Origin of the sequence: Pedobacter heparinus DSM 2366 (assembly GCF_000023825.1) — a bacterium.
Lineage (GTDB): Bacteria > Bacteroidota > Bacteroidia > Sphingobacteriales > Sphingobacteriaceae > Pedobacter > Pedobacter heparinus.
On the sequence record NC_013061.1, the window covers coordinates 1211103 to 1326445 of the forward strand.

Here is a 115343-nt window from a genome sequence, read left to right on the forward strand (position 1 = left end):
CTGCTCTGGTAAGTCTCTAAACTATTGTAACGTTCGGTTTTGTTGTCAAGCAACTGGTACTGGTATTTTAGTGCGGCACTTAAGCCGGGTATTATGGTATATTTCAAAGCACCATTTACACGAACATCATTATTTTTTGATATAAATGGAGATTTTCCCAGTTCGGTTAAAGGTACATAAGACCAATCCAGAAATCCCTTTGTCAACGCCTGTTGTTTATAATCAGCGCTGAAGTTCTTATCAAATACAGTTGGATTGCCATTGGCATCCCTGAACTGATAATAAGGTGTAAAATTGACATCAGAGGTTTCTCGTATGGTACTGTCCACTCTTGATGCAATCCTTGTATAGTTAAAACCAGCTTCAATTTCCAGGTTCTTTATTGGCCTGAAGGTATTTTGACTATTGATGGTTATCCGGTCATTGTCATTGTTAACCAGGCTGGAAAGTGTCTTGTCATAGCCCAGTGAAAAATAGTGACTCGATCTAGCTGTTCCGCCACTTGCATTCAAAAAATATTGCTGGGAAACCGGTTTGCGGTAAAAGTATTTCAACTCTTCATTACGGATGTCATTTCCACGCAGGGCATTTAATTGTTTTTCCGTTTCGGCGGCAGACTGTCCCTGCCTTTGTTTGTTCAGGATTTGCACTACCGGCGAAACAACCGGATAATTAACCTGGTCTGTCAATGCAGCATCGTACTTTCCATTGTTAAACAGAAAAGTTTCAATATCGATGAAATCCGATGAAGACAGGTGGTTCGGATTGTAAAAAACATCCGGTTTGCCTGCAACAGTAATGTTGGTATTTAAAGAAATGTTTAATGCTTGTCCGGTCTTTCCCCGTTTGGTACTGATCACGATTACACCATTTCCAGCCCTTACGCCCCAGATAGAAGCTGCTGCTGCATCCTTCAATACCGTAATATTGGCCAGATCATTCGGGTTGATGGAATTGAAATCACCATTAAAAGGAAAATTATCCAGGATAATCAGGGGCTGATCATTTGCAAAAATTGTACTTCTGCCCCTTATAGATAAATCCAAATTACCAGAATTGCTGTTTACTGTATTTTTATTGAACAGCAAACCACTGGTTATACCTTCCAGCCTGCTAAATATATCAGGACTAACCCTCCGGTTTAGTTGCGCACTGTCTACGAGTGCAAAACTTCCTGTTGCGCGTTCTTTAGGGATGTTTTGATAACCTGTACTTACAATTTCAACCTGTTGCAGGAAAAATTCCCTTTCCTGAACAATAGGGATAGGATTATTCGCGGGTTTAGGATTTGTGGTTTGGTCAATACCTGCTGCAGGTCTTTTATCTTTTACAATAATTGCCTTACCCATAATGGTATAACTAAGCTGGAGTCGGGCCGAAATGTCATCCATTACTTTCTTAACATCGGCATCCTTGTAGCTGATGTCTATGCGCTGGTTCACATTGAATTCCTTTTCATTCCAGGCCACACTAAAACCGGTCTGCTGTTTGATCTCCTTAAAAAGCCTTACCAGGGAAACATTCTTTTGTGTATAATTGAGTTTCTGGGCCTTTACGGCCACACTGAGTACCAATAAAATAAAAATGACAAACCCCTTTTTTAAATGCATTATTGTACAACAGTAACCTTTCTGCCTTCCACTTTAAACTTAACATTTGCAATTACTTCAAGCATATCCAGCACTTCTACAATATTTGCGGTTTTAGAGATGGTACCACCTAAAAGCGCATTATCCGGAGTTTTGTTCTGATAAACAACATCTACATCGTACCAGCAGGCAACTATGCGCATAACATTTTCCAAAGGCATATTCCTGAATGCGAATTCTCCGTTTTTCCAGGCCAGGGCTTCCTCAACATCTATACTTTTTACAGCTAAAGCCGAGCCTGTCAGGACGGCTTGCTGATTGGGCTTAAGCACCACTGCCTGGCTTAATTTAAGGTAGTAACCAGCTGGTTTAACACCATTCGTACGCATGGGATCGAGCAATGACGGGTCGGGGCTTTTAGCAAGTTCATTATTTCGGGATGATGGGGTAACCCTTACGCTTCCTTCAACCAAAGTAGTTTTTACTTCAGCTTCATTGTTGTAGGCCCTCACATCGAAGTGCGTTCCTAAAACCTCTATTTCCTGACCTTTGCTTTCCACAATAAAGGGTATCCTGCGTATTTTACCATTTGTATTGCTGCTTATTTTAGCTACTTCAAAATAAGCTTCCCCATCCAGGCTCACCCTCCGTTCGGTCAGTCCCGCAAAGGTTGAAGGAAATTTCAGGTGGCTGGTTGCATTTAACCAAACTTTTGTGCCATCGGGTAGGGTAACCTGATACTGCTCTCCACGTGGAGTATGCAATGTCAGCCCTGCAGCTTGTTTTTGGGAGGTAACAGGAATGGAAGTTCCATCATTGTAGGTTAAACTACCGGCGTTTATAACCACTCCTTTTTTGGTATCATCCAATAGCAGCTGTTCGCCACTGCCTAAGGTTAATGCAATTTTATCGGAAACGATGGTGGTAGTATTTTCATCAGGCAGGGCTGTATTGGATTTAAAAAACATCCAGCTCAGGCCAATTAACGCCATAGTAATTACAGCTACAGAACTTAAACCTGCAACCAATTTTTTAGAGATGGCCTGTTGTGGTTTTTTATACTTATCGGTTCGCATGTCCCTTAGGGCAACCAATACACTGCCAAGGTCAAAATGCAGTTTATGAGAATAAATGTTGCCCGCATCTTCCTTATGGTCAAGAAAAGCCATCAGCTCATTGTAAGATATTTTACCAATAACATGGCCATTATGGTACACAGGCCAGTTGTATGCCTCATCATTACGCATGAGCACCAATACTTCAGCAACCAATTGCTGGGAATGTAATTTAATCTGATTCAGTTTATAATGCGTTAAATTTAAACTCTTTTCATATCCTCAACTCAAAAGTATGGAATTTTACTGCTTTATCCGCAAAGCAAAGCTCATTTTATTGGCAACTTTCATTAATAGACAATAAAATAAGTTATTGCTTATCACATTCTTAAAATTAGATAATTTTATGGATATCCCCTAATGTTTCTTAAAAATTAAGTCCTGCTAGTCAGTACAGTTGATTTCTTAACCATAATTGTTGCTCCTATTTTCATAAAAAACGTTATCTTTCCGCCTGCATATGGGCTTTTTGAATTTTTTAACCAGCATTATCTGCTTTTTTTTATTGCTGTTCTCCTTCAACCTGTTTTTCGCCAAACGGGGTAATCCTGTATTGAATTATTTACTGGGAGTTATCTTTTTTTCGAGATTCGGTCAAATGTTGGTCCTTTTATTGGTAAACTCAAAACAGCAGACTTATTTTCCTTTTTTTCATCAGCTTTTTACCCCATTGTACTTTGCCGCCCCGGCTTGCTTTTACCTTTATGTCAGCCATTTTATTAACCCGGATAAAAAATTACCCTACAAGGAGTGGCTTCATTTTATCCCTGCTGCCCTGGCCATTATCCATGTTATCCCATGGCCTTTTGCTCCGGTTATCAACTGGCACGATATCTTAAAACAGATCACTGATAATAAACAGCTTTTTATTAACGAAAGGAGCGGGATATTACCGGCCTATTTATATTCTGTAGGCAGGCCTGCATTGGTACTTGGTTATTTAGCCGCCACCTGGTATAGGGTGTTAAATTCGGAGGTATTGAAAGCAAAACCCAAAGCAGATACTGGTAAGAAATGGATCTTACTTTTTGTAAAGGCAGCAACGTTTTTCCAGCTCGTTAGTTTTTTGCCATTGCTCAGTACAAGCCAGGACAGAACTTATGCCAATTCCATATTTGTGATCATCAGCTGTCTCGTTTTGATTGTTATTGTTGTGTTCATCCTACATCAGCCGGATATTTTTTACCGTTATTTAATAACGCCTATTGATGGTATAAAAGTCGCAGATAAAGGCCAGGAAAGGGTAGAAGATACTACATTGAATACCGGTAGTACTAAAAAAATCATCTTATTACCTGAACAATCAGCTGCATACGCAGCTGAGATGGAAGCCTTAATGGCAGCTAAAAAGTTATACCTGATATCGGATTTTCAGATTGTTGACCTGGCTGCTGAAATGAATATTTCTGTTCATCACTGCTCATTTGTAATCAACAACGTAATCGATAAAAACTTTCGTGATTGGATAAATGGTTACCGCATTAGCTATTTTAGCACACAATATCCACTTCACGCGCACAAAATGACCATTGAAGCCATTGCTCATGAATCTGGCTTTAAAAGCCTGGCAACTTTTTACAATGCCTTTAAAAAAGAGACAGGTTTGATGCCCAAAGCCTATTTCTCACAAAAGAAGGTATCATAAATATCATCACTTTTTATACAACTATTGAATGGTTAGAGGAATTTAATCCCCAGTTTTAACTATTAATTATAATAAGCTGGGTAATTTTGACTACAATTATATATCGAATTTCAATTCTGTAAAAACGTTGTCAAAAATCTAAAATCGCTTAATCCATTTATATGCAAAGAAATCTACTTATTTTAATCGTTCTGATACTATGCTCATTTTCTGCAAAAATAAGTCATGCACAGTTAAGTCCTGGCGATATCGCCATTATTGGCGTTAACGGTGACACCAGGCTAAGTCCCACAACTCCTTACACAGGAACTATTGCATTGGTTACACTCGTGGATATTCCTTCCGGGACGGTTGTTAAAATTACAGACTATACTTATAACGGAACTGTTTTTGGAGCAAGCTCCTCAGATGGACTCCTTACTTGGACCATCAGTCAGGCCATTCCGATAGGCACCGTTTTCTCGATTTCCTTTACCAACAACACATTAGCGGCTCCGGTAATTCAACCTTCCACATATGGATCTGTTACGAAAGTCGGTTGGACAAACTCAGGCATTCGTCCGATTAGCAATGTCAGCGGAGACAGCTGGTTGGTTTATACCACAAATCCAGACAATAGCTTTAATTTCCTTTATGGATTTTTAAATACAAACTACACCACGCCTCCCATAGGTGGCACTGATACTTCAACCGGATGGGCAACAACGGGCACCACCCCTGCTAACCAGACCTCTGTTCTGCCCGCACAATTGAGCGGAACAAATGCTTATAACACATTAGTCACTTATTCAGGCGGACCTGATTTAAGCAGACAGTTCAATTCTTATTCATCTTTGTTTAGCGGAACAAAAGAACAACTGTTAAATAACATCAAAACACCTGTCAATTGGGCCAGCACAAATACGGAGGCTGACGCAAAAGACCTTTCTCCGGGAGCAAGTGGTGGTGCTTTTCAAGGTACTCAACCCATTTATACGATTACTGAACTAACCGTAACCTCCAGTACGGCAGATGGCACCTATAAAATAGGTGACGTTATCCCTGTACAGGTTAATTTTTCTGCGGCAGTAACTGTAACGGGCACGCCCCAGCTTCTGCTGGAAACCGGATCCACAGACAGGACAATCAATTATTCATCAGGAAGCGGTACATCAACGCTTACTTTTAATTATACTGTACAGTCAGGAGATGTAAGCGCCGACCTGGATTACCAGAGCACAACTGCTTTAACCCTTAATGGCGGTACCATCAGTGCCAGCGGTACAAATGCCACACTAACCTTACCTGCAACAGGTGCCGCGGGGTCTTTAGGTGCAAATAAAAATATTGTAATTGATGGCCAGGTTCCAACGGTATCTTCGATGGTCAGAGCCAGTACTAACCCTACTAATGTATCAACACCTGTCAATTACACGGTTACCTTTAGTGAACCGGTGACAGGATTAAATGCATCAGACTTTACATTTACTGTCTTACCTATAAGTGGTGGTCCTACACCATCCGTTACTACTGTAACCCCGGTAAGCAGCACAGTTTATACTGTCACAGTAAACACAGGTTCAACAAGTGGACAATTTCACATGGATTTACCCGCTTCCGGATCAGGAATAGCTGATCTGGCAGGAAATGCGATGATAGCCTCTTTTCAGGGCAATGTTTACTCGATAACCGCACCACCAACTACCGTTACCAGCGTAACCTCCAGTACGGCAGATGGCACCTATAAAACAGGTGACGTGATCTCTGTACAGGTTAATTTTTCTGCGGCAGTAACTGTAACGGGCACGCCACAGCTTCTGCTGGAAACCGGAACCACAGACAGGACAATCAATTATTCATCAGGAACCGGTACAACTGCGCTTACTTTTAACTATACTGTACAGGCAGGAGATAACACTGCCGACCTGGATTACCAGAGCACAACTGCTTTAACCCTTAATGGCGGTACCATCAGTACCAGCGGTACAAATGCTACACTAACCTTACCTGCACCAGGTGCCGCAGGATCTTTAAGTGCAAATAACGATATTACAATTGATGCCATAGCCCCGGTTGCGCCATCTACACCAGATCTGGTAGCCGCAAGTGATACCGGTATATCCTCCACCGATAATCTTACGAATGTAACCACCCCCCGTATTACCGGTAACGCAGAAGCAAATACGACCATTACCCTCTACGATACTGATGGTATAACTGTAATCGGGAGTGCTTTTGTGAACGGCGCCGGCAAATGGACGGTAAACATTTCAACACCACTTAGCCAGGGAGACCATACCATTAAAGCTACGGCCACCGATGCAGCCGGTAACATCAGCGTTCTGTCTTCCGGTTTATTATTTACTATTGATACCACTGCCCCTACATTGGCTATCACAAGTAATGTCAGTACTTTAAAAGCAGGAGAAACGGCAACAATAACCTTCACTTTCAGTGAAAATCCTGAAACATCATTTACATGGGACGGCACAACAGGATCTATAGTAGTCTCGGGAGGTACACTGGATGCTATCACAGGTACAGGACTAACCAGAACAGCAACCTTCACACCAACAGCAGCACAAAACAACGGAACGGCTAGTATTACCGTTTCAGCTGGTGCATATACAGATGCAGCAGGCAATAACGGTGGTGCAGGTATTACACCAGCATTGTCTTTTGACACACAGCTTCCGGCTGCGCCTTCAACTCCTGTCCTGGCATCAGCAAGTGATACAGGTATACCAGGCGACAATATCACCAAACTGGCCACACCTGCTTTTACAGGTACAGCCGAAGCAAATGCTACCGTTATCTTATATGATACTGATGGTACCACTTCACTGGGAACCATCGCTGCTGATGGCAGCGGTAACTGGTCAATCACTTCTTCAGCACTGACCCAAGGATCTCATACCATTAAAGCTACAGCCACCGATGCAGTTGGTAACGTCAGCATTCTCTCTTCCGGTTTAGTGGTGACCGTAGATAATACTGCCCCTACACTGGCCATTACAAGTAATGTCAGCACATTAAAAGCAGGAGAAACAGCAACAATCACTTTCACATTCAGTGAAAATCCCGGATCATCATTTTCTCTGGGAGATATAACGGTCTCAGGAGGTTCACTGGGGGCGGTCACAGGTACAGGACTGACCAGAACAGTAACTTTTACACCAACAGCAGCACAAAACAACGGAATAGCCAGCATTACTGTTACAGCCGGTACTTATACAGATGCAGCTGGCAATAACGGCGGTGCAGGTACTACACCAGCATTATCTTTTGATACACAGCTTCCGGCTGCCCCGTCAACTCCTGTACTTGCAGCAGGAAGTGATACCGGTATATCAGGTGATAATATCACCAGCGTAACCACGCCTGCTTTTACAGGTACGGCTGAAGCAGGTAGTACTGTAACACTTTATGATACAAACGGTACTACTGTACTGGGAACTATCGCTGCAGACGGCAGCGGTAACTGGTCAATCACTTCTTCAACTCTGACTGCAACTTCACATACCATCACTGCAAAATCTACTGATGCAGCTGGTAACACCGGCCTCGCATCAGCAGGTCTGACGATCATTATTGATAACACTGCGCCGAATGCACCATCAACCCCTGTTCTTGCAGCAGGAAGTGATACAGGTATATCAGGTGACAACATCACCAGCGTAACCACACCTGCTTTTACAGGTACGGCAGAACCAGGTGCTACGGTTACCTTATACGATACAAATGGTACGACTATACTGGGCACTGTCGCTGCTGATGGCAGCGGTAACTGGTCAATTACTTCTTCAACTCTGACTGCAACTTCGCACACCATCACTGCAAAAGCAAAAGATGCATCAGGAAATACCAGTACAGCATCGGCGGGTCTGACGATCATTATTGATAACACTGCGCCGAATGCCCCGTCAACTCCTGTACTTGCAGCAGGAAGTGATACAGGTGTATCAGGTGACAACATCACCAGCGTAACCACACCTGCTTTTACAGGTACGGCAGAACCAGGTGCTACAGTGACACTTTATGATACAAATGGTACGACTATACTGGGTACTGTCGCTGCTGACGGCAGCGGTAACTGGTCAATTACTTCTTCAACTCTAACTGCAACTTCACATACCCTTACTGCAAAAGCAAAAGATGCGGCTGGTAATGTTAGTACGGTATCAGCAGGTCTGACGATCATCATTGATACCACTGCTCCAAATGCACCATCAACCCCTGTTCTTGCAGCAGGAAGTGATACAGGTATATCAGGTGACAACATCACCAGCGTAACCACACCTGCTTTTACAGGTACGGCAGAACCAGGTAGTACTGTAACACTTTATGATACAAACGGTACTACTGTACTGGGCACTGTCGCTGCAGACGGCAGCGGTAACTGGTCAATCACTTCTTCACTGCTGACCGCAACCGCTCATACCGTCACTGCAAAAGCAAAAGATGCATCAGGAAATACCAGTACGGTATCAGCAGGTCTGACGATCATCATTGATAATACTGCGCCGAATGCACCATCAACCCCTGTTCTTGCAGCAGGAAGTGATACAGGTATATCAGGTGACAACATCACCAGCGTAACCACACCTGCTTTTACAGGTACGGCTGAAGCAGGTAGTACTGTAACACTTTATGATACAAACGGTACTACTGTACTGGGAACTATCGCTGCAGACGGCAGCGGTAACTGGTCAATCACTTCTTCAACTCTGACTGCAACTTCACATACCATCACTGCAAAATCTACTGATGCAGCTGGTAACACCGGCCTCGCATCAGCAGGTCTGACGATCATCATTGATGCCACTGCTCCAAATGCACCATCAACCCCTGTTCTTGCAGCAGGAAGTGATACAGGTATATCAGGTGACAACATCACCAGCGTAACCACACCTGCTTTTACAGGTACGGCAGAACCAGGTGCTACGGTTACCTTATACGATACAAATGGTACGACTATACTGGGCACTGTCGCTGCTGACGGCAGCGGTAACTGGTCAATTACTTCTTCAACTCTGACTGCAACTTCGCACACCATCACTGCAAAAGCAAAAGATGCATCAGGAAATACCAGTACAGCATCGGCGGGTCTGACGATCATTATTGATAACACTGCGCCGAATGCACCATCAACCCCTGTTCTTGCAGCAGGAAGTGATACAGGTATATCAGGTGACAACATCACCAGCGTAACCACACCTGCTTTTACAGGTACGGCAGAACCAGGTGCTACGGTTACCTTATACGATACTGACGGTATTACGATATTGGGAACTGTCGCTGCTGATGGCAGCGGTAACTGGTCAATCACTTCTTCAACTCTGACTGCAACTTCACATACCATCACTGCAAAAGCAAAAGATGCATCAGGAAATACCAGTACAGCATCGGCAGGATTAGCAATCACTATAGATGGTGCTGCTCCTACAATAGCCATTACAAGTAATGTCAATACATTAACAGCAGGACAAACAGCAACGATCACCTTTACTTTTAGTGAAGATCCGGGAACAACATTTGCCTGGAACGGTTCAATAGGAGATGTGGTAGTTTCAGGAGGTACACTGGCTACGATATCAGGAACAGGATTGCTTAGGACAGCACCTTTTACACCTGCTCCTGGACAAAACAACGGGACGGCCAGCATTACTGTTACAGCAGGTGCTTACACTGATGCTGCTGGTAATAATGGTGGGGCAGGAACATCACCAGCTTTAACTTTTGATACTGCATTACCTACCTTAAGTGTTGTAAATATTTCATCTGGCAATGCAGTTCCCACAATTGCGAAGGTGGGGGATGTAGCTACACTGACCTTTACTTCCAGCGAAACAGTAACCCCGGTAGTGACCATTGCAGGGCATACAGTTATCCCAACAGCTTTGGGCAACAACTGGACGGCTGCTTATACTTTTACAGGTGCTGATGCGGAAGGACTGGTTGCTTACAGCATTGCTTTTAGTGATGTGTCGGGAAATACAGGAACTGTGGTTACCACAGGTAACGGGTTGATCACTTTTGATCAGTCTGCTCCGGCCACACCGGCAGGTTTGGCTGCAACACCAGGTGATACGCAGATTGTACTGAACTGGACAGCTAGTCCGGCAACAGATCTGGCCAAATACAGGATCTTATCGGGAACTACTGCCACCCCGTCAACAACTTTGGCAGATGTCCCGGCAGGGACAACAACCTATACAAATGCAGGTTTAACCAACGGTACAGGTTATTATTACCGGATTCAGGCAATTGACCAGGCTGGTAACATCAGCGCAGCAAGTGCAGATGTTACAGCAGTTCCGAAAGCCAATCAGACGATCACTTTTACTACTATCGCTACAAAAACTTACGGTGATGTGTCATTTGCCCTTGGCAATGCGAACTCATCAGGTGGTTTAACGGTGACCTATACCGCTGCAGACCCTTCAGTGGTTTCCATTACGGGAAATACCGCTACGATATTAAAGGCGGGGAGCACGGTGATTACGGCGAGCCAGACAGGAAGTGCCAGCTATAATGCAGCATTGAATGTCCTGCAAACACTAACGGTAAATACGAAAGCTTTGGTTGTAGTAAATACCGACCGCTCAAAAGCCTATGGTGATGTACTGGCCAATGCTGACTTTACAGGCAGCATCACCGGTATCCAGAACGGAGACAACATTACTTTGACTCGCAGCAGTACGGGAGCAGCAGCTATGGCAGTTGCAGGGACTAACTATCCAATCGTAGCCACACTGGCCGATCCAGACAGCAAGCTGGGCAACTATACAGTCACTAACCCCAACGGAACTTTGACAGTAACTTCAAAAACATTGACCATTACCGCTTCGGCAAGGACCAAAACCTATGGCGATGCCGTAACTTTTGCAGGTACCGAGTTTACCACAACAGGACTGATCAATGGCAATACCGTCACCGGTGTGACCCTGACCAGCACAGGAGCAGCTGCTACAGCGAGCATTGCTGGTGGGCCTTACCCGATTGTGGCAACAGCAGCTACTGGCACAGGGTTAAATAACTACACCATCACCTATGTAAACGGTACTTTAACGGTTAACCCGAAAGCTTTGGTTGTGGTGAATACCGACCGCTCGAAAGCCTATGGCGATGTACTGGCCAATGCTGACTTTACAGGCAGCATCACCGGTATCCAGAACGGAGACAACATTACTTTGACCCGCAACAGTACAGGGGCAGCTGCTACGGCAGTTGCAGGGACTAACTATCCAATCGTAGCCACACTGGCCGATCCTGACAGCAAGTTGGGCAACTATACCGTTACCAACCCGAATGGGGTATTGACTATAACGGCAAAAACACTGACCATTACCGCTTCAGCAAGGACCAAAGCCTATGGTGATGCCGTAACTTTTGCCGGCACCGAGTTTACCACCACAGGACTGATCAACGGCAATACCGTCACCGGTGTTACTTTAACCAGTACAGGCGCTTCGGGTACTGCAACTGTAGCAGGTTCAACCTATCCAATTGTGCCCGCTGCAGCTGTTGGTACGGGATTGAGCAACTACAGCATCGTTTATATGAATGGAGCTTTGACGGTAGGCAGGAAAGTGCTGACCATTACTGCCGATAACAAAGAACGTTTTGCAGGAACAGCAAACCCGGCATTAACAGTAAATTATTCTGGTTTTGTCAATGGTGAAAGCAATTCGGTATTGACTACTCTACCAACCATAAGCACAACTGCAATTACCACAAGTCCGGCTGGCACTTATGACATTAATGCCAGTGGTGCAGTAGCAGCCAACTACAGTTTCAGTTATGTAAAAGGAACACTGACGGTTAAAGGAGGTGCGCCAACCAATATCAATCTGGCTGGGGTAGCGCTTTACGAGAACAGCGCAGCAGGTACCAATGCCGGAACCTTAAGCAGTACTTCTGATGATCCTTCGGCAACCTTTACCTATACTTTAGCTGCCGGAACAGGCGATACAGACAATGCATCATTTGCCATCATCGGTAACAAGATCAATACTGCATCAGTACTTAACTTTGAAAGCAAAGCCAGTTACAGTGTGCGCGTAAAAAGTACCACACAATATGGCCTGAGCCTGGAAAAAATACTGACCATTACCCTTATTGATGTAAATGAGATTCCTACACTTGCAACGATAGCTGATCAAACGATCTGCTTTACCACAGCAGCACAAGCCTTAGCTTTAACTGGCATTAGTGCCGGCCCTGAAACTGCACAGAGCACTGTTTTAAGTGTGAGCAGTAACAATGCTGGTTTGTTTGAGGCGCTGACAGTAACCGGCAGTGGTGCTACCGCAACCTTAAGCTACCGCGTAAAAGCCGGTGCAATAGCTGGAACAGCTACTGTAACGGTAACAGTGAAAGACAATGGTGGCACTGCAAACGGGGGAATAGATACTTACAGCAGGACTTTAACCATTACAGTTAATGCCCTGCCCGTGGTGGCTATCAACAGTGATAAAGGAACGGAGATCAGCAAGGGAGAGACCGTATTGCTTACCGCAACAGGTGGTAGCAGTTATACCTGGGCAGCCAACAGCAGTATCATAGGTACAACGAACGCTCCGGTAATAACCGTAAGGCCAAGCCAGACTACAACCTATACTGTAACGGTGACCAATGCCAGCGGATGTACAGAAACAAAAACCATTACTTTAACTGTACTGGAAGATTTTGTGAAGATCAAAGCCACCAACATCATGTCTCCAAACGGCGATGGGATAAATGACAAATGGGTTATCGATAACATTGATTTTTATCCGAATAATGAGGTGAAGATCTTTGACAGGACTGGTCGTCCGATCTATAGCAAAAAAGCTTACGACAATAGCTGGGAAGGTACCTTAAATGGAGCGCCACTGGCTGAAGGCACCTATTACTATATCATAGACTTTGGGACGAGCAGGCCACGTTTCAAGGGTTTCATTACCATTACCAGACCAGAGTAAAACAGCATAAAACAAGAGATGAAAACGATATATAAAACCTTAGTACTGATTGCAGTTAGCGCAATCAGTACCACAGTAAAGGGGCAGTTGAACCCACTGTCCTCTCAATATTACACCAACCAGTATTTAATTAACCCTGCTTTTGCCGGAGCCGGACAAGGTTTAAAACTGAATGGTGCTTACCGTAAACTCTGGAGCAATGTACCCGGATCGCCATTGACCCAAAACCTGACCGCTGATTATGGCTTCAGCAAAGTAGGCCTGGGCCTTACGGTAAACAACGAAAGTGCCGGCCTGCAGCGCCAGACCAGGGTAGTGGGCAGTTATGCCTATCACCTCAAACTAAACGAGGATAACCATCAGTTACATTTTGGGGTATCCCTGGGTTTCATGAGCCAGCGCCTGGAAAATGCCGATATTTATGGCAACCCCAGCGACCCGACGGTAGGACAGTATAACGACCGTAAAACCTACCTGGATGGCGATTTTGGGCTTGCCTATACTTCAGATAAACTGAACATCCAGGCAGCTGTACCCAATCTGAAAAGTGTACTGAAAAAGGATGTGATCAAACTGGCCGATGTCGCTACTTTTTATACAGCAGTAAGCTATAAGATCCAGATCAGCGAAGGCGCTGAAGGCATGGATGTAGAACCTAAAGTAGCCTACAGGGGTGTAAAAGGGTTTGACAACATCTGGGATGCAGGGGCACAGTTTGGCATTGCCAATAAGCAGGTATTTTTGCTGGCCATGTACCACAGTACAGAAAACGGAACATTTGGTTTGGGCATGGACTTCAAAAAGAAATACCTGATCAGCGGAACTTATACCACGCAGACTTCAGCTTTAAGCAGCTATACCAATGGCAGTTTTGAACTGAACCTTAGGTTAAACCTGAGCAAGTAAGACATTGAAATTTTAGCAGTCGCTGTGAATTATTTTCACAGCGACTTTTTCTTAAATTTAATTTCGATGTGTACTGGGCAATGGTTATTTTGCGCCGGAAATAATTTAACATTTAAACAATGAGTAATCCAAATACAGATCTGCCGATATCCCACAATGTATATTTTGAAGGTAAAGTTCAAAGCCTTGGCCTGCAAACAGAAAAAGGTAAGGCAACACTTGGTGTAATGAAAAAAGGTAACTATACCTTTTCAACCTCTTCACCTGAAGAAATGGTTATAGTGGCAGGTGTAATGAACGTTAAATTAGACGATAGCGGATATAAGGCCTATCATGCCCAGGATAAATTTGATGTGGCAGCCGGTGCTTCTTTTGACATTATATGTGATACAGATGTAGCCTATCTGTGTTATTACGGTTAAGTTATTAATTCGGTTTTAACGCAGCAATAAACTCTATTTCAAAAATGAGGGGGGAATAACCCCATCTGCTCCGGCAACAGTGTGCCAGTCTACCTTGTTTGTGAGCGTCCAGTTACGGTAAAATGTACAGAAGCGAAGCATCAGATAAACAGGAGAACGGAGTTCAAAATTTTAAAAAATTGGTAAAACATTTTAATAAAGCAGTTTAATTAGCTTTATTTGAGAAACAGAACCAAATTTTTAAACAGAATCCATGACCTTAAACAGTTTCCTGCCCTTTATTGGGGTAGACATAGGCGGCTCACACATTACTGCAGCGCATATTGATTCATCTACCTATCATGTTGTTGAAGACAGCCTGGTACGCCAGCGTGTAGCACCCAAAGAAAGTGCTGAAATTATTCTAAATTCCTGGGTTGAGGGGATTTTACCGCTCGTAAACGGCTTTCCGGCAGGACAGATAAAAATAGGCATTGCCATGCCTGGCCCTTTTGATTACCAAAGCGGCATTGCTTTGTTTAAAGGTGTGCAGAAATACGATGCTTTATATGGTATAGATATAGGTGAAGCCTTATCCCGACATTTAAACCTGCCCCTGGAAAACATCATTTTTATCAATGATGCAGAGGCTTTTTTACGTGGAGAGCTGGCTGCTGGTGCTGCTTCTGATGTAAAAAAGGCTATTGGCATTACTTTAGGCACAGGTTTGGGATCGGCCAGTAATTGCAAGGGAGCGCCAAAAGACGTAAACCGTGCGGCCCTGCCTTTCCTGGAGCAAAATGCCGAAGAATACATTTCTACCAGGTGGTTCTTAAAACGTTACCATGAGCTTACCGGAGCAGATGTAAAGAATGTGGAAGAATTGCTGAATGTTGCAGCGCCGGCAATAAAGAATCAGATATTTGATGAGTTTGCTACAAACCTGGGCAGTTTTATCAATGATTTTATAGCAGATGAGGATCCTGAAGTATTGGTTATTGGTGGCAACATTGCCCGGACCTGGGCCCATTTTATGCCTAAGCTGGAGCAGCTGGTGGTAAATAAAAAAGTAAAGATCAGGCAAACCGAAATGTGGGAAAATGCTGCATTGGTAGGTGCAGCCTGTATATGGGTAAATAAATAATCGTTCAAAAAATGAGAAGATCACTTTTTCTTGCCGGCGTGATGCTGCTGTTTGGTATACAGCTAACTTTTGCCGCTAAGGTAGATACGGTGCAGACCTACAGTGCATCGATGAAGAAAAACATTAAAGCTGTTGTCATTACACCAGATAGCTACGCTGAAGGTAAAACCTATCCTGTTGTATACTTATTGCACGGTGCGGGTGGCAATTATGCCAACTGGATCAATATTGCACCCGAACTGGGTCAATATGCCGACCAATACCAAACCCTCATTGTTTGCCCGGATGGTAATGTAACCAGCTGGTATTTTGACAGTCCGGTAGATCCGGAATGGAAATATGAAACTTATGTGGCCACCGAACTGGTAAACTGGATAGATAAGAACTATAAAACGGTAAAAGACCGTAAGGGACGCGCTATTGCGGGCCTAAGCATGGGAGGACATGGTGCCTTATACCTTTCTTTCAGGCATCAGGATACTTTTGGGGCGGCCGGTAGTATGAGTGGCGGGGTGGATTTTACCTCTTTTCCCCTGAACTGGAATATCGCCAAAAGGTTGGGCGATTATGATAAGTTCCCGCAACGCTGGAAAGACAATACCATCGTTAATATGATCCATTTGCTGGTGCCCAACCGCCTGGCACTGATCATCGATTGCGGCAAAGAGGATTTCTTTTACGAGGTAAACATGAAACTTCATGAAGCGTTGCAGTACAGCAATATCCCGCATGATTTTATCATCAGGCCAGGTGCGCACAATGGGCAATACTGGAACAATGCGGTTAAGTACCAGCTGTTATTTTTTAATGGTTTTTTTAATAAGAAGGGAAAATAAACCGAAGGTATATTTTCTGTTAGTTTACCCATATACTTACTTAAATGTTTAGAATTCTTACGTGTACAATACACATTTAGATAAAAATACACACCTATAAATACACATTATGGAAACAAAAGACCGCAGAAGTTTTATTAAAGATTTAGGGATGCTGACAGCAGGGGTAGGGCTTGCTTCGTTGCTGCCATTGGAAGCTTTAAGTGCTTTTAAAAAGGAGCCTTATCTCATTTCCCTGGCCCAATGGTCGCTGCACAATACCTTGTTTGCCAAAAAACTGGACAACCTTGATTTTCCGCTGAAAGCGAAAAGGGATTTTGATATTCACATTGTAGAATATGTAAGTATATTTTTTGATAAGAAAGAGAAAGACCCGGCTTACCTGAAAGAACTCAAAAACCGGACTGATTCTGAAGGGATCCAGAACCACCTGATTATGGTAGACCGGGAAGGTAACCTGGGCGATACCGACGATAAAGCAAGACTAACTGCGGTAGAGAACCACTATAAATGGGTAGATGCAGCCAAATTTCTGGGTTGTAAGACCATCCGTGTAAATGCAGGGGGAAAGGGAACAGCTGCGGAAGTAAAAGCTGCGGCCATTGATGGTCTGGGCAGGTTAACCGAATACGGTAAAAAGAACAGGATCAATGTTATTGTAGAGAACCACGGTGGTTATTCTTCCGATGGCAAGTGGCTGACGGATGTAATCAAAGGGGTAAACAGCTCTTATTGTGGAACCTTGCCCGACTTTGGGAACTTTGCCCTGGGGAACGGAAAGGAATATGACCGGTACCTGGGCGTGGAAGAAATGATGCCTTTTGCCAAGGGGGTAAGTGCTAAAACGATGAAATTTAATGCTGATGGTGAAGAAAGCGACATCGATTACAGCCGCATGTTCAGGATCATTAAAGCCGCAAAATGGAATGGAATAGTAGGGATTGAGTATTCAGGGGCAGGAGAAACGGAAGACGAAGGGATCAGGAAAACGAAGGCCCTGTTAGAGAAAGTGTTTAAACAGGGATAATCCTACCCGATCGTTTCAATAGTTTATATCAGCTGAGTTTTGCAGGCAAAGCTTACCAGTTCGGCAACATTTTTCGTGTTTGTTTTTTTTAGCATGTTCTTCCGGTGGTTGGCTACCGTATTTTCGCTGATGTTGAACCTGGAAGCAATCTGCTTGCTGCTCAGCCCGTCGGCCATATAACATAGGATATCTCTTTCATGGTGCGATAGCAGTTTATCTTCTGCATAAGGGAAAAAGTAGTTCTCATCAATGATCTGTTTGGTGATGATTCCATTGCTTTCTTCTATTTTTTCTATACTGTGGTAAATTTGCCTGTCTTTCTTAAAAGGGCTGATGTCTGTAACCATGCCCAAACTGTAGAGCGGTAAACCTGTTTCTCTGGAAGTTATATAGCTTCCCCGCTGAAAAATAGGGATATATTTTTCTTCGCTGTTTCTTACCCTGAAATTATACGAAAAAACAAATTTGTGGTGTTCAGACTGGGGCTGCAATTTTAAAAAATTGGCATTCGCCGTAAACACGTTTTCATTATAAATCCTGAAGTCATCTTTCTGATAGATATCAATCAGAAAGGGCATGCCACCTTCCAGCAATTGCTGAGGATGGTGTCCTGTGATGATCCGACAACTATCTGTCATGACCAGGTACTGGGATTTGGTATAATCAATCACAAAAAGCAAGGGTGTGATGTTGTTCATAGCCATGCTCATCTGCTCAAATCTGGACATAAGCCCCTTAATGTGCTGTTCATCAATGGCATCATTGGTGTAGTAGATGTTTTGCAGATGCCCTTTGAAAGTAAAATTGAGCGGACGCGCAATGTTCATGATACTTTAACAATATGGAGATTAATGTAGTATATCAAATATAACGCTATTTTTTAAAAAATAATAATGACCACATCAATAGCTATTTATGGCTATTGATGTGGATGGCAGGCCGACCTAATTTAGCTGACAATTATTATAACTAAAAAGATGAAATTTATTTCGATCTGTATCGTTTTAACAGGTTTGTCTGTAGCTACAGCATATGCACAGCATAAACTGCCTGAAGTACCGGCAGTTCACATCAAGAGTTGTAACATCAAAGGAACATACGTTCCCAGAGATGATTTTCAAAAAAAGTTTCCCGATTTTAATCAGGACGGACGGTATGTTTTTGATAAAGCAGATGTCATTCCTTCTCCTATGGGACTTGATTACGACGGGTATTTTTTTCTTGACCGGTTTGATCAAAAAGAGTTTCCGGCATTTTTTGCCAACAGCAATAATACCTTAAATGGTTTTAACAGGATCATTGTCCAATTTACCCCCAGAGAATCAGGGGTGCAATTTCATCTGGACAGGGAAAATTACATTTACAATAGGTTTGATATCGAATATCCCGAATTGTATAACCTGAAATCAAACTCAAGGGCTGCATACGATAAGATGAATGCGCTGTATAAATCGGAAGTGCGCAAAGTCCTGGAAAAGAAAGGGGCAGTAAAGGTAGTTTTTTCAGACCTGGCAAATTCAGCCTATGATACAGATTCTCTTTTTTACGATGACCTGGTACTGGATTTTCAATATGTACAGAGCAATACCTGGATGCAGGCCAAAACGGCGGCTAAATTTCCTTCCCATTCCCTGTACCAGCTGGTGGTAAAAGATGTTTCCGGAAAAGTCCTGAAAACCTATGGTCAGGCCATATTCTTTGAAGGCGAACATGGCAAGATGTCGCGACCAAAGCTTACGGAACATTTTGTTTTTGCCACTACCTTTCCAGTAGCGCTTACCTCGTTGGTAAACCAGTTTTTAAACGATGAAACGTTGTGCAATGAAATCAAATCTGCAAATGCCCTCAGCCAGAAAAATATAAGTTCCAATCAGGTATATGCCAATCTGTTGCGGTTAAGAAGCGGATACAATTTAATTAAGGCCAAAAAAGCTGAACTGGTTAATATTAGTTTGAACCTGGGTGTTAAACTGATTGAAATAGAAGGTGGAATTGCAGGTGTAAAGCAAGCAAACGAGCAGCAAAATGCAATTAATTCATTAACAGGTAGCGATGTTTCAGGTGCTATTGGTGGCCTGTTTACGAATATGATCCTTAAGGCTGGGCAAAATAAAAACATGGGCAGGATAAACCGCATCACAACGATGCTGCAAAAAAGGGCGGAGGATCTGAAAAATGAGGAAAATATATTTTTAAGCCAGGTATCCCAGTACCTGATCCACCCTTCGGATCTGGAAATGCTGTTGCAGGATAAAAATGAGATGGATACGCGCCTGGATGCGATCTTAGATCGTACGGTTTCGGACAAAGCAACCGTTTCCAATTCTTTAAATGAAACCTACAGATCGCTTAACCAGACATTTATTTCGAATATCAATACCGGTCTGCAGTTTGCAATTCAAAACAATACAGCTACTGCAGGTAGTCAGGCAAGTGGTGGAAGTAACAATAACAGCGCGCAGATCGGGGGAGCTGATGCTTGCAGTAAAGTATCGGAAAGTGAATGGAAATCATCGCCTGAATATAAAAAATGTTCGAGCCAGACCGTGGTAAATACCAGCCAGGCAAGTTGTGAACGGGCCAAGGCTAAACTGATAGAGATCACTTTAAAAAATTGCCGTTCAAAGCTACCGGCAAATGAAATTAAGCAATTGGAGCAGACCCGTCAGCAGCTGTTGCAGCGTGCTGCGCAAATGGATAGCGGAGCCTTTAGGATGTGATTTTATTAAAACTTGTGACTTTCCAGATAAGCAAAAAATGAGGCCTTGTACTGCTTTCCGATGACAACCTGGACATTGCTGTTTTTCATGACCACCATATTGTTCTCTACCAGTTCAATGTAGGCTTTTGAGATGATAAAGGATCGGTGTACTTTTATGAAGTCATTTCGGCCGGCAAGCTTTTTTTCAACTTCGTTGATGCCCAGATAAATTCTGTAGCAATCGTTTGGGGTATAAATTCTGATGTAATTTTTGTCGCTTTCAAATGCAATGACCTCACTGTATAAAAACTTTAGGTATTTAGATTGCGTACCTGATATTTTTATAAAGAAAAAATCGTTGTCTGTATTTTCCTGCACTGCAGGAGTTGTATGACCTGTTATTTTTTTTATCGACTGCTGAAGTCTTTCTATTTTAAATGGTTTATACAAAAAATCATCGGCTTCCAGATCAAAGGCATTTACGGCATACTGTGCGTGTGCGGTAATGAATACCAGGAATTTGCATTTCTTTTTTAAATGGGGTGCAAGTTCAATACCACTGATGTGTGGCATATGAATGTCCAGGAAAATGATATCTGCTATAAAGTGCTCTGCTGTAAGTTCGGCAATGGCCCTTGTCGGATCGTGGAATGTTTTGATCAGTTCCAGTTCAGGTAGCTCAGCAATATATTCTTCCAGTAATGTTGTAAAGTGGCGTTCGTCGTCAATTATAATACATGTGTAGATCATTATTTAGTAAATCGAGAATAAAAAGTCAAAAATTAACTCTAAATATATACCATTCACTAATGGTACATATTTTCTTTTCGTATCGGCAAGATGGCTTTATGTCCCTGCAAGCCTGCATTTCGTATAAAGAGTTACGTTTTTAAAAAAAAAGTATTTAACTAAGTGCAATAATTGTTCACCTTACTAAATTAAACGCTACATGAATTTACCGCTTTATCAAAGACTAAATGAGTTAATCTGCATTAGAAACACCGGACCTGTTGAGGTTCTTGCCGAAAAACTGAATATTTCACCGCGGCAGGTGAAGTACATCATCAAAAAAATGCGACAGGATTGCGAAGCACCTATATGCTTTGACAATGTCAGGCAAAGTTACGTTTATACGGAAAAAGGGCGATGCGATTTTAAATTCCGCGCCAATAATAAAGAAATTGTTACAGAGGCTATAGATGAGGCATTGAAAAAATACTTCTCACCACTGATTTTAGCCTGGTGTCTTTTACCAGACCTGATCAAAGAAATTGCCATTTTAACATTGGCTGTTTAAACACGGGGATAGGTAAACAAAACCATTTTTCAGGAAGAAAAAATCTGGCCGGGGCAAAAAAATGTCCCGGCTTTTTTGTGGAAATTGCTGAAACTTGCCTTGCTGTGTTGCAATAAACATGGCTTTATTGGGTGTTAAAGTGTGTTTTTGAATCCCGAAAATCTTTTTCAAAATTATTTTCAAAAAAAAAGAGAGTGCAGTGTGGCTGCACTCTCTTTTTTTAGTATTGGGGGTAAATTTTAACGAGTAATGACATTATAAATTATATACCAATGAAAAAGCATTATTGTATTCTATTATTCATTTTTAGTTGCCTGTCTGTTGTTAAGGCACAAACTAACTATAATAAATTGCCGGTTTATATCCCCCCGGCACCTGATGCTGCAGCCCTTTCCAAATATGGCAATCTGGATGTGGGTTTACAGACAGGTTCATTAAATTTTAAAGTGCCCTTGCTTACTTTAGAGGGCAATCAGTGGGCAATGCCTATTGATATCCAGTATTTTACTTCCGGGGTTAAAGTAGACCAGATTGCATCCAGAGTTGGCATGGGCTGGGCTTTAAGTGCAGGTGGGGTGGTAACCAGAAGTGTTAACCATAACCCGGATGAATTAAGTACCCGATCTACCCTGCCTTCAGACTGGAACAGTTTTGGTCAGAATTTCCTGACTTATCTAGAGAATGTAGCTGTGAGCAATAGCATGGATACTGAGCCAGATGAATTCTCGTATAATTTTAATGGCTATTCCGGTAAATTTATATTGGATGCCAACAAAAACCCAATATCAATTCCGCATTCCAATCTGAAAATATCTTTTATTTTCAATAGTACAACCTCATCATCAGTAGTGATAAAAACACCGGATGGGAGTGTATATTATTTTGAGGATACCGAGTATACTTCAGCTACCTCGGTGAGTGGTGGTGTAAACCAACCTATTGGCGCCTCCGTTCCTACCTCCTGGTACCTGACAAAGGTTGTCCTGCCGAATAAAGAGACCGTTAATTTTACCTATCAGGGTATAGCTTATGATTATGTAGCCGGTATTTCACAAACGTTAACCAGGTCTTTTGATATTGAAAACCAGAACCCCTGTCCCAATCTGCAATGTGACATTGTAGACCATGAAAATACCAGTTTAAGTTTATTGTATATAAATGGAAAAATGCTCTCAAAGATCAAATTCAGGTCTATGGAAGTGAAGTTTGATTACATCACGCGTTTGGATTTACCATCAGCAAATAATGGTGATAAATTGCTTGAAAAAATTACCCTTAAAAATAATAATCAGGTATTGAAATCATTTCAATTTGATTATCAATATGGAATATCTTCCAGTACTTATGAGTCCTGGAATGGCAATGAGACCAGTTTAAAATACAGGCCGTATTTGACTTTTTTAAAACAAAAGGGAAAAAATGGAGAGGAAGAGGGAAAACATACATTTACCTATGAGGACATTAATGCAATGCCTCCAAGGTTGTCTTTTTCGCAGGATGTATTGGGCCACTTTAATGGGAAGTTAAATTCAAGTTTAATCCCAAAACCAGTCAGTACAATTGATCAGCAGATGTTTTTGAGAGCTACTGCCGACAGGGATCCAGATTGGGGAAGTTCAGTTAAAGGGGCCTTGATTAAAATTGAGTACCCTACAGGGGGTACTGATCGTATTTTTTATTCATTGAACGATTATTTTACCACTAAAACGGTGCAGCAACGAGAAAGCCTGAATTTAAGTGTCCCAAGAACGAACACCATTTACCCAATAGTAAAAACGTCTCCCAATTTTACAACTACCAATTCTCAGACGGTGACATTGGCCGCCCATATGTGGATTGAAATGGGTCCAGATGGTTCATCATCTTATGATCCGGATCAGGACCTGATGATCGTAGAAGTGTTGCGCAGTTCAGATGGGCAATTGGTTTTTTCAAAAACGCTTAAAGCGGGGCAAGATGTTTCAGAAAACCTGACCGGGATTGCATTAACAACATCTTACTTTTACAGAATTACCTGTCTTGTTCCAAATTTAAGATGTACTTCAGTGATTTCTTATGATGGGGTTCCTCTGGAAGTTACAACAAATGTCCAGGTGCCCGGGCTTAGGGTGAGCAGTCTGATTAGTAAGAGTAGTGCCGCTGAGCCGGAGTTGGTTAAAAGTTTTTATTATGCGAAGTTATCAGATTTAAGTAAGTCATCAGGAAATGTTGGATATGCCCCATTGTTATTTCAGGATGTTACCTCTTATAACTCGGGTTTTTGTGCGGCAGAATCATCTATGTTGGCCTATTTCCCCTGCCGAAATATGGTTGCGTATTCTAATTCTTTGGTTAATCAGTATCCTTATTCACAAAATTATATGTATTACAGTAATGTGATTGAAGCACTGGGATCAAATCTGGAAAATGGTGGAACTTCCCATGAATATATAGTCGAAAGAGATTCCCGGTCTATGCCTGTCATAGGGAATAATGTAACATTAGGTGTAAAATTATCTAATAATGGCTTTTCAAATGGTCTTGAAAAAGAACAGATCATTTTTAAAAAAAAGGACAGCACTTTTGTTAATTTAAAGAGGACTGTAAATCATTATCATGAAAGTGTTCGGAGCATTACTGATGCATACGTAATTAATAAAACCTATGATTACCCTACCCACTCCAATCCCCCTGCTTATCGGGAGTTTGAGGGTTTTAATATACACAAATACCGGTTTTACTCTGCCTGGGTTTATAAGGATACCAGCACTGTTTATGATTACAATGAGAACGGTGGCTATGTAAAAAGCAAAACAGTGTATGAATATGGCAACCCTTTACATACGCAGCAAACCAGGGTAAGCACAACTGGCAGTGATCAAAAAACGATAGAGATCAAATATAAATACCCTCATGAAAAGGTTTCCTTAGGTGAAGACCCAGGTGGTGTATACCAGGCAATGGTTAATGATCATCTGATTCAGCCGGTTGTTGAAGAGCAGCGATTAAAAGATGCAGTACAAACCGATTTTACACGCATTAATTATACCCAGCCTTTTACCCATTTGTTTTATCCGGATAGTGTGCAGGTGCAGTCGGTTGCAGGCAGCCCTGTCGAAAGCAGGATACGTTACCATAAATATGACGATGCCGGGAATGCATTAAGTGTGTCGCAGGAAAAAGGCAGCAAAATATGTTACGTATGGGGATACGGAAGAAGTAAGCCTATAGCTGAAATTAAAAATGCAGATTATGCCACTGTAGAGGCTGTTCTTGGTGGATTGGGGGCAATAAACACATTTTGTGGCAGCTATACGAAAACCGATACAGAGGTAAGAAATTTTCTGGCCGTTTTAAGGACGGATTCTAGGCTGAAGGATGCCCAGGTAGCTAGTTTTACCTATGATCTTTTTATGGGGACAACCAGCGCTACCGATGCCAAAGGCATGACCACCTATTATGAATACGATAGTTTCCAGCGGTTAAAGTATATCAAAGACCAGGATGGGAACATTGTCAAATCTTACGATTATCATTATAAACCTTAATGCTCCGTATCATGAAATTATATCAGAATTTAACGCCCCAAAGGGCATGGAAATATATCGCTGTTTGCTTAGTGGCAGGTTTTACCAGTTCAAATGCCCAGCACCTTACGCTGAACACTTACAGCAACCAGACTGAAATTAAAGCTACCGGGAGTATAACGCTGACGGATGGATTTTACATCCCTGCGGGCAAGAATGTAAGGATCTTTACCGGGGCGAGTTTCCAGCAATGTGTGGACCTGGTAAGTACCCCAAGTGCAGATCAGAATTACATCAGTACCAAGGTATTTAAAAAAGAAGGGGTAAATGAAGGGAACATCAATGCCACACTGAGTACCTGCGAGGTAAACCAGACCGTACAGTATTTTGATGGATTGGGCAGGCCTTTGCAAACGGTGACGGTACAGGGCAGTCCCGGCTTTAAGGATGTGGTGCAGCCTGTTGACTATGATGCCTTTGGCCGGGAGCAGTTCAAATACCTGCCTTACTCTACTGTTACAGGTGCCAATGGCAGCTTTAAGCCTTCTGCAATAACCAGTCAGGCAGGTTTTTACAACAGCCCCCCGGCAGGTGTGGCCACGATTACAAACACGGCCTTTTCAGAGAGCAGGTTTGAACCTTCACCTTTGAACCGGGTACTGGAACAGGGATCCCCCGGTGCCAGCTGGCAGCTTAGTGCCGGTCATACCCAGAAAATGGAGTACGGCTCCAACAACAGTACAGACTATGCAGTACGGTTGTATCAGGCTGTACCCTCTGCAACCCCCGGAGAAGAACACAAACGGATACTCAGCGGAACAGGTTATTACACTGCCAATGAACTGTACCTGAGCATCAGCAAGGACGAGAACTGGGCAAGTACCGATGGCAAAGCCGGTACCACAGAAGAATATAAGGACAAAGAGGACAGGGTAGTGCTGAAGCGTGTATTTAATTATAAAAATGATGTGACTGAAACCCTAAGCACCTATTATGTGTATGATGACCTGGGGAACTTAAGTTTTGTGCTGCCACCAGGTGCAAACCCGGATGCCCTGGCCCTGCCTTCCCAGACACTGCAGGACCAGTTCTGTTACCAGTACCGTTACGATGGGCGTAAAAGGCTGATTGAAAAGAAGCTTCCGGGCAAGGACTGGGAATACATGGTGTACAACAAACTGGACCAGCTGGTGCTGAGCCAGGACTCCTTGCAAAGGGTAGCTAACCAGTGGCTGTTTACCAAATACGATGCTTTGGGCAGGGTAGCAATTACCGGTGTATACGGAGATGGGGCTTCCAGGAGCAGCCTGGCCGGTACATTGAACAGCCAGAGCGTACTTTGGGAAAACAGGCTGGGTAGCGGGACCGATTATGACAACGGTTCATTCCCTCAGAACAACATTGCCTGGTACCATACGATCAATTACTACGACGATTACAATTTTCCGGGCAATAGCTTTCCCCAGCCTGACGGGGTTACCCAGATGTCGGCCTCCAGGGTAAAAGGACTGCAGACGGGCAGTTTTGTTTACCAGGTGAACAGCAGTACCCGTTACCTGAGCGTGAACTATTATGACAAAGATGGCCGGGTGCTCAAAACAGCAGCAGAGAACCATTTGGGCGGTACAGACCTTACGGAGAATACCTGGAACTTTGCCGGTGAGCTGACGGGCAGTACCCGTACCCATAGTAGTGGCTCGGGCCCAGCCACTACTATTGCCACCCGGCATGAATACGACCATATGGGAAGGAAGAAGGCGACCATGGAATCCATTAACGGTCAGCCTGAAGTGGTGCTGAGCAAGCTGGACTACAATGAACTGGGGCAGCTGAGCAAAAAATGGCTGCACAGTACGGATAATGGAACAAGCTTTTTGCAACATACGGATTATGCCTATAACGAACGGGGCTGGCTGAGCAACAGTAGATCAGACCAGTTCAGTATAAGGTTGAAGTACGACGATGGCACCGTACCGCAGTACAATGGCAATATCGCTAACCAGAACTGGGGAGCAGCGACGACCTACCCCAATACTTTTACCTATGGATACGATAAGCTGAACCGCTTACTGAGCGGGGTAAGTACCGGGGCGATATCGATGAGTGAAGTGCTGAGTTATGATGTGATGGGCAACATCAGTACCCTGAACAGGGATGGAGCAGGAGCGGGCAGCTATATTTACGAAGGCAACAGGCTGAAGAGCATCTCAGGTGGCGGGCTGGCTGCCGGGAGTTATGCCTATGACGGGAATGGGAATGCGGTTACCGATGGGCGTACCGGTGTAAACTTAACCTATAACCACCTGAACTTACCCATCACTGTTAATGGATCGGGACTGAACATTGCCTATACCTATGATGCAATGGGCAGGAAACTGAAAAAGGTGAGTAACATGGAGGCCCCTTCAGATTATGTGGATGGGGTACAATACACCGGAGGGGCAATAGAGTTCATCATGACCGAGGAGGGTAAAGCGAGGAGCAATGGTGGTACCTACAGCTATGAGTATAACCTGACAGACCATTTGGGTAATGTGCGGTATACGTTCTATCAACACCCATCCAGTGGTTTGCTGGAACGTTTACAAAGTGACGATTATTATGCTTTTGGTTTAAGAAAATCAGGAGTTCCAATTTCTGGAAATAATAAATATCTTTACAATGGCAAGGAGTTGCAAAGTGAGCTGGGACAGCTCGATTATGGTGCAAGGTTCTATGACCCGGAGATTGGAAGGTGGAACGTGATTGATCCGTTAGCTGAGAAGGGAAGAAGATGGTCACCATATACCTATGCATTTAATAACCCAATGAGATTTACGGATCCCGATGGTATGTGGCCAGACGATGGCTATGGCCCGGGAGATGACGAATTGATTGGTGTTCAAACCGGAATGGCCATAGGGGGTGCGATTAGAGATGGTATACATGGACTCAGAACACTTGTAGCAGCTGCTGGTGACGCTTTAGGTATAAACAAGGCTGCCCCCGGAATGAAATGGCAATCTGTAGACAGTGAAGGTGGCACATTAGGGTACAGTATGGCTCAGGTTCCTAGTGAAGGTGGTTTAAAAGATGCCCTAGGTCATCTGGGTGATGGTGCAAATGCTTTAGCTTTCAATGGTTCTCTGGCTAAAGGTACAACGGGTACATTATTGGCTAAAACAGGTCAGGAAGGTCGAGCGGCAAGTGAAGGTGTGAAAATTATTAAGGATGGAGATGCTGCAAGTAATATGCTTAATCCTTTTGATTTAACGCCTACACATGGTACAACAGGATCAAACTTAAAAAAAGTGGAAGCGTTAATTAAAAAAGATGGCGGGATAACTGACCCAGTAAAATACATAGAACATAAAGGCAACAAATATATAGTTGATGGTCACCATCGTGTGCAGGCAGCTAAAAAGTTAGGGTTTTCACAAGTGCCGGTGCAAGCAGAGCAATTGCCTTACGGAAGCTATAGGACAACGGCAGATTTTCAATTTACAAAACACTAATGGCAATTTGGCAGTATACAATTGAAATAATACCGAGAGGAGCTTTATCTGATTTAGGAACTTCGGGTTTTATTACCTTAGATGATTATAATAACTTTGATTTTTGGGGGAATTTTGATCTTGGAATTGAATTTTTTGACTCTTTAACTGCTGGGTTGGAGCGTAGTAGAAGTTGGAGTGATGAAATTATTTTGTATGGTGACAGCGAATCCACCTGCATTAGATTTTTCCTGGAGGAGAGTAAAATATCTGGAATCGACGTACGTATTGATTTCAGATATAATTATTCTGAAATCTTAAATTCTGTAATTGAATTTTGCCATTTGAACGGATTTGTTATTCTAGATAATCTCGAAATCTTAGGTCTTAATTCAACATTTATTGTTCATCACATTGAAAAGTCTGAGCAATTTATTACCTATAAAAGATTGTTTGGAGATCCGATATAAAAAAGCCGGGCGTTTTTGTTATATTACGAATATGCTTTACCTGTTTTGGCGTCGCGAATAATTGCATTAGCCAGGAACAGGAGTTTACCTTTAATAGATGGATCGAGTTCTTCGATCTCATCAATGAGTTTGAGTGTCTGCTTGTCAAAGCCTGTTTTGTTGCCTTCTCTGGCAAGATAATAAAAAAACCTGGAATACTACCTGAACTTCTCCAGGCCTTACCTGCTCAGCGGTAAAAAGGAACCGGCGTTATTACTAAATGCCAACGGAAAAAGATTAAAGACTGCTTTTGAGCGGATGCAGAAACTACGGTCAGCATCAGGGATAAAGAAGCCAATCGGCCCACATACTTTACGACACAGCATTGCTACACACCTGTTGCAGTCTGGTATGAAGCTTGAACAGATCCAGCGGTTCTTAGGACATAGCAGCCTGGAAAGCACACAGATCTATACACATATTGTCCATGAACAGCTTTGAGGAATACTTAAACGAACAGGGCTTGAAACCTGACACCATCTATCAGCACCGGATGTATGTGAGTTGCTTTTTGGCCTGGCTGGCTATAGAAAATGTGAGCCTTGTACACGGGGGCCTATTTTAATTGAAAATGGATTTATATATGCACCAGCTCATATAAAAAGGTTTTTAGGAACTGCTTTTAGATTATCACGTATAAATGCAGAAACATTAGAGATTGAGTATATGGGTAAATCTAGGGATTTGATTTGGCTGCATAAAATTGAGGGAGATCAGATTTATTTTTTCGAGGATATCAATAAGACATCTTACAATTATGATGAATTGGGCTAAAGGCTGTTTTTACTTTAGGCCAAACTTCAAAGAAAATCGTTCGGCGTGCCTTGAGTTAAAATTAAGTTTACTTCTGCGACGATATACTGTAAATCATCAGGGCAGTTAGCGGGACAAATATAATGGCGGCAATGATTAGTGGTTTCCAAATTGGTTTTGCACGGTACTGGGTATCTGCACCTATATGCCTGGCCCAAAACAGTTCGTACATTGCCAATACACCAATGCCACTGGCAATAAATGTAAAGGGGCTATTGGCATTAAAGTAGTTTAATATGGCTACAGCAATTACCGAATAAAATAAACCAAAAAGTATTACAGGCCAGCCCGGTTTACCGGCATCTTTACAATTTGAAGCCAGCATAAATGACCCAAAAAATGTAGAGAATAAAATGGAGAACACATAGATAGCATTTTTCGAATAATATTGAGGAGCTTCCAGATTCTCTACAACATTACTTTTCCATGCATTTCTATTTTTCTGATGTTCAAGAACAGTTTTTGCGTCTAATTGTCTTTGAATATCATCATCAATTGTTTCGGGAAGTTGAATACCCCTGCTTTTTAATTCGGCCAATGCCAGGTGTACTGCTTCTTCTGTGTGTTTGTCAACATTGTTGATGTAAAACATCAATTCATGATCAGTTTTACCTATTATTTTTTGATTAAGGGCACTCATTTTGGTTTGTAATGGTCAAAACAAAGATACATTTTTAGTGACTACATGATAACTATATCGACGCTTCATTGCTAATTCTGATTGACTTCCTGCTATTAAAATCAATGGATGATGTTGTTAAATTTATTTTCAAAAAAAAGTAGAGTGCAGTGCGGCTGCACTCTCTTTTTTTAATATTGTCTGGTTCAGACGCTAATGGTAGATATTAGTTTGGAACGAATTGAAAATTTAGAGTAATCATTGAATAATAGATATGAGAAAATATTTTTTTACAGTAGTGCTGGCCATGGGAGTATTGGGGGCATCAGGACAAACGACAAATATATTTCCAGCGTCAGGTAATGTAGGGCTTGGAACAACAAGTCCAGCTTATAAATTGGATGTCGATGGGGAAGTCAGGATCAATAATACAATTCTAACAAATTCCAATTCTCCATTTGACAATTCCAGCGTTATGTATACGCAAGCTGGGGCTCATAACATGTTTGGTGTGGATGGGGGCTGGATAGATAAATACTTTGGTATGAAAACCAATGGTGATTTCTTAACCATGGGAGGGAATTTTGGAATCGGTACAAGAAATCCTGAAGCCAAATTACACGTTGTTGGTAACGTAAAACTGTTTGGTAATTATGATGGAACAAACAATGTTCAGTTTGTTCCATATAACGGGCTTGGGAATACCTGGGAATTGTATCCGCAACCGGAAGGATATGGTATTTTTAACCGCAATGCTTATACATTCCCTTTCTTCATTAGTAATGGAGATAATATCGGAATTGGAACTTTAACCCCTACAGAAAAACTCTCTGTAAAAGGAAAAATCAGGGCCCAGGAAATCAAAGTAGAAAATACAAACTGGCCAGATTATGTCTTCACCAAAGATTATACCCTCCCAACCCTTCAGCAAACCGAAAATCACATTAAAGAAAAAGGTCATTTGCCTGGCATCCCGTCCGCTGCAGAAGTAAAAGCCAATGGAATTGATTTGGGGGAAATGAATGCGAAACTGCTGCAGAAGATTGAAGAATTAACCTTGCATTTAATTGAACAAGACAAGTTTAACAATGACCAAGCTAAATTAATTGGAAAACTTCAAGAAATGAGTAAGTACCAACAAATAGAGATAAATAATTTAAAAAATAAAAAATGAAACGAGCAGGGATTTTATTAAGTCTGATATGCAGCTGTTGTTTTGCCAATGCCCAAACACTACAAACAGTAACAGATAATGGCGCCTCTACAACCAATACAATCAATTCTTATAATCCTAATGGTTTCCAGATTACTGGCACTGTAGGAAGCGCCGCTTACTTTGTTATTGATCAGACAGCTAACACTGGTGGTAAAAGATGGAGATTTGGACACACTGGTGGTGCGCCTGGTTTTGGCAGTTTTGATATTAGCAATTTAACGGATGAAATTGTGCCTTTATCTATAGCTTCTGATGGGAAAGTGACTACTGGAAGATTATTGGTAAATACCCCTCCGGTCGATAATACTAATGAAGGATTACAGGTTAAGTCTGGGCTATCAATTTATGGCAGTGCAAATAATTTGGGAAATCACATTATGTTTAAAAGGTCAGAAGGTGCTGAAATGGCTTATTTAGGATGGGAAGATGAATCATCAGGGAATTCCCCTTTTATAATTAAATCTTCTAACGGGAATGATATAAAATTTATGATTAATGACGGAGAACAGATGAGGTTAAAGAATGGTAATCTAAGCATCGGTTCTCCAAATTCTTATGGCTACAGGCTTGCAGTTAATGGCAACATACGAGCTAAAGAAATCAAAGTAGAAAATACCAACTGGCCAGACTATGTCTTTACCACAGACTACCAACTCCCAACCCTCCAACAAACAGAGCAACACATTAAAGAAAGAGGTCATTTGCCCGGCGTCCCATCAGCTGCAGAAGTGAAAGCCAATGGTATTGATTTAGGGGAAATGAATGCAAAGCTGTTGCAGAAGATTGAAGAATTGACTTTGTATTTGATTGAGATAAAGAAGGAAAGTGATGCACGCAATGATAAACAAACTAAAGAAATCGAATATCTAAAATCAAAACTTAAATAATATGAAAAGAGGTTATTTATTAATTGGTCTATTATTGAGTTCTACAACCATTTTTGCGCAAATAACAAACACTTTTCCAGATAATGGCAATGTAGGCATCGGAATTACTACACCAGCTGCCAAATTGCATATCGGCCAAAGTAATCAGGAAATAAGATTTGACTATAATGGCACCAATGATCACTACGGTTCATTAAGATGGGCCGCCTTGCAATTAGGAAATAATGGAACCAATCGGATTGTTGCCGGGCGTACGGTACCTGGAGGCTTGTTAGACTTTTATGTAAACAATACCAATGATGGATCCAATTATGACATAGGCCCCAATGGTATTTTGGCCATGCGAATTAACAACAATGGTAAAGTTGGCATTGGAACAACAGCTCCAGTATCTGAACTTCATGTTAATGGCACCACAACAACCAGCTTACTTACTTTTTCTGAAGGAGTAGTAGAATTAGGCTATTTAGGACGCGGGCTGGCAACTACAGGTGCATGGAGCCTAAATCCAGATGTTTTTGCCTTAACTTATCAATCACGAGACTTTGCTATTGGAGGTTGGAGCAAGTCAACCAATACCTGGATGGGCCCCTCATTTTATATCAACTCAGATAATGGCAATGTTGGTATAGGAACAACTGTACCAACAGATAAGTTATCGGTTAAAGGCAAAATTCGTTCTCAAGAGATCAAAGTAGAAAATACAAACTGGCCGGATTATGTCTTCACCAATGATTACCAACTTCCAACCCTTCAGCAAACTGAAAACCACATTAAAGAAAAAGGTCATTTGCCCGGTATCCCTTCTGCTGCGGAAGTAAAAGCCAATGGTATTGATTTAGGGGAAATGAATGCGAAGCTGTTGCAAAAAATAGAGGAACTGACATTGCATTTGATACATCAGCAAAAGGAAATAGAAAAGTTAAAAATTGGTCAGAGTGGTTGCAAACATTAATAAATATGAAAAATAAGCAAATATCATTTTTATGTATAATATTAGTTTTGTCTAAAATAGCAATGGCTCAAAATGCCCTTCCAAATAGCGGAAACATAGGCGTCGGGCTGTTAAATCCAACCAAAGCTATACAGATTGGTGATTATGGATACGGTAACGATAATTCCCAGATTCTAATACCGGGAGTATATAACTTTGAAAAGGTTAGACTTGGCCAATTGGGAAATGGAAACAGTACTCTGGAATTTGTAAATCATACTGGAATTGGAAGTTCGTATGGCGTAAGGTTATTGGCAAATATAGATTCGGGGGGGCAAGGCCTTCAATTTCAGTATGCTGCAACGAAGGGGGCTTACGAGGAGTTGAATTATCAAACAGGAATGTTTTTAACAACTAATGGCCGAGTAGGGATAGGAACACTAGGTCCTGAATCCATCTTTCACGTTCAATCGGATGCAAATACATCTGGAGCCCCACAGAACTCGCAGTTATTAGTTTCGGGAACCACGAATCCGGGTAAAAGACTTTCAATAGCATACAATACTTCTTCTAATTACGCTGAAATGCAGTCTCAAGCTTATTCTGGCACTTACACTCCAATATTGCTTAATCCAAATGGTGGTGATATAGGTATCGGCACAACGGATCCTAAAGGATATAAACTTGCCGTTAATGGAAATATACGTGCCAAGGAAATCAAAGTAGAAAATACCAACTGGCCAGATTATGTCTTCACCAAAGATTACCAGCTCCCAACCCTCCAACAAACAGAAAACCACATCAAAGAAAAGGGCTATTTACCCGGAATTCCATCAGCTGAAGAAGTAAAAGCCAATGGTATTGATTTAGGGGAAATGAATGCGAAGTTATTGCAGAAGATCGAAGAGTTAACCTTGTATTTGATAGAGCAGAATAAGAAAATGGACGGAGTTCAAAAGGAAAACGAAAGTATGAAGGAAAGGATTTTAAATCTGGAAAAGAAAATCTAAATATTAACAAACTTAAAATTTATGAAAAAAACGGCTATTATCTGTCTCTTGTTCTTCATATCAATAAAGGGGATTTCGCAAACCAGTCTGGATCAGAATGGGCTTAAAACAACAGTAACCAATACATTGCTGAACTCAAGTCTACAAGCTATGCGGTATGAAATAGCGGCGGTTGGCTTTAATCCATATCATTGGCAATATGGGGGCTCAATTATAATTGAATTATTTCACCAATACTATGCAAGTGGTTATGAAAAATATTCATTGGGAATTAGCTATGGAAGTCCAGCTTTAAGATTAATTGAATCGCATGGGGTTATGCATACAGCGATGATTAGTCTGGGTACGACAAGTGATTTAAGCACCTCAACCAGTGGTGTGATAAATAAGGTACTACCTGTTTATTTAGATCTGCAATCTTATGCCGGATATAAGGTAAGGATAACATACATGCAGGAAAAAGTTGACGAAGTAACCGATCGAAACCAAATACAAACCAATACAAACCCATCAGGTGTAATCATTCCCGACTTTGTTGTTTCAACCGTCTTATACAATAACATATACTCTTCCGGAAACTTAATGCTTAGCGGAAATGGACCGCACTATATAGAAAATGGTGATGTAGGCATAGGCACTACCGACCCTAAAGGTTATAAACTAGCAGTTAATGGCAAAATACGAGCTCAGGAGATTAAAGTAGAGGCTTCCCCATGGCCGGATTATGTCTTTACCAAAGATTACCAACTACCTACCCTTCAACAAACAGAAAACCACATCAAAGAAAAAGGCCATTTGCCCGGCATCCCGTCCGCTGAAGAAGTAAAAGCCAATGGAATTGATTTGGGGGAAATGAATGCGAAGCTGTTGCAGAAGATTGAAGAGTTGACGCTGCATGCAATAGAGCAGAATAGGAAAATAATGAATCTGGAAGAAATTATTGGAAGAAACAATCTCAAATAAAATGAAAAGATTATTTTTTATTGCGATTTTTTTTATTGCATCTTATTGTGCTACGGCACAAAACACTTTACCCTCCAGCGGAAATGTTGGTATAGGGACAACCACTCCAATTTCAGAGTTGCAGGTAAAGGGAACAGCTATCATTGGTAATAGTGCAGGAACGAATTATAATGAAAATTTAAGACTCCCTAGTTCTGCTGGGGGATATTCCTGTCTTGCTTTGGGAGCTATTCCTGGTAGTTATGGTAGCGGACTAGGACAATGGTCATTACTTAAACATCCTGAGGATCAATTTTACAGATTTAGTATAAGGCATTTTAATACTGAATGTCTAACAGTTTTGACCAACGGAAATATGGGGGTTGGAATCGAAAATCCTGCTGAAAAACTATCCGTTAATGGGAAAATACGTGCCCATGAAATCAAAGTAGAAAATACAAACTGGCCAGACTACGTCTTTACAAAAGACTATCAACTTCCAACCCTTCAGCAAACAGAAAAGCATATTAAAGAAAAGGGCCATTTGCCCGGTATCCCGTCAGCTGCGGAAGTAAAAGCTAACGGAATCGATTTAGGAGACATGAATGCGAAGCTGTTGCAGAAAATAGAGGAGCTGACTTTATATCTGATTGAAAAAGATAAGGAGATTAAACAATTGAATCATTTAAATGATAGAGTTAAAGAGCTGGAATTAAAAATTAAATAACAATAAATATGAAAATGTTTAAGAAATATATCATTTTGGCCCTATTGGTATTAATAGGATTAAAAGGGAGTACACAAACTAACTCATTTCCTACGCCTTATGGATATGCCCAAATAAGAGATGATGCAAACTCACCAATAGCTTTTATACAAAGTACCATTGATTGTACATATTTTGGAAATATTGGCAATAACCCCATTGCTTTTGGAAATGCTTCTGGCTATAAAAAAATGATAATTCAAGACAATGGCAATGTGGGTCTTGGTAATCCTAACCCAGGATCGAGATTGAGCTTTCCTAACGTTGATGGTACCACAGAAGCAGAGGGAATCACATGGTATAGTCCCACACGTACTGTATATGGTATTCACAGAACAGAAGGGGCATGGACTTCTCCCAATTACCAGCAATTAAGATTAGGTTGGGAAACTGGGATTATACTAGATCCAGGGCAGGGTTATGGTAAAAGTTATGTAGATGTGCAAGGTGCGGGATTAAGAGTAACTTCTGGTGATATTGGAATTGGAACTGTAGATACTAAAGGTTATAAACTAGCTGTTAATGGAAACATTCGGGCCAAAGAAGTGAAGGTTGAAACTGCCAACTGGCCCGACTATGTATTCACGAAAGATTACCAGCTACCTACCCTCCAGCAAACCGAAAACCACATCAAAGAAAAAGGGCATTTACCCGGCATCCCATCAGCTGCGGAAGTAAAAGCCAATGGTATTGATTTGGGTGAAATGAATGCGAAGCTGCTGCAGAAAATAGAGGAGCTGACATTGCATTTGATTGAAATGAAGAAAGAAATAACAGAGCTTAGATCAAATAGAAACAAGCTTTAGCTAGTAGATTTTAACTATTCTATACTGTGAATCTAAATGGATTTCATAACAGTAACCACAGAAAAGCAATAATATTTTCAATAAAAAAGAAGAGTGCAGTGTGGCTGCACTCTTCTTTTTTAATATTGTCTGGTTCAGCCATTAAATATGACCGGAAGTTAAATAGGGCGTAAAACCAATGGTTGATGTTAAGAAAATTAAATACTGACAATATGAGAAGATATCTGTTAATGGGGATGCTGACAACTATAGTTTACAGCTCATTTGCACAAACGAATACTTTTCCTACGAGCGGAAATGTTGGGATAGGGACGTTAACTCCTACTGGTAACCTTGAAGTGATTGGATCCACTAATTATAATTGGGTCACTACAATAGTAAATAACGGAGTCACAAATGCACATGGGTTATACGTAAACATTAATTCATCCAGTAATGGTGTCCCTTTTCGGGTAGATAAGGGCAGTAGTCCTTTATTTGAGGTTACTAATAGTGGTATGGTAAATATTAGCGGAGTGACTAGTTTGAGGAGTAGTGTGCCAACAGATGGCTATTTAACTATAAATCCAGGAGGGCCTACAACACAGGGATACATCAATTGGTGGAAACCGGGAAATACTAGAGTGGCATACATGGGGTATAATGATGGATCAAGTTATAATAATTTGGGTTTAACCTTGGAAGGTGCAAATTTTATTGTAAATGGTGGCAATGTCGGCATTGGTACTACAGATCCAAACGGGTATAAACTAGCCGTTAACGGAAAAATTAGAACCCAGGAAATCAAAGTAGAAAATGCCAACTGGCCAGACTATGTATTCATGAAAGATTATGAACTTCCAACCCTCCAACAAACCGAGCAACACATTAAAGAAAAAGGCCATTTGCCCGGCATTCCTTCAGCCGAAGAAGTAAAAGCCAATGGTATTGATTTGGGAGAAATGAACGCGAAGCTGTTGCAGAAAATAGAGGAGCTGACTTTATACTTACTCGAACAGAATAAACGGCTAAATGACCAACAAAAAATGTTAGTCAACCAGCAATTGGAAATTCAAGGGCTTAAAAAACAAAACAATGAAAATCATAAATAAAATAATCTGGTTCATACTTATATTCCCTGTGGTTGGAAATGCACAGGTTCTGGGACCTGATCAGGGAAATAATGTCGAAATTTCATCAATCGCAGGCGCTAGTCAGAATTCATTCATGAATAAACAGTGGTTGTATCGCAGCCAGAACGGGAATGATTGGACCAGTACAAGGTTACACAACGGGATTAGCATAGACAATTCATTTCTTGTGCCAGGAGTTAGCTCAAAAACCTGGTGGGAAAGAGATCCGTATAATAACGTTCAATCCTGGGGAAATGCTGCAAATACATATTTAACAATTAATCAGGGTAATATTGGTATTGGTACAGCAGATCCAGGAAGCAGAAAGCTAAAACTTGTAACCGCTTCAGCAGAAACCGACGTTGGTATAGAAGTTGAAATTGGTCGCACAACTGGAACCAATTATGGCGTTGTTGGCAAAGCAATAGGTTTTGGGGCCAACACCAATATAGGTCTTTTTACTGCTGCAACCGGGGCTACATCTAACCTTGGGTTAAGAATATATAATGTTGCCAGTGCAACTGGTAGTTATGCAATTTATAGTGACTCACCAGCACAATCTTATTTTCAGGGAAACGTGGGGATTGGGATTGAAACACCTACAGACAAACTTGTAGTAAATGGAAACATTCGTGCACGTGAAATCAAAGTTGAAAATGCCAACTGGCCTGATTATGTATTTACAAGAGACTACCAACTCCCAACCCTCCAACAAACAGAAAATCACATCAAAGAAAAGGGCCATTTGCCAGGCATCCCGTCCGCTGCAGAAGTAAAGGCCAATGGAATTGATTTAGGGGAAATGAATGCAAAGCTGTTGCAGAAGATTGAAGAACTCACTTTGCATTTAACTGAAAAAGAGAAACAGTTAAATCATGAAAAAAACATCAATCTAAATCAAGAGGATAGATTAAAACAGTTAGAGTTGAAAATAGAACAATTAAATAAATAACAATTGAACATAGGTATTATGAAAAATTTAATTTGGGTTTTAATTATGCTAGGCAGTTTAACTGTGAGGGGGCAGAATACACCGGTCTTTAACGGGAAGCAGATGATTGATGTAAGCCGTATTTCTCCATGGGATTTTACGACCCGGCCTGCAGGCTGGTATCGAATAGCAAAAGTTTTGGGGGGTGCCAGGGCAAATGCCACTTTTGAATTGAGAGAAGGGGCCGACCATTCTACATTAAGGTTCGAAATTGGAGTAAACTATAATAGTTCTGCGGGTTCATCTTTCACACTTACTAATCATAGCTATTATATGAGACCTACATTCCCTAAAATAAGGCTATTAAATGGGGGAACTTATAATGATGCATTTCTGGAAGTTTACGTCGATCCTCACAACAACAATGATCAACATTTTGATGCCTATATAGTTAATCCCCTTGCTGAGGGAGATTGGCAACTTGTAGAATGGACAATTGGCGATATTCCTTCAGGTTATGTAGTTACAGAGTACAATACGGATAAGCTATTTAGTGTGGGAAATAATCCTAATGGCAATATTCTATCAGTTGGAAGAGATGGAAATGTTGGTATAGGAACTATTTCTGCAGCAGAGAAATTGGCCGTAAAGGGAAATATCAGAGCAAAAGAAGTTAAAGTAGAAAATGCCAACTGGCCCGACTATGTATTCACGAAATATTACCAACTTCCAACCCTTCAGCAAACCGAAAATCACATTAAAGAAAAAGGTCATTTGCCTGGCATCCCATCAGCCTCGGAAGTGAAAGCCAATGGAATCGATTTAGGAGACATGAACGCGAAGTTATTGCAGAAAATAGAGGAGCTGACATTGCATTTAATAGAAAAAGACTCAGAACTGAAACTTCAAAAGGGTATGCTCAACAAACAACAGTTGGAGTTGAATAAACAACAAGAGCAAATTAATTCGATTATGAACAAGCTAAAGTAATACTATATGAAAATTTCAGTGTTAGGTGTGCTAACCTTATTTTTTATTTCTTCCGTATATGCTCAGGATATGAGTTACAATACAATAACTACAACATCTATAGATGCGAATAACCCAAATTCGATTAGGATAATTGGACAAAATAATCCTGTAGGCCCAGTGAGTGCGAGAAATATATCCTTTGATTTTGAATCTGCAGGTAAAGCGCAGATTCAAGCTTACCGAAATAGTTCTATGGGCACTACCTTACAATTTTTAACAAATGATGATGGAGATCCATTTATGGGAGCGCCAACTGTAAGAATGCAGATCAGCAGGAACGGTAATGTTGGCATTGGTTTAACCAATCCAACTGCGAGATTGTCTGTTGTTCACGGAGAAGGTTATGGCAAAGTCGCAAATTTTAGCAGTGCACTTGGTGATGAACATGTGGGAATTGGAACTGAAAGTAATGGATTTTCGTGGATTGGTACTACTTCTAATCATAATTTTCAGATTTATGCAAATAACGAAGCAAAGTTATCTGTGCTTGCTAATGGATCCGTAGGGATTGGAACGATTGCTCCAGCACATAAATTAACCGTATTAATGGATGCATGGACAAATGGAGAGGGGGTAGCTGTACAGGCCGTTACTAGTACAGGTACTGGCTCACAACCTGGTTATGCGCTTTTAAATTCATCTGGTAATAAAAGGATGTATAGCTATTTAGATGTATTTACAGATACTTATAATATTGGAAATGCTTCTGGTACTAGTTTAATGACACTGAATCAGAATGGCAATGTAGGAATTGGAACGGTAACTCCCGGAGAAAAACTCTCTGTCAATGGCAATATCCGAGCTAAAGAGATCAAAGTTGAAAATGCCAACTGGCCGGATTATGTATTCACGAAAGAATACCAGCTCCCAACCCTTCAGGCAACAGAAAACCACATCAAAGAAAAAGGCCATTTACCAGGCATCCCGTCAGCTGTGGAAGTAAAAGCCAATGGGATTGATTTAGGGGAAATGAATGCGAAGCTATTACAGAAGATTGAAGAACTGACTTTGTATATGATTGAACAGAACAAAAGAATTCAAACTCAGAATGAAAAATTAGCTCTTCAGGAAATGCTGAGCATTGCCAGTAAAAAAGATTCTGAACTGCAACAAAAGCAAATTGATCAGCTTAAACAACAGTTGCGGGAAATTAACCTCAAATGATATGATGAAACAAGAGGAGAACGTCTGAATAGTAACAATGATAAATAAGAACACTAAACAATAAGAATTAGGTAATATGAAAAAGTATTTATTTACCACAATGCTATCTACCCTAGTATATGCTTCATTTGGGCAGGTTACCAATGCTTTCCCAGTGGACGGAAATGTCGGGGTTGGAACAGCCGTTCCTCAGTTTAAATTTCATCTTGTAGCTGGTCATGCGAATACAAGTATGAATTTACATTATCCCGATCCAAATCCGGCAAGGGTAGCAGATCTTACCTTATGGGCAAGTGAACCCGGCTGGACATATACAGGAGCTGGAATAGGAAATAATGTATACAATCACATTTCCGGGCCAGGAGTGATTAGAATTAGTGAAGCTAAAGGGGGGTCATATATGAGATTATTAGATCAGGAGCTTCGGTTGAACATTGTCAAACTAGATGGGACAGATATTTCTGCGTTGGCGGTTAATCCATTAGGAAATATAGGGATAGGAACAACAAACCCTCTAGCCAATCTGCATGTAATAGGTGCTATTAGATGGGGTGGTGAAAACACCAATTATCTCCATACCGGACAGGATGTAAGTGGGGCATATTTCGAACAGGTAGGAACTGATGCAGATAAAAGTAGGATTAGGTTTCAAACATCAAAAAATGGTTCTGGATCAAATTATGCACAACTTTTAATAGATCCGGAAAATGGTTTTAGTTTCCTGAACCTGGGAGCAGCCAGTTCCAATGTAGGCATAGGCACAAAGGATACTAAAGGATACAAACTTGCAGTTGCAGGAAATATGATTGCAGAATCGGTTAAGGTTCAACTTCAGGGCTCATGGCCGGATTATGTTTTTACAAAAGATTACCCACTTCCAACCCTCCAACAAACAGAGCAACACATCAAAGAAAAAGGGCATTTGCCCGGCATTCCTTCTGCCGAAGAAGTGAAAGCTAATGGTATTGATTTAGGCGAAATGAATGCGAAGCTACTGCAGAAGATTGAAGAACTGACTTTGCATTTGATAGCACAAAATAAGATGATTAAGGCTCAGCAGAAGGAAATGGACATTTTAAAAACAAGTTTAGCAACTAAGTTAAAGTAATTATGAAAAGATCATTTTTATCATTCGCACTATTTACAATTTGGATTTTTTCTGCCCAAGCCCAGATACCAACGGCAATAGTTACTGGTCCGGGTACAACCTATGTGTATGTAGGAAGTTTATTAAAAAGCACCGATGACACTGGGAATTCTCAAAAAATAGCTATTAAAATAATTGGGGGTTCCTGGTTTTCAGATTCTAACGGAGAGACCAATTTCTATATATCAAACAGAGAAGGTCTTGACATTAAACAAGTAAGTATAGGAAGCTCTTTCGGTGATAGATTAAGCTTGAAAGCTTATCAAAATAGCACAAGCATTGACTTTTACCTTGAGCCCCGCGCAGATAGTTATACCTCCTTTGCGGTAACTTCTTTTACTTATGGGAGTGCTGTAAGTTCACAGTTTATAACAATTACAAGTCAGACAACGGCGCCAACTGCGACAGATATTACTTCTTCTTTGGTTATATCTCCAATCACAATGACTAACGGAGCAGGCGATATGGGGATTGGAACAAACGATCCCAAAGGCTACAAACTAGCCGTTAACGGCAAAATCAGAACGCAGGAAATCAAAGTAGAAAATACTAACTGGCCGGATTATGTTTTCACCAAAGATTACCAACTCCCAACTCTCCGACAAACAGAGCAACATATCAAAGAAAAAGGCCATTTGCCCGGCATCCCGTCAGCTGCTGAAGTGAAAGCTAATGGTATTGATTTAGGGGAAATGAATGCGAAGCTATTACAGAAGATTGAAGAACTGACTTTGCATTTGATTGAACAGAATAAGGGCCAAAAAGAACTTCAGGAAGAAGTTCAAAGCTTAAAAAATGAAGTATCCAATTTAAAGTCTAAACGATGAAAAGAACATTTACCATACTGACACTATTTCTACTGTCCAGCTTAAATAGCGAAGCTCAGGAAACACTCCAAACAGTAACAGATAGAGGAAATACGACAAGCAATAGAATATCTTTAAACCCTGTTTATCAATTCGGAAGCAGGATAACTGCATACGGAGCTGGAAGTGGTTATTTTGATATCTATAATAATTCCAATAGTTCAATTTCTTTGGCACTTAAAAGATCTGATGGAGCTTCTGTATTTGAAGTTGATGGACATTCAATGAGCTCACATTTTGGGGGAAACGTTGGGATTGGAATAGCCGATCCGACTGCAAGGCTAGATATTTCTGGTGGTATTGCAATTCAGTCTTCACTTACCAATATATCCACTCGTCCACCAGTTAGTTCGAGTAAAATATCAGGGGAAATCAGAGCATATAGTCTTACTCATTTTATGGCAGATGATGGGTTTCTAAGGTTGAGCGCTGGTGCCGGAACTACACACAGTGTTCAATCATATATTGATCTTACTGGATATTCGACTGTGCCTGATATGAATATGAATATAGTTTTAGGAGCAGGCGGGGCTGAGAGAATGAGAATACTCGGTTCTGGAGATGTCGGAATTGGAACAAACGATCCCAAAGGCTACAAACTTGCCGTTAACGGCAAAATCCGCGCACAGGAAATCAAAGTAGAAAACACCAATTGGCCAGACTATGTTTTCACAAAAGATTACCAGCTTCCAACCCTCCAGCAAACCGAAAATCATATCAAAGAAAAGGGGCACTTGCCTGGAATTCCTTCTGCTGCTGAAGTAAAGGCCAATGGAATTGATTTAGGGGAAATGAATGCGAAGCTGTTGCAGAAGATTGAAGAACTGACTTTGCATTTGATTGAACAACAGAAACAAATTAAGGATCTAAATGAAAGGGTGGGAGATAAGGCGACTATTTCTAAAAAGGATCTAGTACGTAAGTAATAGTTATGAATACAATTTTATATGAAAATGAAAAATACGCTTTTATCAATGATTTTTGCTCTTGGGGTCAGTCAGGTAGCTTTATCCCAAACTAATGTATTGCCAGCAATTGGTAATGTTGGAATTGGTACATTAACTCCTCAATATAGCCTCGATGTAAATGGTAAAATCTTTGTAAGGGGAATTGGAACCTATCATTATCCAGATAACGCAGACCTACAAATTGGTTATGGTTTGGCTAGTTCTGGGACAAATGGGACAGTGTCGAGACTATCAATGCAACCATTTGGACATACTGGAGGACCTTGGAAGTTCAATGCGAGAGATGACGCGGCTAGCGCTTATTTAGATCTCAATTATGGAGTTCAAAATGCCATAACAATTCATCATGCAGGTAATGTGGGGATTGGCGTTTTAATCCCAGATTCTAAACTCTCTGTCAATGGAAACATTCGTGCACGTGAAATCAAAGTTGAAAATGCGAACTGGCCGGATTATGTTTTCACCAAAGATTACCAACTCCCAACCCTCCAGCAAACCGAAAATCATATCAAAGAAAAGGGACACTTGCCTGGAATTCCTTCTGCTGCGGAAGTAAAAGCCAATGGAATCGATTTAGGGGAAATGAATGCGAAGCTATTGCAGAAGATTGAAGAACTGACACTACATTTGATTGAAAAGGAAAAAGAGATCACTAATCTAAAACAGAGAGACCAGCAGCAAGAGGATAAAATCAATTTTATATTGAGCAAGTTGAACCATTCCAATTCACAAAAGTAATAGCTACTTTGGCTGCGTGTTCGTCAGAAAAATCGAATTGCCAGATCAGATTATCAGGGCTCTTATCAACATCGTTAAGGCTAAAGATTATTGGGCTGAAAGAGCCTTTAGAGCAGATTTGGTTGAGGTTTGCTGGAGTTTGGGTACCATTTAGCCCAACAAACCCTAACTAAACCCTCAGGCAACCCCCATTGAGCTGAAGCAGATCTGTGCCTCCTTCCGATGGATGATCTTTAATGCTTAGGGGTAAAATTTAAAAACGCTGGAAATTTATTTTCTTTTAAAAACCCGCTTTGAAGCCTGCTAAATCCGGTTTTTTCAGGTAGGTGGCCGAATGTCATTATATATCCTTTGGTTTTTTTGGTTAAAAATGTATAGACTTACATAAAATACTCGGTAAATTTAACAGGGAATAAATACAAAGGGAAATGGGTGCTTACAGCACATACAATGTAACTAATTCAGCACTTAAATATGGATTTCAAGCCTTACTTGCAAGAGATTGGACTAATAGAGGAAAGTATTGAATCTTTTGCCAATTATCCATTTAACATTCCTGCGATAAAAATGATGCCTGTAATTAAATTTCATGCAGATGTTACTTTTATCGTTGGCGAGAATGGATCGGGAAAATCTACATTTATCGAATCCCTGGCACAGTGGCTAGGTCTGTCCAGGGAAGGTGGCTCAAATCAAAGCAGAGTGACAGAAAGGGCAGGTTTGTCGCTATCAAATCATTTGAGAGGGGTAAAGGGGGTTCGTAAACCCTCGGATTATTTTTTTCTACGTGCAGAAAGTTTGTATAATGTGGCGACTTATCTTGATGAAGTGGGACGCGTAGCTCAAAACTACGGAGTCAATTCTCTACATGAATGTTCGCACGGAGAATCTTTCTTAGCAATAATGGCAAATAGACTAGGGGGTAATGGTCTTTATCTCTTTGATGAACCGGAGGCTGCGCTTTCTCCAACACGGCAACTGACTGCTTTGAATCTTATTGATACATTAGTAAAAAAAAATCACAGTTCATAATTGCCACACACTCTCCAATACTGCTGGCATATCCAAATTCGAAGATTTATCAATTTGATGAAAGTGGCGTAAAACAAGTTAGCTATGAAGAAACAGAACAATTTATGGTTACAAAGGCCTTCCTGAATAATTATAAATCGATGGTGAAAAGTTTATTAAGAGATGATTAATACAAACAGCAACCCCATCGTATTTTATAATTTGGAAAATCCCAAAACCCCCGAATGGATGTTCTGGGTTTTATTTTTGAAGGGCCTGGATTTCTTCTTTTGAAAGTTTGGTATATTTTATAATCTGATCAATAGGCAAGTTGTCAGATAACATTTGACGGGCAATTTCAACAGCTTTTTTGTGTTTTGCTTCTTCTACAGCATAATCCAACACATTTTTACTGTCCCATTTCTGCTTTAAACTTGTATTGTACATATCTCTTTCCTCCTTAGTCAGGTTGGCGTATTTAGCTAATGCAAAAAACTGATCAAATTCCGGGCCGGATAAATATGCAGGACGCTGTTTAAATTCTGTTAAATGTTTTAATGCATATAACCATTTATCCAGTTCTGTATGCAATTCATGCGGCTTCTTCACAAAGTTAAGCATCTCTATAAATATAAAGCTGAGTTTATCGTAAAATATTTTTCCTGTATGCCTGTTGGCCAGGCATATATCCTGCAGGTATTCATATCTGGGGGTGTCGGGGAGGTTAAAGTTTTCCAGGAAGGCCAGCAGGTAAACTTCTGAGATGTTATAAGCCCATCCTTTTATTTTTCCTTTTGGTGATTGTTCGCTGATGGCCCTTGAAGTATAGTACAAAGCACGTTCTTTAAAATATTTCTGGTAACCGGTTTGAACCTCGATAATAAACCTGCTTCCGTCGGCATCGGTACAAACTATGTCGAATACCACACCTCCCTCTTCTTTTATTTCGCCATGATATTCGTTTTTTCCGAACTGGATTTCTGTAATGTACTTTTTACCTTTATACAACTCATTTAAAAAACCGATGAGTATTGGCTTACTTTCATCTGTGGCAAATAACCGTTTAAAAGCGACATCTAAAAATGGATCGATATAAGTGGTGGTTTGTATAGTTTGGTTTGGCATTTATTACTGGTTTAGTTACACAGCAAAGCTACTCTGGTAAAAATTGGAAAACCTAGGTTGGCCGAAATTCAGCTAAAATCGCGGTTTTTTATAAGTATTGCCTAATAAAATATGTTTAGAGCTTATGCTGGTAGAGGCTTACAGAATGTTGTTTGGTAGGAAAATAATATATACCCGACTATGCGAATCTTTTGTTGCGGTATGGCTTAAGGGGGAAATTTAAAAATGCTGGAAATTTTATTTTCTTTTAAATTTGGTTTGGCAGTATGCCAAGGCATGTTTTGTACCAAATGGGCTGATAGTCACTTCAGGATATGTGGTTTTTAGCGCTGGTTTGTATAAGTTTACCTGAGGATTGGGTTTTGATTTATTCGAAATTTTAGTTAACTTAATATTGGGATTTAAACATAACAAGGAAATGAGTGCTTATAGTACTTATACAGATCAGGAGCTACTCGCTAAATTGCGTGGTGGAGACAAGTTTGCATTTGATGAAATTTACACAAAGCACTGGAGCAAGGTGTATAACCAGAGTTTCAAAAAATTACATGACCCGGAACTGGCCAAGGATATTACACAGGAAGTATTTATCTATTTATGGCAACACCGGGAAAACAATCTTATTGAAAACCTACCGGCCTATCTTTTTACTTCGGTACGGAACAATGTGTTCAGGGCATTGAAAAAACAAGACCGTTTTATTCCTGTTACGGATTTGATTATAGAGGCCCGGGCATTTTACCCGGATGCAGATGCGGATTTGCTTGCGAAAGAATTTTTTAAAACCTACGATATATTGGTTAATGCAATGCCGCCTGCACAGCAGCGGATTTTCAGGATGCATTATCATGACGATCTTTCGACCCAGGAGATTGCAAAAATACTAAAGCTTTCGAGAGGAACGGTACAAAATCAACTTACCAGGGCAGTAACGTTGTTGAGGGCTTCGTTGTTGAGTATTGCTTTGATGATAAGCCAGCAGTAGTATTATTGAGACTGTTTTCTGCTTCGCAACTGCTACTTGGTCAGCAATTCTTCCATTATGCCGCAAAGAGAGATCGCAGTTATATTTTCTGCCATTGGGAATCTATCCTGGCCTGAATAAACAACAAACCTCTTACTTGGGTTGATGTCCTGACAGGCTATATGAAATCCTTTAGACAGTGTTGGTGCAGAGTTCCGCTTAATTTCTATAGCCCATTTCTCATTACCGGAGAACTCCAAAACTAAGTCTATTTCCGCCCCATTAGAAGTTCTGTAATAATATGGAATAACATTATTGGGCGCAACCGATAAGATATTTTCAATCACAAATCCTTCCCAGCTTCCTCCTGCTACTGGGTGGCCAAGCAGATCATTATAGCTTTCCAAATTAAGCAAGGCATGCGTAATTCCACTATCTCTTACATATACTTTTGGAGTTTTTACCAGACGTTTTCCAACATTTTGAGTCCAGGGTTGTAAGCGGCGTACTAATAATAAATCAACCATCAGATCCAGATATCTGCTCACTGTTGTTGAAGTGACTTCCAGACTTTTAGAAATTTGTGAAGCATTGGTCATTCCTCCCTGAACATGCGCAAGCATCGTCCAGAATCTTTCCAGTGTGACAGCTGGAATGCGGGGTCCTAAAAGTGGAATATCTCGTTCAAGGTAGGTTCTGATAAAATCACGCCTCCATGCCATACTATTCTTATCACTATCAGCGAGCAGGCTTTCAGGAAATCCCCCTCTTAACCAAAGCTGGTTTTGGTTTTCAGCATTGTTAGCCTTAAATTCTAAAGCATCAACACCTTGGAGTTCTATATAAGCAATCCTACCTGCAAGCGACTCACTGGACTGTTGAAGCAAATCCATAGAGGCGGATCCCAGAAATAAAAACTGTCCATATTTATGTCCTCTCCTACGCTCTTTGTCAATGATTCCGCGAAGTGATGCAAATATTTCAGGTACCCGTTGAACCTCATCCATGATAATCAGATGATCACGATTTTCTTCGTGGAACGCACTTACATCCTGGATTTTTTGAAGATCAAGGCTATCCTCCAAATCAAGATAAACAGCAGTTGTTGTGTCACTGATGTTCATTGCAATGGTTGTTTTTCCAACCTGACGCGGTCCCATTAATGCTACAGAAGCGCTTCTTTTGAGTGCTTCTTCGACTTGTTTTTCTACTCTTCTTAAAATCATCCATGCAAATTTAATATTTAATATTGAATTTGCATGGTTAAATTCTGGTTTTAGCACCAAAATATTTTTTCATTTCTTATGTGACTTTTTCATTTTCATGTCTCATGTATATAAATGGCATGTTATAAACAATGGAAAAGAAGCAATTTATACTGATACTTGGAAGGTACTTAAAGCAACAGGCTACACCTGATGAGGAAAGGCTTTTACATACCTACTATCATTTGTTTATGGCAGATAGCGATGTGCTGTTACTGCTGAATGATGCTGAGAAAGAAAAATTGAAACTCCAGATCAAAGCAGGAATTGATGCTGTTATAGAAAATACAGCCAACAAACCAGTTAAGCCAGTTTATAAACTTTGGCCACGTATTGCCATAGCTGCCGCTGCGGTAGCAGCGATTGTTTTTGGGGTATTCTTTTTTAAAGCACCCCGCGATCTTGAGGGAAGCGCAGCGACGAGAGAACTCATGAACGACATTGCCCCGGGTAAAAACACCGCAACCCTTACCCTTGCCAATGGTAAAACCATAATCCTAAGCGATGTTAAAACCGGGGTAATTGTTGATGCGAACAGTTTGAAGTATAATGACAACACCCTCATCTCGACCGAAGGGAGAGATAACGGCCCTGGCGGGGATGACGTGGTAATGAGCACTCCACGCGGCGGCACCTACCAAATTACCTTACCCGATGGCACACGTGCCTGGCTAAATGCCGACACAAAAATTTCTTTCCCATCACAATTTATTGGTAAGGAACGCAAAATTTTGATAATAAATGGAGAGGTGTATTTTGAGGTGGCTAAAAACAAGGAGAAACCTTTTATAGTAGAGAGTGATGGACAGGAGGTAACCGTACTGGGTACGCATTTTAACATTAGTGCTTACAAGGATGAAGGAGCGATTAAGACGACTTTGCTGGAAGGCAGTGTGAAAGTGTCGTCATCTGGACAGCGTGTAGTAATCCTAAAACCCAACCAGCAATCTACTGTTGGGGCCAATGCCGGTATAACGGTTAAACAGGTAGACCCTGAAGATGCAATTGCATGGAAAGAGGGCTATTTTATTTTTAACAGTGAGAATCTGGATGAGGTGATGCGACGGGTATCAAGGTGGTATAACGTACAGGTGGTATTTGAAGATGAGAGTTTAAAACACGAAACTTTTATTGGAACAATTAGCAAATATGAACAGGTTTCGAAGGTGTTAAATATGCTTGCCAGAACCAAAGTAGCGGAATTTAAAATAGAAGGTAATACTATAATTATAAATAAAAAGAAATAAGACGGTTTAACCAGCCGCAGGGCATCATCTCCCTATTGATTTAATGATTAATTTATTCAACTAAAACTAACCGAAAACATGAACAACCAGAAAGACATTCCATAGCATAGGACGAAAAAATAAAGGGCCCCGATTTGTATCGAAACCCTTTAATATCTGCTTCCTGAAAACATTGATAAACAATATTTTGTAACCTGGTGATTGCTCGTCCTTCGAAAAATTTGCAATCATCATAACAGATACGTAAATGTATAAAATTTCTACCAGATATGGTATGCCGAGGGGCTACCTTATAAAACTACCTGTAATTAAAAGAAAATGGCTTATGCGAGTTAACTTGATCATACTCTTATTAATTACTACGCTGATGCAGGTAGGCGCAGCTACTTTTGCCCAAAAAGTGACACTGAAAGAGAATGGGCTTACCATGGAACGGATGTTTAAGGAAATAAGAAAACAAACCGGCTATGATGTTTTGATGAGGAATACAAGTTTAAAAGGGCTAAAAGTTAATGCAAATTTTCAGGATACCCCTTTAGAAAAAGTAATGGATTTCCTGGTTCAGGGAACCAATTTGACCTATAGCATTGAGGAAAAAACAATTGTTATAACTGAAAAATCTCCCTCTTTTATAGACCGGGCCAGGAACGTCATCTCGAATATTGTGAGAGATCTAACTGTAAAAGGAAAGGTAACAGACCAGGATGGGAAGCCGCTCCCAAACGCAAGTATCCGGGTAAAAGGGAGAAGTGCTGTTACGAATACTAACCAGAATGGTGAGTTTGAGCTTAAAGGCGTGGATGATGATGCGGTGTTATTAGTGAGTTATGTGGGGTTTAAGCCCTTGGAGATTAGTTTGAAGGATGCGTTGATGCCCTTGGAAATTAAGTTGAATATTCAGACTGGGGAGTTGGAGGAAGTAAAAGTGGAATATAATACTGGTTACCAAAAAATCCCTAAAGAAAGGGCTACTGGCAGTTTTGTGTTTATTGATAGTGCAACGATTAACAGAAGGGTGGGTGGAAATATTTTGGCGAGGTTAAAAAATCTTGTGCCAGGATTGCTGTTTGATAAAAGCTCGACAGAGGCTGGGAAGGAAAGGCTTCAGCTTAGAGGAATGTATTCCTTCTCTGAATCAATGGCAATACCATTAATCGTTGTCGATAATTTTCCTTACGAAGGAGACATAAATAACATCAATCCTAATGATGTAGAAAACATCACTATTTTGCGTGATGCGGCGGCCGCGTCCATTTGGGGTGCAAAAGCGGGTAACGGGGTAATTGTGATTACTACCAAACAAGGTAAATTTAACCAAAAAGCAGAGGTTTCTATAACTTCAACTATTTCTTTGGCTGGAAAACCCGATCTCTTTAAACTCCCTATTGTATCCTCTGATGTAATTGTTGATCTGGAACAATTTCTTTATGAAAGAGGTACTTACAATTACGGCTTAAGTGATCCATATATCCCAGTGTCTAAAGTGGCTTTGATTTTAGACGAGTTAAAAGCAGGGAAGATATCAGACGAAGAATCAGAACGTCAATTGAACATATTGAGAAATACAGATATAAGGAATGATTTATTAAAATACAGTTATAGAAATAGTGTGAATCAGGGTCATGCTTTAAATATTTCGGGAGGCTCCAATGCCATCAAATATTTCATATCTGCGGGATACAATAAAGACTTAACCTCCCTTAAGCGTGATGACAATACTCGATTTACATTAAGTTCAAATAATACAATTCAGTTGGCCAAGAATCTTGAAATGCAAACTAGTGTTAATTTTATTAGTGGTCAAATTTCAAACAACAACACGGTTGAATATGGTAAAGGCACATTAAATGTTCCAAATTATTATAACCTTTCGGATGCTGAGGGCAATTCACTATCGATACCATATTATTTTAAGCAATCTTTTTTAGATACTGCTGGACGAGGAAAGTTGTTGGATTGGAGTTATAGACCACTTGACGAATTGAGAAATAATGATAACACTCTTAGAAGCCACACTTTTATAGGTCGTGTCAATCTGAAGTTCAACATTTTAAAAACACTGAAGCTTAGTGCAGATTATCAATACTCAAAGGGTACAGTATCGAATCGTACATACAATTCCATTGATTCATACTTTACTAGGGACTTGATAAATATGTTCTCCAATCTTCAAGCAAATGTGTCGAGTGATAAAAAGTACCCCGTACCAATGTCTGGAATTCTTGACCTAACGAATAGTGAGCTTTCAACTCAAAACTTGCGCTCTAACCTTAATTTTAATCAAAGCTGGTGCAATAGACATGAACTGAATTTTACTGGGGGAGCAGAGCTTAGTGAAAAGAAAACGAGCTTCTATGCAAATCGTAGTTATGGTTATAACAAGGAATTGTCGGTAACTTCCAATGTAGACTTCATCAATCCATACCCTACCTATTATGGCTTTTTATTTCAAATTCCAGACATTGGCGGTAACAAAATTAATTCTCAAAATAATCGGTTTGTTGCATTATATGCAAATAGTTCCTATACGTACAATAATAAATATACTATTTCAGGAAGCATTAGAAAGGATGCGGCTAATTTGCTTGGTGTGAATACCAATCAAAGAGGAAGGCCATTCTGGAGTACAGGTTTATTATGGAAGATTAGCCAAGAACAATGGTATTCATCGGCTATCCTACCTTCGCTTAGTACAAGGATGAGCTTTGGTAATGGTGGAAATACACGCTTTAATGGTTCTGCGTTGACAACAATTAACTATTTGCCATCATCTCTTAATCCGAGTATTAATTTGCCCTCAGCTAGAATTAGTGGGAATGGCAATCCTGATCTAAGATGGGAAAAAGTAGCCCAATTAAATATCGGGATAGACTTTGGCTTTAAAAATGATATCGTTTCAGGAAGTATTGAATACTATAAAAAAAAATCAACAGATGTTTTAGCTTTTCGACCTCTCGATCCGACAACAGGTATACTATCAATCACCTCAAATTCTGCAAGTATAAAAGGGAGTGGCATAGATCTAAAGGTTAACGCTAACCTAATTAGATCTACAGCTTTTAACTGGTATCTAGCCGGAAACTTTAGCACAGCTAAATTTCTCGTAAATGAGTATTTGTATGAGCAGGATTTAACAAGTAAGATACTAAACGGGACGCTTGATCCCATAAAGGGGTATACTCCATATTTACTGACTAGTTATAAGTGGATGGGCCTGGATCCAAAAAACGGCGATCCGCAAGGTGTATTAGATGGTCAAGTCAGTAAAGATTGGGATAAAATAACAAATTCTACTCCATTTGATGGGATAGTTAAACATGGTTCAGGAGTTCCTACATCATTTGGAAATTTAGTGAATAGTATTTCTTATAAAAGCTTTACATTTTCGGCCAATTTGATTTATAAATTTAATTACTATTTCAAAAGCCCTCAATATTCGGCTAATCAACAACAACAAATTGGTATAACCAGTTTAAGCGATGAATATAATAAAAGGTGGCAAGCGCAAGGAGACGAAAAGCATACAAATGTCCCTTCATTCTCATATCCTACTCCAATAAGTAGAGATATATTTTTTAACAGTTCAGAAGCACGTGTTGAAAAAGGTGATCATATCAGAATTGACGACTTTTCTTTATCCTATATCATTAATAAGTCTGCATTTAAGATGCTCCCATTTAAAAGTCTTGGCTTAACCGCAAATGTTTCTAACCTGAATTTAATTTTATGGAAAGCTACGAAAACAGATCTCGACCCGGAAAATCCGGGAGGAAATATTGCTGGTAAAATCGTTTCTCTTGCTGCTAATATAATTTTTTAATAAATAAGCGATGAAAAAAATGAAAAAAATGAGATTTATGCTTATTGTTTTATGCATACTCTGTTTTTCCTGTAAAAAATACCTGGATGTAAAACCTGATTCCTCACTAACGGTACCTAGTACTGTTGTAGACCTCCAAATGCTGATGGAAAATTATTCAACGCTTAATTCTCAATATCCTATTGCTGGAGAATTAATGGCTGATGATTATTATACCGAATCCTGGAATAATTTACCTGATAATTATAGAGATGCTTATATCTGGGGAGGAAGTGAATTTGATCAGGACGCTTCTTGGTTGTTCTCTTATCGACATATACTAACATTTAACAACGTGCTAGACAACATCGATAAGGTTTCTTTTAAAAAGAATGAAGCTGAATTGGTGAATTATGTAAAAGGCAGCGCTTTATTTTTTAGAGCCTTTTATTTTTATGGATTGACACAATTGTTTACGCGACAATATGATCCCAATACAGCGAAAAATGATCTTGGGATTGTAATTCGAAATACTTCTAACTTCAATATACGTTCTGTGAGGTCTACAAATGAAGAAACTTATGAAAAAATCATTTCAAATCTTAAAGAAAGTATGGATTTACTTCCAGAAAGCCAGAGCAGTCCAAATCGACCAACCAAAGCAGCTGCCAGTGGGTTACTATCTAGGGTCTATTTAAGTATGAAGGAGTATGCAAATGCAGGAAATTACGCAGACAAGGCTTTGGCTGCTAAAGCAGAACTAATGAACTTTAATGAATTGAATGTAATCAGTAATGCGCCGATTGGTAGGTTTAATAAGGAGGTGATTTTTCCAATGACCTCAGGGTCTTTGATGCCTGCAGTTGCGTTAGTCGATAGTACGTTGGTGAAATCATATCATGAAAATGACTTGAGAAAAAGCTGTTTCTATCGACCTTTTGCAAATGGTTATGCATTTAAAGGTGATTATGATGGAACAGGCTTTGGTGTTCGCCCGTTTATATTTGCAGGTATTGCTACTGATGAAATGTATCTAATTAAAGCGGAATGTCAGGCAAGGGCTGGAAATGTAAACAGCGCTATGCAAACTTTAAATAATCTTTTGATCACAAGATGGAAAACAGGGACGTTTATACCCCTTACAGCCCAGAATGCGAACGAGGCTTTAATTCATATTCTAACTGAAAGAAGGAAGGAATTGGTCTTCAGGACAGTAAGATGGGGGGATTTGCGGCGATTGCAAAATGATCCTTTGTTTTCTGTAACACCTAAACGTATAGTGAATGGCCAAGAATATACCTTGCGACCTAATAGCCCACGCTATGTATTGAAAATTCCACTCAAAGTAATTCAGGAATCGGGAATTCCACAAAACCCATAATGTAAAATAACAAACTATGAAAATACAATTAAAATTTCTTGCTGCCATAATGGTTGTAAGCATGCCGTGCTTTGCACAAAATTTAGCCTTGAGGGTAGGGCAACAACTGCCAGATCTGGAAATCAATAAAATCTTATATCATATATCTGGGACGGCTAAATTGTCTGATTTTAAAGGCAAGCTTGTTATCCTAGATTTTTGGTCAACGGCATGTGGCCCCTGCATAGAAGGAATGCCAAAAATGGATTCATTGCAGAAAGAGTTTAGCGATAAAGTAGTTATTCTACCCGTCTATGCATTTGGGAAGACCTTTACTGTTGATATTATTGAAAGAATAGATTCATTTTGGAAAACAAATAAGTATACGTCAAGTACAAATTTACCTTCTGTTTTGGACTCGGCTTTTGGTAGTTTTTTTCCTGTAAGAGTAGGATATCAGGTATGGATTGATAGCAATCGAATTGTTCGTGCTGTAACAGGACCCGAATATGTAAACAAAAAAGAAATCCATAAAGTAATAAATGGTTTATATCCACAATGGGAAAGTGAAATAAAGGAAAACTCATTGAATAAAACGGTAAGTGAGTATTTATCCAGAGCAGAATTTTCAGGATTGAAGGATCAGAACTATTCTTTTTTTACAAACTACTTAAAGCGAGTAGACACTAATAGCGATATCGTTAAATCAGATTCGCAAGTTCTTGTGAGTTATAAAAACTGTCCAATAATAAGTTTTTATTGGAAATACATACGTGCTAATAACTTGTTCCCTACGAATGTTGTAATAGAAACTAAAGACTCTGTCCGTTATTTCAAAAAAGGTTATACAAACGAATGGTTGAGAGATCATAGTTATTGCTATGAATTGAAGTTAAACCACAAAGTGGCTGATAAGGATGTAGCTGATTACATTAGGCAGGATGCCAATAAGTATTTTGGCTTGAATGGTAGATTGGAAACTAAGCGAGTAAGTTGTTTGATACTTAAAAAAGTAAAAAAAAGTGCTGGAATGCCTAATCCAGGCAGATTGTCGAAAACTCCCATCTCACAATTTTACGAGGAACTTAAGAGTAAGCAAAATTCATTATGGCAGACGGGGAAAAATGCTTTGCCTATACTGAATGAAATAGATCAAAAATCCATTTCAGAAATAAGTTACCCACAGGCACTTGATTTAACAAATATCCTGGAATTACGTAAAGTATTACGGAGCCAGGGTTATGATATAGTTGAAGAAAAGCGCACATTAAAAACCTTTGTGATATCAGAAATTAACTAATTATTCACCAATAAATAAAAACTAAAGATTATGAAAATTCTAAAATTCAGTTTAACAGCCATTCCCATTCTCTTAATTTTGGTAGGTGTGTTTGCTTTTAAGCCTTTACAAACCAAAACTACTGTTGAGTCTAAAAAGCAGGAAGTAACGTCAATAGGTAGATGGTACATTTACAATGGAATTGCGTATGGCCTTACTGATGCTCTAAATCCAATCAATTATCGTCCCTTAGCAGGCGGTGAAAATGTGAACATATTGTGTAATGGGTATCAAACTCTATGTGCTATTTATGCCGAACCAGATCCGATGATTCCTGGAAGACCATTGATAACTATGACTCAAGCTGTTTATTTAGCTTTGCTTGATTACTATGCTTATGGAATACAAAGCTTTAGTTATATGAAACTTAAAAATTATCAATAACGCTTCTATGATCAATCGTAACGTAGTCTTCGCATTTTTTTTCCTTGGCAGCCTTTTGTGTTCTTTTTTCTCTTACGGACAACAAAACGGACTGAATATAAATCTTAAGCTAAAGGGCTTAAGTTCGTTAAATTATGCTGTATTGTACAAATATAATGGAAACATAGCGGATTCCATCGCAAAACAAAAAATGATAAATGGTACTACAGTAATCCATGCATCTGTACAGATTGAACCGGGATTTTATTTTCTTAAAGTAGGTAATTTAAAGGAGACTTTGCCTTTGTTTATAGGAGCAGGAAAAGTCGATGTAACGGGTGAGGCGTCCTTGTGGCCAAAAGTACAGGTAACTGGCGCAGTGGACCACAAGGATTACCAGGATTATCATTTATTGACAGATTCTTTGGAAAGTGCTGGGCAGGCATTGTTTAAGGTCTGTACAGCTCTTCAGGATTCAAAAGATACAACCGCCCAGTCTGCTTTGCAGAATAAGATAATGAGTAACATCACGTCGTATGAGAAAAAACAGTTGGACTTTGTAAGCAGCCACCTCGATTCTTACTACAGCCCAGTAGTGATTAATAATGCTAAATGGGATTGGACAAGGAAGAGAGCTGCTTACGATAGGTTGACCCCATCAATTAAAGCCAGCAAATACGGGGTTTTCCTTGCTGAAAACATTGCCAAATGGAAAAAGGCTTCTGGCTTACTGGAGATAGGTGATACTGTTCCTGAGTTCATTGCCAAAACTGCCAACAATGCTGATCTCTCTTTACAAAAAGAAATAGCTGATAACAAGCTTACTTTAATTGACTTCTGGGCCAGCTGGTGTGTGCCTTGCCGGCAGGAAAACCCTAACCTCGTCAAGACCTTTCAGGAAAACAAATCTAAAGGTTTTGACATCATAGGGATATCACTGGATGAAAAGTCAGCAGAATGGAAAGCGGCCATTTCGAAAGATGGGCTGGTATGGCGGCAGGTTTCAGATTTAAAGGGCTGGGCATCGCCTATTGCCAAGCTTTATTTTGCGGGAATGCCTTTTAATTATATCCCCCAGAATTTTCTGGTAGATGGGAAAGGAAAGATTCTTGCCAGGAACCTACGTGGCGATCAGTTGAGCAAAAAGGTTGATGAACTATTAAAAGGGAACAGCTTATGAAAAAGGCACTGATTTTACTATGCTGCTTTTTTATGGTAATGGCAGCAGATGCACAGGGCAGGAAAGCCCGCTGGAACTTTTCAGCCAAGAAAATAAAGCCGGGCTTCTATGAGCTGCATTTTACTGCTGAGGTTGAAGATGGCTGGAATATTTACAGCCAGTTTACACCGAAAGGTGGGCCATTGCCAACTTCCATCACCTTTAGCCCTAATGACAATGTATTGCTAGGTGGCAAGGCTAAAGAAGTAGGTTTCAAGCGGGTAAAGCATGAAGAAGTGTTTGGGGTAGATGTGCACTACTTTGCTGAAAAGGTAGATTTTGTACAGGTGATGAAGTTGAAGGTGGTAAAGCCGGATCTAGTAAAAGGTAAGATCAACTTCATGACCTGCGATAAGCATCAATGTATAACCGATGAAGTGGAATTTAATATTCCACTTAAATAAAAGATCCCGTTGGTTAATGCTCGAATATTGGTTAAACGGTGAAGAATGTCCGGAGCGGTAAAGAGCGCTCCGTTCCGGCTTCTTAAAAAAAATAAATTATGAAAGAAACTAAAATGATACCCTTTAACCAGGAACCGGTATTGGATACCGAGAGCCTGATGGCAGGATTAGGCATAACCAGACAAGAGGCCAATGCGCTGCTCTGGAAAATGTTTGATGATGATATCATAGACCTGATACCGAGACTGAATGAAGGAAGAGCTGTTGTTTAATGAACCATTTCCTGCCGGTATTGAGCAGCACATCCCTGCTTTGGAAAAGGTGCTTTCAGCGTTGCCGGAAAAGGGTTACCTGACCACCTTGCATGAATATGCCCTTGACGACCGGGTTTTGCTGCACAAAATGATATTTCGTTTTTTATCCTTTAGTTTCGGGGAAACGGTTAAGATGCTGCAAGGGCTGATCCTTTACCAAAAGCGTGGCAGCAAACTGAATGAAATTGAAAAAGAAAGAATAGAGCAGGTAACCCTTGTACTGATGCGGCGTGCAAGGGATTACCGGCAGGCCGGCGATTTGGTAAAGGCTGTTGAACTGGCCTTTGTGGTGCTGACAACAATTGAACCGGAACTGGAATATACAGAGATTACGGACTGGGTTTACGATACCATCCTGGAAGATGCGTCGGATTTTATGACAGAGCTGGTAAAGTGTGAAATAGCACTGGATTTGAAACAGGAGCTATACGAAATGATACAGGCTTACCTTAAAGCATGGAAGCCCAGGTGCGGCTATATGAAAGGGGATTGTGAAGAGTGGCTGAAGGCTTTGGATAAAAGGCGTTTTTTTAAATGGTAGTTGAGCAAAATTTTGATAAAACAACCAGGGAATTTATAGCATTACCCTATTCCGGATTGGGGGCGACAGGCAATCCGGTAGTATTAACCTTAAACAAACAATTATGGAAAACTCTACTTAAAGCAAATTCAGTTTCAGGATTATTTATATGAGAACGCACGAAATCAATAAACCAAGTATAAATAATATAAAAAACTAACCATGAAAAAACTATCTAAATTAACCGATCAAATGATCATACTGTGGAAACAATGTGTAATTGATTACCTGGAAAGGCTGTACGGAAAACCACTAAAGGAACTGGCCGAAGCTTTGCTGATGCCGGGGGCTTTAACACCCCGTTACAGGCGTAAGGGCTATATTTTGCAGTACCAGGATATGCCGGTGTTTGAAGCGCATTACCTGAAAAGTGGCCTGGTCAAACTGTACAGCATTGATGCGCAAAGTGGTGCCGAGAAGATCTTTTACATTTGGGAGCCCGACAGCGTTATTGTGATGTATGAAGAGTTTAGGGAAAACCTGCCCAGTGGTGATTATTTCATAGAACTGATAACCGATTGCGAGCTGGTTAGCATTACCAATATGTGTATGGAGGGGATTTATGAGCAGCACCCTGCTGCGCACGACCTGACACATAAAATAACCAGTCAGCAGAAAAGGCGCAACTGGCAGCAAATGAATATTTTACTTACTCCAGCTAAAAGCAACCGGTTTGCGATGTTTGAACAACGGTTTCCGGGTTTAAGGGGAAAGCTGTCGAATGATGAGATTTGCAGCTTTATAGGGATAGGTGTGGCTACACTTACCAATTCGAAAAACGAGTAGGTTGGTAGAAATAGCTTCTGTCTGTGTAAGGGCGGGAGCTATTTTTTAAGAAATATGACCGAATCCAATGCAATATATAAGTGCAGAATGACCTGTGTTAGAAGATGTGGTGATAATTGCAAAAAATCTCATCGACGAATTAATATTTACTCCGGATATGTAAATAAGAATTTCGATACACTCGGAAAAGAGTTTGTATTTTATGGTGGTTTAAATGATGCTGATAATAAGATTGTTACCCAAGAGTATGTGCCCGGTGAAAAATATGATGCTGTTCTTGTTCTAAGAAAATAATAAGTAAATTTGAATTATGAAACCAAAGAAAAAAAACAAAGAAAAAACGGTTGAAGTGCCGGAAAAGGTTTTATTGTCTTTAGTTGCTGCTAAACTAAGAGGCAGGGACTTATTCCCTGAGCTTACGAAAAGAGCCAAAGAGTTTATGGAAAAGGCTGATTTTAGTGGAGTGTTATAAAGCGATAGAAGCATACACCTACATAAAGCCAAACCCAATCATTAATGCAATGATAGACTAAGGATTTTCGCTGTTGGCTTTTATATGTGATAAAACTCTTTCATGAATTTTATGAACGATATAATTGCTCCATAAACGCCAATAGAACGCGGGTTTGATGTTGTGATAATACCAGGTAGTACCCTCAAGTCTGGTATGCCCATTAGCTAGCCTGGTTAGCTTGAACTGACCTTTTTTAGAAACAAAATAATCATGCAGGTGAGGTGCATCTACATCCCAAAAGCTAATTTCTTTCATTGGTGCTGGTTGGGCCAATACCTTAAACTGCAATAACCGGGGCTGGTTCCATACAGTGATTGGTTCTATAAAACTTCCAGTAGTAAAGTTGCAGTGCCTGATTGCGCCAACCCCTTTACCTTTGATTACCGCGTTTATTGGGTATGCTATTCCTGTTTGAAATATGAATTCTGTTGGTTTAGCAAGCTCTGGAAATTCAATGACGTTATGCCAAACTACTTCCGGACTTGCTTTGATCTCTATCGCTGTGCTAACAGCGTTTAACTCTGGTAAAACTTCCTTCTCTACAAAAGCTGTTGTAGGTATGGAGCAGATTAAAATAAGCAGCAGCACCTGGGAACCATTTTCCCGCTTATAGAAAAGATTAGCAAGTCCGCTTCCCATCCAGGTAAGTAACAGTGCAATTGGAAGCGCCATGGCAATACAGATTAAGCCCTCTATTGCGAATAACAGAAGCAGTAAGCATAGCACAAAGAATGATAAAAAGGCAGCGCTATGGCTTCGGGGAACATTTCTTTTGTGGTGGTATAGTGTTGTTGCGCAAAAGCCAATAAGTATTGGCAATAGAATAAATAGTGCTATACCATAAGTTTTGAAGTAATAAATTGTAATGATACTGAATAAGCCAGCCATGACAACGGTAATTGCCACTGAGACCAGCAGCCGCGCCCGGCTGTCTTCTGGTAAAATAGATCTGAGGTTAATCATATCCAAAGTTATTTGTTTTATGGATAAGTAGGATGGCCAGAACAACAGCTGGAGCATAAAAAATTAAATTGAACCTCGTATTTTGGGTAACTTAATTATGGTTCCATGAGATATATACTATTTTTCGCTTTCTACTTTATAGTCATTTGTACTGTTGATGCTCAAGATACAATGGTGGTAAGAAAATCAGCCATCATAATGTCTAATGCAATGATAAAAAATGATCTGGAGACATTGGCAGACTACACTCATCCAAAGATTTTAGCCGCTATGGGTGGGAAGGATAAAATGATTGCACGGACAAAAGCTTCAATTGCGGAAATGAAAACTGGTGGAGTGACTTTTCGGGGTGCTTCAATCGGGAAAATAGGTCGGTTTTATACCAGTGGAAAGGATTTGTATTGTCTTATTCCTCATGAAATATTAATGAACACGGAAGGTGGTTATTTGAGTAGTACTTCTTCGGTGTTGGGCATTAGCCATGATAAAGGTAAAACCTGGAAATTTGTGTCTGCTGGTAACATTGGCAAAAAAAGGCTGAAAACCATATTTACAACATTGCCGGATGGACTGCAAATTTCGCCGCAAACTACGCCGGTTTTCCATAAGGAGTAATATGGCTGGAACAATATTTCTTCTACGGACATTGTATTGTGGTTTCTTCAATGTACCGGTTTAGTTGCTGATTGCAGTAAGATGACGCTCCAATATTAAGATTTCGATTCTCTAAAAATAGCTTCTGCTCACATCGGGCGGGAGCTATTTTTGTTTTAAGCTTAAGGCAATTTATTAAACAAAGAATGATAAAAAGATTGAATAAAAGATTTTGGTTTCTGCTGGCGATTGATGCGATCAGATACTTGTTTATCCTGCTGTTTTTATATGCAGCGTTTAGCAAAGTTTGGGACTTTCAGAAGTTTAAGGTGCAGCTGGGGCAGTCGCCAATATTATCAGATTTTACTTTGCTGGTTGCACTGCTTGTGCCTGCGGTTGAAATTTTGATTGCTGTTGGTTTGGCTTTTAGAAAGACTTTGCTACCGGCCCTTTGGGCCAGCTATGGCTTGATGATCATGTTTAGCTTGTACATCATAGTGATTTTGAAGTTCAGTGACAGGCCGGTTTGCCATTGTGGTGGTGTTTTGGAGCAGATGCAATGGTCGGAGCATTTGTGGTTTAATGCAGGATTTGTGGGGTTGGGGGTATTAGGGTTGTGGTTGGGGTTTTACCACCGGTTTCGTGATGCTGGTACGCTAACCCGTCATCTCGAACCGCAGGGAGAGATCTCTTGTTTAGGCATAGTTCAAGAGATCCCTCGTCGCTGCGCTTCCCTAGGGATGACGGGGTGCGTTAAAGACGACCGCTTTAGGCATGATGACGAAGCGGTTTAAAAATATTCAATGCGCGTTGAACAGGTGGAAGCCGAAAAACCTGATTAAAACAGAGTAGGCATTAATCTTATAATTTATAACAAAATGAAAAAACAATTTTTCACATTCGTTATTGCGGCCGTATGTGTCGCAAGCACTGTATTTGCGACTGCAAAACCAACAACAAGTGTTTTACTGGGATCGCCTTACAATGACCAGGGTGAATGTACTACCCCGGGCAATGTAATTGGCACCTGTGATGTAAACTACACGGGCAATGCCTGCCAGTTGCTGGCCGGTGGTGATGCTTACCTGCAGGATACAGAGACTGGCCTTTGTACCATTCCACTGTACAGACAAAACTAGATATCCCAATTTAGTTGACATCCTTAAACGGCCCGCTGCATTAGCGGGCTGTTTATTCCAAACCTTGCTTTATATCCCATAATCCATTTGCCTATATGAGAAAATTCTACTACTTACTGATCATTGTTGCTGTACTTTCATCTTTACCTATTCTGTATTTAACCATCCGCTATGCGGTTAAACAGCGTGCTGCTACCTATAACTTTAAAAGGAACCTGCTTGGGGTGGTTAAAGGCCATAGGAACCTGCTTGGGGTGGTTAAAGGCCATAAGGCCATCGATATAAAATACAATTCGTATTACCTGGCCGGTGAGGCTGGAAGTTCGGTTTACCTGGCCAGCGGAACGGCCATAGGTCATTTGCTGAAGGTTGGGCCTTTGTTAAGGGATACAGTAAGTATTAACCTTGAGCTGAACAGGCAGGAGGTAAAGTTAAAGGGCAGTTATAAGGCTTATGTAGATTCCAGTTCTTTTTACCTGTACAATGGATTGGAACGCAGCATCCTGAAAGGCATGACGGGTGTTTGGAAGGCAGCGGTGTATGGGATAAAGGCGCCATACTTTGCACAGCTGCAACCTTTGGGTACACAAACGATGTTTTTCCGTTTTATAGACACCGATACCCGGGCCAATAGTTTGCGTAAGGTAACAGGGAACGGAGAAAGCATGAGCAATACCGGGATATTTGAAAAGCAGGTAGATGGTTTGTTTTGCACGGATGGCATGCTGAGGTATAACCGGCAGCTGCACATGCTGACCTATGTGTACCATTACCGCAACGAGATCTTGCTGATAGATACCAACCTGAACCTGGTAAAGAAAATAAAGACGATAGATCCGATTGATTCGGCCCGCTTTAAGGTAGACCAGCTGCGTGCTGAAAAGTCTTTCACTTTTGCTTCGCCTACTTTAATGGTAAATGCAAACTGTTCAAACCAGGGTAAATATTTGTTTGTGCAATCGAAACTGATGGGTAAGGATGAGGATTTGATGCTGTTCAGGAAAAGTGCGGCAATAGATGTGTATGATCTGGAGAAACAGGTATACTGTTATTCGTTTTACCTGCCCAAATATAAGGATGTACCCATAAGCAGTTTTAAGGTATTGGGAAACAGTTTGTATGCAGTGGCAGGGCAATACCTGACCAGGTATGCGCTGGAATTGCCGGAGTAACTATTATGGTCGATTTCCCGGAAGGGGCTGTGGGATAGTTCTTTGATTTATGATTTGGTGCAAAATTTTGAATATTGCATCAGTATTTTGTGATAATAAATTAATTAAATTTCTTTTTGATTAATCAATCTCTTTTGTTTAGCTTTGCTTTAGCAGGGTGCAGATAATAGGATTTTTAAACTTAAATAACGAAATTTGATGAAATACCAATTGATTATGCCATCGTCTATAGATCATTTAAGGAATGCTATAATTGATAAGCTCATGGCTATTTCTGATAAAGACTATTTAACTGCATTAAATAAGCTTATAGAAACTGCAGTGGCAAACAATGCGGCTGATAATTCAGACAAAGAAGAACTGCCAAAACATGTAGTTGAGGGGATTAAAAGAGGGCAGGCAGATATGCAGGCAGGTCGCAGCATTTCACTCGAAGAGTTTAAACAAAAGCTAGCTGCGAAATAGTGAGTCACCCAATTTCAGTCTCAAAAACTGCTTTAGAAACTTTTGAGACAATTCGGAATCAAATACGGGAGCGTTTGGGAAAAAAAGCAGTTGAAGATTTTGAACGAAACACAATTAAGATTTTGACGCTTATACAACAATCGCCCTATATGTATAAGGAAACGGAACTAAATCCTAATATTAGAAAAGGGTTAATCAAGAAAGTATCATCTGTATTTTATGAAATTAAATCGGACAGAATAGAAGTTCTTTTTTTCTGGGATAACAGACAGGAACCGATGTTGTGAGTTGCTTTTGTAATCTGCAAAAGCGAAGGTGCCGGAATGATCGGGCCTTCAATTGAAATTAACGTTTAAACATAATGGGCAATAATGAATTGTTGCTTAACATTTACAAGATGAAAGACCGGCAGGCTTGCCTGGTTTTTAAAAGCACGGGTAAGCCCTGTAAGCTCTTTAACTTAATAGAAGTACTGCACTTTGCAGGCGAAATGAAACTATTAAGTGCAGCAATGGATACCGGAGCCGCACAAAACTATGCTTATACTTTACGGAGTGCCGATGGGCTGGAACGCAGGTTAATCTGTTGTTTTGTACAGGAGGTGGTAAAACTGGAGCTTTGGTTTAAAGCGCAGCTGAAGTTTAGCTGGCAGGGCACGGCAAAGGAGTTCCGCGCTGCAGTAGATAGGATGCTAGCGAAACTGCCGCACTTCTTTTAAAAAAACTGGCATGATGCCAGGCTGATGCTATCGTTGCTAACCACAGCTAAAAAAGGTTGCAAACGTCAATGAACCCATAAAATTTAAAGACATGGGCAAGTACAAAAAGGGCATCCTCGGCCCCTTCAGAGGAAAGGTTGGCACGACCGTAGGATCTAGCTGGAACGGAATTTTTTACCTGAAAAGTTTACCAGATTTTGGGGACTATGTGCCCAGCACAGCACAGTTAAATGTGCAGGCCAAAATGGCCTTTGTAACCGGCTTTTTGAAGCCACTTAAACCACTGCTGAACATAGGTTATAAGCTGTTTAACAAGGGCATTACGCCTATGAACAAGGCAACTTCTTATCACCTGAAGAATGCGGTTACGGGTAGCAGTACCCTGAACTATGCCATTGATTATACCAAGGTAATGATCAGTGAAGGCAATTTGCCTGTAGCCGATGATCCTGAGGTGAACGTTACAGTTGCCAACCAGCTGAACTTTAGCTGGGTTGACGATTCGGACCCGGAGAGTACCAACGATACGGATATGCTTACTGTACTGGCGATTAACCCCACAAAAGGGAATTATACCAAAAAGGTTAATGCTGTACCAAGATCGGCCCAAGCTTATGTGCTTCCGGTACCAGGGTATAGTGGTGATGAGGTGCAGGTGTATCTGTTTTTTGTAAGTGCTGATGGTAAGCAAGTGAGTGATAGTGTGTATGTAGGGGAGTTTATAGTGCTTTAATTTAAAGGGGTGGTGCGCGGCACCACCCTTGATTGCTAACATTAAAAGTTGATGATGCTGTTATGAACCATTTACAAACAACAATTAACCATACCGCCTGGCACCTGATGAACTTTATGATGATGCAGATTATCGGGTATTGTTTCAGGCTTGCATTTGAAAAGGAACTGTCCGATTTGAAAGGCCTTGTTCATCCCGATTCGTTTTGCGAAATGGAAAACGACAAACGTGGTGGCATAGATATAGAACTGGAACTGCTGGATGCTTTGGAAGACGAGTCTAACAGGGTATTGTTGGATTCTATACACCGGATTGTGAATTGCCGGAATGTACTGGCGATGATCAATAACATAGACCCGGAAAAAGCTTTGGTAGATAAGCTGGCCATTCAGTACGCCAATAACATACATGAGTTTGGTGAGATAATGCCCGAAGATTGTAGCGATTACAATACCCTGGTGCTTTGGGGGTACGAGCTGTATATGGATATGTTTTACCAGTTGTACCTCTGTTCGGAGATGTTTAACCAGGGCACCACAAATGTAGTGACCAAAAAAGCGTATGATGAATTTAATGCTGCGCTTGATCAGTTGATGATGGGAAACCTGGTTCCGGAAAATAAGAATGCGCAGCTGCTATTGGGCCTTATTGAAGACTTGCAGGAAGATTGTGACAGGATTTTTGAAAACGACTAAATTTTAAGAAATGGCTAGGTATAAAAATGGAATAAACGGGCCATTTAGTGGCAAAATAGGTAATGCGGTAGGAGTAAATTACCGCGGTATTGATTACATGCGCAGTTTACCAGAGTTTACGCAAAAACAGCCAACAGTAAAACAACTGAATCAGCGTGTTCTGCTGGCTATGGTAAGTAGCTGGCTGGCACCTTTAAAAGCGCTGATATGGATTGGCTATCAGGTTTTTACCGGCAGTAAAACACCAATGAACGGCTGTGTGTCCTTTCATTTAAAAGAGGCGGTTACAGGTAATTCGGCCGCCGATTATGCCATCAACTTTGCAAAGGCCGTGTTTAGCCGCGGAGAGTTATTGATCTCTTTAATTAATCAGGTATTGGTGTTAATTGATGGGATACTGCGCATTGAATGGGACAATGCCTTGCCCTCGGCTTTTAACAGGGATGACGATAAGGTTAATGTGGTTATTTACAATCCGGCAAAGCAGAAGTTTGTAACCTTTAAGGATGTGGCACAAAGAGGGGATAAGCAGGTGGATTTACAGCTGCCGGCAAACTTTACCGGGGATAGCCTGCATGTATGCACTATGTAAATGTGGAAGGAAATGCGGTGAGCACGACGGTTTATATTGGCGAGCATTTGCTGGCTTGAGGTTCTTTTTTGTGTTTTTAGGAGGGGAACGGTATAGCATATTGCCCAGGTAATTTTGGAAAAGCCAATCGGACTTAGTGGAGATGTTTTCGAAATGTGTGTTTCTATGGGCTTGGTGCGTGTTTTTTAGCAGAAATGTTTAGCAGAAAATTTTTTTTCAAAAAAAAGTAGAGTGCAGGGGCGCTGCACTCTGGTTTTTTAGGTTTGGGGAGTTCTGTTAAGTATCAGCAGGATGATTATTAACATGAAAGTATTTATGTATATGAAGCACTTCGAAAAAAAATGGATTAAAACTATCGCTGTAATGTTTTGTTTTTTTATGCCTTTTATAGGATATACACAAACATCGCAAACAAATATAATAGCTCCCTCACCAACAGCCGCGGCACTTGGTAAGTACGGGGATATGCCAGTATCTACCTATACCGGCATACCCAATATTAGTATTCCATTATATAATGTAACAAGTGGGAGTTTGAACCTTCCATTGAGTTTAAGTTATCATGCTTCCGGGATACGGGTAGAGGAAGAAGCTTCCTGGTGTGGTTTGGGCTGGAGCCTAATTTCTGGCGGGGTTATCACAAGGTCTGTTAGAGGACTGGATGATCTTGCAATAAGTTCCGGTTATACCTCATATCCTGATTACATTTTACCGGTTACAGCAAATGAGTCGAATGATTATTTGCCAGGCAGTAATATTTGGAGCGATCTTTATTATTTCCGAGATGTGCATGGTGGTGCTAAAGATGCAGAACCTGATGTATTTTACTTTAATTTTTCAGGTCATTCTGGTAAATTCTTTATAAACCAGAAGGCGAATATAAATGCTCCATACACTTTTAATGTAGAATCACAGGAGAAAATAAAGATCAGTGTAGCACTAACGGGAGATAAATATGTATGGACTTTTATAACCGCTGATGGTACAAAATATATATTTGGCACAGAAGAAAAGACACAGACATTTAATGGGTCGTTTAACTATTACGAACCGTCCCCAGATGCAATACCAGGAGATTACAATCCTAAAATCATTACTTCATCGTGGTATCTGGATAAGATTATTTCACCGAATGGCGATGCCATTGATTTTGTGTATACGGCTCCATCTTTAAAGGGAAGCAGAAAAGCGATCAGTAAAAGTGAAGAACGAATCTATGTACTAGGGGTCACATCAAATGGTACTCCCGGCTGCCCGCCTGACCCAATCCCTCCCAGACATTCCTATATGAGCTCTTTAAGTATAGTTTTTGATGTCTATCTGAGCGAGATCAATTTTAAGAATGGAAATATTAAATTTAATACTTCTGATAGAAATGACCTTCAACCTATGCCCGGCAGTTCAATGCCTAAGAAACTGGATAATATAGTTATATCGGCAGTAGGGCTTGATGGAGGACTACAAGTAATTAAGGAATTTGAATTTGGATATGATTATTTTTTGAATTCGGATGCACATTTAAGCTATACTTTAGCGCCGGGGGTGCCTACATATAGCTATTCTACCACTTATAGTGGTAAGCGGTTAAAGTTATTAAGTTTAAGAGAAAAAAACGGTTCAGTTCTCTCTTCTCCTTATGAGTTTTCTTACCAAACTACTTCATATGTTTATGGAGATATACCCGACAAGTATTCTAAATCCAGAGATCACTGGGGCTTTTTTAATAATGCAAATAACGTTAAAATCCAGGATCCCATTAGTACTTACGGATATGTAAGCACGTTATTGCCTCCTTATCTTGATGTTGCTGCAAATAAATATTATACCGGTGCTGACAGAAAAATTAATGAGGAGCAAATTACCTTGGGCATGTTGAAGGATATTAAATATCCTACAGGTGGTACAACGAGTTTTGTTTACGAAAGTAATGATTATTCAAACTTCCCACCTGAAAACAGGAGGGATACAATTAGTCATGTACTATTAGCTGTTGGGGAACTCGTTCCGCCGGAAGAACTGGAGGATCCAGTTATTGTAGGAACTGCCAATATTAATATGAGTGAAACAGCACTTGTTAATTTACTAGGTTATGCCTTTTATTCTGAGGAATACTGTAATAATCCTTTATCTCCATATGGTGGTACTTGCTCCGTAACTATTAAAAATACAGGGACTACGCCATATTTTCTTAAGACGATTGTACCCGTTTTTGATTGTAATAGTGGGGGAGCTGCTATTACCCAATCTGTTAGTTTACCAGCAGGAACTTATGAAATAAAAGTATTTGCAGATGCATATGCCGTAATTGGATTTTCAGCAACATATGAACAAATACTTGCCGAGCCATTACTATCCAAGAAAGGTGGAGGTGTACGTATTTTAAGAACCATTGATTACGACGGTATAGACCATGCCAACGATGTTATTAAAAAATACAAGTATACCCGTACAGAAAACAACATTGAAAAGTCCAGTGGACGTTTAATGACACCCCTAAATTATGAATATCTATATAGTATGCAAGGAACCAGAGGATGTGGAGATTCTGGCTCCGGAGTTGTTTTTGAGGCCACTTATCTTAGCAGGTCTTCCCAATCTAATATAGCGATGGGAAATTCTGCACAGGGGAATCCTATTGGATATAATGTTGTAACAGTATTGAATGGAGAAAATGGGGAAAATGGAAAAACCGTTTATACCTATAGAAATGGTGCTGAAGAATTAAGCAGTTCTTTTTTTCCTAACATCCCCAATCAGCCAAATCCTGGAAATGGGTATTTGCTAAATCAAACAGATTATAAAGCAGTTCAAGGTGGCCTCTTTCGGAAAGTTAAGGAAATCCGAAAAGAATATATAGATGAGCCAGATTTAAAGCGAACTGTAAAAGGATTCAGGATGATGGGTGGGGAAACAATTGATGGGGCTATTTTAAATGGGACACCTTATGTGCCGCCAATTAAATTCTATGATAGCGTTTCTGAATGGTGGCATCCATTAATAGATACGGTAATAACTTATGATCCAAATGATGAATCGAAATTTTCGTTGGCCACTACAGAATATTTCTATGAGAACCTTACACATCAGCAACTCACTAAAACTATACAGAGCCAGAGTGACGGTAGTAAGATTATAACCAAATATACTTATCCAGCTGATTATGTTTCTATAAATACCGGAACTATTGGTTATATGAAGGGAGATCTTCATATGCATAATGCAGTTATAGAGAAAGTTGTAGAGAAAGAAAAGGACGGTGTAACTAAAACAATTGGTGGAACTTTTACGAATTACAAAGACGTAGATGGTAATGAAGCTGCTGGAAGTGCACTGCCAGCTAAAATTAATGTTTTAAACTTAAATGCGCCTAAATCATCTTTCGTTTCTTCTTTAGCTACTGGTACTGCTGCTGATCCGGAGTATATACAAGTGCAGTCAATTAAGTACGATACCCATGGACATACAATAGAAACAACTAATAAGGAGCATTTTACGACTTCATATATTTGGGGATATAATGGTGCCTACCCTGTAGCAGAGGTAAAAAATGCTAAAAAGACAGACGTATATTATAACGGTTTTGAAGACCTTACAGGTAATAGTACCGATAGTAAAGCAGGGTTATATAGTCGTACTGGAGGTTATCTGTATACGATAAGCGGTTTAAGCAATGGTACTTATAATTTAAGCTATTGGCAGAAGTCTGGAACCAGCTGGAATAATATTAATGTTAATAATATAGTTGTTACAGGCAATTCATACACCATTAACCTGGCAGGGCATATTGATGAAATTTGGTTCTATCCAGAAAATGCTCAAATGAGCGCTTATACCTTTTCACCTCTTATGGGTATGACCAGCGCTACCGATGCCAAAGGCATGACCACCTATTATGAATACGATAGTTTCCAGCGGTTAAAGTATATCAAAGACCAGGATGGGAACATTGTCAAATCTTACGATTATCATTATAAACCTTAATGCTCCGTATCATGAAATTATATCAGAATTTAACGCCCCAAAGGGCATGGAAATATATCGCTGTTTGCTTAGTGGCAGGTTTTACCAGTTCAAATGCCCAGCACCTTACGCTGAACACTTACAGCAACCAGACTGAAATTAAAGCTACCGGGAGTATAACGCTGACGGATGGATTTTACATCCCTGCGGGCAAGAATGTAAGGATCTTTACCGGGGCGAGTTTCCAGCAATGTGTGGACCTGGTAAGTACCCCAAGTGCAGATCAGAATTACATCAGTACCAAGGTATTTAAAAAAGAAGGGGTAAATGAAGGGAACATCAATGCCACACTGAGTACCTGCGAGGTAAACCAGACCGTACAGTATTTTGATGGATTGGGCAGGCCTTTGCAAACGGTGACGGTACAGGGCAGTCCCGGCTTTAAGGATGTGGTGCAGCCTGTTGACTATGATGCCTTTGGCCGGGAGCAGTTCAAATACCTGCCTTACTCTACTGTTACAGGTGCCAATGGCAGCTTTAAGCCTTCTGCAATAACCAGTCAGGCAGGTTTTTACAACAGCCCCCCGGCAGGTGTGGCCACGATTACAAACACGGCCTTTTCAGAGAGCAGGTTTGAAGCCTCACCATTGAACCGGGTACTGGAACGGGGATCCCCCGGTGCCAGCTGGCAGCTTAGTGCCGGTCATACCCAGAAAATGGAGTACGGCTCCAACAACAGTACAGACTATGCAGTACGGTTGTATCAGGCTGTACCCTCTGCAACCCCCGGAGAAGAACACAAACGGATACTCAGCGGAACAGGTTATTACACTGCCAATGAACTGTACCTGAGCATCAGCAAGGACGAGAACTGGGCAAGTACCGATGGCAAAGCCGGTACCACAGAAGAATATAAGGACAAAGAGGACAGGGTAGTGCTGAAGCGTGTATTTAATTATAAAAATGATGTGACTGAAACCCTAAGCACCTATTATGTGTATGATGACCTGGGGAACTTAAGTTTTGTGCTGCCACCAGGTGCAAACCCGGATGCCCTGGCCCTGCCTTCCCAGACACTGCAGGACCAGTTCTGTTACCAGTACCGTTACGATGGGCGTAAAAGGCTGATTGAAAAGAAGCTTCCGGGCAAGGACTGGGAATACATGGTGTACAACAAACTGGACCAGCTGGTGCTGAGCCAGGACTCCTTGCAAAGGGTAGCTAACCAGTGGCTGTTTACCAAATACGATGCTTTGGGCAGGGTAGCAATTACCGGTGTATACGGAGATGGGGCTTCCAGGAGCAGCCTGGCCGGTACATTGAACAGCCAGAGCGTACTTTGGGAAAACAGGCTGGGTAGCGGGACCGATTATGACAACGGTTCATTCCCTCAGAACAACATTGCCTGGTACCATACGATCAATTACTACGACGATTACAATTTTCCGGGCAATAGCTTTCCCCAGCCTGACGGGGTTACCCAGATGTCGGCCTCCAGGGTAAAAGGACTGCAGACGGGCAGTTTTGTTTACCAGGTGAACAGCAGTACCCGTTACCTGAGCGTGAACTATTATGACAAAGATGGCCGGGTGCTCAAAACAGCAGCAGAGAACCATTTGGGCGGTACAGACCTTACGGAGAATACCTGGAACTTTGCCGGTGAGCTGACGGGCAGTACCCGTACCCATAGTAGTGGCTCGGGCCCAGCCACTACTATTGCCACCCGGCATGAATACGACCATATGGGAAGGAAGAAGGCGACCATGGAATCCATTAACGGTCAGCCTGAAGTGGTGCTGAGCAAGCTGGACTACAATGAACTGGGGCAGCTGAGCAAAAAATGGCTGCACAGTACAGATGGGAATACCTTTTTGCAACATACGGATTATGCCTATAACGAACGGGGCTGGCTGAAGCGGAGCATTTCAGGCGAGTTTAGCATCAGGCTTGGTTATGACACCCTGGGTACTCCACAGTACAATGGCAATATTACGAGCCAGGAATGGGGCACTGGCTATACCTTTCCGAGCATTTACAATTATGGATACGATAAGCTGAACCGTTTGCTGAGCGGGGTAAGTACCGGGGCGATATCGATGAGTGAAGTGCTGAGTTATGATGTGATGGGCAACATCAGTACCCTGAACAGGGATGGAGCAGGAGCGGGCAGCTATATTTACGAAGGCAACAGGCTGAAGAGCATCTCAGGTGGCGGGCTGGCTGCCGGGAGTTATGCCTATGACGGGAATGGGAATGCGGTTACCGATGGGCGTACCGGTGTAAACTTAACCTATAACCACCTGAACTTACCCATCACTGTTAATGGATCGGGACTGAACATTGCCTATACCTATGATGCAATGGGCAGGAAACTGAAAAAGGTGAGTAACATGGAGGCCCCTTCAGATTATGTGGATGGGGTACAATACACCGGAGGGGCAATAGAGTTCATCATGACCGAGGAGGGTAAAGCGAGGAGCAATGGTGGTACCTACAGCTATGAGTATAACCTGACAGACCATTTGGGTAATGTGCGGTATACGTTCTACCAACACCCATCATTGGGTACCTTACAGCCGCTTCAGGCAGATGATTATTACGCTTTTGGTAAACAAAGAGTTGCAAGTGCAGGAGTGAATAAATATCTTTACAATGGCAAGGAGTTGCAAAGTGAGCTGGGACAGCTCGATTATGGCGCAAGGTTCTATGATCCGGTGATTGGAAGGTGGAATGTGGTGGATCCGTTGGCGGAGAAATATCATAGCTATTCTATATACTCTTATGTAGTCAATAACCCGATTGCTTTGATTGATCCAAACGGTATGGAAATACAAGAGATAGCGGGCGGGGTTAGATTCACGAAAGAAGACGCACAAAGTGCTTATCGTGTATTGACTAGTAAGGCTAAAAATGTTTATATGGCAATTGTTGGGGAATCAAGTGTTAGAAGCCGTATTAATGAGTATCAAAAGAAGAATGGGAACGGACAATGGGCTGGGTTTGCAGCCAAAAATTTTTCTCAGGCTAATTTAGCTATGAGTGTTTTTGGTGATAAGAGCATAAATAATTTCGTTTTAGAAACGCATGGTGGAAATGATGGTGCCGAATCTTTCATGAGGATTAACGAGGATGGAAGCAGCAATCCAGAAAGTTATATCTACAATAATGAAGTAAGTGATTTTAATAAAGGCATTCAGAATCCAGAGGTTTCTCAACTAAGTGCAATGGCCAGTAAGGTAAAAGACGGAGGAAATTTTATATTAGCAGCTTGTTATGTAGGTATTGGTGAACCTGGGAATAAATTTGGACAAAATTTAAGTAAGCTAACTGGGGATAGGTTAAATATTTTTCTACCTCAAAGTTTTGTACATACAGGAAGGATAAGTAATCCCAGCGGGACAACAATCCAATTTGATGGAAGTTTAAAGGTTGATAATGGTAAAGGGTGGTTAGGGGTGACTCCTAATGGGAGTATGCAAAATATTAACAAAATATTGCTTTCACGAACTACGTACCCACCGGTAAGGATAATAAAATAGAGATGAAAAGTTTAATTGCATTAGTCATTATTGTATTCGGTTTTACCATAGGTGTAAAATCTCAGAATCTGGGGACTTCTCCTCAAAAACCAATCAAGCCGACTCTTTCTATGCCAATGTGTAAAGACAGTTTGAAGTTAAGAAAAGATATTAAAAAACTTAAAACATTGAGAGAGATTTATAGTAAGTTAGAAATGGAAAATATTAGCATAGTTTATCAATATGAATTTTGTATTGATAAAACTGGAAGTGTGATATTGGGAAAGCAAGATGATCGTATTTATTTCAGTGAGTTAAATAAATATATTGAAACTGTCTTTAAAAATTATAAATGGGTACCTTCTCATAAGCTAAGTTGTAAGACATGTGTTGTTAAGAGACTAGCTGGCGTTGATATTGTTTTTGATACAACTGAAAAGTACATCAGTTTTGCTGTTACAGTAAGTGGAACAGGCCAGAATGCTTTTTATGAGAAAGTAAATATGAAATAATATTCAAACTTTTACAGCTTGTACCTCCAAATTAAGAATACCCGGGGCAGTTTTTTAGCCCCGCATTTTTTGGGTTAAGCTCCATTTTTTTGTCTGTCTAATGAAAAAAACCTGCTTAATGATATCTTAAAGCCTGTTTTTTCTTCAAAAAATCGTTTTAAAAATTATTTTCAAATAAATGTTGCGGGGCAAACTGGTTGCCCTTTGCTGTTTTATATTGGTCGGTACCAGGATGCATGTAGCACCTGTTATTTGAAACCATATAAATGAGAAGTACCAAATTAAAAGCCTATACCCTTACGGAGATCCTGGTGGTACTGGTGATCATCGGAATCCTGATCCTGTTGGTTCTGCCCAACCTGATGCCCTTAATTACCAAGGCGAAAAACACAGAGGCCAAAATGCAGCTGCAGCATGCCCATCAGCTGGAAAAGACCTTCTTTTATGAGAAGTCCAAATATTCAACCGATCTGGCCGAGATTGGTTACATCCAGGAAAAGCTGAGTACAGACGGCAAGGATGGCAAGGCCAATTACCGCCTGGAAGTGGTTTCGGCCACGGGCAACACCTTCGTGATCCGTGCCACAGCCGTGGTCGATTTTGACGGCGACGGGTTATTTAATGTATGGGAGATTGACCAGGACAAGAATTTAAGGGAAACCGTGCAGGACTGATGTTTAGTATAATTTTGATAAGGCTCTTACTGCTGCTGATCTTATTGGTGATGGGCATCCAGGATATGAAATTCCGGGCCATTTCCTGGTACCTGTTTCCCGTACTGGCTATCGTTCTGTTGTTGCTTAACCCCTCGTTAAGCCTGCAAAACTGCTTGCTGAACATTGGCTTTGTTGCCTTTGTACTGGTACTGCTGACCGCTTGGTTTTCTTTAAAGCAGGGGAGCATGGTAAACCTTACCCGGCGGCATCTGGGTATGGGCGACATCCTGTTCCTGTTGTGCCTGGCCCTTTTCTTTTCGCCGGTCGATTTCTTTCTGTTCTACCTGTTCAGCCTGTTGCTGATCTGTATGGGTACCGGGGCATACCTGCTTTTGCGCAGGCCTGCAAATTTTACAATCCCACTAGCGGGGTTGCAGGGCTTTGTTTTGATCCTGCTGCTGCTGGCTTCCTGGATCTGGAAAACAGCGCCGGGCAATGGCGATTTTTTAACTGATCTTTTATCAAATGCTTATGAAAGAGGTTAAACAGGAACTGAGCGTAAACCCTGCATTGATCCATGAGCTGACCATGGAACAGGCCTGGTATTACAGGATTTTTCCGGAAGAACTGCTGGCGGATACCTTATGCCTGTATTGTGAGGAGGGTGCAGATGTGGCCGCCTTAACAGATGAGCTGGAGGTTTTACTGGGCAGAACCATTGTTTTGCAAACGCTTGACCCGCTGGTAATGGCCAGGCTGCTGAACCAGTATTACATCAGGGAAGAGCAGCAGACCAGCATCGGCAACCTGACGCATGACCATGCTTCTGATGATTTCCTGGAAAACCTGATTGCTGAGGCCAAGCGTTTAAAAAGCAGTGACATCCATATTGAAACTTACGAAGAAAAATGCAGGGTGCGGATCCGGATTGACGGGATGTTGATTGAGCGTTACCTGTTGAGCCGCCTGGAATACCCGGCCATCATTAACCGGATCAAGATTCTGGCTAACCTGGACATTGCAGAGAAAAGACTGCCGCAGGATGGCAGGATCAACTTTAAGACTGCCCAGCACCAGTTTGACATCAGGGTATCGGTGCTGCCCACGCTTTATGGCGAAAAGGTGGTGCTCCGCTTATTGAACAATGATGCCACCAATATAGACCTGTATACCCTTGGCTTTGCTGAAGGGGATCTGAACAATTACCTGGAAGGGGTAAAAAGGCCCAATGGCATTGTACTGATCAGCGGGCCAACAGGCTCTGGTAAAACCACCACCCTGTATGCTACATTGAAACTGCTGAACAAGAACACCAGGAACATCCTGACCATTGAAGATCCCATTGAATATACGCTGGACGGCATTAACCAGGTACAGCTGAAAGAGAACATAGGCCTGACCTTTGCTGCGGCACTCCGCACTTTTTTAAGGCAGGACCCGGATGTGATCATGGTTGGGGAGATCCGCGATCCGGAAACGGCCAATATGGCCATACGCGCTGCATTAACGGGTCACCTGGTGCTTTCTACCATCCATACCAACTCGGCCTGGGGCACCATATCGCGTTTGATGGATATGGGCATTCCGCCTTTTTTGGTGGCCAATACCTTGAATACCTCGGTAGCGCAGCGCCTGGTGCGCCTGCTTTGTCCGCATTGTAAAACCCAAAGCAGCATGGAACACAGCCTGTACCCTAAAAGTTTTAACCCGCCCGAAAAGGTGGATGTGCATTGGATGGCAAAGGGCTGCGACCAGTGCTATTTTACCGGTTATAAAGGCCGTAAGGCAGTATATGAAGTGATCCCGCTGGACCAGGAGCTGGCCTTCCAGATCAAGGCAGGCAACCAGCAGCCTGAGGCCTTATTAAAGGAACGGGGAATTTATACCATTGGTGAAAATGCTTTTGCGCTGTTTGCCCATGGCCATACCTCATTAGAAGAAGTTTACCCGCTATTGTATAATTAACATGAAGAAATCGATTTTTAAACCCTTATTCGTGCTGTTGTTTTTGTGTGTATCGTTATTGGCACAGAAACCGGTTTTTGGACAGCAAAGTCAGCAGGAACGGATGGAAACCCTGGAGAAAAAACTGGTGGGACTTTCGGCCTTTGTACCCGGCTTAAAGCAAAAGGTGCAGCTGGGGCTGTCGGGTGCCTCCATTCAGGAGTTTTTAAGGGCGGTGGCCCAGGCCAATCAGCTCAACATCAATGTAGACCCGATGCTGAACATCAAGGTGTCGAACAATTTTACCAATGAGAATGCCTTGAATGTGCTGCTTTTCCTGGCCAAAAATTATAACCTGGAAGTGAACGTGATCGGTTCTATCATTACGGTTGGGCCCTATAACCCACCGGTGATCAAAGCCCCTTATGTGCCAAAAGTAATTGCCCTGAAATACAATGCGGCTGCAAATACCCTATCGATGGAACTCAGCAGCGACAGCCTGGTGCTGGTGGCCCGCAAGATCAGCCAGCTTTCAGGAAAAAATATTGTGGTGCCGGTAAGTTTAAACAGCAAACTGGTAAGCAGCTTTTTTAACGAGGCCCCATTGGAGACGGCCCTGGAAAAACTGGCATTTGCCAATGAGCTGAAGCTGACGAGGACCAGCGACAATGTATATGTTTTTCAGGCCCTGGAGGAAGGGGAAGAAGTTTTTATCAATGCAGATAAGGACACTGACATCAGGAAGAACCTGAAACCAGCCGCCGGGGCCGGGGCTGCTAAGGGCACGTTTAATGTTTCAGGAAAAAGCGATAAAAACATTAAAAGTGGTAAGCTGCTGAACATTGATGCCATCAATACCCCGATCATAGACCTGGTGAAATCGGTCGCTAACGAGACGAATATCAACTTTTTCCTGTATTCGGAACTGAAAGGGAACATCAGCACCAAGGTGAACAACATTACCTTCGATAATTTTTTGACGGCGATGTTTAACGGAACGGATTATACCTATAAAGTGGATAATGGAGTATACCTGATTGGCGACAGGAAACTGGAGGGGCTGCGCAAGAACAAAGTACTGCAATTGCAGTACCGGTCTGTAGATACGATCATGAACATGATCCCTATGGAATGGAAAAAGGGGGTGGACATTAAGGAGTTTAAGGAGCAGAACACCTTGCTGCTTTCCGGTTCGGCCCCGCAACTTGCGGAAATTGAGACCTACATCAGGGAGCTGGATAAACTGGTGCCGATGGTGCTGATTGAAGTGACCCTGCTGGATATCAGGAAAGGGCATACCACCAAGACCGGCATAGAAGCCGGACTGGCAGATTCGGTGGTGCGGACCAGGGGTACTGTGCTGTCGGGTGTGGACATGACCCTGGGTGCAGGTTCTATCAATAACCTGCTCGGAAAAATTGGCTCCAACAGTGTATTTAATATCGGAAAGGTAACCCCCAACTTTTACGTGAAACTAAATGCACTGGAAGCCAACAACAATATCGAGATCAGGCAGGTGCCCAAACTGGCCACCCTGAATGGTCATACGGCCAATTTAAGTATAGGCACCACCCGGTATTACGTGACCAAAACGCAGAACGTGTTTTCATCGGTTAATACCCAAACGGTATTTACCGAACAGTTTAACAAGGTGGATGCCAACCTGGCCATTGGCATTAGTCCCGTGGTTTCGGGTGATGACCAGGTGACCCTAAAAATTAAGGTAGAGATATCTGACTTTATTGGTACGCCGCCCGCAAATGCACCGCCACCGACATCGACCAGTAAGTTTGAGTCGATTATCCGGGCACATAACGAGGATATGATTGTACTGGGTGGTATGGAAAGGTCGGAAAAATCGGATAGTGGAAGTGGCGTACCCCTGTTGTCGCGTATACCGGTCCTGAAATGGATATTTAGCAGCAGGGAGCAAACGAAATCGAAGGTAGTAACGCTGGTCTTTATTAAACCGACCATAATTTATCAATAGTATGCTGAAGGCCATGATACAGGATTTAATGAGGCTGAGCACCCTTACCGGTGTGCAGGTACATACGGAGAAGGATGGGCAAAAGCTGATACATGCCTGTACCCTTAAGCTAAGCAAAGCGCAGCTGGGTTTTGAGCACCAGCACAAAGGCCTGAAAAGTGTAGTGCACTTTGCCAAAAATTTTAAGCCTGGTCCGCTTGCAATTGTGCTGACGGGAAAGGGCATCATCACTAAAAAAATTGATAAGGTACAGGGCCTGGACCCGCAGGTGCTGAACCAGGTATTGCCGAATGCGAATCCGGATCATTTTTATCTGCAGCATTATAGCAATGAGGAGTATTCATTTATCTCGGCCATCAGGCGTAATGAGGCCGATGAGCTGATGGCCGCTTTCAGGGAAGAGGGATTTATGGTGTTGTCGCTCAGTTTGGATGCTTTTGTACTGGATGATGCGATGGAACTGAAAGAGGGGCAGCTGGAAGAGGAATTGTTGCCCGCCTACGCCGCGGCTTTTCAGGTGCTGCTGGGCGGAACGGAAGGAACCTATGTAGCGGTGGAGCAGCTGAGGGTTAACCGGGCGCAGGCTTTTGCCAGGGCAAAACTAAAAGGGATAGGCTTGCTGGCCGGACTGGTGTTAATGGTTTTGCTGCTGCTGAATTTTGTAGGGTACAGCTATTACAGCGAGCAGGTTAAGCAGCTTTCGGCTGCCAGTAACAGCAGTACTGCAGAAATAGGAAAATTGAGAGGCCAGGAAAAGGAGATCGGTAAAAAAACGGAATTGATTAAGGCTGCCGGCTGGACGGGTGGCTTAAATTATGCTTACCTGTGCGATGCACTGATGGCCTGTATGCCAGCTAAAATGAGTTTGCAGGAATTTAGCATTAACCCAGCCGATGAGGAGTTGAGCAGGGCCAGGCATGAAATGGTGTACCAGAACAGGCAGGTAAAGGTGAGGGGGGCCTGCAGGGATGCCAGCATGCTGAACAACTGGATTTTTGCCATCAGGGCGAAAGACTGGGTGGAAGGCTGTAAAATATTGAATTATGCGATTAACCCCGATGATGGCAGCGGATCTTTTGCCATCGCCGTTCAACTGAAAGCCCATGAAGAATAAGACCCTGGATTATACCCTGGTACTAAAGCTGGTGATACCTCTGATGCTTTTGCTGCTGCTGGCCAGTTACCAGCTGGCTTTTAAAAGGACCTGGGAAAGCTACCGGACGTATACTTTACTGAAGGAGCAGGGCCTGGGTACAGATCGGCTGAGCGTGAGCCCGGTTTATACCCTGGCACGCATTAAAAAAGTGGATGAGCTATACCGGCGCTTTAGAGTGGATACCCTGGCCTGGAAAAATACCTTATGGAACAGCGCAGCAGGTTTGGCGCAGAAATATGCCTGTACGATAAATGCCTATCCACCAGTGAAAACGGTGTTGTACAACGAACAGCAGTTTTACAGGCAGGCTATGGGGTTTAACGGCGAATTTGGAAACCTGCAGCAGTTGCTGCATGAGTTGAGTTATTTAAAAAATATAGGCGTGCTGAGCGGGATCACTTATGTGAAAAAGCCCAGGGAAAAGCAGCTGATGCTGAATGTAGAACTACTGGCACTGCCGGACAAAGATTAAATGTATATGAAGAGAAGAACAAAATTTTGCGCTATTGCGCCCGTGCTGCTGATCATGCTTTTGATGGGGATGGTCATGTCCTGTAAAGATTTCATAGAACCTTCGCTGGAAAAACGTAAGGTAGTATTGCTGGCCCCTGCAGATGGGGCTGAATCTGGAAAGTACCAGGTAGGTTTTTGGTGGGAACCGGTTGAGGATGCACTGTATTACCGGCTGCAGCTGGTAACGCCAGATTTTGCCGGTGCGAGTTCGCTGGTTGCAGATACGCTGATGAATGGTTTAAACAAGATCAGCTTAACGCTTGACCCCGGCCGGTACCAGTGGCGGGTAAGGGCTGAAAACGGGAGCAGCCATACCGCTTATACCAGTGCTGGCTTTATCATCCATGAATCTTCTGTTGAAGAGCAGAAGGTGATACTCAGTTTGCCGGGAAGCGGTTACCTGAGTAACCAGGAAACGGTGCAGCTGAAATGGAATGCCCTGTTTGGTGCGGAACAGTATCGGTTGCAGATTGATACGGAGAATTTTGGGGATGAGGCAAAAATGGTTTACAATGGTACCTCGGCCGGTCTTTCTTACAGCTTTACTTTTCCGAAAGAGGGCTTGTTTAAATGGCGGGTAAGGGCAGAAAACGCCGCGGTGCAATCGAAATGGTCGGACATATTCAACCTCAGTTATGACATTAGCCCCCCGGGCAAAGTAACGATTGTTGGCCCCGCAAACGGGCTTGTGGTAACTAAGCCGGTTACACTGCAATGGACGGGTGTAGCCACGGCTAAAAAGTATAAGTTATACGTGTTTAAAAATGATAAGACGTTATACAGTTCCGGTTTCCCGGCGTTGGTGAGTGGTACCAGCTATGTGTTTAACCTGGGCGAACCGGGTGAAAAGGTTTACTGGCGTGTTTCGGCGGTTGATGAGGCAGGTAATGAGGGGGCCTTGAGTGATGAAATGAACTTTAGCATTCAGTAAGGTATGAAGCACAAAAAGGCATTGCTGTATTTACTGGGGTTTTTGGTGATCTGCATCTGGGGCATCATCATTATGCGGGTTTATGCTGCAGTTGGAACAGATAAGGCGCTTTTGCCGGCGTTAAATATTGCCGGGGATACGATAAAAACCCATGTGCCTGTGTTGCAGCCGGATACTTTTCAGTTGCAGCTGGGCTATGCTGATCCCTTTAAAGAACTGGAAACCGAAGGTCAGCAGTCTGCCGTTTCTGTTGCTCAGGTTGCAGCAGGTACGGTGCAGCCCATCAGGCCGGTGCCTGCAGCGCCAATGCTTAAGCCGGTAAACACCAGATACCTGGGCTATGTATGGAATGCAGGGAACAGGAAAAAGGTGGCCATTATGAACCAGAATGGCAGGGAACTGATGCTGGAAGAGGGCGGGCTGATCGATGAGCTGCAACTGATCAGCATCAGCAGCGATTCTGTTAAAGTGAAGTATAAAGGTAAAACGAGTTTTATAAGGATAAATAAATGATGAAGGTAAACAGAATTTTAACAATTGGCTTGCTGGTATTTTCGGCCTGTAAACCACAGGAGCTGAGCCTGATTGGTAACCTTGGCCGTAAGGTAAGGGTAAGTAACGCCGATGGTTTTGTTTATGCAGAACTGGCAAATACGGAGGATAAGATATTTACGGCCAGTAATAAAGTATATGCCTGGTATGGTAAAGGATTGATACACAGCAGTCAGGGTGATTATTCGGGTAAACTGCTGCATGGGCAATACATAGCTTATTATGCAGTAAACAAACAATTGAAGGAAAAAGGGGAGTACGCCTATGGACTGAAAAAGGGGAAATGGCTGATGTGGCAGCCTGACGGGACTTTGCTGGAAACGCAGCACTGGTATCGGGGCTTAAAAAATGGTCCTACCCTGCGGTATGACAGCTTAGGTAAGCTAAAAGAAAAAGTAAGGTACAACAATGGGAAGCTGCTGGAAAAGAAAAAAGGGACAAGCCTGTTGGTGCGGTTAAAGAAAATGCTGAAAGGGAAAAAGAAATGATCCGGTCCTCTGCGTTATACATTTCTTTGATCTTATCGATGCTGATTGTGCTGATCTGCGGATCGGTATTGCTGATCGGCTATACCTACAGGATGGAAAATAAGAAGCTGGAACGCAGGGATAAGCTGGAGCAAAACCTGGAATCGGGATTGACCGTAGTGCTGCAGGCCGATTTTAATACAGATACTTTGGCAAAAATGAGTTTATATGGCCTGGATGATGACAGTGTATTGCTGGATAAACAAGCCTGGGGGATTTATGAAATGGGGCTGGTGAAGGCCTGGATAGGCAGGGATACCTTACAAAAGGCTTTTTTAATTGGCGCCGGGGTAAAGGACACATTAAAGGTGCTGTACCTGTGCGACGAGGACAGACCGCTGTCCATCAGTGGTAAATCTTTGATCAGGGGAACAGCATACCTGCCCAAATCGGGCATAAAGGCCGCTTATGTTGAAAATGCAACTTATGCCGATAAAACCCTGGTTTATGGCAGCATAAAAGACAGTGGGCGGTTACTGCCGGAACCTGAGGGAGTTTTTTTGCAGCAGGCTGTTGATTTACTGGCTGTGCTGGACCATAAGGAGCTGCCGGCCGAAGAAATGAATGGGCCGGATAAGGACAGTACGCTAAACTCTTTTTATGCACAGGTAAAAAGGGTTTATATGGGGGAGGCGCATGCCACGCTTTCGGGTTATAAGGCCAGGGGCAAGGTGATGATCTTTGCAGACAGTGCTATTGTGATTGATGAAAGTACCAGTTTAGACCAGGTGATCCTGGTGGCGCCTTATGTACAGATCAAAGATGGCTTTAAAGGAAAGCTGCAGGTATTTGCCAGCGATTCTATCCGGGTGGGTAATAGGGTGCAGCTTGACTATCCTTCGGCATTGCTGGTATTAAAAAATGATACGGCAAAATTTCAGGTAAGGATAGACATTGGCAAAGACTGTAAGGTTGAAGGGGTTTTGTTTGCCTACGAAAAGGAGCGGAGTCAGCTGATGCCCGTGATTGCCCTTGGCGAAGGTTCAGTGGTTAAAGGCGAGATCTATGTAAAAGGATATTTGAACCTGGCTAAAGGCGCTGCTGTTCAAGGTTCTGTTGAACTGATCCGTTTTATGGCCAGGACCAGCAGTTCCCTGTATGAAAACTACCTGATCGATGTGCAGCTGAACAGGCCTGCACGTTCAGGGTATTACCTGAGCTCGAAATTGTTTAACGGCCAGGCCGATCAGAATAAAGTATTGTGCTGGCTATGGTAAGGGGAGGGAAATTGAGTGGCTCATCCATCATAGAAACCATTGTTGCTGTGCTGATCCTGCTGTTGAGTTTTGCAGCTGGCATAAGTCTGTATAGCCAGGTGATGCTGAGCACGTATTCGGACGTAAAACTGCGTGCCAGCCTGGAACAGGGTTTTGTAGCCGACAGCCTGATCAGTGCCGGTGTGTTTGAAGACCAGGTATTGCAAAGAGGGGAACTGCATTTTGAGCTGGGTTATAAACCTGTTGAACGATACCCGGGGCTGCTGCTGATGCAACTGCAGTGTTACGATCTGTCGGGCACTAAATTATCGGAGTTGAGACGTATGATCAGGAGGGACGATGGGCAGTAAGGTTAAGGCTTTTACCCTGTTTGAGTTGGTGTTGAGCATGCTGCTGGCTACTATAGTTATTGGCATGGCCTACTATGCCAGTTCCATTTTTATGCGCCTGCAAGAGGGCTACAGCAAAACCAACCTGGCGCAGGCAGAACTGGTGCAGTTTAAAAAGGTGATGGCTAAAGATGTGGAAAGGGCTGCCAGGCTGGAGCTTTCAGAAGGAGAATTGCTACTGGAGGATCTGAAAGGGGGGCTGCTGATAAGCTATGAACTGGGAAAGGACCGGGTACTGCGTAAGGCTTTACTGTTGGATACTTTTAAGCTAAAAGATTTAAAGGTACAGGGAAGTTTTGAGGGGCAGGTACAGGAATCGGGTTTAGCTGACCTGTTGGTTTTCAGTTTTAGCCATGCGGGTGAGCCGGCCTTGTTTCGGGTGAAGAAGCAGTATTCGGCAGAGGAGCTATTTCAACTAAAAAAATAAATTATGGTCAGGGTAGACATTTCAAAATATCAGCAGCGCAGTAAGACCTTGAAAAAGGAAGTACCCAAAACTGGTTTTTCCTGGGGCGAAATGCTTTCCAAAGACATCAGTATTGGTTCGGGCAGGTTATCGGACAAGAAGAAGGACGGTTTCTTTTTTGAATTGAGCACGTTGCTGCAATCGGGCATTGATTTGAAGAACAGCCTGGACCTGATGACGCTGGAACGTATTAAGGGGACAAAAGATAAACATACGGAGCTCATCAGGCAGATTAAGGAGAAGGTTATTGCGGGGCAATCTATGGCTTTGGCGGTGCAAAGTTCGGGCAAGTTTTCGGACTATGATTTTTTTAGTATACAGATAGGGGAAGAGACGGGCAACCTGGCCGAAGTGATGAAAGACCTGGCGGTATACTACCGCCGTAAGATTGCCCAGCACAGAAAGATTGTGGGGGCGCTTACTTATCCGCTGATCGTACTGAGCACTTCGGCCGGAGCGGTATTTTTTATGCTGCGTTTTGTAGTACCTATGTTTAGTGATGTGTTTAAGCGCTTTGGGGGCAAACTGCCCTGGATTACCCAGGTAGTGATCTCTTTTTCTGCTTTTGTGGAACGCTTTTTTATTCCTGGTTTCTTGCTGCTGGCGTTGCTGGCTTACCTGGTTTACCGCAACAGGAACGGGTTGTTGTTTAGACGGGTTACCTCTGATCTGGTGTTGAAGATACCGGTGCTGGGCGAACTGGTGAAAAAGATTTACCTGGCCAGGTTTTGCAATACCATGCGTTTGCTGGTGAGCACCAGGGTCCCCTTGCTCAGGGCCATTGACATGGCCGGACAGACTATTGTGTTTTACCCCCTTGAGGTTTCTTTAAAGAAAGTAGAGCAGGGCATAATGGAAGGCAGGGCATTGCATGAATGCTTAAGCGATTTCAGCATTTATCCGCCCAAGCTGGTGCAGCTGATCAAAGTTGGTGAGGAGATCAATAAACTGGATTATTTTTTTGAAAGTATAGCCGGGCAATATGTAGACGAGATAGAGCACCAGACCAATACCCTGAGTAAATTGATAGAGCCATTGATCATTATTTTTTTAGGGCTGGTGGTAGGGTTTATCCTGGTGGCCATGTACCTGCCAATGTTTGAAATGAGTAACAGTTTTTAACGCTTAATATGAATGCTATGAAAGTAGATTTAAATCGGGTAATTACCATTGACGCCTTAATCAGGCAGAAAGCAACGGGCAGTCCTGACTGTTTAGCCGAACATTTGAACATTTCGAGACGTGCTTTGTTTGACACGCTGAATTTTATGAGGGTGCAGCTGGATGCCCCTATAGTTTACAGTAAGATTAGAAGGACATACACTTATCAGGAGCATGGGAGTTTTAGCTTTAAGTACAGGAAGGTTTAGTTTGGGGTATTGACATATTTCGCTAAAAACTGTAATGACTTTTTCAGCGCGAGCTGCCCATCTTTTCCCTCAAGGTTAAACTGGTACTCATGTGGTAATGCCGGTTGATGGTCGTTAGCAAAAAACAAGCTATCTACTTTTACACCAAGATTGTTGAGCCTTGAGGCCAAGGCATAGGAATGAGCGGCTAAAGGATCATTATTGCCTACAGAAATAAACGTAGGCGGGAATGCCGGAGTTACTTTTCCAGTGATGGAAATGGCGTTAAAAGCCGGATTGTTCATGAAGTGCTTATCTCCAGTAAACGACCATAACACTGATTTTAAAAACCAGCCTGAGCTTCCCTTTAAATTTACTTGACTGATGTCGTAAGCGCCACAATACAACAATACAGCAGCAAGTTGATTTCTATTTAACGAGGGTTTAATTTTTATTGCTTTGGCATAATCCTGATCACTGATTGTTCCGGCCATTTGTGCGGCCATCTGGGCACCACCGGAATCTCCTGCCAATATGAATTTTGAAGTGTCAATGTTAAATTTTCCGGCATTTTTTTTCAGAAATGCGAGTGCCTGGTTTACCTGGAACAATTGAGTTGGATAGGTACTTCCAGGTGCCAGGGAGTAATCCACCGCCGCTACAATGTATTTTTGTCCTGCCAGTATTTTACAATAGTTACCTACATCATTTTTACTGCCGGCCAGCCATGCGCCTCCGTGTATCCATATAATAAGGGGGGCGGGATTGCCCTGGTGTTCATCTTTAGGGGGGAAATAAAGATCTAACCTGGTCTCCTTATTATTTATATCTGCATAAGGGATATTGAGTTCCTGGGAAATGTTTTTGGGCGTAAAGCGATCAAGTGCAAGATTTGTTGCCTTACCCCCTTTGTTAAAAGCGTAACGGATTAGCATAGCGGAAGGCCAGGGACTTATCTGGAAAGCAATATAAGTTAGTAATAACAAAAGACACAAAACGCTGAAGAACCAACTCAGTATTTTAAGTCCACGCCTTTTTGCAGGTTTTGAGGTATTTATAGTTGGTTGGTTCATGTTTATGCAAAACTCATATTTCAAATATAAATTTATTACAGTTATAAAAATGTTGAAGGTTAAAGAATGATTTGTAAAAAATGCCATATAATATACTTAAAATTTTAAGTACCTTTGCACAGCCTGGGTAAGAACCTGGGTAATTAGAGCAATAATCAAATACTGCGCATTATGGATTTTATGAAACTAACCCTGGGCGAAAAGTTCAGAATGTTAAGGGAGCAGGCAGGCACTTCCGTAGAAGAAACGGCTGCGCTGCTGAAGACTGCGGCAGGGACGTACAATAAAATTGAAACTGATTTTATTTATCCTACGGAAAGTATGTTAAATAAGGTTGCAAGGTTGTATGGGATAAGCTATGATGAACTGCTGAATGTAGGGGAAGGATAGTTAAGCGTTATCCAATTCCTTGATGATTATTCTATTATTAATCATTTGTCAGAAAAATGATGAAAAAAGAGGCAGAAAAATGAACCAAATAGTATAAAATTATAAGATCACAATAGCTTCATCACAATTGAAATAACAATAAAAAAACAGATGAAAAAGGATGTTATATTAGTGCCAAACAAAAAAAATGAGTAACCAAAACAGCCCTGTTGTCGAAAATCACCTTGTACGTATTGGCGTGTTGTTGATTGACATGCAAAGGGATTTAATATTTGAGATTGATAATGAGCAGCTCGTATTTTTGGAGTGTGAATTTATCAGAATACAGGAAGCCGTTACCCAAATATGGGCCGAAAAGCCAATTGGCCTTTCTTATTTTCTGTCATTTCATCTGGCAGAAGCCAGAAGACTGAAAAATCAGATCAAAATTAAAGAACTGCTTAAAAACAAACCGGAAATGACAGATACTGCTATTTTTAGGTTAAATGTTTATACCTTGTTAAGGTATAGCCTGAATGATCTGATTCGTTTGCTGAACAAATTGATAAAAGGAGAGGGGATTCATTTGAAAATGGACTGATGCTTTAAAAAAACTAAAGACATAAGGATCAAAAAGGGCTTGCTAAATTTAATTGGCAAGCCCTTTTTAATAGTAATGGTATGGTATTATACCAGTTTTTTATACCTGATGCGATGTGGGGTTACATCGCCCAGACGTTTCTTGCGGTTCTCCTCATAATCGCTGTAGTTTCCTTCAAAAAAGTAAACCTGTGATTCACCCTCAAAAGCGAGAATGTGTGTACAGATACGGTCTAAGAACCAGCGGTCGTGACTAATTACTACTGCACAGCCACCAAAGTTTTCCAGTGCTTCTTCCAGCGAACGTAATGTATTTACATCGATATCATTGGTAGGCTCATCCAACAGTAATACATTTGCCCCCCTTTTTAAGGTAATGGCCAGGTGTACGCGGTTACGCTCTCCACCGGATAATATTCCTACTTTTTTCTGTTGGTCGCCACCATTGAAATTGAACTTGGATACGTAAGCTCTGCCGTTTACCGCTTTGTTGCCCAACTGGATATTATCAAGTCCGTCTGTGATGTTCTCATAAACAGTTTTATTGGGGTCAAGATCGTTGTGCATCTGGTCTACATAGCCCAATGCAACTGTTTCACCCACGCGGAAAGTGCCGCTATCGGGAGTTTCCTGTTCGGTAATTAATCTGAATAAGGTAGTTTTACCGGCACCATTTGGACCAATGATACCTACGATACCTGCAGGAGGCAAAGAAAAGCTCAGGTTTTCAAACAAGATCTTATCGCCATAGGCTTTGGTTACATTATTGGCTTCGATTACGACGTTACCTAGTCTTGGACCTGCAGGGATAAAGAGTTCCAGTTTGTCTTCCCTTTCTTTGGAGTCTTCTGAAGCCAGCTTGTCGTAATTGGATAAACGGGCCTTAGACTTTGCATGTCTGGCTTTTGGCGCCATACGTACCCATTCCAGTTCACGTTCCAGCGTTTTCTGGCGTTTGCTTTCTGTTTTTTCTTCCTGGGCCAGGCGCTTGGCTTTTTGGTCTAACCAGGAAGAGTAATTTCCTTTCCAGGGAATGCCTTCGCCTCTGTCGAGCTCAAGGATCCATCCGGCAACATTATCCAGGAAGTACCTGTCGTGTGTTACTGCAATAACAGTTCCTTTATAATTTTTCAGGAATTGTTCCAGCCAGTCGATGCTTTCTGCATCCAGGTGGTTGGTAGGCTCATCCAGTAACAATACATCCGGTTCCTGGAGCAGCAGGCGGCACATGGCCACACGGCGGCGTTCACCTCCTGATAATACCGCAATTTTGGTTTCAGGGTCCGGGCAGCGTAATGCGTCCATGGCACGTTCCAGTTTGGCATCTAACTCCCAGGCGTTCACTGCATCTATTTTATCTTGCAGTTCACCCTGGCGGGCCATTAATTTATCCATCTTATCGGGATCGGAATAATTTTCCTCTAAGCCGAATGCTTCATTGACTTCCTCATATTCTTTCAGGATAGCTGTTATTTCGGCAACGCCTTCTTCTACAACCTCCCTTACGGTTTTATTTTCATCCAGTTCTGGTTCCTGGGCCAGATAGCCAACGGTATAACCTGGAGAGAAAACAACTTCTCCCTGGAAGGATTTATCCAACCCGGCTATAATTTTTAAAAGAGAAGATTTACCGGATCCGTTTAAGCCGATTACGCCAATTTTGGCGCCGTAAAAAAAGGAAAGATAAATGTTCTTTAAAACTTGTTTCTGTGGTGGGTAAATCTTATTTACCCCTGCCATCGAAAATATAATCTTTTCGTCCATGCTAGGTATTTCGTGTAATTAAGGCAAAGATAGCAAAGGTAATGGAAACTCATATTGCTTATGATTTTACTGCCGGCAACGTAAACGTTAATACAATTCGCGTGCTGGTTTCAAATCTATTTTAAAACCACCTACTACCAGGGTAGTAGATTAACTGTTTTATTAATACATAGCTTAAGATTAATGAATAGGAAAGAAGCGCAAGGGTCATTTGACGGGTATAGAGCAAATACTGTTGCTGCTAACTTTTGCTTGCCAAAATGGGTGTACAAGTACGCGTATAGAGGAGATTATTTATCACCTGGCCATCCAGGATATGACAAGGCAAGTAGGGTACGGTAATGGACTTACCAATAACCATAGCAAACCACTTTATTACTTTTTGAGAAGTATTGCATGCTTCATTTATGATGCAGATCAATAATGGATAAGAAACAATTAAATAGATTAATATAAACCAAATGAAAAAACTAATTTTAAAATCATATGCTTATCGCAAAGTAGATATTCAGCCTCGCAGATCTTCTTCTTCTGTATTCAGTTTAGTTGTGATGTGCTTAACAGTAGTTGTTTTATCCCTGTCTTCCTGTGAGCAAGACAAAGAATCACATAGAGACCTAATCCCATCTGACGTTTCCGGAAAGGTAGCTGAAATTGCTTCCGCTCAACCGTTGCCTGGTGGTAAAGCAAGGTTTACCTGGGTAAATGGCAACTTTGATACAAACGGTTATACATGGGAACGAATAGTGAATCTTGAGTTTAATGCGTCAGCAGGTACTGTAAATGCAACGTTGTATAACTGGCAAAGCGACGTTAAATTTGGTAAAACAGCTTTTAATTCTCATAGGTGCACTTTTGATGGAGTGACCAAAACCTGCCCCACGTGGTCGCCGACCGGCTGGATTGTTGGAGGAAGTGTAAATCCATATAGAAGCTGGTCAGGTACATACGTATATGATGTAGCCACCGGCCGTCTGGATATTTCCTGGACTACTGGCGCTATAGCAACTGAGAGTTGGACAATAACCAACCCAACACCAACCATTGCAAGGGCTTCGCTAATAACATCCAGTTACACACTTACCCATGGTCGTGGCTATGGAAGCAATGCTTCATGGAGTACTTATAAAAATATGGGTGAAATTTACACCTTTGCTCAGGCCCTTACTATTCCAACCTTTAAAAGTACTACCAGTAAAAGGGTAGCGGCAAGCGGTGCTACAGGAACAGCAACGCCTGTTATAACAGCTGGAACAGGATTCAATGGATGGGCTAAAACTTCTCTTAATCTTCAATCATTTACTAGTCCTTCCTCACCAACTCCAACAAACAGCTTGCATGTTTGGGATATGGGTTCAACTGCATGTACACCGTCTGCCTGCAGTTCAACTCCTCATCCCGGAGCAACCGGTATTATATATCATTTATCTAGCAATAATGACTCTAGACAATTGGCTTATACTAACAACTGTGCCTGCTTGTCTACCGCTTCTGAATTCCCTTGTTATCCAAGAAATCTTCATCCTTCTGCACTTATGCAGATCATCGATGACAATGGGGATCTTGTAGCTTTAGTAGGTATTGAAGCTCAAAATCCAGTGACAGGAGATAGTGGTAATCCAGCTTATCAATTTCATTTGTGGGATTTTAATAACATCCCCTGATTGTTTAGCAATATTCATCTTGCAATAAAAATCCAGAGACTTGTAGTGTCTGGATTTCTTAGTAAGCAAAGATAGCAATGCTTATGGGAATTCATATTGGTTATGAATTTCGTACCGGCGACGTAAACGTAAATACAATTCGTATATTGTTCCGAATTTATTTTAAAACCATCTACTACCTGGGCACATGTTAACTGTTATTTATTACTACACGACTTAATGATTAATGAATAGGAAAGAAGCGCAGGAGTTATTTGACAGGTATACAGCAAATTTATGTACTCCGGAAGAAAGAGCAATTGTAGAACGATGGTATGCTAAAGAGTCAGATTTGCAGCAATTACCGGAAGTTAAAGATGTAATTGGGGCAAAAAATGAAATATGGGATGGTGTTTTGAAGCAGGCTGGTTTAGCTGAGCCAGCCCGGAAATCGCCATTAAGAATCTGGATCAGTTCTGCTGCTGCAGTGTTCATTTTAATGGCTGCAGGCTTCTACTTTTATATTTCAAAGTTTAGCCCGGCACCTTTAGATAAACAGCAAACGATTACTGATGTGATGCCCGGCGGTGATAAAGCAGTACTGACGCTGGCTGATGGTTCGACTATTATTTTAGACCAGGCAAAAAAAGGCATACTTGCTAGTGAGGGCAATACATCGGTAAGTAAAACAGACAATGGCCAGTTGAAGTATGATGTGATGAAAAATGGACCTGGTACTAAAACTGCCGTTACCTACAATACAGTGAGCACACCAAAAGGTGGGCAATATCATGTCATTCTTCCGGATGGTACCGGCGTTTGGCTAAACGCCGTTTCATCTATAAAGTTTCCTACGTCATTTGCGAATAAAGAAAGAAATGTGGAGATTACAGGGGAAGCTTATTTTGAAGTAAAAGCAAATGCAGCTAGCCCTTTTATTGTAAAGGCCGGAGAAACCAATGTGCGGGTATTGGGTACTCATTTTAATGTGATGGCCTACGCAGATGAAGTGTCCGTAAATACTACTTTGCTGGAAGGCAGAGTTAAGGTTTTTGCAGGTAAAAATGCAAGTACAATTATGCCAGGACAGCAGGCTGTAACGGCAAAGGGTATGATCAATGTGGCCAATGTTGATGTTGAAGAGGCCATTGCCTGGAAAAATGGCTATTTTTACTTTAAAGATGCTGATGTGAAAACGGTGATGCGACAGATTTCAAGATGGTATGATGTAGATGTGGAATATAAAGGAACTGATTCTGAAACTGCATTTTCCGGAAAAATGCATAGAAATGTAAATATATCGAAGGTGCTTGAAATGTTGAGCTATTTTAAGATTGATTATAAAATAATAGATTCTAGATTTCATAAAGGTAAAAAGACCATAGTGATTAACTAAAATATCCTCTCCCTGGTTATGAAATTAATAACGTTATTGATAACCATAGCTTTTATTCATATCAGTATCAAAGGATACGGTCAGATTACGCTGAACCAGAAAAATGCAGCACTGGGAAAAATATTTCAGACGATTGAAAAGCAAACGGGTTATGTGTTTTTGTATACAGATAAAGAGCTGACCAGGATAAAGATTGATATACAGGTAAAAAATGCGCCGATTGAGGTAACGCTGAAGGAATGCTTCAAAAACCTGCCTTATACCTTTAAGATCGTTGAAAACAATATCCTGCTTAAAAAAGAGGATGACATTGTCGTATTGCCTGAAACAGCTGCTGCCGGATCGGAGATCCAATTACAGGGAACGGTGAGTGATGATAAAGGTGCGGCCCTGCCTGGCGCAACGATAAGGGTGGAGCACAGCAGCATTGGCACAATTGCCGGTTTAGACGGTACATTTACCCTCCAGGTTCCGGATGCGAAAGTGATGCTGATTTTTTCGTATGTGGGTTTTGTGACAAAAAAAGTAAGACTTAACGGACTGGCCAGAATGGAGGTGAGCCTGACGGAGGATGCGGCTGCTTTTGCAGAAATCCAGGTGGTGGGTTATGGTATTCAGAAAAGAGCCAATGTGGTAGGAGCCATTTCCAATATTAACATGAAGGAACTTAGAAAAGCAGCACCATCAAATTTGAGCAATGCGCTCGGGGGCCGTGTTCCTGGTATAATTAGCAGAATGGGAGATGGAACACCAGGGGGTGTGCAGAATAGATTCTCGAATGGAAACGCTGATGATGCCCAAATTTATTTACGCGGAAGAGCCAGTATGAACAATACAAGTGCCCTGGTCCTGATCGATGGTGTGGAAGGTTCCTTGTCCAGAATAAATCCGGAAGATATTGAGCAGTTCAGTGTGCTGAAAGATGCATCTGCAACAGCAGTTTACGGTGTACGAGGGGCTAATGGCGTGATCCTGATCACGACCAGAAAAGGTAGCATAGGGGCACCAAAGATCGGTATAACCAGCCAGATCAGGATGCAAAAGGTATTGGATTTTCCGAATTTTCTAAGATCCTATGATTTCGCAATGTTAAATAACGAGGCTCGTAAAAATCAGGGTCTTCCTGAAATTTATTCAGCGGAAGATCTGGAGCATTACCGTACCGGTGATGATCCTTATGGCTGGCCGGATGTTGACTGGAAAGAAGTATTGCTGAAAGACCAGTTTTATGAACAACAGTACGTTGGAAATGTTTACGGTGGGACAGAACGGGTATCCTATTATTTATCCGGTGAGTATAACCAGTCGGGTGGCGCGTTCATTGAAAATAAAGAGAAGAATACACAGTATAGGTACAGACGTTATAATCTTAGGACCAACTTTGATTTTAAGATCACTAAAACTACTGATCTGGGTGTGAAATTGAATGGCAGGTTGAATGACCTTCATTACCCACTAAAAGGTGAAAGTAGCGGACAGCGGGTAACTGGTCCCGGATGGAGCGATATTACGGCAAGAGCCCCGCTCACTGCCCCGGTATACAATCCTAACGGTACTTATGCAAATGGTGGTTCGGACCTGCCGGGTAACCCTGTGGCTGAGTATATGGAGGGCGGTTTTGCCCAGCGGCTGCAAAGCGGTCTGGAATCCAACTTTACGCTGAACCAGAAGTTGGATTTTGTAACACCCGGGCTTTCATTCAGGGGCTTATTTGCTGCGAACTTTGGATCGGGCAGTGCAAAAGCATTAAATTCAAGGAGTGCTGAGATCTGGGCGTATGATAAAATTACCAAGACCTATACATTAATGTTTGGGGCTGGAATTCCAACCTATACACTGGGTAGTAATTTCAGTGATTTCAACCGTATACAACAGGTTGAAGCTGCCTTGAACTATGATAAGGCGATTGGCATGAACCACAAAATAACCGCCATGGGCATTGCTACCCAGACCACCAAAGAGGCTTCGTTCATTGTTCCTACTATTTTCAAAGGAATGGCAGGCAGGCTTACCTATGCTTATAAGGATAAATACCTTGCTGAAGGAAATGTAGGCTATAATGGTTCTGATGCATTTAGTAAATCGAAACGTTATGCATTTTTTCCTTCCGGTGCCCTTGGATGGGTAGCTTCAGAAGAAAGTTTTATAAAGGATAATGTTAAGTTTCTGGATTTTCTGAAGTTCAGGGGCTCCTATGGTGAAGTAGGGAATGACAGGCTCGGTTTCGGATACAGCAACTTGTATATCTATTCATTTAGAAACCCGCTCGCGGCTGAGACTCCCGGTACCTCTACTACAGTTAACGGCTATTATAGCCTGGGAACTACACCTAATCAAATCCTTCCGATCTTAGAAGGAACGTTGGGAAATCCAAACGTGACCTGGGAGGTTGCCCGCAAGGCAGATATCGGGGTGGAGGCAAAATTGTTTAAAAGCCGTCTCAGCTTTGAAGCAGATGTATTTCTGGAAAAGCGTAATGATATTCTGATCAACAGATTCGATATACCGTTGATTTCTGGTTTAGTACCAGCAAAGCTTCCTGCATTGAATGCCGGAAAGGCAACAAACAAAGGATATGAATTATCGCTTAGTTATTCTGACAATATTGGTGGCTTTGGTTTTACAGTAGGGGGTAATTATACTTTTGTCCGCAATACCATCGATTACATGGCTGAAACGCCGAAGAAATACCCATGGCAGGAACAGACGGGCAAACAAATTGGCATGCTTGCACCTCAATTTATCTGGACGGGTAAATTTTACAGTGAAGAGGATTTGACCAATAATGCTGTTCCCAAACCGGTTGCAAAAGTTTGGGCCGGCGAACTGATGTTTAAAGATCTGAATGGCGATGGTAAAATTGACTCAGATGATAAGGCATATACTGGTTATGGTCAGATTCCGGAGAAGATATTTGGCATTAACCTGAATATGGATTACAAGAATTTTTATTTGAATACGTTCTGGCAAGGTGCATCCAACGTGGTCATTAACCCTACTGCCGGGATGCGGCTTGAATATGCTGGTTATGGATACAATGTTCAGGAGTTCCATAAAGAAGATCGTTGGGTATATGATCCTTCCCGCGGATTGGATACGCGGGCAACGGCAAAATATCCCCTATTGATGCTCGGAGGCGCACCGCAAACCAGGGAGCTTTCTACCTTTCATGTGCTGAATGGCGAGTATTTACGTTTGAAAGCAGCTGAATTTGGGTATACTTTTCCTAAAACCCTAATCACAAAGCTTCATATAGCAGACCTGAGAGTGTTTGTAAGTGGTTCAAATCTGCTGACTTTCTCTCATTTAAAGAGATATCACATCGATCCTGAATATCTTGGAAACAATATACCGGGTCAGATGGTTGCTGGTCAGGGTGAGGCCAATGGACTTGGATCCGGAGCTTGGTCGCCCCAAAATAAATTTTATGCCTTTGGGCTTAACGTTACTTTTTAACAAGATAAAAGTTTTAGACAGTCTATAACTTTTATCTTTGTTTTATGTTTCGGTGACGTAAACAATTGTTGTTTATTAAATATTCCTTTGGTATATTCGTTTTCAACTAAACCTCCATGCGGACCGTCAAATCATACACTGACCAGGAACTGCTTGATTGTCTAAAATCAGGGGACCAGCAGGCTTTTGCTGAAATTTATAACAGGTACTGGAAAGTGATGTATTTTCATGCTTTGAAGATGCTGGGCGATGAAGATGATGCAAAGGACCTGGCACAGGAACTTTTTGCTACTTTATGGACCAAAGGAACCAATCTTCCCTTTAACAGCAACCTTTCTGGTTATCTGTATATCACTGCAAGAAATAAGATCATTAACCTGATCCAGCAAAAAAAGGTAAGGCGAGATTATTTAAGTGCCTTATCTGCGTTTGCTGAAGAGGCAGGTAATGGGACTGTTGAGCAAATTGACGAAAAGGAATTGCTGCTGATCGTAGAAAAGGAGATTCAGAATCTGCCTGTTAAAATGCGCCAGGTTTTTGAATTGAGCCGAAAACAATTCTTATCCCATAAAGAAATTGCAACCCAACTGGGGATATCTGATAAAACGGTGAAAAAACAGATCGGATACGCAATAAGGATGATTAAACTGAAACTGGACGTATTGACAAGGATAACCATCATATTATTCTTTTTAAAATAAATATTTTTTTTCTTCCGCTCTACTACCGGGTACAGTCTCAACTGTTTTACCATTAACAAGGCAATATAAGTCTGCAGGGTTAATGAGAAATTGAGTTTACTGAACAGCATGCAGTACGGTTTAATTTAAGTTGATAAACTGCAGATTTTAATTGCCCCAAACAAACTAAACCAAAATAACCACTACAATGAGGAAACAAAATTTAACCTGCTGTACTTTCAGGTACACAATGATTTTTTTAGTTTTTCCGCTCTTATTTCAATCTTGCAGTAAGAGCCAGCTACCTGGAGCCAGCGATTTAGAAGGTTCACAGTTAAAAGAAGGCAATCTGGAGGCTATGATGGCTTCGGAACAGCCCCTGCCAGGAGGCAAAGTCCGCTTTTCTGCGGTAATGGGCAATATGGATCTTACCGGCGAAACCGTTGTTAGAATTTGCAATTGGACATTTAATGCCAATGCCGGGACAGTGGCTGCTACTTATTGGGATTGGAATACCGCAGATGAAAAAGGGAAAACCTTGTTTAATGCACATACCTGTACTTTTGAGAACATCAGCAAAACTGCCAATCCTTACACGCCTACCGGATGGATGGCACCTGCAGGCATGTACTTTGGCCGGACAGGTATCTATACTTATAATGCTACCACCGGCGTACTTTCTATTGCATGGGATGCGCCCTGGGCGGGGGTTACTGAAAGCTGGAACGTGACCAACCCTGATGCGTTTAGCGCAAAGGTATCACTCAGAAGTTCCAATTATGGACTTACCCATGGCAGGGGCTATGGCAGTAATGCTTCGTGGAGTACTTTTAAAACAGTTGCGCAGGTGCCCCGTATTCTTTATCGAGGCTTTAGGATAGCTGTTTGGTCTACAAATGGAACTACCATATCTATAGACACTACTGTGACCGGGGCGTGGAAAGCTGACAAATTAAATTTAACTCCTTTTACATCTTCAGCCAATGGCAATACCTTGCATGTGTTATCGCCAAGCTCTGCGGATGTGTGTAATTCGGGTTGCACCACAACCAGAACGGGTATTATTTATCATCTTGCCAGCAATAATAATGGTAGAAGCATGGTTTACAATCATTTTCGTGCCTGTCTGCCTACAAATGCTGAGTTCCCTACTTATGACCGTAATTTACATCCCTATGCTTTTCAACAGATCATTGACGATAATGGTGATATGAGGGGTTTTATAGGAATTGAACAGCAAGACCAGCCTGGGTCTGTTGGTTACCAGTACCAGCTTAAAGAATACTTTCAGTAAAGGATTTAAAGCAATCGTCCTGAATATTTTAATGTACTAAACTTAAATATATGACTAAAATAATTACTCAATTTACCAGACGAGTCTTTACAGGAAGCGTGTTTCTGCTGATGATTGGTTATAATGCCAACGCACAGGAGCCGAATTCACAAGACTCAACCAAAAATTTATCACTTGGTAACCAGGACCAGGAGATTAAAGTTCTTTACGGATCTAAGTCGAAGAGGTATATTACAGGTGCCGTCTCTTCTATTTCAGGAGATGTGTTAAGTAATATTCCCGGTACTAACCGGCTAAGTGCGTTGTCAGGTCGTTTACCGGGTCTTTCAATAATCCAGGGTAAAGCTACTCCTGGAGCTGAGAGTATTTCGTACCAGATTCGGGGCTTTCATAATCTAAATGGTTCGGATTCACCCTGGATAATTGTTAACGGCAGGGTGGATGATGCAAGCCAGATTGAACCTAACGATATTGAAAGTATCACCATACTGAAGGATGCAGCGGCTACAGCTTTATACGGCATGAACGCTTCACAAGGCATTATACTTGTAACCACTAAGCGGGGTAAAGTAGGAAAATTAAAGATTAATTATAATGTTGAATCGACCTTTCAGCAACCAACCAGAATGCCTAAATTCCTCGACGCTTATAATTATGCAGTGCTTTATAATGAAGCACAACTAAATGATAATCCGATTGCTGTGCCGAAATACAATGCTACAGCACTACAGGCTTACAAAGATGGAAGCAATCCTTACTTGTATCCGAATGTGGATTGGTCTGATGAACTGGTGAAGGACCATTCATTGCAAATTCGAAATAATGTAAATGTAAGTGGTGGTTCGGATAATGCAAAGTATTATTTTTCAGCAAGCTATCTCACGGATGATGGTATCTTTAATACGGATAAAAGTATAAATACATACAGCACTAACTCTAATCTTGATCTTATTAATGTAAGGGCTAGTGTTGATCTGAAAATAACCAAAAATCTGAAAATATTTGCAGACCTCCGTTCAAAAAGGGACAAGCGTAATGCCCCGGGAGCCTACAATACACTTTTCGACGAAAACCTTTTTAATTCAATATACGCAACCCCGTCTAATGCTTATCCGATGAAAAATGCTGATGGTTCATTGGGTGGAAATATTACTTATCAGAATAACCCTTATGGAGGGCTTAATTACGCTGGCTATAATAACATTGTCGGAGCTTCGATGTCATCATTCGCTGAATTGGACTATGATTTTAACAGCTTATTGAAGGGATTGACGCTCAAAGCCAGACTCGGTTTTTCCAGTATATCATCATTTTATACAAACCGTGCCAAGAATTTTGCAGTATATTCACTAAATCCTGCCGGTTCCGCCACGCCTTATACTCAACTTGGAGCAACTACTGTAATCGTACCAGGTGGCGCATATATTAATCGGAACCGGATCTATGACCATTCATTAGCAGCGAATTATCACAGGGTTTTTGGCAATCATAATATCAGTTCAATGCTGATGTATGAACGGCAGCAATTTGATACTAATTCTGGTGATGGCAATGTTGCAAACTCGGGAAGACAAACTAAAAATTACCAGGGGCCAAAGGGAAGCGTATCATACCGGTTTAAAGATAGGTACCTGTTGGATATTGCAGCTTCTTATATGGGAAATGAGCAATATCCTGAAGGTGACCGCTATGGCTTTTTTCCTGCGGTATCTGCAGGCTGGATTGTTTCAGATGAATCTTTCATGAAAGGAAGTTTAATTGATTTCTTAAAGATCAGAGGCTCATACGGAAGAACCGGAAACGTTGCGCCAGGAGACTTGAATTTTAGCTATTACGGTTCTTATGCTGTTGCGGCAGGATATGGTGCTTATTTCGGTACTACTCCCACAGCAAGTTCTGGTGTATATCAAAGCCAGATAGCCAATCCTCTGGTCACCTGGGAAAAGACACTGAAATCTAATGCAGGATTGGATATAGCCCTGTTAAATAATAAGTTTAATGCTTCTTTTGATTATTTCAATGAAGAAACTAAAGATATTCTTATTTCCGGTGATATTACAGTGATGTACGGAGGCGGAAGTACTACTTCGGTTCCTTCCGGCATTTTCAAGAACAAGGGGTTTGAGGTTCAGGCAGGATGGACAGACAAGATCAAAGATTTTCAGTATTCTGTAACAGCCAACTATTCTTTTGCAAAAAATAAAGTTATAGAAAACGGTGAGGTAGAAAAGCAGTATTCTTGGATGCAAACGATAGGAAATCCTTTACAAACCCGAATGGGATATGTTTTTGACCGGTTCTATACCGAAACCGACAACATTGCAAGTTTACCCAGCCAGTCATCACTGGGCACACAGAAACCGGGTGATCTGAAGTATAAGGATCTGAATGGTGATGGAATAATTAATGAGAACGATATTACCGTTATTGGCAAGGCCAGAATACCACAAAGTAACTTCGGATTGAACCTTGGAGCTCAGTACAAAGGGTTTGATTTGAATGTGTTCTTTCATGGAACGCAAGGAGGTACAACCTATAATTCAGGCCGTACTTATTATGCATTTGTTGGACAAACGGGAAATGCGTTGGAGCATCACCTTGGCAGATGGACTCCTGGGTCGGGGCAATCAGCGACGTACCCTCGATTAAGTCTGACTAATACGAATAATACCGCAGTTAGTTCATACTGGGTAAAAGATAACTCTTTTGTAAGGCTTAAATACGCAGAATTGGGGTATACACTCCCAGCCAGGCTTGTAGGAAAGATCGGAATAACCGGCACACGGATTTTTGTAAATGGCAATAATTTATTCCTATGGGATGAGGTCAAACTAAAAGATCCGGAAATGGAAAATCCGGTAGGCTATCCATTGCTGCGCTCTTTTAGTGTAGGCCTTAATGTGAAATTTTAATCTTCAAATACTAATGGATATGAAAAAAATACTATTTTCTATTATATGTCTGACGGGAGCATTCTTGCTTCAATCCTGTTCTGATGAAACAATTGATACAAAGCCAGCACAATTTGTCAATAAAGATGTCATTTATACTAATAGTGCAAGGATATTGCAGTTTGTAAATAACCTCTATACCTTTCTTCCCAAGGGTTATAACCGATTGGGGTCGGTGGCTGATGTGGGTGATGATGTGGGACCAACTCCAGGTGCTAATGTTCTTGGGTCGATGGTTGCTGCTGCAACGGATGAAGCTGTACATGCATCCCCGAATTCTGGTGCAGAAAAGTGGGGAACAGGAAATTGGGGAACTACATCTTCAAATAACTGGGATGCCCCCTTAAATACAATTTATACAGGCATTCGCAGAACGTATGATTATACAAATGATATACATGCCAATCTTATTGTAGCACCGGTCTCATCCATAAGTCAAATAACTGCTGCTCAGCGTGATGAGTACTATGGTCAGGCTATTTTTATCCGTGCTTTGTTAAACTTTGAGCTGCTGAAGCGTTTTGGAGGTTATCCTATCGTTAGAGAAGCCCTGAGAGCTGATGGCAATCTGATTATCCCAAAAAGTTCATATGATGAATGCGTGGAATATATTGCAGGCTTGTGCGATGAGGCGGTGGCAGTATTGCCGATTACCTACGCAGCGGGAGATTTTGGCCGTGCAACAAAAGGTGCGGCCCTTGCTTTAAAAGGCAGACTGTTATTATATGCGGCGAGTCCGCTAAACAATGCAGGAAATCTGCTTACGAAGTGGCAAGCTGCTGCTGCAGCTAATGCCGCAGTTATTAACCTGAAAAATGGAGCAGCCCCTGTATATAGCTTGTATACAGCTGGTACCGGTTATGATGCATTTTTCACTACGCTTGTCGGAAATAACGAGATCATTCTCTCCAGGATAGAACCGGCAAACGCTGCCATAGAACAAGTGAATGGCTTGCCTCAACTGGTAGATGGTGGGGGTGGAACTAATCCTACCTTAGACCTGGTTAATGATTATGAAATGAAAGACGGTACGCGTTTTAACTGGAGTAATCCTACTCATGCAAATGCTCCTTTTGCCAACAGGGACCCACGTTTTGATAAAACTATTTTATATAATGGCGTATCCTGGATGGGCGTTACAGTCGAAACCTTTGAAGGTGGTAAAGACAAAACAGGTATAAATCCTACCCGTACAGGGTTCTTCTTACGTAAATTCATGGGCAATTCAACCAAAGCTACCTGGATAGCACCGGTAGTAAATACATTGCATTGTTTTCCAATTTTTAGATATGGAGAAACATTGTTGAATTATGCGGAAGCTATGAATGAAGCGTATGGCCCAGATGATCCGGCTACCTACGGATTGACCGCACGTCAGGCCATTGCACTGATCCGTACACGTGCAGGTTTAACTGCTAATCAAACAGTCCCTTCTGCAACCAGTCAGTCATTAATGCGGGATGCTATCCGTCATGAGCGCCGCATCGAGCTTGCTTTTGAAGAACACCGTCATTTGGATTTAAGAAGATGGAACCTGGCAGTAACCGTACTGAATAACAAACCCGTTTCAGGTTTGAAAATAGTGAGAAGTAGCGGTCCGCCCTATACATTTACATACACTCCAGAGGTGGTAGAAAATCGGGTATTTACCGAAAACATGTATCGTTATCCCTTCCCTAGGGAGGAGGTCAGCAGAAATCCAGGTATTCAAAATCCAGGTTGGTAATCATTTTAAACTTAAAATTATGAGGAGATTTTTAATACTATTAGTTTTTAGCTTGGCTTGTATGAGCACATATGCTCAAAATGTACAATTAAGCGGTACTGTAACCGATAAAGATGGAGTTTCACTTCCTGGTGTCAGTATTCTTGTTGAAGGCACCAAAATTGGCGCAGTTTCAAATGCAAAAGGCCAATATTCCATTAGCCTGCCTAATCCTAACTCAGTTATTGTTTTTAGTTTTTTGGGCTATATTTCTCAGAACGTAAACGCGAAAGGCCGCTCAAAAATAGATGTTAGCTTATCAGAAGATTCTAAATCCTTAGATGAAGTCATAATGGTAGGTTACGGCGCCCAGAAAAAGGCAAGTGTAATTGGAGCCATTTCCAATATTAACATGAAGGAACTTAGAAAAGCAGCACCTTCAAATTTGAGCAATGCGCTCGGGGGCCGTGTTCCTGGTATAATTAGCAGAATGGGAGATGGAACACCGGGGGGTGTGCAGAATAGATTCTCGAATGGAAACGCTGATGATGCCCAAATTTATTTACGCGGAAGAGCCAGTATGAACAATACAAGTGCCCTGGTCCTGATCGATGGTGTGGAAGGTTCCTTGTCCAGAATAAATCCGGAAGATATTGAGCAGTTCAGTGTGCTGAAAGATGCATCTGCAACAGCAGTTTACGGTGTACGAGGGGCTAATGGCGTGATCCTGATCACGACCAGAAAAGGTAGCATAGGGGCACCAAAGATCGGTATAACCAGCCAGATCAGGATGCAAAAGGTATTGGATTTTCCGAATTTTCTAAGATCCTATGATTTCGCAATGTTAAATAACGAGGCTCGTAAAAATCAGGGTCTTCCTGAAATTTATTCAGCGGAAGATCTGGAGCATTACCGTACCGGTGATGATCCTTATGGCTGGCCGGATGTTGACTGGAAAGAAGTATTGCTGAAAGACCAGTTTTATGAACAACAGTACGTTGGAAATGTTTACGGTGGGACAGAACGGGTATCCTATTATTTATCCGGTGAGTATAACCAGTCGGGTGGCGCGTTCATTGAAAATAAAGAGAAGAATACACAGCATAGGTACAGACGTTATAATCTTAGGACCAACCTTGATTTTAAGATCACTAAAACTACTGATCTGGGTGTGAAATTGAATGGCAGGTTGAATGACCTTCATTACCCACTAAAAGGTGAAAGTAGCGGACAGCGGGTAACTGGTCCCGGATGGAGCGATATTACGGCAAGAGCCCCGCTCACTGCCCCGGTATACAACCCTAACGGTACTTATGCAAATGGTGGTTTGAACCTGCCGGGTAACCCTGTGGCTGAGTATATGGAGGGCGGTTTTGCCCAGCGGCTGCAAAGCGGTCTGGAATCCAACTTTACGCTGAACCAGAAGTTGGATTTTGTAACACCCGGGCTTTCATTCAGGGGCTTATTTGCTGCGAACTTTGGATCGGGCAGTGCAAAAGCATTAAATTCAAGGAGTGCTGAGATCTGGACGTATGATAAAACTACCAAGACCTATACATTAACGGCCGGAGCCGGAATTCCAACCTATACACTGGGTAGTAATTTCAGTGATTTCAACCGTATACAACAGGTTGAAGCTGCCTTGAACTATGATAAGGCGATTGGCATGAACCACAAAATAACCGCCATGGCCATTGCTACCCAGACCACCAAAGAGGCTTCGTTCATTGTTCCTACTATTTTCAAAGGAATGGCAGGCAGGCTTACCTATGCTTATAAGGATAAATACCTTGCTGAAGGAAATGTAGGCTATAATGGTTCTGATGCATTTAGTAAATCGAAACGTTATGCATTTTTTCCTTCCGGTGCCCTTGGATGGGTAGCTTCAGAAGAAAGTTTTATAAAGGATAATGTTAAGTTTCTGGATTTTCTGAAGTTCAGGGGCTCCTATGGTGAAGTAGGGAATGACAGGCTCGGTTTCGGGTACAGCAACTTGTATATCTATTCATTTAGAAACCCGCTCGCGGCTGAGACTCCCGGTACCTCTACTACAGTTAACGGCTATTATAGCCTGGGAACTACGCCTACTCAAATCCTTCCGATCTTAGAAGGAACGTTGGGAAATCCAAACGTGACCTGGGAGGTTGCCCGCAAGGCAGATATCGGGGTGGAGGCAAAATTGTTTAAAAGCCGTCTCAGCTTTGAAGCAGATGTATTTCTGGAAAAGCGTGATGATATTCTGATCAACAGATTCGATATACCGTTGATTTCTGGTTTAGTACCAGCAAAGCTTCCTGCATTGAATGCCGGAAAGGCAACAAACAAAGGATATGAATTATCGCTTAGTTATTCTGACAATATTGGTGGCTTTGGTTTTACAGTAGGGGGTAATTATACTTTTGTCCGCAATACCATCGATTACATGGCTGAAACGCCGAAAAAATACCCATGGCAGGAACAGACGGGCAAACAAATTGGCATGCTTGCACCTCAATTTATCTGGACGGGTAAATTTTACAGTGAAGAGGATTTGACCAATAATGCTGTTCCCAAACCGGTTGCAAAAGTTTGGGCCGGCGAACTGATGTTTAAAGATCTGAATGGCGATGGTAAAATTGACTCAGATGATAAGGCATATACTGGTTATGGTCAGATTCCGGAGAAGATATTTGGCATTAACCTGAATATGGATTATAAGAATTTTTATTTGAATACGTTCTGGCAAGGTGCATCCAACGTGGTCATTAACCCTACTGCCGGGATGCGGCTTGAATATGCTGGTTATGGATACAATGTTCAGGAGTTCCATAAGGAAGATCGTTGGGTATATGATCCTTCCCGCGGATTGGATACGCGGGCAACGGCAAAATATCCCCTATTGATGCTCGGAGGCGCACCGCAAACCAGGGAGCTTTCTACCTTTCATGTGCTGAATGGCGAGTATTTACGTTTGAAAGCAGCTGAATTTGGGTATACTTTTCCTAAAACCCTAATCACAAAGCTTCATATAGCAGACCTGAGAGTGTTTGTAAGTGGTTCAAATCTGCTGACCTTCTCTCATTTAAAGAGATATCACATCGATCCTGAATATCTTGGAAACAATATACCGGGTCAGATGGTTGCTGGTCAGGGTGAGGCCAATGGACTTGGATCCGGAGCATGGTCGCCCCAAAATAAATTTTATGCCTTTGGGCTTAACGTTACTTTTTAGTAATAATTAGTAGAAATTATATGAAAAAGATATATTTAATCATAAGCATCCTGATTGCTTTTTGTACAGCCTGCAAAGATGCAGAAGATTTCCTGGACCCGGCGGGCAGCACAGGATTAAACAAAGAAATTGTTTTTTGGCAATGCCCGGAATTCTGAAGCATTTTTAATGGATATTTACCGCCAGATATTGCCTGTATTAATGCGGACCGATAATGCAGGATCACGCTGGAGAAATCAATTACTTTTGGAAACCGGGACAGAAAATGGTACTTCCAACAACCCTGCCGGCGGCCTGAATGTTCGCGATTTTAATTCAGGTTCATTTACACCCGGTAGTACAGGTATGTTCTGGCAGTCTGACTGGAGAGAGTATTACGCAGGTATCCGTGCATGCAATATGTATCTGGAAAATGTTGACAACATCCCAGATGATTCGACAATTCCGTTTACGGCGGCTACACGGAAAATCCGCAAAGCGGAAGTTAAATGGATAATGGCCTTTTTTTATGCAGAACTTGCCAAACAGTTTGGTGGGATGCCCATTATCACAAGGGTGATAGATGCTTCAGAGAATCTGGAGGTTGCAAGGAGCACCTTTGATGAAACGATTGCATTTATTGTTAAACTCTGTGATGAGGCTGCAGTTGATCTCCCTGTACAACCACTTGTGGATCCTACTCCTGATCCTGACTTAGGCAGAGTAACTAAAGGCGCTGCGCTGGCTTTAAAGGCACGTATGTTATTATATGCTGCCAGCCCTTTGTGGAACGATCCGGCAAACCCTGTTGCATCAAATGAAAACGGTAAATACGATGAAAATAAGTGGCAGCTTGCTGCGCAAGCTGCACAAGATGTAATAGCTTTGAATAGATATAGCCTTCATCCGGATATTTCAACATTGTTTACTACACGTACCAATAATGAGATTATTTTTGCCCGTATGCAAGAACCCATGGCCTATTTTACGGCCACTCATGTTCCGTTTAAATTGTTTGTAAATAGCACACCCTATGTTATTGGTGGAAATAACCAGGTAACATATAATATGGTCAAACAATATGAAATACTCAATGGAGGTGTTGCATATACTGTTGACGATCCGCCATCATTATCCGGCTATAATGATCAGGATCCGTTTAAAAGACGGGATCCGAGATTTTATCGTGACAATATATACAATGGGGCTAAGTTAAGATTAGCGAATACGGACCGGGTAGCTGAATTTGGTCGTGTAGCCCCAGGGGTTGCTAAATCTCCAGCTCATAATACGCTGGAAAGTCCATACGATAGCTTTGTGTATAGCGTGAAATTCTGCGACCTTACGCTTAATATTACCACTGACGCGCGTAATCCAAGCGCAAATGGTAAAACAAATCAGAATTATCCATACCTTAGGTATGCTGAGGTTTTGTTGAACTATGCAGAAGCCGTGAATGAAGCATACGGGCCGGACGTTGTTCCACCTATTGCTGGGGCTACAAAAACAGCTAGAGCTGCGTTGAATGAAGTGCGTGTAAGAGCACAATATCCAGCAAATACAGCTACATCTAAAGTAGAATATATGGGGTATACTGGCGGTATGCCTCCTATTGTAGGAGGTACAGATAAAGTTTCTTTCAGAACAAAGTTACAGCACGAGCGTCGTGTTGAATTTTGTTATGAAGAACATTGGTTCTGGGATTTTCGTCGTTGGAAACTTACTCCGGAGACAGTTATTAAAGTGCAGATACCGGTTTGGACGTCACCCACTACGGTGAGATACGACATTAATACTATAGAGACCCGCTTTTGGAATCCTAAGATGTATCGTATGCCAATACCCGAATCCGAAGTATTGGCGAACCCTAAGATGGTTCAGAATTCGGGCTGGTAATAGTCCAATTACTATAATATGATTATTTTAAATGAAAAATAATAAATCTACTTGTGAGAAAGGTCTTACTTCTTTTTCACGCCGCAATTTTTTAATAGGATCGGGCTTGCTTTTTGCAGGCTCGGTTTTAAAGGTTAATGGTGCAGGATTACTGGATGACCCTGAACCCATCATTGACATCCATCAGCATACTGATTTCAGCGGGCGTACTCAGGAGCAGTTAATTGCACATCAAAGAAAGATGGGCATAACTACAACTGTACTTTTGCCTGCGGGGAGACCTTTAAATTATGGTTCTACCTATTACGGGGTTGCCAACGGTCTGCAGGTAAAAGCTACCGGAAATGAAGTTTGCTATAAACTGGCGCAGCAATATCCAAAAGAATACAGGTTTGGGGCAAATGAGGTACCGGATTTCCCTGGTGCTATTCAGGAAATTGAGAAATATCTGAAATTAGGCGCTCCGGTGATCGGTGAATTGAAATTTGGGGTTGAATGTGATTCACCGGGAATGCAAAAGATTTATCAGCTTGCCCAGGCTTACGATGTTCCTGTGCTGATGCACTGGCAATACAATATGTTTAACAGAGGATTTGAACGCTTCTACAAAATGCTGGAAAAATATCCTAAGGTAAATTTTCTTGCACACTCACAAACTTGGTGGGCAAATATTGGAAAAGAACATAAAGACGAAAATGTCCTTTATCCAAAAGGTAAAGTAGTTGCAGGAGGGCTAACTGATCAGTTATTGAGAAATTATTCAAATGTATACGGTGATCTTTCCGGTTTCTCTGGTCTGTATGCAATGACGCGGGATGAAGACCATGCACGTGGATTTTTAGAAAGGCATCAGGACAAGCTGCTCTATGGCAGTGATTGTTCGGATATATTTGGTAGTGGAGAAGGATGTACAGGCGCCCAGGCCATTGCTGCTATCCGGAGGTTTTCAGCAACAAAGGAGATAGAAAGGAAAATACTATTTAGCAATGCTAAAAAATTATTGCGATTGTAAACGCTGGTTAATCGTTTATTTTATATATTCGTGTACGTTAACGAAATTTATAATCATGGCAAATAAAATCAGCTTCCTTGTAATTGTTTTAAACATAACAGGAACTATTGTGTATGGAACACCTAAACCACCAATTAAGAAATCGGTACAAGCAAAAACCAGTTGGATAAGTTTGTTTGATGGGCAAAGTTTAAAAGGCTGGCATATTTTTAATAAAACCGGACAAATTGAAAACTGGACAGTTGAAGATGGCGCAATGGTGTGTCATGGGTTTAAAGGCCCAAGTGGTGCTGGTGATATTGTGTCGGACCTTAAATTTGAAAACTTTGAACTGAGCTGGGAATGGAAGGTAGATAAAGGAAGTAACAGTGGTGTTTTTTACCATATTTTAGAAGGACCAAAATACCATAGAGCTTCTGAAACCGCACCGGAATATCAGATCATTGATGATGCCGGGTTTCCTGCAAAACTGGAAGAATGGCAAAAAACAGGTGCAGATTATGCAATGAATGTACCTAACGACAAAAAGAAGTTACAACCGACGGGAACCTGGAATACAAGCAAAATCATCTTTAATAAGGGCCATGTAGAGCATTGGCTAAACGGAAAGAAGATTGTTGAGTTTAATGCCTGGACTGAAGAATGGAATAGACAAAAGAAAGAAGGAAAGTGGAAGGATTATCCTGATTACGGAATTGCTAAAGCCGGATCTGTTGGTTTTCAGGATCATGGGAACAAGGCCTATTTTAAAAATATAAAGATCAGGGAAATAAAATAACATTAAGTACTTATGAGAATTAGTCTGGTTGTTGGAATCCTTTTGATCCCTGCAATACTTATTGCGCAAAAAAAGAAATCCGGAAAATTTGATCGGTTAAATGACACACATGATATGCTGCTTTCTCCCTGGGGCCCATATTCGAAAAGGTATGCCGGGATATCGCATATCCCTGAGTTTAAATCTGGTATACGCTTTGATTTTTCTGTATTTCCAGGTCTGTACCGTTATAAGCCATCTGTACCGCATGTATTGCTGCAATCGGATTATTTTCCCTGGGAATCTAATAACGACTTAACTAAATATACGTTCAGGCACGAGCTGCTTTGGAAGGATGAGGCCTATTCGGATGTAACTTATCGTGTGATAGATTCTGCTACAGTTTTGGTTGCAATACGCTGCGTAAACAATACAGCATTGCCACAGTATATGGACGTAAACCTGATGTCTTATCTGGATTATCCCGAAAATTATCCTGTAAACACCATGCGCTTAAGTGGCAGTTCGATATGGAAAAATGCAGTCGGCTACCAATCTCTGGATTTTGCGAAGAAAGGGCTTAGAGATAACCTGGTACAAGATGGCTGGATTGCCGGAGAGGCCAGAGCTGCTGAATATATTGATGGAAGGGCGATTGGGTCTATATTTGGAAATACAAAAGGCAATAAAGTAACCTATAGCATAGCCTTAAAAAACGATCAGCTAAAAGGTCGGATAAGTGTGCTTTACAGAATGAAGAGTGGCAGCAGCCAGACTTTTTATACCGGTGGTTTAACGACTGAAGCGCTAAGGTTAAAGGGCACCGGGAATTTTGAGCAGATCAGCATTCCATATCATGCTGCCAAAGCGGGCGCACAGTTATTGTCATTTGAAGCTGAAGGTGGCAGTGCTGTTGAATTTAACGGTTTTTCCATCATTCCTGAAAAAGAAGCATCAGCGGAAATTATTGCACTGGAAAAGAAATTCAAACCAGCAATAACGGAGAATATTGATGCTAAAAATGTGATACTTAAGTACCAGGAAATTGCCGGCTATTATGGGATAAGCTGGGATGATGCCCATGGTATTGTACGTGAATTTAGAAATGATGAACTGGATTATTACTTTAAAAGGCATGTAAACAACCATACGACCAAAACATTTATCGGGAACGATAAAGGAAATTTTGCCAATGTTTACATCAGGCCGGTAGAGCTGGATGCCCACGAGGAGAAAACTGTTTATGCATTGGTATGTACAGGGAAGTATGAATATGTTAAAAAACGCCTGGGTAATTTAAATGAGATAAAGAACAAGGTATTGCAGGGCGACGAGAAGCCGGTTGTTGCAGAAGTACTTCCGGAAGGAAAAAAATATGAATTTAGCCAGAAGATATTAAAGGCTACCCTACTAACCAATATCATGTACCCGGTTTATACCGCTAATAGTTACATCAGGCATTTTACACCGGGAAAATGGTATAATTCTTTGTATACCTGGGATTCAGGTTTTATTGCAGTAGGTTTAAATGAGATCAGTACTGAACTGGCCGCTGAATGTATAAACGTTTATACTACACCGGAAGGGAATCAGAATGCTTTCATTCAGCACGGTACCCCATACCCTGTACAAGTTTATGCATTTTTTGATCTCTGGAACAAGACTCAGTCAAAGGAAGCCCTGGCTTATTTTTATCCGCGCCTGAAAAAGTATTATGCGTTTATGGCAGGCCGCTACGGGAGTTCCAATACAAGGCGGCTGAAATCGAACATGCTGACCTCCTGGGACTATTTTTACAATTCTGGCGGCTGGGACGATTATCCCCCGCAGGTAACGGTGCATGAGCAAAAAGCTACCAAGACTGTTGCTGCAGTGGCCAATAATTCCTATAGCATCCGTATTGCTAAAATGCTGCGGCTGGTTGCGCAGGCTTTAAAGAAAGAAAGTGACATTGCGGAGTATGATAAGGACATTAAATTGTTTAGTGATGCCTTGCAGAAGTATTCCTGGAACGATACGGCCGGTTATTTTAGCTATGTAGTGCATGATGAGCAAGGTAATGCAACTGGCCATTTTAAAGATCCACTGAGTGGTAAAGACCACAATATGGGATTGGATGGTGCTTATCCATTGCTTGCCGGTATTTGTACACCGGAACAGGAAGAAAAGCTGATAGAAAAAATTTTCTCACCACAGCACATGTGGACACCTTCCGGTATTTGCGTGGTTGACCAGTCGGCCCCTTATTTTAAACCCGTAGGCTATTGGAACGGTTCCGTTTGGATGCCCCACCAATGGTTTGTGTGGAAGGCGATGCTTGATCTGGGACGACCTGATCTGGCCAGAAGAATAGCGCAAAAGGCACTGGACATTTTTAAAAACGAAGTGGACAATTCTTATGCTACTTTTGAATATTTCTCTGCAAAAACAGGAAGGGGCGCCGGATGGCATCAGTTTGGTGGATTATCGGCCCCTGTGCTCTCCTGGTTCTCAGCTTATTTTAAGCCCGGTACAGTTACTGCAGGATTTGAAATCTGGATAAAAGACCAAACATTTAATCCTGCTCAATCTGAATACAAGGCCAACCTTTCTTTAGATCAGACTACTTTGGCCCGTCAAAGGAGTTTGCTTGTCTGTATGAACCCTGCTTTCCAGTATCAGGTTACGTTAAACGGTAAAATTATCAAGGCTGAATCACCTTATCCCGGTCTGCTTCAGATTACTTTGCCAGCTTCCAATAAAGATGCCGCGCTGAGTATAATACCCTCAAAAGAATAGAAATAGTATTTTTTATTTAGTAGCTTTATATAAAAACTAACAAAGATTGGAGAAGTTTTCTGCCATTTTGCTAGGGCTGCGATGTTTAAACGCCACTTTTGACAGAGAGGAAAAAGGGGACATAATGATTACAATTTGGGGACAATTCAGATTTTAAATCATTCTAGGCTATTTTAAAATGATACCTAAAGGTTTTTAAATCGTTTTGTTTTAAATACATTGCCGCAAATAACGTCAGAAGACGGTAAGTTTTCTGAAATAATGGCAGTTGTAACATCTATTTCCACTGCTGTGGCGTAATTGTTGATAAAATAATAAAAAAGCGGGTGCTCATTTATAAAACAAATTTTATAGTTTAGAGCATTCCCGATTTAGAAAGGTATATATGGAAGCTAAATTTTCTCCACAAGTAAAAGACGTGATATCTTTTAGCAGGGAAGAAGCCCTGAGATTAGGTCACGATTACATAGGCGCAGAACATCTTTTGTTAGGCCTTATTCGCGAAGGCGATGGTATGGCCATTAAGATATTAAAATCACTAGGTGTTGATACTTCAAAACTTCGTCGCTCGATTGAGGATTCGGTTAGGGGTACGTCGAGTGTAACGGTTAACCTGGGAAACATCCCCTTAACCAAACAAGCAGAAAAAGTTTTAAAGATCACTTATCTGGAAGCAAAGATCTTCAAAAGCGA

93 protein-coding genes (2 of these 93 cut by a window edge) are annotated in these 115343 nt (G+C 41.6%); 83 read left to right on the top strand and 10 right to left on the bottom strand.

What is annotated here, in order from left to right; all coding sequences use genetic code 11:
- Positions 1–1610, bottom strand: partial view of a SusC/RagA family TonB-linked outer membrane protein gene (locus tag PHEP_RS05185; RefSeq protein ID WP_012781200.1) — the 5' end (the start) only. It extends 1681 nt beyond the left edge of the window; 1610 of the gene's 3291 nt are visible here — the first part of the coding sequence; the start codon lies at positions 1608–1610; its stop codon lies beyond the left edge, outside the window.
- A complete protein-coding gene (locus tag PHEP_RS05190; protein ID WP_143715698.1) occupies positions 1610–2860 on the bottom strand; it encodes a FecR family protein in 1251 nt (416 codons plus the stop codon). Before PHEP_RS05190 ends, PHEP_RS05185 begins: the two co-directional genes overlap by 1 nt.
- A gap of 457 nt (positions 2861–3317) precedes the next feature.
- Here PHEP_RS05190 and PHEP_RS05195 point away from each other — a divergent pair, with 457 nt between their 5' ends.
- From PHEP_RS05195 to PHEP_RS05225, 7 genes are all read left to right on the top strand, one after another.
- Positions 3318–4349 (top strand): helix-turn-helix domain-containing protein, encoded by a 1032-nt coding sequence (locus PHEP_RS05195; protein ID WP_162141684.1) that lies wholly within the window; start codon positions 3318–3320, stop codon positions 4347–4349.
- A gap of 161 nt (positions 4350–4510) precedes the next feature.
- On the top strand, positions 4511–13294 hold the full coding sequence (locus PHEP_RS05200; protein ID WP_012781203.1) for an Ig-like domain-containing protein: 8784 nt from the start codon (positions 4511–4513) through the stop codon (positions 13292–13294).
- A gap of 18 nt (positions 13295–13312) precedes the next feature.
- Positions 13313–14200, top strand: coding sequence for a PorP/SprF family type IX secretion system membrane protein (locus PHEP_RS05205; protein WP_012781204.1), 888 nt, complete (start codon positions 13313–13315; stop codon positions 14198–14200).
- Between the two features lie 119 nt (positions 14201–14319).
- Positions 14320–14622 (top strand): pyrimidine/purine nucleoside phosphorylase, encoded by a 303-nt coding sequence (gene ppnP, locus PHEP_RS05210; protein ID WP_012781205.1) that lies wholly within the window; start codon positions 14320–14322, stop codon positions 14620–14622.
- A gap of 253 nt (positions 14623–14875) precedes the next feature.
- The gene (locus PHEP_RS05215; RefSeq protein WP_012781206.1) at positions 14876–15745 is read left to right on the top strand and encodes an ROK family protein; all 870 of its coding nucleotides are present in this window, start codon (positions 14876–14878) and stop codon (positions 15743–15745) included.
- A gap of 11 nt (positions 15746–15756) precedes the next feature.
- Positions 15757–16581 carry an alpha/beta hydrolase gene (locus PHEP_RS05220; RefSeq protein WP_012781207.1) on the top strand — a complete coding sequence of 275 codons (825 nt, stop codon included), beginning with the start codon at positions 15757–15759 and terminating at the stop codon, positions 16579–16581.
- A 109-nt stretch (positions 16582–16690) separates the two neighbouring features.
- On the top strand, positions 16691–17608 hold the full coding sequence (locus tag PHEP_RS05225; RefSeq protein ID WP_012781208.1) for a sugar phosphate isomerase/epimerase family protein: 918 nt from the start codon (positions 16691–16693) through the stop codon (positions 17606–17608).
- Between the two features lie 23 nt (positions 17609–17631).
- On the opposite strand, the gene PHEP_RS05230 is transcribed toward PHEP_RS05225, so the two are convergent.
- On the bottom strand, positions 17632–18435 hold the full coding sequence (locus PHEP_RS05230; RefSeq protein ID WP_012781209.1) for a response regulator transcription factor: 804 nt from the start codon (positions 18433–18435) through the stop codon (positions 17632–17634).
- A 150-nt stretch (positions 18436–18585) separates the two neighbouring features.
- Here PHEP_RS05230 and PHEP_RS05235 point away from each other — a divergent pair, with 150 nt between their 5' ends.
- Positions 18586–20328 (top strand): hypothetical protein, encoded by a 1743-nt coding sequence (locus tag PHEP_RS05235; protein ID WP_012781210.1) that lies wholly within the window; start codon positions 18586–18588, stop codon positions 20326–20328.
- Between the two features lie 5 nt (positions 20329–20333).
- Here PHEP_RS05235 and PHEP_RS05240 read toward each other — a convergent pair whose 3' ends face one another.
- On the bottom strand, positions 20334–21059 hold the full coding sequence (locus PHEP_RS05240) for a LytR/AlgR family response regulator transcription factor (protein ID WP_012781211.1): 726 nt from the start codon (positions 21057–21059) through the stop codon (positions 20334–20336).
- Between the two features lie 199 nt (positions 21060–21258).
- Between PHEP_RS05240 and PHEP_RS05245 the strand changes: the two genes are divergently transcribed.
- The 5 genes from PHEP_RS05245 to PHEP_RS22315 all read left to right on the top strand — a co-directional run bounded on the left by PHEP_RS05245 (position 21259) and on the right by PHEP_RS22315 (position 29535).
- Positions 21259–21606: a helix-turn-helix domain-containing protein gene (locus PHEP_RS05245; RefSeq protein ID WP_012781212.1), complete on the top strand. Its 348-nt coding sequence runs from the start codon at positions 21259–21261 to the stop codon at positions 21604–21606.
- A gap of 272 nt (positions 21607–21878) precedes the next feature.
- Entirely contained in the window at positions 21879–25133 is a 3255-nt protein-coding gene (locus PHEP_RS05255) for a hypothetical protein (RefSeq protein ID WP_012781213.1), read from the top strand.
- A gap of 11 nt (positions 25134–25144) precedes the next feature.
- The gene (locus PHEP_RS05260) at positions 25145–28606 is read left to right on the top strand and encodes a DUF6443 domain-containing protein (protein WP_238326543.1); all 3462 of its coding nucleotides are present in this window, start codon (positions 25145–25147) and stop codon (positions 28604–28606) included.
- Positions 28606–29055, top strand: a complete 450-nt coding sequence (locus PHEP_RS05265) for a hypothetical protein (protein ID WP_012781215.1) — start codon at positions 28606–28608, stop codon at positions 29053–29055. Before PHEP_RS05260 ends, PHEP_RS05265 begins: the two co-directional genes overlap by 1 nt.
- 222 nt (positions 29056–29277) lie before the next feature.
- On the top strand, positions 29278–29535 hold the full coding sequence (locus PHEP_RS22315; RefSeq protein ID WP_262495152.1) for a tyrosine-type recombinase/integrase: 258 nt from the start codon (positions 29278–29280) through the stop codon (positions 29533–29535).
- Positions 29536–29935: 400 nt separating this feature from the next.
- On the opposite strand, the gene PHEP_RS05270 is transcribed toward PHEP_RS22315, so the two are convergent.
- Positions 29936–30547: a hypothetical protein gene (locus PHEP_RS05270; protein ID WP_012781216.1), complete on the bottom strand. Its 612-nt coding sequence runs from the start codon at positions 30545–30547 to the stop codon at positions 29936–29938.
- A 253-nt stretch (positions 30548–30800) separates the two neighbouring features.
- Between PHEP_RS05270 and PHEP_RS21435 the strand changes: the two genes are divergently transcribed.
- The 16 genes from PHEP_RS21435 to PHEP_RS05350 all read left to right on the top strand — a co-directional run bounded on the left by PHEP_RS21435 (position 30801) and on the right by PHEP_RS05350 (position 46077).
- On the top strand, positions 30801–31700 hold the full coding sequence (locus PHEP_RS21435; RefSeq protein WP_012781217.1) for a hypothetical protein: 900 nt from the start codon (positions 30801–30803) through the stop codon (positions 31698–31700).
- Complete coding sequence (locus PHEP_RS21440) at positions 31697–32629, top strand: hypothetical protein (RefSeq protein ID WP_012781218.1); 933 nt, start codon at positions 31697–31699, stop codon at positions 32627–32629. Before PHEP_RS21435 ends, PHEP_RS21440 begins: the two co-directional genes overlap by 4 nt.
- A gap of 1 nt (position 32630) precedes the next feature.
- Entirely contained in the window at positions 32631–33584 is a 954-nt protein-coding gene (locus PHEP_RS21445) for a hypothetical protein (protein ID WP_012781219.1), read from the top strand.
- 5 nt (positions 33585–33589) lie between these two features.
- Complete coding sequence (locus PHEP_RS21450; RefSeq protein ID WP_012781220.1) at positions 33590–34573, top strand: hypothetical protein; 984 nt, start codon at positions 33590–33592, stop codon at positions 34571–34573.
- A 21-nt stretch (positions 34574–34594) separates the two neighbouring features.
- Positions 34595–35536: a hypothetical protein gene (locus PHEP_RS21455; protein WP_012781221.1), complete on the top strand. Its 942-nt coding sequence runs from the start codon at positions 34595–34597 to the stop codon at positions 35534–35536.
- 1 nt (position 35537) lies between these two features.
- Positions 35538–36242 (top strand): hypothetical protein, encoded by a 705-nt coding sequence (locus tag PHEP_RS21460; RefSeq protein ID WP_012781222.1) that lies wholly within the window; start codon positions 35538–35540, stop codon positions 36240–36242.
- A gap of 14 nt (positions 36243–36256) precedes the next feature.
- A complete protein-coding gene (locus tag PHEP_RS22145; RefSeq protein WP_187290734.1) occupies positions 36257–37087 on the top strand; it encodes a hypothetical protein in 831 nt (276 codons plus the stop codon).
- Positions 37088–37272: 185 nt separating this feature from the next.
- The gene (locus tag PHEP_RS21470; RefSeq protein ID WP_012781224.1) at positions 37273–38178 is read left to right on the top strand and encodes a hypothetical protein; all 906 of its coding nucleotides are present in this window, start codon (positions 37273–37275) and stop codon (positions 38176–38178) included.
- Positions 38162–39151 carry a hypothetical protein gene (locus PHEP_RS21475; protein WP_012781225.1) on the top strand — a complete coding sequence of 330 codons (990 nt, stop codon included), beginning with the start codon at positions 38162–38164 and terminating at the stop codon, positions 39149–39151. Before PHEP_RS21470 ends, PHEP_RS21475 begins: the two co-directional genes overlap by 17 nt.
- A gap of 18 nt (positions 39152–39169) precedes the next feature.
- Complete coding sequence (locus tag PHEP_RS21480; protein WP_012781226.1) at positions 39170–40120, top strand: hypothetical protein; 951 nt, start codon at positions 39170–39172, stop codon at positions 40118–40120.
- Between the two features lie 6 nt (positions 40121–40126).
- On the top strand, positions 40127–41326 hold the full coding sequence (locus PHEP_RS21485; protein ID WP_012781227.1) for a hypothetical protein: 1200 nt from the start codon (positions 40127–40129) through the stop codon (positions 41324–41326).
- 76 nt (positions 41327–41402) lie between these two features.
- Complete coding sequence (locus PHEP_RS21490) at positions 41403–42434, top strand: hypothetical protein (protein ID WP_012781228.1); 1032 nt, start codon at positions 41403–41405, stop codon at positions 42432–42434.
- A gap of 2 nt (positions 42435–42436) precedes the next feature.
- Complete coding sequence (locus PHEP_RS21495) at positions 42437–43300, top strand: leucine-rich repeat flightless-interacting protein (protein WP_012781229.1); 864 nt, start codon at positions 42437–42439, stop codon at positions 43298–43300.
- Positions 43297–44265 carry a hypothetical protein gene (locus PHEP_RS21500; RefSeq protein ID WP_012781230.1) on the top strand — a complete coding sequence of 323 codons (969 nt, stop codon included), beginning with the start codon at positions 43297–43299 and terminating at the stop codon, positions 44263–44265. Before PHEP_RS21495 ends, PHEP_RS21500 begins: the two co-directional genes overlap by 4 nt.
- Before the next feature lie 21 nt (positions 44266–44286).
- Positions 44287–45045, top strand: a complete 759-nt coding sequence (locus tag PHEP_RS21505) for a hypothetical protein (protein WP_012781231.1) — start codon at positions 44287–44289, stop codon at positions 45043–45045.
- Between the two features lie 474 nt (positions 45046–45519).
- The gene (locus PHEP_RS05350; RefSeq protein WP_202901285.1) at positions 45520–46077 is read left to right on the top strand and encodes an AAA family ATPase; all 558 of its coding nucleotides are present in this window, start codon (positions 45520–45522) and stop codon (positions 46075–46077) included.
- 240 nt (positions 46078–46317) lie between these two features.
- Here the strand turns inward: PHEP_RS05350 and PHEP_RS05355 are convergent, their stop codons facing one another.
- Positions 46318–47181, bottom strand: coding sequence for an Rpn family recombination-promoting nuclease/putative transposase (locus PHEP_RS05355; protein ID WP_012781232.1), 864 nt, complete (start codon positions 47179–47181; stop codon positions 46318–46320).
- 418 nt (positions 47182–47599) lie between these two features.
- On the opposite strand from PHEP_RS05355, the gene PHEP_RS05360 reads away from it, so the two are divergent.
- A complete protein-coding gene (locus tag PHEP_RS05360; protein WP_012781233.1) occupies positions 47600–48166 on the top strand; it encodes an RNA polymerase sigma factor in 567 nt (188 codons plus the stop codon).
- A gap of 32 nt (positions 48167–48198) precedes the next feature.
- Here PHEP_RS05360 and PHEP_RS05365 read toward each other — a convergent pair whose 3' ends face one another.
- Positions 48199–49371 carry an ATP-binding protein gene (locus PHEP_RS05365; RefSeq protein ID WP_012781234.1) on the bottom strand — a complete coding sequence of 391 codons (1173 nt, stop codon included), beginning with the start codon at positions 49369–49371 and terminating at the stop codon, positions 48199–48201.
- A gap of 131 nt (positions 49372–49502) precedes the next feature.
- On the opposite strand from PHEP_RS05365, the gene PHEP_RS05370 reads away from it, so the two are divergent.
- From PHEP_RS05370 to PHEP_RS22155, 11 genes are all read left to right on the top strand, one after another.
- Positions 49503–50657, top strand: a complete 1155-nt coding sequence (locus PHEP_RS05370; RefSeq protein WP_012781235.1) for a FecR family protein — start codon at positions 49503–49505, stop codon at positions 50655–50657.
- Positions 50658–50904: 247 nt separating this feature from the next.
- A complete protein-coding gene (locus PHEP_RS05375) occupies positions 50905–54477 on the top strand; it encodes a SusC/RagA family TonB-linked outer membrane protein (protein ID WP_012781236.1) in 3573 nt (1190 codons plus the stop codon).
- 10 nt (positions 54478–54487) lie between these two features.
- On the top strand, positions 54488–55837 hold the full coding sequence (locus PHEP_RS05380; RefSeq protein ID WP_012781237.1) for a RagB/SusD family nutrient uptake outer membrane protein: 1350 nt from the start codon (positions 54488–54490) through the stop codon (positions 55835–55837).
- A 16-nt stretch (positions 55838–55853) separates the two neighbouring features.
- Entirely contained in the window at positions 55854–57116 is a 1263-nt protein-coding gene (locus PHEP_RS21510) for a TlpA family protein disulfide reductase (RefSeq protein WP_012781238.1), read from the top strand.
- 30 nt (positions 57117–57146) lie between these two features.
- A complete protein-coding gene (locus PHEP_RS05390; RefSeq protein ID WP_012781239.1) occupies positions 57147–57539 on the top strand; it encodes a hypothetical protein in 393 nt (130 codons plus the stop codon).
- A gap of 7 nt (positions 57540–57546) precedes the next feature.
- Positions 57547–58698: a TlpA family protein disulfide reductase gene (locus PHEP_RS21515; RefSeq protein WP_012781240.1), complete on the top strand. Its 1152-nt coding sequence runs from the start codon at positions 57547–57549 to the stop codon at positions 58696–58698.
- Positions 58695–59141: a protein-disulfide reductase DsbD domain-containing protein gene (locus PHEP_RS05400; protein ID WP_049772215.1), complete on the top strand. Its 447-nt coding sequence runs from the start codon at positions 58695–58697 to the stop codon at positions 59139–59141. Before PHEP_RS21515 ends, PHEP_RS05400 begins: the two co-directional genes overlap by 4 nt.
- Before the next feature lie 98 nt (positions 59142–59239).
- Entirely contained in the window at positions 59240–59413 is a 174-nt protein-coding gene (locus PHEP_RS22150) for a hypothetical protein (RefSeq protein WP_012781242.1), read from the top strand.
- The gene (locus tag PHEP_RS05405; protein WP_012781243.1) at positions 59391–59996 is read left to right on the top strand and encodes a hypothetical protein; all 606 of its coding nucleotides are present in this window, start codon (positions 59391–59393) and stop codon (positions 59994–59996) included. Before PHEP_RS22150 ends, PHEP_RS05405 begins: the two co-directional genes overlap by 23 nt.
- Before the next feature lie 201 nt (positions 59997–60197).
- Entirely contained in the window at positions 60198–60821 is a 624-nt protein-coding gene (locus PHEP_RS05410; RefSeq protein ID WP_012781245.1) for a Crp/Fnr family transcriptional regulator, read from the top strand.
- Between the two features lie 310 nt (positions 60822–61131).
- Complete coding sequence (locus tag PHEP_RS22155) at positions 61132–61293, top strand: hypothetical protein (RefSeq protein ID WP_012781247.1); 162 nt, start codon at positions 61132–61134, stop codon at positions 61291–61293.
- A gap of 57 nt (positions 61294–61350) precedes the next feature.
- Here PHEP_RS22155 and PHEP_RS05420 read toward each other — a convergent pair whose 3' ends face one another.
- Entirely contained in the window at positions 61351–62298 is a 948-nt protein-coding gene (locus tag PHEP_RS05420; protein ID WP_143715699.1) for an SRPBCC family protein, read from the bottom strand.
- Between the two features lie 105 nt (positions 62299–62403).
- On the opposite strand from PHEP_RS05420, the gene PHEP_RS05425 reads away from it, so the two are divergent.
- From PHEP_RS05425 to PHEP_RS05555, 26 genes are all read left to right on the top strand, one after another.
- The gene (locus tag PHEP_RS05425) at positions 62404–62913 is read left to right on the top strand and encodes a hypothetical protein (protein ID WP_143715700.1); all 510 of its coding nucleotides are present in this window, start codon (positions 62404–62406) and stop codon (positions 62911–62913) included.
- 185 nt (positions 62914–63098) lie between these two features.
- On the top strand, positions 63099–63686 hold the full coding sequence (locus tag PHEP_RS05430; RefSeq protein ID WP_012781250.1) for a MauE/DoxX family redox-associated membrane protein: 588 nt from the start codon (positions 63099–63101) through the stop codon (positions 63684–63686).
- A gap of 84 nt (positions 63687–63770) precedes the next feature.
- Positions 63771–64031: a hypothetical protein gene (locus PHEP_RS05435; RefSeq protein ID WP_012781251.1), complete on the top strand. Its 261-nt coding sequence runs from the start codon at positions 63771–63773 to the stop codon at positions 64029–64031.
- A gap of 95 nt (positions 64032–64126) precedes the next feature.
- Complete coding sequence (locus PHEP_RS05440) at positions 64127–65203, top strand: hypothetical protein (protein ID WP_012781252.1); 1077 nt, start codon at positions 64127–64129, stop codon at positions 65201–65203.
- A 198-nt stretch (positions 65204–65401) separates the two neighbouring features.
- Positions 65402–65668 carry a hypothetical protein gene (locus PHEP_RS05445; RefSeq protein ID WP_012781253.1) on the top strand — a complete coding sequence of 89 codons (267 nt, stop codon included), beginning with the start codon at positions 65402–65404 and terminating at the stop codon, positions 65666–65668.
- Between the two features lie 361 nt (positions 65669–66029).
- Complete coding sequence (locus PHEP_RS05455; RefSeq protein WP_012781255.1) at positions 66030–66386, top strand: hypothetical protein; 357 nt, start codon at positions 66030–66032, stop codon at positions 66384–66386.
- A gap of 91 nt (positions 66387–66477) precedes the next feature.
- Positions 66478–67119, top strand: a complete 642-nt coding sequence (locus tag PHEP_RS21520) for a DUF6266 family protein (RefSeq protein WP_012781256.1) — start codon at positions 66478–66480, stop codon at positions 67117–67119.
- 62 nt (positions 67120–67181) lie between these two features.
- On the top strand, positions 67182–67814 hold the full coding sequence (locus PHEP_RS05465; RefSeq protein ID WP_012781257.1) for a hypothetical protein: 633 nt from the start codon (positions 67182–67184) through the stop codon (positions 67812–67814).
- Between the two features lie 10 nt (positions 67815–67824).
- Positions 67825–68406 carry a DUF6266 family protein gene (locus tag PHEP_RS05470; RefSeq protein ID WP_012781258.1) on the top strand — a complete coding sequence of 194 codons (582 nt, stop codon included), beginning with the start codon at positions 67825–67827 and terminating at the stop codon, positions 68404–68406.
- Positions 68407–68727: 321 nt separating this feature from the next.
- A complete protein-coding gene (locus PHEP_RS05475) occupies positions 68728–72387 on the top strand; it encodes a hypothetical protein (protein WP_143715701.1) in 3660 nt (1219 codons plus the stop codon).
- A gap of 11 nt (positions 72388–72398) precedes the next feature.
- Entirely contained in the window at positions 72399–75905 is a 3507-nt protein-coding gene (locus tag PHEP_RS05480) for a DUF6443 domain-containing protein (RefSeq protein ID WP_238326545.1), read from the top strand.
- A gap of 2 nt (positions 75906–75907) precedes the next feature.
- Positions 75908–76396, top strand: coding sequence for a hypothetical protein (locus tag PHEP_RS05485; protein WP_012781261.1), 489 nt, complete (start codon positions 75908–75910; stop codon positions 76394–76396).
- Between the two features lie 266 nt (positions 76397–76662).
- Positions 76663–77070 carry a type IV pilin protein gene (locus PHEP_RS05490; RefSeq protein WP_012781262.1) on the top strand — a complete coding sequence of 136 codons (408 nt, stop codon included), beginning with the start codon at positions 76663–76665 and terminating at the stop codon, positions 77068–77070.
- Between the two features lie 14 nt (positions 77071–77084).
- Complete coding sequence (locus PHEP_RS05495) at positions 77085–77597, top strand: hypothetical protein (protein ID WP_143715702.1); 513 nt, start codon at positions 77085–77087, stop codon at positions 77595–77597.
- Positions 77584–79017, top strand: a complete 1434-nt coding sequence (locus PHEP_RS05500) for a GspE/PulE family protein (RefSeq protein WP_012781264.1) — start codon at positions 77584–77586, stop codon at positions 79015–79017. Before PHEP_RS05495 ends, PHEP_RS05500 begins: the two co-directional genes overlap by 14 nt.
- A 1-nt stretch (position 79018) precedes the next feature.
- A complete protein-coding gene (locus PHEP_RS05505) occupies positions 79019–80986 on the top strand; it encodes a type II secretion system protein GspD (RefSeq protein ID WP_012781265.1) in 1968 nt (655 codons plus the stop codon).
- Position 80987: 1 nt separating this feature from the next.
- A complete protein-coding gene (locus tag PHEP_RS05510; RefSeq protein ID WP_012781266.1) occupies positions 80988–82100 on the top strand; it encodes a hypothetical protein in 1113 nt (370 codons plus the stop codon).
- Positions 82090–82614: a hypothetical protein gene (locus tag PHEP_RS05515; protein ID WP_012781267.1), complete on the top strand. Its 525-nt coding sequence runs from the start codon at positions 82090–82092 to the stop codon at positions 82612–82614. Before PHEP_RS05510 ends, PHEP_RS05515 begins: the two co-directional genes overlap by 11 nt.
- Positions 82615–82620: 6 nt before the next feature.
- On the top strand, positions 82621–83586 hold the full coding sequence (locus tag PHEP_RS05520; protein WP_143715703.1) for a fibronectin type III domain-containing protein: 966 nt from the start codon (positions 82621–82623) through the stop codon (positions 83584–83586).
- Positions 83587–83589: 3 nt separating this feature from the next.
- Entirely contained in the window at positions 83590–84099 is a 510-nt protein-coding gene (locus PHEP_RS05525; RefSeq protein WP_012781269.1) for a hypothetical protein, read from the top strand.
- Positions 84096–84626 (top strand): toxin-antitoxin system YwqK family antitoxin, encoded by a 531-nt coding sequence (locus tag PHEP_RS21525; RefSeq protein WP_012781270.1) that lies wholly within the window; start codon positions 84096–84098, stop codon positions 84624–84626. The genes PHEP_RS05525 and PHEP_RS21525 overlap by 4 nt, the downstream gene beginning before the upstream one ends.
- Positions 84623–85882 (top strand): hypothetical protein, encoded by a 1260-nt coding sequence (locus tag PHEP_RS05535; RefSeq protein ID WP_143715704.1) that lies wholly within the window; start codon positions 84623–84625, stop codon positions 85880–85882. The genes PHEP_RS21525 and PHEP_RS05535 overlap by 4 nt, the downstream gene beginning before the upstream one ends.
- A complete protein-coding gene (locus PHEP_RS05540; protein WP_012781272.1) occupies positions 85876–86232 on the top strand; it encodes a hypothetical protein in 357 nt (118 codons plus the stop codon). The genes PHEP_RS05535 and PHEP_RS05540 overlap by 7 nt, the downstream gene beginning before the upstream one ends.
- Entirely contained in the window at positions 86222–86698 is a 477-nt protein-coding gene (locus tag PHEP_RS05545; RefSeq protein WP_012781273.1) for a PulJ/GspJ family protein, read from the top strand. Before PHEP_RS05540 ends, PHEP_RS05545 begins: the two co-directional genes overlap by 11 nt.
- A gap of 3 nt (positions 86699–86701) precedes the next feature.
- The gene (locus PHEP_RS05550) at positions 86702–87859 is read left to right on the top strand and encodes a type II secretion system F family protein (protein WP_012781274.1); all 1158 of its coding nucleotides are present in this window, start codon (positions 86702–86704) and stop codon (positions 87857–87859) included.
- Positions 87860–87876: 17 nt separating this feature from the next.
- Positions 87877–88107: a hypothetical protein gene (locus tag PHEP_RS05555; protein WP_036675618.1), complete on the top strand. Its 231-nt coding sequence runs from the start codon at positions 87877–87879 to the stop codon at positions 88105–88107.
- On the opposite strand, the gene PHEP_RS05560 is transcribed toward PHEP_RS05555, so the two are convergent.
- Positions 88104–89021 (bottom strand): alpha/beta hydrolase, encoded by a 918-nt coding sequence (locus tag PHEP_RS05560; protein WP_187290735.1) that lies wholly within the window; start codon positions 89019–89021, stop codon positions 88104–88106. The genes PHEP_RS05555 and PHEP_RS05560 overlap by 4 nt on opposite strands.
- A gap of 309 nt (positions 89022–89330) precedes the next feature.
- Here PHEP_RS05560 and PHEP_RS05565 point away from each other — a divergent pair, with 309 nt between their 5' ends.
- Together PHEP_RS05565 and PHEP_RS05570 are read left to right on the top strand one after the other, a co-directional pair.
- Positions 89331–89549 carry a helix-turn-helix domain-containing protein gene (locus tag PHEP_RS05565; protein WP_012781277.1) on the top strand — a complete coding sequence of 73 codons (219 nt, stop codon included), beginning with the start codon at positions 89331–89333 and terminating at the stop codon, positions 89547–89549.
- Between the two features lie 187 nt (positions 89550–89736).
- A complete protein-coding gene (locus tag PHEP_RS05570; RefSeq protein ID WP_012781278.1) occupies positions 89737–90129 on the top strand; it encodes a hypothetical protein in 393 nt (130 codons plus the stop codon).
- Between the two features lie 86 nt (positions 90130–90215).
- Here PHEP_RS05570 and ettA read toward each other — a convergent pair whose 3' ends face one another.
- Positions 90216–91892, bottom strand: a complete 1677-nt coding sequence (ettA, locus tag PHEP_RS05575; RefSeq protein WP_012781279.1) for an energy-dependent translational throttle protein EttA — start codon at positions 91890–91892, stop codon at positions 90216–90218.
- Positions 91893–92353: 461 nt separating this feature from the next.
- On the opposite strand from ettA, the gene PHEP_RS05580 reads away from it, so the two are divergent.
- The 14 genes from PHEP_RS05580 to PHEP_RS05640 all read left to right on the top strand — a co-directional run.
- The gene (locus tag PHEP_RS05580) at positions 92354–93556 is read left to right on the top strand and encodes a hypothetical protein (protein WP_012781280.1); all 1203 of its coding nucleotides are present in this window, start codon (positions 92354–92356) and stop codon (positions 93554–93556) included.
- 226 nt (positions 93557–93782) lie between these two features.
- The gene (locus tag PHEP_RS05585; RefSeq protein ID WP_012781282.1) at positions 93783–94931 is read left to right on the top strand and encodes a FecR family protein; all 1149 of its coding nucleotides are present in this window, start codon (positions 93783–93785) and stop codon (positions 94929–94931) included.
- An 18-nt stretch (positions 94932–94949) separates the two neighbouring features.
- Complete coding sequence (locus PHEP_RS05590; protein ID WP_012781283.1) at positions 94950–98387, top strand: SusC/RagA family TonB-linked outer membrane protein; 3438 nt, start codon at positions 94950–94952, stop codon at positions 98385–98387.
- A 116-nt stretch (positions 98388–98503) separates the two neighbouring features.
- Positions 98504–99088 (top strand): RNA polymerase sigma factor, encoded by a 585-nt coding sequence (locus PHEP_RS05595; protein WP_012781284.1) that lies wholly within the window; start codon positions 98504–98506, stop codon positions 99086–99088.
- Positions 99089–99317: 229 nt separating this feature from the next.
- The gene (locus tag PHEP_RS05600) at positions 99318–100361 is read left to right on the top strand and encodes a hypothetical protein (RefSeq protein WP_012781285.1); all 1044 of its coding nucleotides are present in this window, start codon (positions 99318–99320) and stop codon (positions 100359–100361) included.
- A 50-nt stretch (positions 100362–100411) separates the two neighbouring features.
- Complete coding sequence (locus tag PHEP_RS05605) at positions 100412–103273, top strand: SusC/RagA family TonB-linked outer membrane protein (protein WP_012781286.1); 2862 nt, start codon at positions 100412–100414, stop codon at positions 103271–103273.
- 19 nt (positions 103274–103292) lie between these two features.
- Positions 103293–105038: a RagB/SusD family nutrient uptake outer membrane protein gene (locus PHEP_RS05610; protein WP_162141686.1), complete on the top strand. Its 1746-nt coding sequence runs from the start codon at positions 103293–103295 to the stop codon at positions 105036–105038.
- Positions 105039–105099: 61 nt separating this feature from the next.
- Positions 105100–108228: a SusC/RagA family TonB-linked outer membrane protein gene (locus PHEP_RS05615; protein ID WP_036675206.1), complete on the top strand. Its 3129-nt coding sequence runs from the start codon at positions 105100–105102 to the stop codon at positions 108226–108228.
- Between the two features lie 20 nt (positions 108229–108248).
- A complete protein-coding gene (locus tag PHEP_RS22160; protein WP_012781289.1) occupies positions 108249–108386 on the top strand; it encodes a hypothetical protein in 138 nt (45 codons plus the stop codon).
- 10 nt (positions 108387–108396) lie between these two features.
- A complete protein-coding gene (locus PHEP_RS05620) occupies positions 108397–110103 on the top strand; it encodes a RagB/SusD family nutrient uptake outer membrane protein (RefSeq protein WP_012781290.1) in 1707 nt (568 codons plus the stop codon).
- Positions 110104–110134: 31 nt separating this feature from the next.
- On the top strand, positions 110135–111115 hold the full coding sequence (locus PHEP_RS05625) for an amidohydrolase family protein (RefSeq protein WP_012781291.1): 981 nt from the start codon (positions 110135–110137) through the stop codon (positions 111113–111115).
- Positions 111116–111170: 55 nt separating this feature from the next.
- Complete coding sequence (locus PHEP_RS05630; RefSeq protein WP_012781292.1) at positions 111171–111893, top strand: 3-keto-disaccharide hydrolase; 723 nt, start codon at positions 111171–111173, stop codon at positions 111891–111893.
- A 12-nt stretch (positions 111894–111905) separates the two neighbouring features.
- A complete protein-coding gene (locus tag PHEP_RS05635) occupies positions 111906–114650 on the top strand; it encodes an MGH1-like glycoside hydrolase domain-containing protein (protein WP_012781293.1) in 2745 nt (914 codons plus the stop codon).
- A gap of 385 nt (positions 114651–115035) precedes the next feature.
- On the top strand, positions 115036–115343 hold the start of the coding sequence (locus tag PHEP_RS05640; protein ID WP_012781294.1) for an ATP-dependent Clp protease ATP-binding subunit. It continues 2233 nt past the right edge of the window; 308 of the gene's 2541 nt are visible here — the first part of the coding sequence; it begins with the start codon at positions 115036–115038; its stop codon lies beyond the right edge, outside the window.

Coding starts and splice junctions, on each gene's coding strand:
- PHEP_RS05585 (WP_012781282.1), top strand. CDS start 93,783: ATGAATAGGAAAGAAGCGCAGGAGTTATTTGACAGGTATACAGCAAAT.
- PHEP_RS05590 (WP_012781283.1), top strand. CDS start 94,950: ATGAAATTAATAACGTTATTGATAACCATAGCTTTTATTCATATCAGT.
- PHEP_RS05380 (WP_012781237.1), top strand. CDS start 54,488: ATGAAAAAAATGAAAAAAATGAGATTTATGCTTATTGTTTTATGCATA.
- PHEP_RS05615 (WP_036675206.1), top strand. CDS start 105,100: ATGAGCACATATGCTCAAAATGTACAATTAAGCGGTACTGTAACCGAT.
- PHEP_RS05205 (WP_012781204.1), top strand. CDS start 13,313: ATGAAAACGATATATAAAACCTTAGTACTGATTGCAGTTAGCGCAATC.
- PHEP_RS05360 (WP_012781233.1), top strand. CDS start 47,600: ATGAGTGCTTATAGTACTTATACAGATCAGGAGCTACTCGCTAAATTG.
- PHEP_RS21505 (WP_012781231.1), top strand. CDS start 44,287: ATGAAAATGAAAAATACGCTTTTATCAATGATTTTTGCTCTTGGGGTC.
- PHEP_RS21470 (WP_012781224.1), top strand. CDS start 37,273: ATGTTAAGAAAATTAAATACTGACAATATGAGAAGATATCTGTTAATG.
- ppnP (WP_012781205.1), top strand. CDS start 14,320: ATGAGTAATCCAAATACAGATCTGCCGATATCCCACAATGTATATTTT.
- PHEP_RS21480 (WP_012781226.1), top strand. CDS start 39,170: ATGAAAAATTTAATTTGGGTTTTAATTATGCTAGGCAGTTTAACTGTG.
- PHEP_RS05390 (WP_012781239.1), top strand. CDS start 57,147: ATGAAAATTCTAAAATTCAGTTTAACAGCCATTCCCATTCTCTTAATT.
- PHEP_RS05255 (WP_012781213.1), top strand. CDS start 21,879: ATGAAAAAGCATTATTGTATTCTATTATTCATTTTTAGTTGCCTGTCT.
- PHEP_RS21490 (WP_012781228.1), top strand. CDS start 41,403: ATGAAAAAGTATTTATTTACCACAATGCTATCTACCCTAGTATATGCT.
- PHEP_RS05485 (WP_012781261.1), top strand. CDS start 75,908: ATGAAAAGTTTAATTGCATTAGTCATTATTGTATTCGGTTTTACCATA.
- PHEP_RS21515 (WP_012781240.1), top strand. CDS start 57,547: ATGATCAATCGTAACGTAGTCTTCGCATTTTTTTTCCTTGGCAGCCTT.
- PHEP_RS05505 (WP_012781265.1), top strand. CDS start 79,019: ATGAAGAAATCGATTTTTAAACCCTTATTCGTGCTGTTGTTTTTGTGT.
- PHEP_RS05570 (WP_012781278.1), top strand. CDS start 89,737: ATGAGTAACCAAAACAGCCCTGTTGTCGAAAATCACCTTGTACGTATT.
- PHEP_RS05595 (WP_012781284.1), top strand. CDS start 98,504: ATGCGGACCGTCAAATCATACACTGACCAGGAACTGCTTGATTGTCTA.
- PHEP_RS05350 (WP_202901285.1), top strand. CDS start 45,520: ATGGATTTCAAGCCTTACTTGCAAGAGATTGGACTAATAGAGGAAAGT.
- PHEP_RS05580 (WP_012781280.1), top strand. CDS start 92,354: ATGAAAAAACTAATTTTAAAATCATATGCTTATCGCAAAGTAGATATT.
- PHEP_RS05410 (WP_012781245.1), top strand. CDS start 60,198: ATGAAAAAACTATCTAAATTAACCGATCAAATGATCATACTGTGGAAA.
- PHEP_RS05440 (WP_012781252.1), top strand. CDS start 64,127: ATGAGAAAATTCTACTACTTACTGATCATTGTTGCTGTACTTTCATCT.
- PHEP_RS05525 (WP_012781269.1), top strand. CDS start 83,590: ATGAAGCACAAAAAGGCATTGCTGTATTTACTGGGGTTTTTGGTGATC.
- PHEP_RS05540 (WP_012781272.1), top strand. CDS start 85,876: ATGGTAAGGGGAGGGAAATTGAGTGGCTCATCCATCATAGAAACCATT.
- PHEP_RS05630 (WP_012781292.1), top strand. CDS start 111,171: ATGGCAAATAAAATCAGCTTCCTTGTAATTGTTTTAAACATAACAGGA.
- PHEP_RS21475 (WP_012781225.1), top strand. CDS start 38,162: ATGAAAATCATAAATAAAATAATCTGGTTCATACTTATATTCCCTGTG.
- PHEP_RS05610 (WP_162141686.1), top strand. CDS start 103,293: ATGAAAAAAATACTATTTTCTATTATATGTCTGACGGGAGCATTCTTG.
- PHEP_RS05240 (WP_012781211.1), bottom strand. CDS start 21,059: ATGATCTACACATGTATTATAATTGACGACGAACGCCACTTTACAACA.
- PHEP_RS21500 (WP_012781230.1), top strand. CDS start 43,297: ATGAAAAGAACATTTACCATACTGACACTATTTCTACTGTCCAGCTTA.
- PHEP_RS05435 (WP_012781251.1), top strand. CDS start 63,771: ATGAAAAAACAATTTTTCACATTCGTTATTGCGGCCGTATGTGTCGCA.
- PHEP_RS05225 (WP_012781208.1), top strand. CDS start 16,691: ATGGAAACAAAAGACCGCAGAAGTTTTATTAAAGATTTAGGGATGCTG.
- PHEP_RS05405 (WP_012781243.1), top strand. CDS start 59,391: ATGAAGGAAGAGCTGTTGTTTAATGAACCATTTCCTGCCGGTATTGAG.
- PHEP_RS21520 (WP_012781256.1), top strand. CDS start 66,478: ATGGGCAAGTACAAAAAGGGCATCCTCGGCCCCTTCAGAGGAAAGGTT.
- PHEP_RS05215 (WP_012781206.1), top strand. CDS start 14,876: ATGACCTTAAACAGTTTCCTGCCCTTTATTGGGGTAGACATAGGCGGC.
- PHEP_RS05230 (WP_012781209.1), bottom strand. CDS start 18,435: ATGAACATTGCGCGTCCGCTCAATTTTACTTTCAAAGGGCATCTGCAA.
- PHEP_RS05620 (WP_012781290.1), top strand. CDS start 108,397: ATGGATATTTACCGCCAGATATTGCCTGTATTAATGCGGACCGATAAT.
- PHEP_RS21445 (WP_012781219.1), top strand. CDS start 32,631: ATGAAAAGAGGTTATTTATTAATTGGTCTATTATTGAGTTCTACAACC.
- PHEP_RS21510 (WP_012781238.1), top strand. CDS start 55,854: ATGAAAATACAATTAAAATTTCTTGCTGCCATAATGGTTGTAAGCATG.
- PHEP_RS21455 (WP_012781221.1), top strand. CDS start 34,595: ATGAAAAAAACGGCTATTATCTGTCTCTTGTTCTTCATATCAATAAAG.
- PHEP_RS21450 (WP_012781220.1), top strand. CDS start 33,590: ATGAAAAATAAGCAAATATCATTTTTATGTATAATATTAGTTTTGTCT.
- PHEP_RS05480 (WP_238326545.1), top strand. CDS start 72,399: ATGAAATTATATCAGAATTTAACGCCCCAAAGGGCATGGAAATATATC.
- PHEP_RS05470 (WP_012781258.1), top strand. CDS start 67,825: ATGGCTAGGTATAAAAATGGAATAAACGGGCCATTTAGTGGCAAAATA.
- PHEP_RS05200 (WP_012781203.1), top strand. CDS start 4,511: ATGCAAAGAAATCTACTTATTTTAATCGTTCTGATACTATGCTCATTT.
- PHEP_RS21435 (WP_012781217.1), top strand. CDS start 30,801: ATGAGAAAATATTTTTTTACAGTAGTGCTGGCCATGGGAGTATTGGGG.
- PHEP_RS22160 (WP_012781289.1), top strand. CDS start 108,249: ATGAAAAAGATATATTTAATCATAAGCATCCTGATTGCTTTTTGTACA.
- PHEP_RS05235 (WP_012781210.1), top strand. CDS start 18,586: ATGAAATTTATTTCGATCTGTATCGTTTTAACAGGTTTGTCTGTAGCT.
- PHEP_RS05535 (WP_143715704.1), top strand. CDS start 84,623: ATGATCCGGTCCTCTGCGTTATACATTTCTTTGATCTTATCGATGCTG.
- PHEP_RS05560 (WP_187290735.1), bottom strand. CDS start 89,021: ATGCTAATCCGTTACGCTTTTAACAAAGGGGGTAAGGCAACAAATCTT.
- PHEP_RS05520 (WP_143715703.1), top strand. CDS start 82,621: ATGAAGAGAAGAACAAAATTTTGCGCTATTGCGCCCGTGCTGCTGATC.
- PHEP_RS05220 (WP_012781207.1), top strand. CDS start 15,757: ATGAGAAGATCACTTTTTCTTGCCGGCGTGATGCTGCTGTTTGGTATA.
- PHEP_RS21485 (WP_012781227.1), top strand. CDS start 40,127: ATGAAAATTTCAGTGTTAGGTGTGCTAACCTTATTTTTTATTTCTTCC.
- PHEP_RS05545 (WP_012781273.1), top strand. CDS start 86,222: ATGGGCAGTAAGGTTAAGGCTTTTACCCTGTTTGAGTTGGTGTTGAGC.
- PHEP_RS05500 (WP_012781264.1), top strand. CDS start 77,584: ATGAAAGAGGTTAAACAGGAACTGAGCGTAAACCCTGCATTGATCCAT.
- PHEP_RS22145 (WP_187290734.1), top strand. CDS start 36,257: ATGTTTAAGAAATATATCATTTTGGCCCTATTGGTATTAATAGGATTA.
- PHEP_RS05260 (WP_238326543.1), top strand. CDS start 25,145: ATGAAATTATATCAGAATTTAACGCCCCAAAGGGCATGGAAATATATC.
- PHEP_RS05510 (WP_012781266.1), top strand. CDS start 80,988: ATGCTGAAGGCCATGATACAGGATTTAATGAGGCTGAGCACCCTTACC.
- PHEP_RS05375 (WP_012781236.1), top strand. CDS start 50,905: ATGTATAAAATTTCTACCAGATATGGTATGCCGAGGGGCTACCTTATA.
- PHEP_RS05365 (WP_012781234.1), bottom strand. CDS start 49,371: ATGATTTTAAGAAGAGTAGAAAAACAAGTCGAAGAAGCACTCAAAAGA.
- PHEP_RS05465 (WP_012781257.1), top strand. CDS start 67,182: ATGAACCATTTACAAACAACAATTAACCATACCGCCTGGCACCTGATG.
- PHEP_RS05490 (WP_012781262.1), top strand. CDS start 76,663: ATGAGAAGTACCAAATTAAAAGCCTATACCCTTACGGAGATCCTGGTG.
- PHEP_RS05600 (WP_012781285.1), top strand. CDS start 99,318: ATGATTTTTTTAGTTTTTCCGCTCTTATTTCAATCTTGCAGTAAGAGC.
- PHEP_RS05265 (WP_012781215.1), top strand. CDS start 28,606: ATGGCAATTTGGCAGTATACAATTGAAATAATACCGAGAGGAGCTTTA.
- PHEP_RS05355 (WP_012781232.1), bottom strand. CDS start 47,181: ATGCCAAACCAAACTATACAAACCACCACTTATATCGATCCATTTTTA.
- PHEP_RS21460 (WP_012781222.1), top strand. CDS start 35,538: ATGAAAAGATTATTTTTTATTGCGATTTTTTTTATTGCATCTTATTGT.
- ettA (WP_012781279.1), bottom strand. CDS start 91,892: ATGGACGAAAAGATTATATTTTCGATGGCAGGGGTAAATAAGATTTAC.
- PHEP_RS21440 (WP_012781218.1), top strand. CDS start 31,697: ATGAAACGAGCAGGGATTTTATTAAGTCTGATATGCAGCTGTTGTTTT.
- PHEP_RS05445 (WP_012781253.1), top strand. CDS start 65,402: ATGAAATACCAATTGATTATGCCATCGTCTATAGATCATTTAAGGAAT.
- PHEP_RS05455 (WP_012781255.1), top strand. CDS start 66,030: ATGGGCAATAATGAATTGTTGCTTAACATTTACAAGATGAAAGACCGG.
- PHEP_RS05475 (WP_143715701.1), top strand. CDS start 68,728: ATGAAGCACTTCGAAAAAAAATGGATTAAAACTATCGCTGTAATGTTT.
- PHEP_RS21525 (WP_012781270.1), top strand. CDS start 84,096: ATGATGAAGGTAAACAGAATTTTAACAATTGGCTTGCTGGTATTTTCG.
- PHEP_RS22155 (WP_012781247.1), top strand. CDS start 61,132: ATGAAACCAAAGAAAAAAAACAAAGAAAAAACGGTTGAAGTGCCGGAA.
- PHEP_RS05425 (WP_143715700.1), top strand. CDS start 62,404: ATGAGATATATACTATTTTTCGCTTTCTACTTTATAGTCATTTGTACT.
- PHEP_RS05555 (WP_036675618.1), top strand. CDS start 87,877: ATGAAAGTAGATTTAAATCGGGTAATTACCATTGACGCCTTAATCAGG.
- PHEP_RS05565 (WP_012781277.1), top strand. CDS start 89,331: ATGGATTTTATGAAACTAACCCTGGGCGAAAAGTTCAGAATGTTAAGG.
- PHEP_RS05270 (WP_012781216.1), bottom strand. CDS start 30,547: ATGAGTGCCCTTAATCAAAAAATAATAGGTAAAACTGATCATGAATTG.
- PHEP_RS05550 (WP_012781274.1), top strand. CDS start 86,702: ATGGTCAGGGTAGACATTTCAAAATATCAGCAGCGCAGTAAGACCTTG.
- PHEP_RS05605 (WP_012781286.1), top strand. CDS start 100,412: ATGACTAAAATAATTACTCAATTTACCAGACGAGTCTTTACAGGAAGC.
- PHEP_RS21495 (WP_012781229.1), top strand. CDS start 42,437: ATGAAAAGATCATTTTTATCATTCGCACTATTTACAATTTGGATTTTT.
- PHEP_RS05515 (WP_012781267.1), top strand. CDS start 82,090: ATGAAGAATAAGACCCTGGATTATACCCTGGTACTAAAGCTGGTGATA.
- PHEP_RS05635 (WP_012781293.1), top strand. CDS start 111,906: ATGAGAATTAGTCTGGTTGTTGGAATCCTTTTGATCCCTGCAATACTT.
- PHEP_RS05430 (WP_012781250.1), top strand. CDS start 63,099: ATGATAAAAAGATTGAATAAAAGATTTTGGTTTCTGCTGGCGATTGAT.
- PHEP_RS05400 (WP_049772215.1), top strand. CDS start 58,695: ATGAAAAAGGCACTGATTTTACTATGCTGCTTTTTTATGGTAATGGCA.
- PHEP_RS05420 (WP_143715699.1), bottom strand. CDS start 62,298: ATGATTAACCTCAGATCTATTTTACCAGAAGACAGCCGGGCGCGGCTG.
- PHEP_RS05625 (WP_012781291.1), top strand. CDS start 110,135: ATGAAAAATAATAAATCTACTTGTGAGAAAGGTCTTACTTCTTTTTCA.
- PHEP_RS05245 (WP_012781212.1), top strand. CDS start 21,259: ATGAATTTACCGCTTTATCAAAGACTAAATGAGTTAATCTGCATTAGA.
- PHEP_RS05370 (WP_012781235.1), top strand. CDS start 49,503: ATGGAAAAGAAGCAATTTATACTGATACTTGGAAGGTACTTAAAGCAA.
- PHEP_RS22150 (WP_012781242.1), top strand. CDS start 59,240: ATGAAAGAAACTAAAATGATACCCTTTAACCAGGAACCGGTATTGGAT.